The following is a 92,061-nucleotide window of genomic DNA, read 5'->3' as shown; positions in this document are numbered from 1 at the left end:
TAGAAGGATCCGTTCGCGCTGCCATCACGCCGCGAGCCCGGCCGGGGCCGTCGGTTCAGTCAGCGGTGCCCACGTGGCGGCCAGCTGCTTCGCGAGGTATTTGGCGTCCCGGCACACGCCGGGGAGGGTTTCCGAGGCTGCCGCGAAGAGGAGGTCCTTGCCCAGTAGGTACAGCCCGGGCTGTGCGTCCACGATCCCGCGGTGCTGCCGCTCCCGCCAGTCCGCGGGCAGGGCCGGGATGTCCAGCCACGGATAGTCGTCCGTGAAGCCGGTGCACCAGATGACGTTTGCCGCCGGAAGCCTCCGCCCGTCGTCGAGCACTATCTCGCCGTCCCGGACTCCGGAGGCCCGCGTCGCCAGGTGGACGCCGGCGGCGCGGAGGTCCGCGGTCTTGGTGCGGATCAGCGGCCTGCCCATGCCCGCCAGCTTGGGCAGCACCTTGCGCCCGACCGGCGTGTTGGTGTTCAGCACGTGCATCCCGGCGAACCGGACCACCGGGAGGACGAACCGGGCCGCAGTCCTGCCGTGCCGGAACGGCATCTCGGCACTGGGCTTGCCGGCCAGCCAGGTTTCGTGGGTGCGGCTGGTCTCCAGGGCGATCTCCGCGCCGGAGTTGCCCACGCCCACCACCAGCGCCGGGCCGGGCTGGAGCTGGGCCGGGCTCTTGTAGTGGTGGGAGTGGAGCTGTACGACGCCGGATGGCAGTTCCGCGGCAAAGCTCGGCGTCTTGGGCAGGTGGCAGGATCCGGTGGCGAGGACGACGTTCGCCGCCGTCCAGCGCTGCGCGCCGGCAGTGACCTGGAACCGCTGCCCGGCGTGGCTCACGCGGGTGACGGCCGTGTTGGGCCGGACCGGCAGGTGGAAGCGGGACGCGTAGTCCTCGAGGTAGGCCGCCTGCTCATCCTTGGTGGGGAAAGCGAGAGGATCGCCGGGGAAGTGCAGGCCGGGCAGGCCATCGTACTTGGCGGGGGTGAACAGGCGCAGTGAGTCCCAGCGGGTGCGCCACGCGTCGCCAACCCGTGTGCCGGCGTCGAGGATGACAAAGTCCCGGTGCTGCTGCGCCAGGTAGTAGCCCAGTGCCAGGCCGGCCTGTCCGGCGCCGATGATGACGGTGTCGACGGCGGCAGTGCTGGCGGCGCTGCTGGTGGCGCCGCCGGTGTCAGTTGCTGGGGTGGTATTCATGGTGGTTCCTCCTTGCTGATGCATGTGCGGTTGCGGGGTCATGAACGCTGCGGAAGCGCAGGAACCAGATGAGCAGCAGCGCGGACGCCGCGGCGTAGAAGCAGTGCAGCAGCCAGATCGGCCCCAGCGGGAGGCTGAAGACGTAGACGGAATGCACGGCGTTGGCCACGTTGCTCAGCGCGAGGTAGCCGAGGCTGTAGGAGTCAAGGTTCCGCGTGCGGAGGGCCTTGAGCAGCATGGGCAGGTAGCTCACCGCGAAGAGGCCGGTGGACACCATTCCTGCGAGCACTGAAACGTTCATGCCACTAAAGCTATTTTTCGCAGTGGCGCGGCGAATCGGGCGAATCACCCATTTCCGACCGCAACATTTGGCCCGCGGGAATGGGTGGTTTTATGCAGGGAATGAGATCAGGTGAGTCCGTGCCGGTAGGCGTACGCCGTGGCCGCGGCCCGGGAGCTCAGGCCCAGCTTGATGTAGATATTGCTGACGTGCCGGGCCACCGTTTTCTCGCTGATGAACAGCTCGGCGGCGATGTCCCGGTTGCTCATTCCGGCGGCGACCAGCCGCAGGACTTCCGTTTCGCGGGCGGTGAGCGGCCCTGCGGCGGGAATGTCGCCGTTGTCCGCGGAACCTGCGCGAGCGGCTGCCGGGGCGTCCGGCGAAGTGGGGGCCGACTGCTCAAGCCCCAACAGCGCCGGCGCGGCGCCCAGCTCGACAAATACTGCCCGTGCCGCCTCACGCTCCGTCCGGGCGGACTCCTCATCGCCGAGCGCGGCGCACAGGCTGGCCAGCAGGGCGCGGCAGCGGGCGGCTTCGAACGGTACGTCGAGGCTGAGCCAGCGGGACCAGGCACGGCGGAGCAGGGCCAGCGCGCCCTCGGCGTCGCCGTCGTGGAATAGCAGGGCGGCCCGGGATTGGTCGGCCAGGGCGTGCAGCATGGGCATGTCGATGGACGCGCAGAGCGAGGCCAGCTCCTCCATGGCGGCCCGTGCCGCCTCGGCGTCGCCGGCGGCGAGTTCGATCTCCACCCGGGCGGCGAGCATCCGGCGGCGGTACCCGGGGTCCACGCTGTTCATGGCCTGCCGCAGCAGGGTCTGTGCCTGGTCCGGCCTGCCCTGGGCCAGGCGGAGGAGCGCCAGCCCGGGCTGCGGCGGGAATCCGGTTTCAAGGGCATGAAGGTAGGCGGCCTCGGCGGCGTCGAAATGGCCGAGGAGCCGGTGGATTTCACCCTGCTCATAGAATCCGCCGTACATGGCCATCCGGTCGCCGCGGAAGGCGAGGTCCTGCGCTGTTTTGGCCGCATCGATCGCCTCGGACCAGGCACCGTGCAGCCGGTAGAGCTCGGCCCGGTGCATCTGGCACTGCCCGCTGAATGCCACCAGGTTCTGCTGCTCTTGGCACCACCGGTCCAGCGCGCGGGTCCACTCGTGGGCCCGGCGCAGGTCGAACGCCAGGTGGCAGGTCTCGATCACCGCACAGTAGATGATCCCGGCGGGGATAGGGGAGATCTCACCGACTGTGACGGCCACCATCGCCTCATCCAGCAGGGCCAGGCCGTCGTTGAGCCGGCCGAGCATGATCTGCGCCTGGCCGAGCCCCAGCACGCCGAGGGCCGCAGCATCCGCATCGCCGCGTTGCCGTCCGAGTTCGCCGGCGCGGGTAAAGGCTTCCGCGGCGGCTGTGCCGTCGCCCTGGTAGAGGGCGCCGAGCCCGGCGGGGACGAACAGCAGGCCCTCGGAGGGACAGGGTTCGGGCAGGTCCTCGACGATGCGGCGGGCCCGGGCAATCCAGCCGGTAGCACGGGCCGGTTCGCCCTGCATCATGAGATTGAGGCCTGTCCAGACGGCGCAGCGGGCGGCGGCGGCGTAGTCGCCGTCGGCGAGGTACTTCAGGTGCGCCCGCGCCAGGATGTCCACGCCGTCGGGCCCGCCGGTGAGGATGACGGAGGTGGCCAGCTGTTCCAGATCGCTGGCCGGCAGTTCAGTGTCACGCCCAGCAGAGGTGTACTGGCCGACGGCGTCCGGCCAGCGCCGCTCGGCGTAGGCTTCCCTGCCCTGTGCAAGTTCAGACATAGGAATCTCCCGTTCCCGATGGCGGGTCGGAGCCGGTGGGCGCTGCAGGAGCCGGTGCCGTCGGAGCCGGCGGGCGCTGCCGGAGGTGTGGGCGCGGCCCGTCATGTGCTTTTCAGGCTACCGCTGGGGTTCGGCGTGCGGAAGGTTCGGGGCACCAGCTCCGGTGCGGAGACCTCGTCACGTGCGACGGACAGTGCAGGCTGGCGGCATATTTTGCTTTTTTTCTAGATAATCGATTCTTAATACGATAGTGTTTTCTTAGTCACAGATCCGTGGGTAACGGCATCTGAAGGAGCCGTACAACGAGAAGGAGACAAGGATGTCTTGGGGATTGATCAGCGCCATGGGCCACGTAAGTATTCAGACAACGGACCTCAGGAGCTCCGTTTTTGACGCGACGCAGATCCTTGGACTTCGTGAAACGGAGCGGACCTCCGATGCCGTGTACCTCGCCGCCGGCAATGTCCACCACGAACTCGTTTACATTGAGTCCGACGTCAACGGCGTGGATGGCTTTGGCCTGGTAGCAGCGAATGGGGACGCGCTGCGCGAGATCCGCCGGCGTGTGGAGGACGAAAACTTCACGATCCTCAGCAACAAGCCCCGCGGTGTTGGTATCGACGACGGATTTTCGTTTATTGGGCCCGAGGGTTTCGTGTTCGAAATCTACGTGGGCATGCAGGAGGACGTAGCCCTTCAACAGTCCTTCGGTCCCGACCGCTACGGGCATGTGAACTTCCACCCCCGGAACGTCGGCGGCATGATGCGGTTCCTGCACAGGGTCCTGGACTTCCGCCTCTCGGACGTCATCGGCGACGACTTTGCCTATTTCATGCGGTGCAACCCGGATCACCACGGTATCGCCCTGGTCCGCGGGGAAGGAACCCTGCACCACCATGCGTGGCAGACACAGAGTATTGCTGATCTCGGCAAGCTTGGTGACCGGCTGAACAAACTGGGCCGGGACCTGATCTGGGGCCCGGTCCGTCACGGGGCCGGCCATAACATCGCCGCCTACTTCGTGGAGGCCTCGGGGGCCGTCGTCGAGCTTTATACGGACCTGGAACAGATTTACGATGACGCCCGTCCTCCGGTTGTCTGGGGCGAGGACGAGAACTGGTACAACATGTGGAGCGAATACCGCCCCCTGGATTTTCGCAAGTTCGGGCTCGCTCCAGTCGACCGCCGGTCCCTTAGCAGCCTCCACCGCTGAGGCGCTCCGAAGACTTAATTGTCCAGGTCCCGGACCCTCGGCGGCGCAAATTAAACACTTTCACCACGGTTATGCTTAATCCGTTGGTCTTCTACTGTGATCTGCGCCATGCTTGGAAGAGCGAATGAACGGGTCGCTTCGGGACGTGACCAACAACGCCGTCGGTCACCGAACTCTCACAGCTTTCGAAAAGAGATCATGTTGAACCCGAAAACCGCCCCGAGGGGAGGCCAGAAGCCGGTGGATCTGCCGTCGAGCAGGCAATCACCCGCGGCCGACTCACTGAACACCAAGGACATGCGCCGTATCCTGGGCTCCAGCCTCATTGGCAGCATCATCGAGTACTACGACTTCATCCTTTACGCCACGGCTGCATCCTTGGTGTTTGATCGCGTTTTCTTTGCGAACCTCGGCCCTGGTCTTTCCCTGTTTGCCTCCTTCGCAACGCTTGCGGCGGGATACGTCGCCCGGCCGCTGGGCGGCATTGTCTTCGGTCACTTCGGCGACCGCCTGGGCCGGAAGCAGATGCTGGTGCTGTCGATGCTCATGATGGGCGGCGCCACCGTCCTGATCGGGCTCCTGCCCACCACTGCACAGATAGGTGTTGCGGCGCCAATTGTGCTGGTCCTCCTGCGCATCATCCAAGGCATTGCCGTCGGCGGGGAGTGGGGCGGCGCCACGTTGATGGCGTTGGAGCATGCCCCTGCGAAAAAGCGCGGCCTCGCCGCAGCGTTCGCCAATGCCGGCGGGCCAGCCGGCGGGCTGCTGGCCACACTTGCGGTTTCCGCCGTTTCCGCCCTGACCGGCGACCAGTTCCTGGTCTGGGGCTGGCGGATACCGTTCCTGCTCAGCGCCGTGCTGATCCTAATCGGCATGATCATCCGCCTCAGGGTGGCCGAGACTCCCGTCTTCCAGAAGCTCGACGCCGAAGCCGCCAAAATCAAGCACCCGCCTTTGATGGAGGTGCTCCGCCACCATCCGCGGCTTGTCCTGGTCACCCTCGTGGCAACGCTGGGATTCTACGCCTGCCAGGGACTGCTGACCGTATGGGGCGTCTCCATGGCTGTGGGAAGCGGCGTGGACCGTTCCGGCGTCCTCAACTGGAAAGGCGTTGCCGCCGTGGTGACGGTGGCGGTCTGCTTCTATTCAGCACGCCTTAGTGACCGGATTGGGCGGCGCGCTGTCCTCGCCGGCGCTGGGGTGGCGGCCATCCTTCTGGCCTTTCCCCTGATCATGCTGCTGACCAACGGGACCCTGTGGGGCTTCGCGGTCGCAGTGGTGATTGGCAACGGGCTGGTCCAGGGGGCGCTCGCCGGACCCATCGGCGCTTACATCTCCGAACAGTTCCCCACCGGGGTCCGTTACACGGGGGCGTCCCTGTCCTACCAGGGAGCCTCCATGATCGGGGCGGGCTTTACCCCAATGATCGCCACAGGCCTGGTTCTCGCAGCCGGCGGCGGCGTATGGATGGTGGCAGCGTTCTGGATCGTCGTACTCGCAGCGGGTCTTGCAGCGGTGCGCCTGACGCGTGAGGGCTCACGCCTCAAGCTCGACGCAGTGTAAGCATTCCCGCACCCGCTCACCCGCAGCGGCGCCTACGCCCCTCTGCGGCTGTGCACCTCCAGCCTTATCGCCTTAGTCTTCAGACAACCACCATTGTCAGTTTTACTGACGTTATTGCACTGAAACTTCACCATTTACGTGTAAGAAGCCGACTGCCATGCTGGAGGCAGCGACGCGCTCCGAATGGCGCACATCACGAAAGGAACCAGGCGATGAAGCCTAAGAATCACATGGTGCTCACCACCTTCATGCTGCCGGCGGGGTACCACAAGGACAGTTGGCGGATGGAAGGAAGCCGGGCCGAAGAACTGGGCAACCTGGACTTCGTGGCAGACCTGACCGCCATGGCCGAGGCCGCAAAACTTGACGCCGTATTTTTCGGCGACATCGTCCACGCCAACACAGTCATGCGCGGCGACATCAAGATGAACGGGTTCTATGAACCGATGACCGTGCTTGCAGCGCTGGCCGCCAGGACAACGAACATCGGCCTGATCGGGACCATGTCTACCTCTTTCTCCGAGCCGTATAACCTTGCCCGGCAGCTATGCGGACTGGACCACATGTCCAACGGCAGGGCCGGCTGGAACATCGTTACGTCGTCGGACGGTTTCAGCAATTACGGTGTGGAAGACGTTCCCGACCCGGCTGTGCGTTACCGGCGGGCCGCCGAGTACGTGGACGTTGTGCAGCGCCTCTGGGACAGCTGGTCCGATGACGCCATCATCGTGGATAGGGCATCCGGCGAATACGTGGACCGGAGCAAGCTCAAAGCAATCCGGCACAAGGGGGAGTTCTTTGAAGTTGAGGGACCCATCAACATGCCACGATCGCCGCAGGGACGTCCTGTGCTGGTCCAGGCGGGATCCTCAGGCCCCGGCATGGACCTGGGTTCCTCCGTGGCCGACGGGATCTATACCGCACAGCCGTTCAAGGAACCGTCCATCGAGTTCTACACCAAGTTCAAGAACATGGTGGCTGAGAAGGGACGGAACCCCGACGACGTCAAAATCATTCCGGGCATCCTGCCGATACTCGGCGACACCGAGAAGGAAGCGCAGGAGCTCGCCAACGAGCTGGCCGGCTACGTGCACCTCGGGAACGGCCGTAAGCAGGTGGGTGCTGACCTCAAGATGGACCTTTCCGAGTTGGAGTTCGACGAGTCGATCCCGGCCGAGTGGTTCTCCGACGACCCCAAACTGGGCAGCCGCTACCAGATCTACCGCAAGAAGAGCGTGGACATGGGCATGACGCTGCGCGAGCTGATCGTGGACCTGGCCCGTTCCACAGGACACCAATGGATGGCCGGCACTCCCTCCCAGGTGGCTGACCGCATGGTCGACTGGTTCGAGTCGAAGGCCTGCGACGGGTTCAACCTCAATGCTCCCTTCAACCCGGGCGGTTTCAAGCTCATCTGCGACAAGCTGGTCCCTGAGCTCCAGGACCGCGGCTACTTCCGCTCCGAGTATGAGGGCACCACCCTGCGTGACAACCTCGGGCTCTCACGCCCGACGGCGTAGAAGTCCCGCTCCCCGGCGTAGAAGCCGTCGGACTAGTGCCGCTCAGCTAAGGAGCCGGGAGGACCAAACCGTTCGAGGGCGACATCCACCCACGCCTGGGCGCGGGCATTCAGCCGCATGCTCCGCGTCCAGGCCAGCGAAACGGTGGCCTGGGCGCGGGTGTGGACACGGGGCTCCGCAACGCGCTTGAGGACAACCTTCAACTCTTCATATGGCGCGTCCAGCATGGGTTGCTGGAAGAGCACAGCAACGCCACGGCCGCTCGCCACCAAGGACCGGACCGTGGCGTAGCTGCGTGAGCGGTGCCGGATGTCCGCAGTCAACCCGGCATCGCGGTACATGTCCAGGATGCGCGTGGAAATGGGCGGAGCGTCGAAGAAAATGAGTGGACTGGCCGCCACGTCCCTGAGCGAGACCACCTCCGCCTCGCGCAGGGGATGGTCTGCCGGCAGCAGGATGTAAGGCTCCACGGACAGCAGCGGGGCCGTCTTCAGGGCGGGGGAAATGTCCATGTCGTAGACGAAAGCGGCGTCGATGGAGCCATTGAGCAGGCGGTCCTGAAGATCCTCGTGGTAGCCCTCGATGAAGTCCACCTCCACATGCGGGCATTGGCCCGCAAAGTCTGCCAGCATCGGGGGAATGATGGTGGGTCCCAGGGGCATGAAGCAGCCGACGGTCAGCGGACCACGGATATCCGTCCTGTCCCTTTTGGAAAGTGATGCGATCTCGTCCGCGAGATCAAGCAATTGGCGCGCTTGACGAAACACCACGATGCCTGTCGACGTCAGGGTGAGCCCCTTTGACTTGCGCTTGATGCACAGTTGCGCCCCGACGATGCGCTCGAGTTCCGCGATGGACATGGAGATGGCCGACGGCGCCATGTGCAGACGCCGTGCGGCCTCGCTCATGGTTCCGGTTTCGGCCGCCACCACAAAGTGGAGGACCTGGCGCAGCGTGATCGAGGGGTTGAGCGTGATATTCACATTGTCAATTCTACTGACAACCATGAGCAGAAACCGACGATTTACTTGAGCAGTCCGGGTCGTCATGATGAAAGAAACGGCTCCGACGACGGCGCCACAGTTACCGCCGCTCCGGCGGCAACCCCTCCCGAAAGTGATGTGAACGTAAATGGACGCCCAAGCCAGATTCCTTGACGAGGCAGAAGCCATTGTCGGCGCCGACAATGTTGTCCGTGCCACGCCCAAAGAGGGTTATATCGATCCCTACCCGCTGAACCCCGGACGCGCCAAGTGGCCGGGTGTGCGTCCCGGGGACGTGGCGGAGGTCCAGGCCATCGTCCGGCTCGCCAACCGCACCGGCGTTCCGCTGTGGTCCTTCTCCCAGGGCAAGAACCTGGGCTACGGGGGACCGGAACCGCGCACGCGGGGCATGGTGGCGCTCGACCTGAGCCGCCTCAACAAGATCCTCGAGGTGAACGACCACCTTAACTACGCCGTCATCGAGCCCGGCGTCACTTTCTTTGACCTTTTCGAACACATCCAGGAAAAGGGGTTGAAGCTGTGGATGTCCGTTCCCGCCCTCGGGTGGGGGTCGATCCTTGGCAATGCGCTGGACCGCGGCTACGGCATGACGCCGATGGGGGACCATGTGCAGTCCATTTGCGGCATGGAGGTGGTCCTGCCGGACGGTGAGCTGGTGCGTACAGGAATGTGGGCCATGGAGGGAACCGAACTCGGGCCCATCTTCAAAGGCGGCTTCGGCCCCACCCTGGACGGTATCTTCACCCAGTCCAATCTCGGCATAGTCACCAAGATCGGCCTATGGCTGATGCCGTGGCCGGACGTGTACATCAACGGTGACGTTGTGGTGGAGCGCGAGGAGGACATGCCCAAGCTGGTGGACATCCTGACCCAGCTCCGGCGCGAGGACGTCATCCAGAATAACGCCCTCTGCGGCAACGTCGTTCGGGCGGCCACCATGAACGGGCCGCGATCGCGCTGGTATCAGGGGGAGGGGTCCATTCCGGATGACCGCGTGGAAGAAATGCGCCAGGAGATGGGGATCGGCCAGTGGAACGCCAAGTTCGCGATCTACGGCGACAAAGGGCTCGCCCAGCGCAGGCTTGAGATCATCCGGGAGCGCTTCGCGGGGCTTGAAGGGTTCACGGTCAAAGCCCGGCTCTATGAGGGTGCTGAAGGCGTGCAGGTCGCTTATGACGACATTGCCGACATGGACCGCACCCAGATGGCCGGAGTGCCCACACTCAAGCCGCTGTCAACGGTGGCATGGGCGGCGGAAAACGGTGGGCACATTGACGCAGCCCCCATCATTCCCGCGCGCGGGGAGGAAGTGTGGGCGTTCTACCGGGAAGCCAAAGAACTGTACCGCCGGTTCGGTTTCGACCTGTACATCGGCTATCACCTTTACCCGCGCCACATGGTGCACGTGACCATGATTTTCTTCGAAAACGACAACCAGGAGCAGCTGGCACGCGCACGGGCGCTCTATTCGGCGTTGCTGGCGGCTGCCCGCAGCCATGGCTACGCACCCTACCGCAGCCATGTCGACTACATGGACGTCATCGCCGACGGCTTCGACTACAACAACAACGCTATCCGCCGGCTCCAGGAGACCCTGAAGGACGCGCTGGATCCCAAAGGCATCCTGTCGCCCGGAAAACAGGGCGTCTGGCCCCGGCGTTACCGCGAAGTCGGCGCGGAGGCGGACGCTTCCGGTGCACGGAACGCATCCACTGAACGCGCCGACGCCGGCGCAGCCAGGCTGTAGGCCGTTGCGCTGCCGTCGGCGCTGCGTCCGCTCAGTTCGGAACGCCGGTGCCCAATTATGTTTTCTGTGACCCTTGCCACAACATAGACTTAGGGATATATTTTAAAGACATTATGCATTCTTGCCAAGCGAGTCAGCTGATAACTCCATGAGTGGCCAGCCCTAAGACGCAGCAAGCCCATCAGCAAGCCAATACCCAGCAACACAGTGGCGCACCCCCAACGCGGCCAGAGTTACCGGCCCCTGCGCCACTACTCAAAGAGGAGATTCTGGATGGAAAAGCCCACGTTTTACACCCGCTTCACGCAAGCCCTGGTGCCGGCTGTTGCCGGACTCGCCTTGCTCTCGCTGGCGGCCTGCGGGTCGCCCAGCGAGGCGGCCGCCGGCGGCGAGTCCGGGGGCAAGTCCGCCATCAAGGTGGTGGTGGCCCCCATCCACTTCGAAACGGCCTACGTCGCTGAAGAGCAGGGCTACTTCAAGGAAGCCGGCCTGGCCGTTGAGATTGTCCCCGGCGCGGATCCCTCCGCGAACCTGGCGCAAACCGTCAGCGGGCAGGCGGACATCACCACGGCGTCATGGGGTGTCATGACCAGCGCTACCGCCAAGGGAATGCCGGTCAGGGTAATCTCCGGAAACGGCGTGGTCGACCCGAAAGCGGATAACTCCGGCATTGTCATTCCCAAGAACAGCCCCATCAAGACGGTGGCTGACCTGAAGGGCAAGAATGTTGCCGTCAACGGCGTAAACACCGGCGGAGACATTCCGATGCTCCAGGCCGCAATGGCGGCAGGGATCGAACCGAAATCCATTACGGAAATCGCCGTGCCGTACGCCGGGATGCAGGCCGCCCTCGAGCGGGGAACGGTGGATGCAGCGTTCGTGGCGGACAGCTACTACCACCAGCTCGTCGATGCAGGGTTCAAAAGCATCGCCAGCCCGGTCCGCGAATTCCAGGGCAACATGCCAGTCACAGTGTGGGCCGCAACAGAGCCGTGGCTCAAGAGCAACCCCGGCACCGCCAAGAAGTTCAACGAGGCCATGGAAAAGGCTTCCAAGTTCTACTCGGACCCGGCGAACTCTGCCTCCGTGGTTGCCATCTCGGCGCGCATCAAGCAGGTCGATACCGCCAAGATCAACCCCAAGGCCTATGTTCCGGTCAACACCGCCATCAACCTCGCTTCAGGACAGGCGGGCATTGACGCCATGGAGAAGCTTGGATTCGTCAAAGACCCGCTGACGGCGGAGGGCATGCTCTGGAGCGGCGCGCCCCGCTTTGCGAAATAGCAGCCGGGCCGGCCAAGAGACGCTGACTGAAAGACGAAGATGAAGACACAAATACGAGCGTTCGATGTGGGGCTGACCAGCCAGCGGCTGTTGGCCGTCGCCGCACTCCTGGCGGTGTGGCAGCTGGTTATCTGGAGCGGATCGCTGCCCTCCATGACTCCCGGGGTGCCGGCAATAGTCACGGCCATTGCCAATGCGTTCACCTCCGCGCTTTTCTGGACATCACTGGCGCAGACAATGACAGCCGCCGTCACCGGCTGGGTGATTGCGGTGACTGCCGGTACTGTGCTGGGCCTGGTCATTGGCTCCGTCCCCATGCTGGACCGCTCCACATCCATCCTCATTGACTTCGGCCGGTCCTTCCCGGTCCTGGCTCTGATGCCGGTTGTCATCATGCTGTTGGGAGCCACCGCACAGATGGAAATCTTCGTCGTCTCGCTTTCCTGCCTCTGGCCGGTACTGGTGCAGACGATCTATGGAGCGCGGCGGATGGACGCATCGGTCGTGGACACCGCGCGGACCTTCCAGATTCCCAGGCTGCTCTGGTTCCGCCGGATCCTGCTCCCGAGCGCCACTCCGTTCATCTCCACGGGCATCCGGATCTCCGCCTCGATCGCCATTCTGGTGTCGGTGGGTGTCGAAGTGCTCAGCCAAACGCCGGGCATCGGACGGCAGATCACCCTGGCCCAGCAGGCGCAGCGATGGGACCAGGCCTTCGCCTACCTCTTCTTCGCCGGCCTGGTGGGCTGGGGCATCGCAGGCCTCCTGAACCTGGCTGAAGGCAAGATCCTCAAGTGGAACAGGCAAGCCAATGACTGAGACAGCACTCCGAACACCCCCGAAGCCCGGTCCGGGCACGGTTTCGACGAAAAACGCGAGCGTACGGCAGGCCGGCGGCACGTTCCGCGAACGCAGCCGCTTCGCCAAGGCACTCCTGAACGTCCTGCAGAGGACCTGGCTGATCGCCCTCGTCTTCGCCATCTGGTGGACCGCGTCGGCCAACAGCACCAACATTTTCATTCCGTCCCTTGAGGACATTCTGCTCAGCCTGCGACGGGACCTCTCCAACGGAGTCATCGGGTCCGGAGCAAGCTACAGCCTGACCAACCTGGGCGCGGGACTTCTGCTGGCGGTGGTGGTCGGCATCGCCGGCGGGCTGGTTCTCGGGGAAACCCGGCGGCTACGGGAAATCGTTGACCCTGTCATCCACTTCTTCCGTTCGGTGCCGCAGGCCGCGCTGGTGCCATTGATCATCGGCGCATTCGGCATCGGGCAGGGCCCCAAGATCTACACCATCGCTTTCGCCTGCATGTGGCCGGTGCTGCTGAACACGATCGACGGCGTCCTGGGCGTGGAGCCCACCATCCGGAAGTTTTCCAAGGTCTACCGCATCCCGGCGGGGCTGCATTTCCGCCGGGTGGTTCTGCCGGCCGCACTTCCGCAGATCGTTGCCGGCATCCGCGTAGCCCTGCCCATCGGCATCACCGTCATGGTGGTCAGCGAACTGTTTGCCGCCAACAAGGGCCTCGGCTTCTACATCCTCAATTCATCCGCCACCTTCCAGGTGCCCGAAACCTGGGCCGGCGCGCTGCTGGTTGGCGTCATCGGCTACATCCTCTCGCTTCTGTTTATCGTCTTCGAACGAAGGATCCTGAGCTGGTACTTCAAGTCAGGCGCCAAATGACGCCCACGATTCAACATCCGAAAGAAGGAGCCACCATGGCCGTTCAGGCAGCACCCGAGCAGGAACAGGTAGCGACGGCGCCACTGCTCCAGGTCCAAGGACTGACAATGAGTTACGGCTTTGGTGACGCCGAAAACAAGATCCTCAACAACCTCAACCTGGAGGTGAACGACGGCGAGTTCGTTTCGATCGTAGGGCCCTCCGGCGTCGGCAAAACAACATTGCTACGGGTCCTGTCGGGTCTGATCAGGCCCAAGAGCGGCACGGTAAGCGTGGGCGGGGAGGCCATCAGCGGCCCGCACCGGGACCTCGCCGTGGTGTTCCAGGACTACAGCCGGTCGCTGATGCCGTGGATGACCACCCTTGAAAACGTCGCGTTCCCGCTCCAGGGGCGCGGAGTCGGAAAGAAGGAGAGAAACGAAGCGGCGGCGAAGAACCTGGCGGCCGTGGGACTGGGCGGGCAGGGCCACAAATATCCCTGGGAGATGTCCGGCGGCATGCAGCAGCGCGTGGCGATCGCCAGGGCGCTGGCCTACAACGCCAAAGTCCTGCTCATGGACGAGCCCTTTGCCTCCGTGGACGCCCAGACCAGGTTTGACCTCGAGGACCTGGTGATCGATCTTCAGTCCAACCTGGGCGTGACCATCATCCTGGTGACCCACGACATCGATGAGGCCCTGTACCTCGCAGACAAGGTCATCGTGCTCGCCGAAAAACCGGCCACCGTGGTGGACGTGATTGAGACAGGTTTTGGTGATCACCGGGACCAGGTGGAAACCAAGGCCGATCCGCGCTTCGCAGAGGCGCGGGCGCGCATTCTGCACCGCCTCCGCAGCCACTGACCTGCGCCGATACGCCGGTTCCGCCCGTACGGTTGCACAAATACGGTTACACAAAGAAGCCCTCCGGGAACCTCATTGAGGTTCCCGGAGGGCTTCTTTGTTTGGCAATCAGACCTTGGCAGGCGCATTTCCGTGCTGCGCAGTGCCGTCGTCAATGCCGGACTTGAGGATGGCGTTGAGCGTTATCTCGTAGTGTTCCCGGATCAGGCGCGAGGCGGCCTTCGCATCCCGCTGCAAGGCAGCGTTCAGGATGTCCCGGTGCTCCCGGGCGATGTCCCGCTTTGTGTACCGGGTGGCGTTGCCGGCCCAGCGGCCGTACAGCTGGGAGAGATCGGACAGGGTTGAGCAAAGATCGATCAGGACAGGCACGCCGCAAGCCTCCAGGAGCTTGGCATGGAACACCTGGTGGGCGTGGTTCCAGGCCTCGGTCAGCTGGGCGTCGGACGCGTCCCGGTAAGGGGTCCGCTCCAGGGTGTGGTGGGCAGCGATGAGCTCTGATTCCCACGCGAGGTCGCCGCGCTCAATGGCCAGACCGATTCCGAATTCCTCGGACCTGCAGCGAAGCTCGTTGATGTCCTTGAGTTCCGCCAGCGAGAGTGTGGGCACGAAGAAGCCCCGGTTTGGCTTCAGGAGCACCAGGCGGTCGCCCACCAGCCGGGTGAGGGCCTCGCGGATCACCGTGCTGCTGGTTTGGTAGTGCTTCGAAAGTGCCGCAAGCTGCAGCTTCTCTCCGGGAGCCCACCGGCCCGACAGGATGTCATCCCGCATGGAGTCCCGGATGTGCTTGCTCAGCGTCTCAGAATCGGTACTTTTCGCCATATGCATAATGCTACCCTTCGCCAGAGAATATTTTCTTGATTGACTTATGCAAACTGGATACTAGAATGGAGTAAGCCAGCAAGAGAGACCCGGATCACGTCGGTCCTCTGCAGATCCCGCAATCACAAGGAGAACCGCCTTGACCAACTCCAGCACCGAAGCAGTCCAGGCCCCAGGGGAGGCATTGGTGGACGACCTCTATTGGCGCGAGAAGTACGAGGCCATCACTGAAGACGACGCGTTCCTCCACAATGTGGTGGAGCGCTCGGACCTTCCGGCCCTCATGGTCGCCCTGGCCGCCGTTACCCAGGACTTCTCGCTACTCCGCGAAGACCTTCGCCCGCCGCAGCACCCCGCTGACATTACGGGCCTGCCCCACGGCGGCATGGACCCTGAACAGCAGGAACAGGCGCGGGGGCTGGCATTCGCGGCACTGAAACGCGTTCGGGATGAGAACCTGACCGGCGTGGGGACACTCACCGAGGCACAGGCGCAGGACGTTCTCACGTGGATCACGAACGCTGCCAACCCCGAGTACCATCCCATGCTCATGCATGACATGGCCCTGGTGGAGGGCCAGGGTGGCAAGCCGAAGTGGAACTTCCGGGACATCGCCGTGGGGCGGGACTTCAGCGTCGCCGTCATCGGCTCGGGCGTCTCCGGCATGGCGGCGGCTTACCGCCTGAAGCAGGCCGGCGTGCCCTACACGGTGTTCGAGAAGGGCCATACCGTGGGCGGCACCTGGTGGAAGAACACTTACCCCGGCGTGCGGCTGGACACTCCCAACTATGCCTACAGCTTCTCCTTCGCCCAGCGGGATGACTGGCCCCAGCAGTTCTCCCAGGGGCCCGAAATTTACGAATACACCCGCCAGGTGGCTGAACGCGGCGGCATCCTGGAAAACATCGAATTCAACACCGAAGTGACCTCCGCGGACTATGACGAAGCCACAGGCCTGTGGAACGTTGACACGATCGACGCCGGCGGCCGCCCGGTCACCCGCCGGTTCAATGCCGTGATTACCGCCGTCGGGCAGCTTGACCGGCCGAAGTACCCTGACGTTGCCGGCCGTGAATCCTTTGCCGGCATCCAGATGCACTCGGCGGAATGGGACAACGGCGTGGACGTGACGGGCAAACGGGTCGCCGTGATCGGAACCGGTGCCAGCGCCTACCAGATTGTTCCGGCCATCGTGGACCAGGTGTCCGCGCTGACGGTATTCCAGCGCAGCTCGCCGTGGATGCTCCCCACCAAGGGCTACTACGACGACATGCCGGATTCGGTCCAGTGGCTGGTCCGCAAGCTCCCGCACTACGGGCAGTGGCTGCGGTTCTGGCAGCACTGGCTGGGAGTGGAGGGCCGCCAGCACACTGCCGTTGCCGAGCCGGGCTGGAACAAGCCAGGCAGCGTCTCTGCCGTGAACGAGAAAGTGCGTCGCGAGCTGACGGAACTGCTGGCCAGGCAGTACCAGGATCGCCCCGATCTGTTGGCCAAGGTCACGCCCAACTACATCGTTGGCGGCAAGCGCATGCTCCGGGACAACGGTGTGTGGGCGGAATCGCTCAAGAAACCGCAGACCACGCTGGTCACGGAGGGCCTGGAGCGCATGGTGCCCGAGGGCATCGTCACCAAGGACGGCGTGCTCCACGAGGTGGACATCATCGTCTACGCCACAGGTTTCCAGGCGTCTGAATTCCTCGAGCCGCTCCAAATCACCGGCCGCCAGGGCACGGACCTGCACGAATACTGGGGCGGCGATGCCAAGGCCTTCGCCGGCATCACGGTTCCCAATTTCCCCAACCTGTTCATGGTCACGGGCCCCAACACCGGCCATGTGGTCAACGGCAGCCTGTACTCCATGATCGAATACGGCGTCGAATACATCCTCGAGGCCATCCGGATCATCCTGGAAAACGACCTGAAGAGCCTTGACCTCAAGCAGGAGGTGCTGGACGGGTTCATCGAAAAGCTGGACGCCGCCAGCGCCACCAAGGCCTGGGGCCATCCCTCGGTGCAGACCTGGTACAAGAACAGGTTCGGCCGCGTCTCGCAGATCTGGCCGTACCCGGTGGTGGACTTTTGGAAGATCACGCGCACCGTGAACCTCGACGACTACCACCAGCTGGCATGAGCGCCAACGTCATCGCCGGCCCGCAGGTCTTCTCCACCGGAAGCCTGGAGTATTCCGGAAAAGCGGTCGACGGCGTCGTCCACGTTCCCGGAGTCCGCTACGGTGAGCGGCTGGATGCCGCAGACAGGTTCTCGCCGCTGCGCGATCCCTCACCCGGGCGCGCGCAGGCAGGTTCCACAGTGTTCCCGCAGTCACCCGGATCCTTGGACTGGCTGATGGGCCCGGCGCTGTCCAGCCTGGAACAGGACGAGGACTCCTTCCTGCTGGACATCTGGACACCCGAGGGCGCCCTGGACCTGCCGGTCCTCGTTTTCCTCCCCGGCGGAGCCTTCATCAGCGGCGCCGGGAACGTCGGCTGGTACGACGGCGCCCGGCTCGCCGCCGAGGGCAACGCCGTGGTGGTCACCGTCAGCTACCGGCTCGGCGCGCTGGCGCTGCTGGGTGGATCCGGAGTGCCGCTTAACCTCGGCGTGCAGGACATCCTTCAGGCGCTCACGTGGATTTCGGCAAACATCTCCGCATTCGGCGGAGACCCCGCGGCCGTCACTCTCGCCGGCCATTCGGCAGGGGCCTGGTACGCCTACGTGCTGAGCCTTGCCCCGGCTGCCAAGGGACTGTTTTGCCGGACAGCGCTGTTCAGCCTGCCCTGGCAGCCCCCGCTAAGCCCCGCCGCCTATGCGGAGCGCCGTGAACTGTTCAACGGTTTCCTTAAAGACGCGCTCGACGGCGGGACACCCGACGGCGCCCTCGACGGCGGGTCACTGGCTACCGCGCCCGTTCCGGCCATCCTTGAAGCCCAGGCAGCAGTCGGCAAGGCGTATGCGGGACGGGGCCTTGGGCTGGTGCCGGCGGCGGATGGCGGGCTGGTGCCAGATTGGGCCATGGACTTCCGGCGTGCTGCCTCGTCCTTGCATGTGGAATCTTTGCTGCTGAGCAGTACGGACAACGAGGCCGCCGCCTTCCTGCACCCTGTGCCGGTGGCTGCCGTGAGCCCGGAGCAGGTGGCGGGTTTCGTGGCTGGCCACTTCGAGGAAGCCCCCGAAGTCCTGGACTTCCTGGACTCCCGGATCCCCGATGCAACGCCGCACGCAAAGCTCGTGGAGGCCATGAGCTTGCACCAGTTCCGCCTTGCCGCGACTGAACTTGCCGGCCGGGCGAATGCGGCCGGTGTGGAAGCCACGCTGCTCCGGTTCTCGGTTCCCAGCAAGCTTGACGGGGTTGGCAGTCCGCACTGCTTTGAACTGCCGTTCCTCTTTGGAAACAGGGAGGACTGGCGGGACGCTCCGATGCTCCGCGGCTTTCCGGAGGACAGCTTTGAGGCGGTCTCCGGCCAGCTGCGGTCGCTGCTTCTCAGCTTTGTGGCCAACGGCCGCCCACGTTCCGCAGATGGGGAACCACTGGACCGGTTCACTGCGGACCATCCGCAGCTGCATGCCCTGGCCGCCGATGGAGTAGTGGCCGGCACCATCGAACCGGAACTCCGCGCGCGGCGTTAGGCGCAAGCATCCCCGCAGGCAGCCGTACCGGCCAAACCATTGTCAAAGTTCGCCAAGTTATATAAAATCGAACAAGAATATATTTTTACTTCAAAATGTAGCGGACCGGCCAAGCGCTGGATCAGGCTGAGAAGGAGATCACAGTGACTGCACGCACCGGAGCAGAGTACAAGCGGGGCCTGGACGACGGCCGCGAGGTGTGGCTGGGATCGGAGCGTATCTCCGTCCTAGAACACCCGGCCTTCAAGGGTTCCGTCGAAGGCATGGCCGGCTACTTCGACTACCAGCACAAGTACGCGGCGGACTGCCTGACCACCCATCCGGAGACCGGCGAGGCCATGAACGTGAGCCACTCGCTTCCCAGGAACGAGGAAGACATCGCCCGCCGCCACCGCGCCTTCGACCGCCTGGCCCGGTACTCCAACGGCATGCTGGGCCGTACGCCGGACTACGTCAATGTGGTCCTGGCAGGGCACGTGTCCCGCAAGGACATCTTCGACCGCTCCGGGGACCCGGTGTACCACCAGAGGCTGGTGGCATACCAGCGCGAAGTGATCGAAAAGGATCTCGCGTTGACCCATACCATCGTGCACGCCGCGATCGACAAGAACGTCGGGGAGCTGCAGGGCATGAACGAGGAACTCACCCTGCGCGTGGTGGGGCGGACCGAGCAGGGCCTGATCGTCAAGGGCGCGAAGATGCTCGCCACCCTCGGTCCGATCGCCGACGAGCTGTATGTCTACCCCGCAGTGCCCATCCAGAAGGGGTACGAGGAATACGCCATTTCCTTTGCCATTCCGGTGGCCACCCCGGGCGTCGTTGCCATTTGCAGGGACCACTACGGCGTGGACGCCGATGTTGCGGACAAGCCGTTCTCCGCCCGCTTCGACGAACAGGACGCCGTCATCATCTTTGACGACGTGCTGGTGCCGTGGGACCGCGTGTTCATCGACGGCAACCTGGACATCTACAACTCCATCAACGCCGGCACCGCTTCCGGCAACACCCAGCAGCAGACGGCCATCCGCGCCGCCGTGAAGCTGGAGTTCGCCTACGACCTGTGCACGCAGATCGCCAAGGTGACCGGCACCGAGAACAAGCCCGACGTCGGCGCCATGCTCGGTGAAATCTACACCTACCTGCGCCTCACCCGCGCGGCCATCCACTCCGCGGAACTGCGGGCCTCGGACTGGGGCGGCGGAGCGTTCTTCTGCCACGACGACATCAGCTCCCTGCGGGCCATCATGCCCGGCTGGATGATCCGGATCAACGAAATCATCAAGTCCATGGGCTCGCACAATCTGCTGGCAACCCCCACGGGCGGTGCCTTCAACGATCCGCGCCTGGGCCCGCTGCTGAAGAAGTACCTGCCCGGCGCCAACGGCATCAGCGCCCAGGAACGCGCCCGCATCATGCGCACCGCCTGGGACTTCGCCGGCTCGGCACTGGGCAGCCGGATCGAGCTCTACGAACGCTTCTACCTCGGCAGCATCGGCCGTGCGCGTGCCCTGGACCACCGCAAGGCCCAGGCTGCCGGGGAGACCGGTGCCTACCAGGCCATGTTCGCGGAAATCGACGGCGTTCCCGCTGTGCCGGACGGCTCCTCCGCTGCGTCGGGCGACGCCCCCACCGCCGACAGGATCACCGTCGGGGCGCGGGGCTAGGTTTCGTAATGACGGCGCAGATAGCAGAGGCCGCCGGCCTCGAAGACGGCCTGGAAAACATGACGGGCACTGTGGCCCGGCATGTCGCTGACGCCAGTTTCGAGGCCTTTGACGCCGGCACCGTGGCCCGGGCCAAGATCCGGATCATCGACGCGCTGGGCAACATCGCTGCAGGCCACCGCGCCCAGGGCAACGACGCCCTGCTGGGCCTCGCCCGCCGCTGGGGCGGTGCCCCGGAATCACGGGTGCTGGTCCACGGCATCCGCCTGCCGGCCCACAATGCGGCGATGGTCAATGCGGTCATGATGCGGTCCTACGACTTCGAGCCGATCGGTGCGGAATACGAGGACCAGACGCAGTCCGCCGCCCACATCAGCGGCACCACGGTTCCGGTGGCCCTGGCCGTCGCCGAGCAGCAGCGCTCCTCGGGCCGTGACATGCTCACCGCACTGATAGTGGGGGATGACCTCACCTCGCGTCTCGCCGCGGCGTCGGGCTTTGACGTGTACAGCGGCCAGGACAACACAGGCACCGTTAACGGACTCGGCGGCACCGCCGTCGCCGCCAAACTGATGGGGCTCGGCGCGGACCAGGTCCGGAACGCGCTGGGAATCGGGGTGAACCAGCTGTCTGGGACGGTAGCCAACATCTTCGACCAGACCCTTGCGTTCAAACTGCCCATCGCCTTCGCCGCCCGTAATTCCATCGTGTCCGCGGAGCTGGCGCAGTCCGGGTTCACCGGGCCGGCGGACGCCATCGGCGGTCCGCACGGGTTCCTGGACATGTACTGCTCGTCGCCGGCGCCCGAGAAGGTGACACGCAGGCTCGGCCAGGCCTTCTATGCAGACTGTGTGATCAAGCCGTGGTCCTCGTGCCGGGCGAGCCACCCCTCACTGGACGCCTGTGTGCGGCTGGCCACCGAGAACAACCTCAACGAGGATGAGATCGAGGAGATCCTCATCCATGTGACCCCGCGGACCCTGAAGGGTTTCGTGGGCCAGCCCTTCGTGATCGGGGAGTGCCCGGAGGTTTCCGGCGCCTTCAGCATCCGCTTCACGGCCGCGACGGCCCTGCTGTACAGGACGGTCCGGCCGGAGCACCTCACGCTGGAGCATATGCAGGATCCGCGCCTGCAGCGGCTGCTGGACAAGATCCGGCTGGTTGATTCGCTGCCGCCTGCGGAATCGCTGACCGCCGAAGTGGAGCTGCGGCTCCGGGACGGTTCCGTGCTCAGGACGCGGACGGACGTGCCCAGGGGTGACATCTACGCCAGCCCGATGAGCGAGGCGGAGATCCTGGACAAGTACTACGCCAATGCCGAGTTCGGAGGCAGGACCCCGCGCAGGAATGCCGAGGAAGCGGTCCGGCTCGTCCAGTGCCTTGAGGAGCTGGACAGCCTGGCACCTCTCATCAAGCTCTTCACACCCCACTTTCAGAAATAAATCCCAGGAGGATGAAATGAATACACATCAGGTTGTTCCTGCCGCGGAGATCACCGTTGATCCCGCTGCCTTCCGTCATGTCGTGGGCCATTTCGCCAGCGGCGTCACGGTGATCACCACCGTCGTGGACGGCGAGCTCTACGGAACGACGGCGTCGGCCGTGTCGTCGCTGTCCATGGAGCCGCCCATGATGCTTGCCTGCCTTAACCGCTCCAGCTCCACGCACGACGCCGTGCTGAAGGCCGGAGTGTTCGGCATCAATATCCTGGCCGAGGACCAGAGCGACCTCGCCATGAAGTTCGGACGCAAGGGCGGAGACAAGTTCGACGGCGTCTCGGTTACCATGTCAGCCGAGGGAGTACCGATGCTGGACGGCGCCCTCGCCACCATTGTCTGCAGGGTTGCGGAAACCCCTACCGGCGGCACGCACACCGTATTCCTCGGCCAGGTCACGGAGGCCAAGGCCGGCGCAGGCGAGCCGCTGGCGTACTTCCGCGGCGCGTTCGGACGGCTCGAAAGGGTCAAGGAGCTCGCCGCCTACGACGCCGTGCGTGACTGGGTGCTGGGCCGCCGAACTCCGCTGCATCACGCACTGGATCCGGTCGAGATCGCTGCCCACTCCAAGTCCGATCCCCACAACGTCCACAACGCGCTGGTTAAGTTGACGGCCGAATCCCTCGTTACCCGGGGTGACAGGGGCGAATTCCTGCCCGCGCCCATCACCCGCGAGCTGACGGACAGCGTCTACGACGGCCGCCTCACCATCGAGCTCGGCGTCCTCGCGAGCCACTTCGAGAAGTTTGCGGACGAGGACATTGCGGAACTGAGCCGGCTTACCGACGAGCTGGCCCTGCTGCGCCAGGGCGGCAAGGAAGCGCTGGACAAGTTCCTCAAGACCAACGCGAAGTACCACAACCGCCTGGTGAGCGTGGCGGGTTCCGCCCAGCTCACTGACGCCTTCCGCCGCCTCGGAATCGGCACCGTCTGGCGTGAAGCCCTCAACAGCGAAGAGTGGGCCCGGAAGATGGACCACAGCCACATTGTCGAGCTCACGGCGGCGCTGAAGGAACACGACTACGCGCGCGCGGCGGAGGCCCTCCGCCTGCACACCTCCTTCGGCAAGCAGCTGGCCAGCGACGTGATTGAGCGCCACGGCGGCGAGGTCTAACCAGCAGATCCAAACCGCGACGGCGGGGCCGCACCCAGGGATTCCGATCCCGACGGGTGCGGCCCCGCCGTCGTTCGCGCCTTTCCCAACTCGGTAGCAGCTCAGGGCGTTCTCGGCGCTGGGAACGCCCTGAGCTGCTGCTTAGTTGGGCATGCGGACAGCAAAAAGAGCGGGGAGGCCGCTTGGCCTCCCCGCTCCCTTCCCATGGTCTCTCAGCGTATAGCCGGCGCTCCAGCTGCGGCGTGTCGCAGGCGGGCCAGCTGCGGCACGTACGCGGCCAGCGCTTCGAACGCCGCCTGCTCGGTGTCGGGGGTGGTGGCTGCTGCGACATAGCGGTCGGGCCGCACCACGAGGGTCGTACCGCTGCCGGCGACAGCCGCGAACGCGCCGCTGGTGTCCGTGACGGCCGTGACGTCTGTCTGCGCGAGGTGCGCGCCGTCGTCGTCGTTTTCCACGGTGCCCAGCCGCCGGACCTCAAGGGGTGCGCGCCGATCGTAGGGGAAGTGCAGCAGTGCCCAGCCCGTACCGAGGACGGTGTCCAGCGGGACCGCGTCGCCGGTGGACAGCGTGACCTGCGGCTGGGAAAGGGAGCGGCCCACCAGCGCGGCCGCCCACCTGGAAACTGAACTGCCCAGGTCCGCCACACAGCCATCGGTGAAGTGCGGCTGCTTGAGGAACTTCATGCCCGCGAGCCAGCCCTTGGCGGCGGGAACGATGCCGGAGGCAGTGATGGCGGCGTCGCGGATGGCGGTGAGCGCGGGGTTGACGTTCATCACCACTTTGCCGATCCGGTGGGAAAGGCGCACCATGTCCACCGCGTGCGGGCGCCGCTCTGCCTGGTAGGTGTTCACCAGCGCATCGGTGCCGGTGCCCCGGACGTTCGCGGCGACTTTCCAGGCAAGGTTGGCGGCGTCACGGATGCCTGCGTTCAGGGCCTGGCCGGCGAACGGAGGCATCATGTGGGCTGCGTCGCCGGCAAGGAGCACGTGCCCCACGCGGTAGTTCAGGGCCACGCGCTGGTGGGCAACGTACACGGCCGCGCGGCGGATGTCCGCCGCGACAATCGTCTGGAACGGCGCGATGAGCCTGATGATGGCCTCCGGGGACGTCACTGCCGCAGCGTCCTCGCCGGGGAGGAGCATGAACTCGTAACGGCAGCGGCCATGGACTCCGGGGACCACCACCACGGGACGTGTCCCGTTGCAGTGGAACTCGGAGAACCGCTCCGGTTCACCCGGGGCGTTGATAGTGTCCACCACGATCCACTTCTGGGTCTGGGTGGAACCTTCCATCGGGATCCCGAGCTGGGAGCGGACCGGGCTGCGGCCGCCGTCACACGCCACCACCCATTTGGAGCGGACGGTGTGCTTGCCGTCGTCGTCGATCAGCACCGTGTCCGCATGCTCGGGCCCGTCCGTGATGCGGAACGCCTCAGTGCTGAAGCGGACGTCGATCAACGGACGGGCCCGGGCGGCTTCAAGGAGCAGCGATTCCATCACGGGCTGGTCGAACTGCGACTTTCCGGGCTGACCCAGCCTCGGGCTCGCCGGGTAGACCTCCGCCAGCAGCTGTTCCTTCCGGCCGAAGTAGCGGGCGCCCGTGTCCATGAGCATCTCCGGCGCCAGCCGGTCCAGAATGCCGATCTGCTGCATGACGCGCAGCGTCTCGTCGGTGACGCTGATGGCCCGTGGTTCGTCGCTTGTACCGGCATGGCGTTCCACGAGCATCACGTTGACGCCCTGGTCCGCCAGCAGGTTGGCCGCAGCCAGGCCGATGGGGCCTGCCCCGATGACCAGTACGTCGGTTTCGATGATTTTGTCCATGCCTATCTAAGTTCCGTTCCTCAAAGAGTGCAGTCGGAGCAGGGTGGGTCAGGAGACGAGCTCCACCGTGTTTTTCAGGGTGCCCAGGCCGGTGATTTCCACCTCAACGACGTCACCAGCCGAGAGCAGGCCGGACGGTTCCATGAAGAGGCCCACACCACCGGGCGTGCCGGTGACGATCACGTCGCCGGGGGAGAGCTTGGTGAAGCCGGTGACGTAGGCGATCAGCTGCGGAATAGTGAAGTACAGGTCGGCCACTGAGGCCTTCTGGCGGATGTCGCCGTTGACCCGGGTTTCCAGGGTGAGCCCGCTGACGTCGCCCAGCTCGGCGGCCGGGACGAGGTAGGGCCCGAAGCCGCCAGTGCCGGGGAAGTTCTTGCCGGGGATCCATTGGGAGGCGGCGAGCTGCCAGTCACGGACGCTGAGATCGTTGTAGGCGGCGTAGCCGGCAACGTAGTCAAAGGCGTCGTCTTCGGCCACGTGGAATGCTTCCTTGCCGATGACCAGGGCCATCTCGCCTTCGTAGTCGAACTTGGTGGTAGTGGCGGGCATCTGGGCCGGCTGCAGGTGGCCCATCTGCGAATCAGCGAAACGGGTAAAGATGGTGGGAGCCTTCTGCTCCGTCTTGCCGGATTCTTCCTGGTGGCTGCGGTAGTTCACTCCGATGCAGATGATCTTGCCGGGATCGGTGACGGCGGGGAGGAACTCGATGTCCACTTCCGCGCGGGAGGGGGCACTGCGGAACTCTTTACCGACGGTGCCGAAGATGCCCTGCTCGACGGCGGCGCGGAGCGTGCGGGCAAGGTTGGCTCCGCTGGGGCCGAGATCGTACGCCCGTCCGTCGGCAATGATGCCCCATGTGGGGGAGCCGTCTGCAGATACGAAGCTTGCGTAGTTCATGATGGTGGTTCCTTTCGCGGCGGCGGCGCGCCGGGGAGGTGAGGCAGTCCTTCCCTGCCGGCGGCTTTGCCGGGCAGGAGGAATTTGCATCCTTTGACAAGAAATACATTATCCTGCTTTTACGCATTCTGACTAGGTGTCCTGCGAAAGGGATGCGGCAGGAATGCTTGGGGCCGCGGTGGCACTGTGGCGGGGTCCGCCGGCAGCGCCGGCGGGCGGTTGGGAGGGCCACTTCGGTGTTGTTGTAGGTGGTTCAAAAGTGGACGGTCTTCAAGGCCAGTAACGGCGTATTGACGGCGCTGGGGCCCGGGAATACTGTCAGGCATAACCAGGCTTTTGGCCGCGTTTCCAAAGTGATTCCGCGGCTGAGTCTGGTGGTTACTGCCAGAGAAGGGGCGCCTGCGGGGCGTCGTCGCTGCGCTGGCCGCCATGGGGCCAAACGCCCTTGGGGGAACTGTGATGGGTCTCATGCACGAGGGGTTCGGAAATGGCTAACGGGAGTGGACTGATCGAGCGTTTTTACAGGGAGATCATCGAGGGTGGAAATCTGTCCCTCATTGATGAGTTGGCGACGGACGACTATTTGGATCATGAGGAGGCTCTTCCCGGACAGCCGCCCGGCAAGGAGGGTGTCCGCTATTTCGTGAATGCGGTGAGGACGGCGTTCCCGGATATCAGGGTCAAGTCGCTCGAGCCGTCGCTGGCCGACGGAAACATGGAGGCATGCCACGTCGTCCTCACTGGCACACATCGTGGAGAGATGGCTGGCGTCGCAGGAACCGGGAAGAGTGTCGAATTCGGCGGGACTGACATTATCCGAGTCGAGGACGGAAAGGTCGCCGAGCACTGGGGGACCACCGACAACATGAGGCTCATGCAGCAGATCGGCGCAATCCCCGGCTAGAGGTTCAAGCAGGGGCCTCAAGTGTCCGTTCGCGCTGACAGCCCCATGAACATGCTCCGGTGCAGGATGTCCACGTGCTTCCGTGAGATTTCGACGGCGGTGTCCCCGTCGTGTGCCCGCAGGGCGGCCACCAGCGCCACGTGGTCGCAGTTGGATTTGTGCAGCAGTTCGATGGGGTAGGGGATGAAGTAGGCGTACAGCTCGGCCAGCGTCTCGTGATAAACCTCGACGGCGGTCCCCAGCCCTGACGCGGTGCCCACCAATTGGTGGAACTGCTCGTCCGCCTGGTGGTAGCCGGACCAGTCCGTGGACTCTGCCATGTCCCGCGTCAGCTGTTCCAGCTCGTCCAGCTGTACGGCCGTTACGTTGGCGGCCGCGTAGTGCGTCACCGCGCATTCGAAGAGCAGCCGCCGGTCCACCAGCCGGTTCACGGCCTGGGACTCGGCCGGTGATGCGGTGAGTTCCGCCAGCACGTTCCGCGGCGGCTCGTCCGCCACGAACGTCCCGCCGGCCCGGCCGCGGCGGCGCACCACCACGCCCTGGTCCGCGAGGCTCGCCAGTGCCCGCCGGGCAGTGATCGGGCTGACCGACAGGCCCAGCGCCACGTCCTCCTGGTCGGGCAGGCGCTCGCCGGGTTTCAGCAGCCCCAGTGAAATGGCCATGCCGATGCGCAGCCGCACGGCGTCGATGGCGCTCCTGCGGTCGATGCCGGCCAGGGCGCCGGCGCCGATGGGGGAGGCGCTGGCAGTGTCCTCCAACTGACGGGTCATATCCGCTACTTTACGGCCCATCCGCCGCCCCTTCCCATAATTGGATCATTCCGATCTAATATTATCCGGATCACACCCCAACCCGGAGACAAACCCATGCCACGCATCCTTCCCCTCGTCGCAGCCCAGGCCCGGCCCCGGCTCATCGGCGAACCCGTTTCGGCCTTCGCGGACGAGGTAGCGGCTGCCCTCAAGACCAAGCCGGACAGCAAACTGGTGGTCTTCCCGGAGCTCCACCTGTTCGGCGACGGGGACCCGGACCTGCAGCGCACCGAAGCGCTGCAGGACTCCGCCGAACCGCTGGACGGTCCAAGAGTCAAGGAGCTAAAGGAGCTCGCCGCGGACCTCGGCATCTGGCTGGTCCCCGGCAGTGTCTGCGAGCGCGGCCCGGAAGGCCAGCTGTTCAACACCCAGCTGGTGCTGTCCCCGGAGGGGGAGCTGGCCGGCTACTACCGGAAGATCTTCCCCTGGCGCCCGTTCGAGCCCTACGACCCCGGCGACCGGTTCACCACCGTGGACCTGGCCGGAATCGGCCGGGTGGGCCTGAACATCTGCTACGACGCCTGGTATCCGGAAGTCTCGCGCCAGCTCGCCTGGATGGGCGCCGAGGTCATCCTCAACGTCGTCAAAACCACCACCCCGGACCGGCGGCAGGAGCTGGTGCTGGCCAAGGCGAACGCCATCGTGAACCAGGTGTTCGTGGTCAGCGTCAACTGCGCCGGCCCCATCGGCCAGGGAAAGAGCATCATCGTCGACCCCGAAGGCAACACCATCGCGGAAGCCGGGAACGACGCCGAGGTGCTGCTGACAGCGGACCTGGACCTGGCCGCCGTCGAACACGTCCGCACCCACGGGACGGAGAACCTCAACCGTCCCTGGTCCCAGTTCCGGGACGGCGAGGTCGCCGTCGAACTGCCCGTCTACCAAGGCCGGATCAATCCGGTGACCTGGACGCCCCCGTCCTTCAATGCTTAAGGAAAACCACGTGACCACAACAACCCTGACCCGCACGCTGAAGCTGCCGTCGCTGGTGCTGTTCGGCCTGGCGTACCTGACCCCGCTGATTGTCCTGGCCATCTTCGGTCTCATCGCCGAGACCACGGGCGGGGCGGCGCCGTCGGCCTATCTCGTGGCGATGGTGGCCATGCTGTTCACCGCCCACAGCTACGGCCGGATGGCGGTCGCCTACCCGGTGGCCGGCTCCGCCTACACGTACGTGCGCCGGTCCATCGATCCGCGGGTGGGCTTCCTGGTGGGCTGGGCGATCCTGCTGGACTACCTCTTCCTGCCCATGGTGATCTGGCTGATCGGTGCGTCCTACCTGAGCGCGCAGTTCCCGGGCGTGCCCATGTGGCTCTGGATTGTCGGCTTCATACTCATCACCACGGTCCTGAACGTCCTGGGCATCAAGGTGGCGGACAAGGCCAACTACGTGCTGATGGCGTTCCAGCTGCTGGTGATCGTGTTCTTCGTGGTGCTGGCCATCGGCAATGTGGTGTCCATCTCCGGCGCGGGGGGCCTGGCCAGCACGGAGCCGTTCTTCAACAGCACGTCCAGCTTCGCCACCGTCTCCGCCGGCGCGGCGATCGCGGCGTATTCGTTCCTGGGGTTCGACGCCGTCACCACCCTCACCGAGGAAACCGTGGACCCGCGCCGGAACGTGCCCCGCGCCATCATGCTCATCGCGCTGATCGGCGGCGGCATCTTCGTGGCCGTCTCCTACATCACCCAGCTGGTGCACCCGGGCGGCGTGTTCGAGGACTCGGCGTCCGCGGCCAGCGCCATCGCGCTTCAGATCGGCGGGCAGGTCTTCGGCGCGGTCTTCCTCGCCGGGCTGGTGGTGGCGCAGTTCGCCTCCGGCCTCGCCGCGCAGGCCAGCGCCTCCCGCCTGATCTACGCGATGGGCCGCGACTCCGTCCTGCCCAAGGCGGTCTTCGGCAAGCTCAGCGCCAAGTTCCACACGCCCGTGGTGAACCTGGTGGTCACCGGCATCGTCGGCCTGATCGCGATCTTTTTGGACGTGGCCACGTCGACGTCGTTCATCAACTTCGGTGCCTTCACCGCCTTCACGCTGGTCAACGCGTCCGTGGTGTTCCACTACGTGCGCCGGCGGCGTGCCGGGGAGCAGCTGAACGCCGTCTCCTATGTGGTGGTCCCGGCGGTGGGCGCCATCGTCTGCGCGTACCTGCTCTCCCAGCTGGACAGCAACGCCATTACGCTGGGACTGTCGTGGCTGGCGCTCGGTGTGGTGGTGCTGGCGCTGATCACCCGCGGCTTCCGGGCCGCGCCGCCGGAGATGACGACGACGGAGAAGGCCACCGTGGAGGCCGCCGCCTGACGCCGCGGTGCTTTAGGTTTCTGTACTTGATGCTCACGGGATGGAAGGAACGGGTGTGAGGATAGCCCTCGGGCAGCTGGAGTCCGGCACCGACGTCGGGGCGAACCTGGCCGCGATCGACCGGTTTGCCGCGTCGGCTGCCGGCGACGGTGCCACGCTGGTGGCCTTCCCCGAGTACGCCACGTACGAGAAGAAGATCGTGGACGCGTCGTTCCCGGCGGTGGCCGAGCCGCTGGACGGCCCGGTCTGCCAAGAGCTTGCGGCCATCGCGGCCCGCCACGGCATCGCGCTGGTGGCGGGGGTGGTGGAAGCATCCGAGGAGGAGGGCCGGGCCTACAACACCCTGGTGGCGTTCGGGCCGGACGGCACCCGGCTGGCCGTGTACCGGAAGATCCACCTGTTCGACGCGCAGGGCTTCGGGGAATCGACGTTCATCAAGCCGGGACCGTCCACCGAGCCGGTGGTGTTCGAGGCCGGGGGAGCGCGGTTCGGTCTCATGACCTGTTACGACCTGCGGTTCCCGGAGCTCGCCAGGTCCCTGGCCGACGCCGGTGCGCAGGTGCTGCTGGTCTGCTCGTGCTGGGTGCCGGGCACGCACAAGACGGAGCAGTGGCTGGCTTTGAACGCCGCCCGCGCCATCGAGAACAGCGTCTACGTGGCCGGCGTCTGCCAGGCACCGCCGGTGTCTGTGGGCCGTAGCCTGCTGGTGGATCCGATGGGTTACGTTGAGGCCGACCTCGGGTTGGAGCCGGGGGTGCGGGTGGTTGAGGTTTCGCTTGGGACGGTGGCGCGGGTGAAGGAGCAGTTTCCGATGTTCCGGCAGCGGCGGCTGCAGTAGGCGGAGCATGATTCCTCAGGGGAACCGGCACGTAAAAACCGGCCTTGAGTTTCGCTACAAAACCCACGATGCAACAAAATGTGCGACTGTTAGCTCCCATTGGCGCAGCTCCCATCGGCGGCCTTTCGCGCGGCGCCGGCTGACGGGTGGGTCTATCTGCTGGGAGGTTATGCCGCTTTGATGGGTGTCTTGTCGCTGGAGGATGCCGCGGCCAGGTTTTCGCGGGCAAGGAACGCCGAGAGTTCACCGATGGTGCTCATCAGCGGGGCGGGGAAGACGACCGTGGTGTTCTTGTCGACGCCGATTTCGACCAGGGACTGCAGGTTCCTTAGCTGCAGGGCCAGCGGGTGGGCCATCATGGTGTCGGAGGCGTCTCCCAGGGCCGCTGCGGCGATGGCTTCGCCTTCGGCGGCGATGATCTTCGCCCTTTTTTCGCGTTCGGCTTCAGCCTGGCGGGCCATGGCGCGCTTCATGCTTTCGGGTAGCTGGATGTCCTTGAGCTCCACCAGGGTGACTTCGACGCCCCATTCGACGGTGAGCACGTCGAGGATTTCACGGATGTCGACGTTGATCCGTCCGGTCTCGGACAGGGTCTGGTCAAGGGTGTGTTGGCCGACGACTTTCCGCAGGGTTGTCTGGGCGATCTGGTCGATGGCCGCGGCCACGTTTTCGATCGCGACGACGGACTTCACCGCGTCGACCACCCGGTAGTATGCAACCGCTGAGACGTCGACGCTCACGTTGTCCTGGGTGATAATGCCCTGGGACTGGATGGGCATGGTCACGATGCGCAGGCTCACCAGCGGCAGCCGGTCGATGACAGGGATGATCAGCCGCAGGCCGGGATCCCTGACTCCGGTGACCCTGCCGAGCCGGAAGAGCACGCCCTTCTCATATTGGCGCACGATCCGGATCGACATTTTCGCAACGATGAGCAGCAGTACGACGAGGACGATGACAACGACAATGGTGGTGGGGTCCATCAGGATCCCCTCCTGGTCTTTTTGAGCCGGACGTGCCGGAGCCGGGTCCGGCGCCGTGACAGCTGTCCTTGCTATATTTTCCCATGCAAAGGGTGCAAAGGAGGTTCTTGAGTGCTCTCACAGCCTCTTCAAAGGACCTTCTATAGCTGCCTTCATGTTCGTGGGCAATGATTGCTCAATGAGGCTTTGGAGCAGGGCCTTTGTGCCCGGAATAGCAGCTTTGGCAGTCATTTTTCTGAGCGGGGCCAGCGCGGCCGGCATTGACCAGATGGCAAATGCCAAAATTCACGGTCCGACATCGGTCACTATGTCCGCTGTCATGGCTGACGGTCAAACCTCGCTGCATCACTTGGTCCTGCGCGGCCTTGCCAAGGGGGCGCTTCCCGGTGGCTTTCCTTACGATGAACCCAGGGATGAAAGGTCCGACGAGAGCTATCAGGAGACCCTGCACCAGCACCGGCCATCGGTGAGCCCTGCACGGTAAGAAAGTGCAGGCTTCCTCGCCGCTGCGCATCCTCACTAGTGCAAGATGGCGCTAATCTCGGCTCTGACTAGCCGCTCGGCCAGTTGGCCAAGGTCCAGGTTCAGGACGGCTTTGAGGGCGCGCGCCATGTTCGGGGCTGCGGCAAGGAATTCGGCCAGGCCCGGATCGGATTCCAACTCCCGCCCGAGCTTCTCTTTAACCTCATCAGCAGTCCAATGGCTGTCGGTATGCTGACTGGAGAGTACCGTCCTAGCATTCATGGCCCTGTCCTTCCCCGCGCCCTGAGCCGTGGCTTTGATATGAGCGACTATGCCGGGCAGGGCTCAAGAAGCGGTCAAGCAACAGGCCAGTTTTGTGCAGGATTTGTTCAGGTTTTCGTGGGGGACGGCAGTTGGGAGTGCCGAAGTGTGCCGAGTTCGCCGCCTGACCGCCCAGTGCGGAAGACTGTTGCCGTGAGCAACCCTTCCCGCACCGGCCTCGCCGTGGCCGGCCTCAGCCTGGGCACGTCGCTGAACCCACTGAACTCGTCAATGATCGCCGTCGCCCTGGTGGTACTGCGCGAGGACTTCAGGCTCGACGTCGCCACGGTCACCTGGGTGATCACCGCCTTCTACATCACCTCCGCCGCGGGCCAGCCGCTGATGGGAAGGCTGGCTGACCGGTTCGGGCCCCGGAAGCTCTTCATGCTCGGCATGGCGCTGGTGGCTCTGATCTGCGCGCTGGCGCCGTTCTCGCCCAACTTCGTTTGGGTCTGCGTCGCCCGCGCGCTCATGGCGCTGGGGACCGCGACGGCGTACCCGAGCGCCGTCGTCATGGTCGGCACGCTGGCCAGGCTGGCCGACACGACTTCAACAAGGCCGCTGGGTCGCATCCAGATGGCCAACACGTCCGGGGCTGCAGTCGGCCCGGTGGTCGGCGGGCTGTTGGTGAGCCTGGTCGGCTGGGAGGCGCTGTTCCTGATCAACGTGCCGTTGGCTCTGGCCGCCCTGCTCATCGTTCGGAAGGCGGCTCCGCCGGACGAGGCGCGCGAGCAGGGAAGCATCGCTACCCTGCTGCGCGACTCGGACATCCCCGGCATCCTCGCGTTCACTGGAGGCATGGTGCTGCTCCTCATGGGACTGCTGAATGCGCTGCCGGGACTCCGCTGGTGGCTGCTCGGCGGGGCGATGGTGCTCGCCGTGCTGTTCGCCTGGCGCGAGTTGAGCTTCGGCAAACCTTTCCTGGACCTGAGGCTGCTGGGCAGGAACCGTCCTCTGATGCTGGTGTACCTAGGCTTCACGGTGTTCAGCGGCGTCTACTACTTTGCTTTCTTCGGGCTGCCCCAGCTGCTGCAGGAGGCCGCTGGCTACAATCCCGGTCTGGTTGGCGTGCTCATGCTGCCGCTGGCCGCCATGTCGGTGGTCATCACACCGCTCGCCGTGAAGGCGATCGACCGGTTCGGTGTCCGGCGGGTGCTGATCACCGGCGTCGTACTTTTGGCAGTGGCGGCAGCGGCACTGTGGCTCCTGACAGCGTCCTTCGCCGTCCTGCTCGTGTTGGTGCTGACCGCCCTGATGGGCGTGCCGTACGGGTCGGTCAGCATCGCCTCCAACCAGGGGCTGTACCTGTCCGCCGCACCGGAGGACAGGGGAGTGGCCGCCGGGATCTTCCAGACCTGCCGGTACGTCGGCGCCATCGGCGCCACCGTGATGATCGGCATCTTCTACCGCACCGGCGTCAACCAGGAGAACTGGGGCCGAGTGGTGCTGGTGATGCTGGCGCTGAGCGCGGTGACGTTCGTGGTCTCGCTGCTGTGGCGCGAGCGGAAGACGGCGTAATCGCTACGGCCAGCGACGAGAAGAGTGCGCTGGGGTCCGGTGTTCACGTCCTGGTAATGGTGTCGTCAGCGGCCTGCGCGGCCTCTTCGGCCTGGACTTCCTGTCGGCGCGGTGCGGGCGGCAATGACCAAGGTAAAGGCTGTTGCGAGGCCGAGAACCGTCCAGGCGTAGATTTCCCGGCCGGGGAGGTCGGTTGTTGCAAGCCAGCGGATGGAATAGTTCGCGGTGGCACCGACAGGAAAGGTGAATACCCAGAACATCTGCGTAAAGGGAAGCTTGCGGTATTCGGGGAGGAGCATGACCTGCATCAATGCCATGATCACCAGCACGCCTGTGAGGCCGAGCTGCACTGCCCCCACGGGTCCTGGATGTGACACCATCCAAGCGATGTTGGCCGTTGCAGGCGCAGCCAGATATGCGGACAGTCCGGTCTTAGCGGCTGGCGGCACCTCGCCGCCGGTCATCAGACGGACGGTGACGACAGTTCCTATGACCAGCCAGAAGAACGCGCCAACGCCAAACGCGGCCATGGCCGCATCATGGGCATGGATGCTTGAGAATCCGATGCTGGCAACGAAGAATCCGGGCACGACGGGCAGCAAGTAGCCGGGATGGATGGATGGCATGGACACCCCGCCGGTGACCCAGTGGGCGAGGAGCTGGGCAGCGACGATGGCAAGGGCGGCAATGAAAGCCATGCACAGCCAGGCGCCCCATGGCGGCAGATACTGGCTGTAGTGCGCTGAAAGCAGGATCCCCACTAACGGGATGAAGGACGCAAACGGCCCTGCCAGCTCATGTCTCAGGTCGGCCCTGAATGCTCCTTTCCGGCGTAGGCCCCTGAACACGTAAAGGGCCGTCAGGATCAGCCACAGAGTGCTTGCTGCTCCGTACAGGATTTCCTCCGGCCACATCGGGGATCCGAGAGAGCTCCTCGCGGCGGACCAGCCGCCGCCGAGACCGGCAAGCCCCAAGGGAATGCCGAAGCGGCTCAAAGCCGGCATTCCCGAAGGGGTGGCCGGGGGCAAGGCGCGCTCCTGAACGGCCGGCGTCAGCGCCGCAATGGTGCCGGTATCAGTCATGTCGTCAGTCCGCCCGGTTGGTGGGTGAAGATGAGCAGCGTGCTCGTGGCGGTGGCGAGGAGCTCACCGCTGGCGGTGCTGAGGCGGCCTTCGGTGAATATCACCCGTGAGCCGGATTTCAGCACTGACCCCTCTGCGCGAAGAGCGCCTTTCTGGAGCGTGATGGGTCGCAGGTACTTGACCGCCAGATCTATGGAGGTGTACCCGATCCCTGCTTCCAACGTACTGTGTGCTGCGCAGCCGAGTACCGTGTCGAGGAGCGTGCATGCCAGGCCGCCGTGCACCATTCCGAGGGGGTTGTAGTGCGCTTCTCCCGGTTCGCACTGGAACTCGACGTGTCCGTATTTCGCCTCGACGAGATCGAAATTCATCAGGGAAGCGATCGGCGGCGGCGCAATGCTGCCGTCGCGGAGGCCGGAGAAGTAGTCCAGACCCGACAGTCGTGGCAGCTGTTCGAGCGCGATTGCCGGATCCATCCAGGTGAAGGTTTCCGAGCGTTCCGCCGAGGTGTTGGTTGACATGGGGGTTTCCTCAGATTCTCTGCAGGTCTTCAGGGTTTGGGGCCGTCATACCGGGGCATTGGCAGCCAGGGCAGGGTACAGATCCGAGATCGGACCAGACAGGCCAAGCTTCACTCCGGCGCTGATTTCGTCCACGATGACCTCGTGATCACCCTGCTCGAGCCCATCGAACGACTTCCGCGCGACTTCCCCGGGGGAGGTCTTCGGGGCATCCACGCCTTTAGCCATGGCAGTGTCGATGTAGCCGACGTGCACACCCGTGACCTGCGTGCCGTGGGGCGCCAGCTCTACCCGGAAGGAGTTGGTGGCCGACCACAGCGCCGCCTTTGACGCGCTGTAGGCACCGGTGAGTGCGATCCAGCTGAGCACCGAGTGGATGTTGAGGACCGCTGATGTCCCGCTGGCGGCGAGCACCGGCGCGAATGCCCTGGTCAGGGCGACCGGTCCGAAGAAGTTGGTCTCCATGACTTCACGGATCTTCTCGTCCGGGAGTGCCAACAGAGTGTCCGATTCGACACTCATGCCGGCGTTGTTGATCAGGACCGTGACGTCCTGCGCCTGGGTAACGGCGGCCCGGATCGAGTCGGGGTCGGTGATGTCCAGAGCGAGAGCGACGACCCGGGAATCGTTCCACTCTTGCGGACGGCGGGCGGTTGCGTACACCTTTGCCGCTCCTCGGGCGAGGGCCTGTTCCACGAGCTCGCGGCCCAGGCCGCCGTTCGCGCCGGTGACAAGGACGACGGCGCCAGATAGCAGTGGCATGAATTCTCCTGATGTCGGATTTGGCGACGACGCATGTTGTCGCGGCCTCGAAGTTTTAGGCTACCGGAGTTAGTTGGATTTTCCAACTGACCTGTATACTTGTGGGGAGTACTGAAAGCAGGTGAACGATGAATCAGCCGACCGAAACGTCAGTTAGCGCGCCGAGGGCGTGTTTCATCGCGGCGGGCCTCGACGTGTTGGGGGAGCGATGGGCGCTGCTGGCGCTTCGTGAGATGTCGCTGGGCGTTCATCGCTTCGATCAGATTGCGCGCAACACAGGCGCGTCCCGCGACATCCTGACGGGCCGTCTGCGCACACTGGAAAGCCGTGGCGTGATCGAACGCGTCCAGTACTCCGAGCGCCCCGCGCGCTACGAATACCACCTCACAACTTCTGGGGCCGAAGTCGCGCCCATTCTCATTTCACTCGCGGCCTGGAGCAGTACCTGGATGCGCGACGAGACGCCCCGTGCCTCTTACAAGCACAGCTGCGGGGCTGACCTGAAACCGCTGGTCCTGTGTGCGGAATGTGGTGAGGAGTTCAAGCCAGGAAGTCTGATGCTCGGACCGCTTGTGTCAACGGCCGGTGCGGACCCGGCATCCGGCCAGTAAGCACAAAAACCAGACAGAGGACGACGGCGGTGCATCCCGCCGTCGTCCTCTTGCCACCGTTGGGCCCGGCTTTTGCCGGCCGGATTCCCTCGGCAACCAAGGACTCAACCCTCAAGTTCCTTCTCGAAGCAGATTGACGACGGTATCGCAGTGTCGTAGGGCGCGTAGGCCGGTATTTGCCGGTAGCCGATCTTCCGATACAGGGCTTCTGCTTCGGGTTGCTTGCCGCCGGTTTGAAGAATGAGGCGCCTGGCGCCGGCCGCGGCTGCGATCTGCTCCAGTGTGGCCATGAGGTGAGTCGCCGCCCCGAGGCCACGCGCTGCGGGGTCAACGATGACACGCTTGACTTCCCACTCCCCGTCCAGCAGGCGAAGTGCCCCGTGCCCTATCGCATGCCCGAGGGAGGTCACGGCGAGGACATTCGCGACAAAGTCTTCAGCTGGGACGCTTAACGCAGACCTGACGGCAGCCGAAAGGCTGGGCTCTTCCGCCGTGGCGTACCGGGCAAGGAGTTCCTTGTTCAGCAGATCCCGTAATCGGGCAGCCCGCGGATCGTCAAAACTGACTTCCTCGAGATTCAGGGCGAACTTCTCAACCGGCACGACACCCTCCTTCGGATTTCAGAGGCCCGCAGCCGCCATTTTCCGCACGCGCGGATGGTTCTCCAGCGCCCACCGCACCGTCTTCGGCGGGCGCCCGAGCAGGGTTTCCAGCTGTTCGCTGACGCCGGCGGCACCGTAGCGTCCGCCGGCGACCAGCCGGGTCAGGTCCTTCAGGTGTTCCGCAATGTGTGGATAGGCGGCCAGGGCATTGTCCACGTACTGCCTGTTCCAGGTTTCCACATCTTCCGGAACGTAAGTGACCTGTCGTCCCAGCGCGGCTGCGTAATCCTCCGCGAATTCGTGCATGTCCTTCAGTTCCGGCCCGGTGAGCTCGTAGGACTTCGAGATGTGCGGTGCCGGGTCGACGAGGATCTTCGCACACAGCTCCGCCACGTCGTAACCGGCGATGGGCGCGAACCGCTGGGTGCCGAAGGGCAGACGCAGTTCACCGATGCCCAGCGGCTCCAGCGCCAGCCAGGTCAGAATGGGGTTCTCGACGAAGATGGCCGCCCGCACGTTGACGGCCGGGACGCCTGACCAGTCCAGCACCTGCTCGGCCACCCAGTGGGCCCGTTGCTGCGGCGACCAGTCCGTGACGAGTCCGCCGAGCCACGCACGCCGTTCTTCGACTGGTGCGGTCATCTTCTCGAACGGCATGAACCACTGCTCGTACTCGGAGATGTTGACGAAGACCTCGATGTCGCCCTGGGCCCGCGCCGCCGCGGCCATGAGGCTGACGGCGTCGGTGTAGTACGGCGACAGGCTCATGCTGAAGTAGATGCGTCGGCAGCCCTTCAGCGCCGCGGTTACGTCGGCAATGTTGAGTAGGTCTCCGACGAAGACCTCGGCCCCGGCCTGGCGGAGCGAGTGCGCGCGTTCGTCGTCCTGTCGCACGAACGCGCGCACCGGGTGCCCTTGTTCAAGCAGCATGTCGACCATCGTTCTGCTCACACCACCGATTTCGCCGGCGGCGCCGGTGATGAGGATGGGATTGCGCTCTGTCATTTGCGTCCTTTGTTGAGGTTGTCTGGTTGGCTGGGTCAGATGATGACCATCCCTGCCCCAGCGGAATGGTGCCGGCCAGGGAGTTCTGCGTGGTGTCGTCGGGCTGCCTAGGCGTCGATGCGGGCGAGGAAGTCGAGGAGTGCGGCGTTGACCTCGTCGGGACGCTCCTGCTGCGTCCAATGCCCGCAACCTGGCAGCACCACCGGGCCGTGCAGTTGCGCGACAGCGCTCAGCGGGTTGCTCCCGTCCGGGGCGCTTAGGGAGGTGACCATGTCTCGGTCTCCCACCACGTACAAGGCGGGGACGTCGATCCCGCGCCCCCGAAAAGGCGCGAGCAGTTCGTTGTTGCGCTCGATGTTCCGGTACCAGTTGAAGGCTCCGGTGAAGGCTTGCTCGCCGTGCAGGGCGTAGTCCTCGGCGTAGACCTGGATATCCTCCTCCGTCAGCCAGCCCGGGAGAGCGGGGGACTCGGGCATGGTGTCCAGGAGGCCCAGGCCTGCGGGTATGACCAACGGCCGGGGCTCCGTGCTGTCCGGGTTGTCACCTGAGGCGCCGACCAGGATGCGGCGGAAGGAGTCCGGGATGTCCTTGGCGAGCTCCGCGTCCACGATTCCGGGCTCCTGGAAGTAAACCTGGTAGAAGCCGTCGCCGTACTGGGTGCGTGTGATTGAGGGCGGAACCATCCCGCCGGGCAGAATCGGCGGGACACTGAGCCCGGCCACGGCGCGGACCATGTCCGGGCGCAACATTGCCGCGGTCCACGCAACGGGTGCGCCCCAATCGTGCCCCACGAGTATCGCCTGCTCCTCGCCCAGCTCCTCGATCAAGGCGATCATGTCGCCGACGAGGTGGAGCAGGGTGTACGACGCGACATCCGACGGCTGCTCGCTGCGGGCGTAGCCGCGCTGGTCAGGGGCAACGACCCGGTACCCGGCCGCAGCCAGCGCCCCGAACTGGTGGCGCCAGGAGTACCAGCTCTCCGGCCAGCCGTGGAGCAGCAGGACCAGCGGGCCTTCCCCCTGCTCGGCGATGTGCAGCCGGACTCCGTTTACGTCGACGGAGCGGTGGGTGAGTGAACTGTTCACAAAGATCTCCTTGAAATCGGTGAGGGCGTGCTACTTCTTCAGCTGCGTGTAATTGGCTTTAGTCGTCAGCCAACAGCTGCGCCGGCTACCTGTACGGATCGAGAAACCGATCGGTTTCCATCACTGTAAACCGATCGGTTTTGTTGTGCAAGTGCAGCAGTGGGAAGGTCCGGCGGTCACCGCTCGGCCGTCACCGCTGGGGGGTCACAGCTCCGAGGGCGCTCCGATAGGAATAGGCTCACGGCCGCCGCTTCGCGCGGAAGGTTCGGTGCTGCCTGGCGGCTAGGCGCTGCGGAATGGCGCCGTCACGGGCGTGCTTGAGTACAGGCAAGGGTCAGCCGGCCTGTTTGAAAAGGTGGATGGGTTAGCGTATGTCTGCTGCGTCGAGCAGGGTACCCACAGTGGGCGTGATGAGCCCTGTTAGGTTGTCGGCTCCGATCCCCGCGCGGGCGCTGGCGCCGTCGAAGACCAGGCTGAGCTGTCGGGCCAGCAGGTCAGGATTGCTCGCCCCACCCTGTACGGCCTCGGTGCGGAAAAAAGCAGTCAGATTTCCCTTGATGCGGTGTGCCACCTGGCTCGCGGGGTGGCTCTGATCCTTGAGCTCGATCTGTACAGCGAGGTACCGGCAGCCTCGGAACTCGGGCGCGCCGGCCTGCAATTCCACCTGCTGGAAGACGTGCAGGATCCGCTCGCGAGGCGAACGGCCATCGCCTGCGGCAGGCACGAGCCCCGCCACGAAGGCAGAGGCGCGCTGCTCCAGGCTTGCGGCCAGCAGTTCGTCTTTGCTCCCGAACAGCTGGTACATGGAACGCTTGGACACCCTGGCCGCTTTGCACAGCGCCTCGATGCCGATGCCGACACCGTTTTGGTAGGTAAGCGTGGCCGCCGCCTCCAGGAGACGCTCTCGGGAACTTGGATTCGTTTCGGTGGCCATACTGCGAGGCTAACCCGGATTTCGATGAAATGAAAACCGATCGGTTCCAGGGACCCCGACGCGGGATATCGGGCACTTGTGACTTGGAAACCGATCGGTGTACAGTGCAGGAGACCGATCGGTTTCCGATGTCTGCGCTTAACGCGTACCGATTGCGTCCGCACTCAATTCCTGGAGTCAAAGTCATGTCTTTTCACACCACCCCCACCATCTTCATCATTGGCGGCACAGGGGCCCAAGGGATGCCCATCGTCCGCGCTCTCGTCGCCGACAAAAAATACAACGTTCGGGTCCTCACCCGCGACGCCACCTCCCCACGAGCCCAGGCCCTCCTCGCGCTCGGCAACGTCTCCATTGTCGAAGGGTCATTCGCCGACGAAGACGTGCTGCGGGAAGGATTTCGCGGCTGCGACGGCGCATACGTCAACATCGACGGGTTCAACACCGGTGAGAAAACCGAGATCTACTGGGCCATCCGCAGTTACGAGATAGCGATTGAAGAAGGAATCAAGTTCTACGTCTACGGAAACCTCGACTACGCCCTCAAGAAGTCCGGCTATGACTCAAAGTTCCGCACAGGCCACTACGACGGTAAAGGCCGCATAGCCGAATGGGTACTGTTCCAGAACCAGAAGAACCGGAACCGAATGGGAGCAGCTGTCTTCACCTCGGGTCCCTACATTGAAATGGTGATCTCACCGCTCACACCTATGACCCCCGGCATTGAAGACGGTGTCGTCACGTGGCGCGTCCCGCTGGGCAAGGGCGCCGTTCCTCACGTATCCCTCGAAGATTGCGGGTTCTATGTTCGCTGGCTTTTCGACAATCAGGAACGGGCGAACGGCATGGACCTCGAAGTTGCTATCGAACACATGACTTATGCCGATATGGCTGCGGCATTCGAGAAAGTCACGGGGCATCCGGCACAATACATCGACACGGATCTGGACACATATTGGGGTGGCCCGCTGAGCGGCGCTGCTGATCTGCCCGCCGGATATAACGCCGATCCCAATGACAAGAGCACCATGAGCTTCCGGGACAATTTCACAGGCTTCTGGAACGTGTGGAAACACCACATCATCACTCGGGATTACGCCCTGCTCGACGAAATTCACCCCAACAGGATCAGGAGTGCCGAACAGTGGTTCAGGCGGGAAGACCAGTTGGGCAGAGAGCTTGGCAAGGGAAGTCTCTGGGAGAGGGTCCAGCCGGAGAACTGGCGCAGCGACTCTCCGATCCTTAAGGGCAGTGCAGATGCGAGGACGGGCAAGTTGTAAACGGGTGAGCGGCAATACGAGCCCGATTACGCTGTGGCCCGGAGTTCTAGGATCCCTTCTTTCACCATCCAGCAGCAGGAGCAGGCAATGACTACACAGCAGGTAGCCCTCGTGACGGGGGCATCGTCAGGAATCGGGAAGGCGGCAGCTGCCGCCTTGGCAGAAGCGGGATATGAGGTTGTCGGCACCAGCCGCTCACCGGCAGGCGTCCCGCCCGTCGCCGGAGTGACCTTCATTGATCTCGATGTGACCAGTGACGACTCCGTGGCAGGTGCGGTTCAAGAGGTCATCAACCGTTTCAGAAAGATCGATGTACTGGTCAACAACGCGGGCATAGGGTCGTCGGGGGCAGCCGAAGAAAGTTCCCTTGATCAGGATCGCCGCGTGTTCGACATCAACGTGTTTGGTGTCATGCGGATGACCAAGGCGGTTCTGCCGCATATGCGCGCCCGGAAAGCGGGGCGGATCGTGAATCTTTCCTCGATCGTCGGGTTCATTCCGCAGCCGTACATGGCCGCCTACTCTCCCTCAAAGCACGCGGTCGAGGGGTACACGGAATCCCTTGACCACGAACTCCGCGAGCACGGTGTCCGCGCCGTCCTGGTGCAGCCGGCCTGGACCAACACGGATTTTGATGCCAACAACCTGCAGGCCGACAAGCCCATGGACGCCTACGCCAAACAGCGGGGGGTCTTCATGGAGTACATGGCCGGCGCCGTGAAGGAAGGCGATCCAGCATCAGTGGCTGCCGCCGCAGTGGTTGCCGCCGCTCAGGATTCCAAGCCCAAGCTCCGCTATACCGCCGGCTCCCGCGTCCGGCAGGTCAGCATGCTCCGACGCTACGTCCCTACGTCTGCCTTCGACAGCCAGATCCGCAAGCTGAACCACCTGCCCGGCTAACGAATGCTCGTCCAGCAAGGCAAAGGCCCTGGAACGCGGAGCCCGGCATTGCTGCACCGGCGAGGTCACGGCGTCGTTGGGGCCGCATGCTGGTCATGCTAGCGCTGAGTGCGGTGACGTTCGTGGTGTCGCTCCTGTGGCGGGAGCGGAAGGTAGCGTAGGCGCGGCTACTCGGCCGAGCGACGCATGCGCGCAAGGTGCACTAGCCGGCTGAAGGCCAGGATGAAGACGGCCTCGATCAGCACCATTAGTCCGAGCAGCAGCCACTGCCCCTGGCTGATGAACACCACCGCGCCGGTGACGACCAGAACGGTTCCAAGCGCCAGGGCGTACACGGCGAACCCGAGAGCCACCTTGGCACTGCGCACACCGGTGCGGAAGCCAAAGCCCTGCGGCAGTCCGCCGGGCAGTCCCTGGACGCGGTCCGGCCCTGCGGGTGGGAGCCGGTCGAACTCCTGCCACAGATCCTCGTCGTGATCCCGATCGGTCATGCTTCCATTATCCCGCGCCCCGGGGCGCCTGATCCGTCCTGAGCCCTACTGAGGACATCAGACCCTCGTCACGGACGAAGATCATGCGCGCGGAGACATCCTCCGCCGGCTTGCCAACAACGTGAGACAAAATGGACGAACGCCAACTGCAGCGCACCTGAATCATTCTCCGCGGGTCAGTCTGGGCCGCACATCGGCAACCTCGTCCGATGCAGGGAGTGCCGTTCCGACGGAATTCCCTGTCGAGATCTGCCGCTTGATCTCCTCAAGCTCAACTTTGAGCAGGTCGACGGTGGCCCGGTATTTTTCGAAGTCTGCCGTTCGGCGCCTATCCATGACGTAACTGATGACGGTGGCAAGAATGCCAAGCGGGAACGACACCAGCAGGGCCCAGCCGGACGTGCCAAGGAAGCCCAGCGCCACGGGCAGTGCCTGCTTGAATGCCAGGAACGCGTTCACCTGGCCGACCACTGCGTTTAGAGCGGAGTCTAGAGGGCCCAGAAACTGCCCCACCACGGGCGTCCCGGAAAACGACGGAGCGCTCAGCGGCGGTTCCCCTGCAGACCAGCGCGGATCACCGACATGGTTCAGGACGTAGATCCCGGCGCCGGCGTTGAGGGCCGCGAAGAGCAGGACCGATCCAAGCACAGACCAATGAAGCTTTCGGGGACGCCAAACACCGACCGCAAGCGCGAAGACGCTAGCCGCAACCCAAGCAGAGATGCCGAGTTCGTCACGGTTCATGCCGCCCAGTAGATCCAAGGAATTCCCCGCCCCTTACGGTTGGTGTCGATGCCTGTTCCGGCCGCAAGCGAGCTTATCCCAGTCACCGCCCTACGTACGACGGCGGAGCCCGGGCCGCGTGAAGGCAGCTGTGATTTTCATTGTTGTCTCAGAACGCCAGTGGGAAGATGGTCGGAGAGTTGGGCCTCCACCGATCGGGGATGCCGGAAACTGCCGGCACGTGCCCAGCGTGAAACAGGCGGTGAGCGAGCCATGACAGAGCCCCATCTACAGCCGCGGCGGCTGCGCGTCTCTGACATCAACGTCGTCGAGCACCGGACCCTGCGGAAGGCGCTCGGCGGCACCATCGTGGGCAACACGATGGAGTGGTACGACGTCGGCGTGTTCGGCTATCTGATCACCACCATGGGTCCGGTGTTCCTGCCCGAGGCGGACAGGGCCGTGCAGAACCTGTTCCTGCTGGGAACCTTCGGTGCCACGTTCATTGCCCGGCCGCTGGGTGGCGTCTTCTTCGGCTGGCTGGGCGACAAGATCGGCCGGCAAAAGGTCCTGGCCATGACCCTGATGCTGATGGCCGGGGCGACGTTCGTCGTCGGCCTGCTTCCCGGGTATGCGGTGCTGGGGATCTGGGCCGCCGTGCTGCTGGTGGTCACCAAGCTGATCCAAGGCTTTTCCACCGGCGGTGAGTACTCCGGGGCCACCACGTTTGTGTGCGAGCATTCGCCGGACCACCGCCGGGGCTTCTTCGTCAGCTTCCTGGACATGGGCAGCTATCTCGGCTTCGCCCTGGGGGCTGGGCTGGTATCGGTGCTCCAGCTGGTTCTGGGGCAGCCCCAGATGGAGGCCTGGGGCTGGCGCATCCCGTTCCTGATCGCCGGCCCGCTGGGCATCGTGGCCATCTACTTCCGCCTGAAGATCGAGGAGTCGCCCGCCTTCAAGGCCACGCAGGAGGCGGAAGCCGTCGCCGCCAGTCACCACGAGACCGACGACGAGCTCCGCCCCGTCGGCCCGGTGGCGATCTTTAAGGACCACTGGCGCCGCATCGTGCTGGCCATGATCCTTGTGGCTGCCGGCAACACCGTGGGCTATGCCCTCACGTCGTACATGCCCACGTACCTGACCACCAACAAGGGCTACGACGAGATCCACGGGACGCTGCTGACCGTTCCGGTGCTGGTGGTCATGTCCCTGTGCATCCCGTTGACGGGGCGCCTCTCAGACAGGATCGGCCGCCGCCCTGTGCTCTGGATCGGGGCCATCAGCACGGTGGTGCTGTCGCTCCCCGCGTTCCTTCTGATCTCGGTCGGCACCGTTCCCGCCACGCTCGCCGGCCTGGCCCTTATCGCGTTCCCGGTGGCATTCTTCGTTGCCATTCTCGCGTCCGCGCTCCCGGCGCTGTTCCCCACGGCCCACCGCTACTCGGCCATGGGCATCGCCTACAACTTCGCCGTGGCCATCTTCGGCGGGACTACCCCGTTCATCATTGCCGCGCTCATCCAGCTGACCGGCAACGACCTGATGCCTGCGTTCTACCTCATGGCGACGTCCGCCATCGCCGCGGTCGCCATCTACTTCCTGCCCGAATCCGCCCGGCGGCACCTGCCCGGCTCCATGCCCAGCGTTGACTCTGACGAAGCCGCCCGCGAGCTGGTGGCGACGCAGGACCACAACCCCTTGCTGGAGATGGACTCGCTGCCGTTCGACAGCAGCTACGAGGAAGCACGGGCGTCGCACGGAGGACGCCCTGACAGGCCGACGGTGATGTGAGCGATCGTCGGTAAGCGGGGACGTCGAACACAGCTCCCGGACGATGCAGTCCGGCTGTGGCGGACTCCCGTCCGCGGAGTTAGCAGACAGCCGTTGTTAGCACGCCGAAGTAGGCCTACGCTGTGCGCACGGCCCCACTCCGGGACCGCTCCAGGACCCACCGTCACGCGTGTCAGGCACGCCCTCGGGTGCCCGTGTCCTGGACCATCACGGAACAGGAAAGACCATGACCAAGTATCTGTTTGAAGCGAACTACGTGGGTGAAGGAATCAAGGGGCTGATGCGGGAAGGCGGCTCCAAGCGGCGTGACGTGGTGGTGGACGCCCTCAAATCCGTTGGAGGATCGCTGGAGAGCTTCTACTTCGCTTTTGGGGACACCGACGTCCTGGGCGTCCTTGATATCCCGGATCAGGCCAACGCCGCGGCACTTTCGCTGACGATCAATTCGACGGGCGCCGTGAATCTGCGTCTGAAGCCGCTCATGACGCCGGAAGACATCGACGAGGCGGCCAAGAAGACGCCGTCGTACCGCGCTCCGGGGCAGTAGGGCGGGGGAGAGCACCGCCATCCACCAGAGAACAATGCAGAAAGGAAATCATCATGCTCACGGATTTGGACATCATGGCTGTTCTTCCCGCGAAGGACATCAACCGGGCCAAGGATTTCTATAGGGACAAGCTGGGGCTGGAACCTGCCGAGTCCCCGGAGGACGACAGCCTTTTTTACCGCGGCGGCCACGGAACGGGACTCCTCATTTACCAGACAGACAATGCAGGGACGGCGAAGAACACCCAGATGGGCTGGGCCACGGACAACCTGGAACGGGAAGTGGAGGAGCTGCGGGCCTGCGGCGTCGTCTTTGAAGAGTACGACATGCCCGGGTTGAAGACGGAGAACGGCATTGCCACGAGCGACTGGGGGAAGGCCGCTTGGTTCCTGGACAGCGAAGGGAACATTCTCAACCTTTCCCAGCGCGCGTAACGGTGACTGCGGCCGGAGCGTACTTCGCTTCCGTCAGGGACGGAAAGATCGTCTCCTTCCGTGCCCATCCGGATGTCGCCACAATGATGGAGCAGCTCGGGCTGATGCCCGGAATGCGAGCCGGTAAAGCACAGATCTGAACACAGGGGTGCCGGCACGCCGGCCCCCCTGCTCAGTGCCGGACTACCGGCTCCATGACCGCGGGCTCGGACCAACCGCGCTCCTTGCGGCCCGGAGGGTAGGCGTGCCTCCGGCCCCCCAGTGTAATGACAAGGGCGACGACGACCGGCACCGCCGCGGCGACAGGCACCATGAGCGGGCCGGCCAGGACCAGGGCAGCGGAGCCGTAGAGTGCTCCGATGGTGATGCCGAGCTGGATGGTCAGGACGGTGAGGCCGTTGGCCGCGTCCCGGTCCTCGCGCCCGGCGCGGAGGATGGCGGCCTGGTTGTAAATGCCGATTGCGCCGAGGCCTGCGCCCCACACGGTCATGAGGACCATGGCACCGGGAATGGTTCCGCTGCCGAGGGGGAGGAGGAGCATCGCGATGGCGATGGCCGCCGTCGTGATGATGAGCGAACGGCGTGGCCGCGAATCCACGGTGATGCCCGCGATCCAGATGCCGATCAGGCCGGACGCGCCGAGGACGGTGAGGGAGAGGCTGGTGGCGTAGTCGGGCAGGCCGGCTTCGCGGATGAACGGCGCGATGTAGGTGAAGAGCGCGAAGTGGGCCAGGACCAGCAGCGGCCAGGCGATGGCCACGGATTTCACGCCGGGCTGGGCGATAGCTTTGCGCATCGAGGGTCGGACGGCGTCGGGGATCCGGCGGACCTGCGGCAGCAGCCAGACGGCCAGGCCGGTGATGCTTTGAGCATTCCCACGCATTCAGCGGTGATTGTGTAGCTTCCCTTCGGTATTTCAGTCGCCGACGCCCCGAGTCCGCTATCGCCCAGTCCGCCTGATCCGCCCAAGACAAGACCGTCAGGCGGGAGCCCCATGCGCCTTTCCAGCTGCGCTTGGTTTCTTACTCGGACTCGGGCAAGAGTGGGGTCGTCCTTTGGCCCGGGAGGGCGCGCCGGCGGGGAGACTACGGCTGGGAGGCGGGCTGGCCTTTGGCACGGGTGGGGGAGCTGACGGGGAGACTACAGCTGACGGGTCAGCCGGAGCAGGGCTGGCGTCCTGGTACTCACATGCACTCAGTGCGATTCCGGAGCTGGCCAAAACCAGCAAAAGCGCGATAGCCCGAGACCAACGATTTCCCCCAAATGTTGCCATGCGCCAACCCTACCGACGCTGACGGCGGGTACGTCCCGCTGGGACTGGGTCAGACGCCGAACGGGCACGCTAGCAAGCAACAACGTCGGCCAAGCTATTCCTGGCCGAGCAGCTTCTTCGCGTGCTCGTACTTTCCTGCAAGCCGCCGACGGACTTCGGGTTCCAGACGCGCCGTCCGCTCTGGATCGGTATTGTCTGCGATGTCGGCCAGTTTTACAGCCAGGGCAATGGGGTTCTCCAGTATGGCTGCGTAGTATCCGTCGCCCTTGCTGTCCTCGGTCCGGGTAAGAAGGACGACGGCGTCAATCACCGCGCCGCTGATTCCGGCGGCCCTCAGGTCGTCGGCGGTGATGCCGCAGTCTTCAATGACGTCGTGCAGCCAAGCAGCCGCAATGTGCTTCGAGTCGTCCAGCTTGGCCGCCACCCGGCGGGGATGTTCAATGTACGGCACTCCGATCTTGTCCGTTTGGAACCTGTGCGCGATGGTAGCGATTGCCTTAGCTGCTGCCACTTCGGAATTGTTATCTTGATTTGCCACTGGAGCCTCCCTTTTCTGGCCATCGGCGTTGGTCATCAACATCGGCAGGCTATCAATGGGGGCCGACATTCAGGGCTATCTCACGGCCGGAAGAAATTGTCAGTGGTGCCTCTGACAATGAGGGCATCGGTTAGAGATGAAAGGCACCGACATGCTGGATACGATCGCACGTCCCGAAACCTCACTGGAGCTAATGCTGGAGCTTCAGCCTGAGGAAGCATTGGAGTGGAAAGCTCAGGTGAAGCAGCGGCACACAGGGTGGCACGATGTGGAGTCGGCGTCCCAATTGGTTGCCCTCATCCAAGGGGTTTGCCATGACGGCGACTGGCTCATTGTGCAAACCAAGGGCATCGATGAGCAGCACTTGGGGAGATACGCCCAAGCCATGAGGACCGGCAAGGGTTATCACGTAGAGGTGGCAGTGATCAGCAGCGGAGTCACCAGCAACTGGCGCATAGGACTGGGACCGCTGGCTGACGAAGCCGGGAACGAGCCACATACAGGAGTCGCTCCGTCACAGAACCTGAGTCTGGCTGGAGCCTCGGAGGTAATGGTGTCCTGGCTGAACGGCCATGGGCTGCCGCTGGGCTATGGGGCTGCACTCCACGTTTATCAGTAATTCGGAGTGCTGCCCGCGCCATTACGTCCGTTCCTCGATCGTCGCCGCAGGAACTCGGGTTCTCCGGGCCTACAGAAGATCAGGATCAGCTCGCTCACCGTCTGCCCGGTGATACGCGCCACCATCCCCGCGTAGGTCGACAACTGACGCCAGTAGGAGGTCAGGGTCTCCTGAGGGACGTTGACGTCGGGCTTGAAGTTGGCGATTACCAGCGTTCCATCGTCCTCGCGGTACATCAGGTCGATGATGCCTCCAGTGCCACGCCGCTGTCGGAGGTGACAACAGGCAGTTCAAGCCAGTGCTCACGCCCGGCGGCGCGCTGAACCGGGAGGCTCCTCAGGGCAGAACGGGCCCGTTCTGTTGCGGCCAGGCGGTACAGCCTTGGAGATGCATCAGCCGGAAGAGGTCGGGGTCGCCATCGCCTATGTCTTCAGCAACACAATCTGACTCATAAGAATTTCGATGCAGCCGTCAGTCACAACCCGAACTCGAAGGAGTCAACGACTGCGCCAGCTCCGGCTCCCCCGAGATAGTCCGTGAGGCTGTGCTGCTCGAGCACGGCGGTCACCTCGATCGCGACGTTTCCTTCCTTCCAGTCGAGCAGGAAGAGGCGCATTTCCACGGGGGCGCCGATCACGTGATGCAAGGCAGAAACTCCGCCGCCGATGATGACCGGAACCGCGTGGATGACGCCGTCGAGCGGGCATGGGCTCCTCCACCCGTCACTCACCCGGAGGTCAAGCGCGACACCGGACAAGCCGCCCACCGTCACGGGAGCGGCCCGCACGATCTCTAGACCCGGCACCGTGCGGTACCACGCGGCGAGTTCGGCGGCGCTCGTACCGACCCCGGGCTGCGCTTCTTCGCCGCAGAGCGCGGGCGCGCGTACATTCTGATAGACGCCGATGTAGCTGCCACCCCAGGTGCCCTCTTCTGGATCGTTGTTCCGGCTTAGCAGTACATTCCCGGGCAGATCCTCGCCGTTGGCCCAGCCTGCGGGGACCGTGTACGAGAATTTCGGTTCAAAGGACGTGGTCGAGTAGGTACCCGCATCAAGGGAACCGAGACAGATACCGCCATGCGGATTCTGGCAGACAAACGGCGCCGACTGCTCTGGCCGATCTAGTGTGGCACCGTCCGGTGCCGCGACGCGCGCAGCGGCGCTCACCTCATCAGTATTAAGGACCCGCGCCCAGGTTCGCACGTCGGCAAGGGTGCCTTCGAAGAAGTCAGCCGGTTGTGTCCGCGCCTGGCCGCGACCGAACAGCAGCGGGCCTTTCGCTTCGTACAAGGGGTCGGTGGCGACGCCTTGCTCGCTGACCGGGTAGCCGTTGAGGAAGAATCGGGCCCGCCCGCCAGCGGAATCATAGACTCCGGCGAGATGTACCCAGGCGTCCGGCTTCACCGCGACCCGTGTCGCACGGTCGCGGTTGGTCACGAAGCCGTCCCCGTTGCCATCCTCAGGTTTGACCGAGAACGACCAAAACCCTTCGGCGATGCCCAGGAAAAATGCGCCGGCGACGTCCCCCGCCTGACTAAGGACCGTGACGTACCCCCCGGGCTGCCCCGCCGGGCGTACCCATGCGCTCACCGTGAAGCTCGAGTTGGTGGCGATGGGGCCAGGCGCCGAGGTGCTGGCGTAATCGGCGCCGTTCACCTGCAAGCCCTCGCCCGTCCACCGGGCTTCGCCTTCGACTGAAAGGGCCACACCACCGACCGCAGCTCCCGGACCCGTAAGGGGCCATACGTTCGCGGCGTCTGGCTCGTTAGAAGACTCGTTAGAAGGCTCGTTAGAAGAGCTGCAAGCCCCGAGCGTTCCAAGCAGAACGCCGGCGAGTATTACCGCGATGGTTCGCGACCGGCCCTGACGAGATGACGGTTGTGAGGTCGTATTCACGCCCCCGCCTTGGTGATCTCCCTGATTCCCATGATGGCCTCTCGTCTTCCTGAAGAAAAAGATCCGGAATACCGGGGCCATCCCAGAAGGATGGTCACAGGCCCCAAAGATACGCTCGGGACGGAATCAAGGGAAGGTTCCCACTGCAACAGCACTCAGATCCAGGCCGCAGCCGAAGAACACATTGGAGATTCAGAATGTCGGCTAGCGCTACGAATACATGTGGTTGGATCATCCACTCTGTTTAGCAGATTGGGTCGAGCGAATTCGGCTGCCACGAGTGAGCTTGGCGTGGACATAGTAGAGGCGGCATCTCTCCGAGCTCTAGTTCGAAGTTGTTCCTCCTACGCCGTCGATGCCCCCACTAGGTTAATGACTCGATGGCCTACGCAACCGCGGGCCTGAGGACCGAAGTTCGAACTTGGCATTGTGATTCCGTCAGTCAGGGGAGCTAACATCTGACAAGGTTCGATAAGTCACATTTGAGATATGGGGAAATGATGGGGACACCGGAGCACTCCGCCAGTGAGGTCGAGTCGATGGCCGACACGCTTGCAGCTTTGGTCGCAGGCGGGATGACACTGCAGGGGGCACAAACGGCCTTGTCGTATGCGCCGGACGGTCTAGTTCATGCAGCGCGAGTCCTTTACGAGAAGCGGCTCAACTTAATCAAGGAGATCCCGGACCCGGGATACTTGGCTGACAGGCACCGGAAAGTAGGATTCTGGTATTCCGGCCCTCGCCAAGACGATGTGGTCTGGCCAACGCTCAAATCAAGATTGCTTCAGGAACTGCCTGAGTCTGCAGTTGAAAACGTCGACGCGGCGTCCTCTAAGGTGATCGGCCTCGGGAGTCCTCCTGGCAAGGAGGCGATCAACACTAGGGGCCTCGTGCTTGGCTACGTTCAGAGTGGCAAGACTACGAACTTTATGTCCGTTGTGGCGAAAGCGGCCGACGTCGGGTACAGGCTCATCATTGTTCTCACCGGAACAACTGAAAATCTGCGCACGCAGACGCAGGATAGAATCAATGACTATTTGATCAAACCCTGCGATTCAATCTGGAACCCTTTGACTTCAGTCGACATGGACTTCAGCATGACGACTCCGGCGGATGCAATTCTCAGCAATGCCTCCATGCGTTCGATTGCTGTTGTGAAGAAGAATCCCGCCAGACTTCGACGCCTCGATAAGTGGATCAAAACCGCATCAGCAACTACGCGTCAAAATTGTCCAATTCTGATTATCGACGACGAGGCTGACCAAGCATCCATTGATGTGGGAACAAAGCGTCAGTCGACCATTAATGGCCTAATCCGCGACCTCTTAGCCAACCCAAAAGCCGCATACATCGCATACACGGCAACGCCCTTCGCTAATCTGCTCATCGATCCCAGCGTCGAGCATGACCTCTACCCCCGCGACTTCATCGTGGACCTGCCTCGTCCCGATAACTATTTTGGTGCGGAACGAATATTTGGTCAGTTGGAAGGTGAGAGCCTGGAGGATTCCGTTGATGATGGCCTAGATGTGGTCCGTTTGATCTCTGATTTGGAGGTCGACGCCGTTCGTCCCCCTCGGAACAAGACACTTCTGGAGCAGTGGTCTCCCGAAGTGCCCGAAGCAATGGACGCCGCAATCCGGTGGTTCCTCTTGGGCACGGCGGCCCGGCGCCTTCGTGCCGGCAAAGTGGCCCATTCCTCGATGCTTATCCACACCTCCATGCTGGCAGGCGCCCATGAGAAGACTGCGGAAGCCGTCGTCGATCACCTGGATGGGCTTAGGGCGGAGCTGGTCAATGAGGCCAGTACGGCCTTCGATGTATTCCGAGGTCTATGGGAGTCCGAATCGGCTCGCGTGACTGCCGACTCATTTGGAAATCAGCCGTGTGCATTTGACGACCTAATGCCACACCTGATTGAGACAGCGCGCGCAACTAAAGTCATTGTGGACAACTATGAATCAAACGACCGATTGAAATACGACAAGGAGCATCCTCAGACGGCCATCGTCATCGGTGGCAACACGCTGTCCCGCGGATTGACGCTCGAAGGTCTCACCTCTAGCTACTTCGTACGTGCCTCATCGGCTTACGACACCTTGCTTCAGATGGGACGCTGGTTTGGGTACCGAGTGGGCTACGAAGATCTGATCCGCATCTGGATGAGTTCGGAGCTGAAGAGCTGGTTCCTCATGCTGTCCATCGTTGAAGCCGAAATTCGCGAAGAGATCCAAGTCTACGAAGCGGAGGGTAAGACTCCAGCAGAACTCCCCGTCAAGATTCGAACCCATCCCCAAATGTCAGTGACATCCGCCGCAAAAATGCGTTCCGCAGTCAAAGCGCAAGTCAGTTATTCGGGGCGTCGTGTGCAGACAATTATGTTCAACGAAGACGACAGCGATTGGCTGGAGAGCAATATCGCGGCAACAAAACAGCTATTTACGCGGCTGATTGGCAAAGGCCACGACGAGAATGAACTTGAAGCGTCTCGACGCGGATTTCGAGATGTCTCGGCCGACGAGATTCTGGACTACCTGGATAGCTATAGGGTCCACGACGCGGCGAAATCCATCGACAAGGATGCGATCCGACGTTATATAGAAAAGGAACGCACCGAGGGTGACTTGAAACGCTGGGACGTTGTACTCATGGAACCCTTCACCGGTGAGGAAGAGCTGGATCTTGGGCTCGCCGGGAAAGTCCGACTCCTGCGCCGTAAGAAGATGTACATCCCAAGCGACGATGGAACGGCCAATCTGAAGGCGGTTGCTTCGACGTCCGACCGCGTTGCCGATCTCGATGTTGGGTTGGACTTCATCCGGAAATCGCTGAACCTAAAGGCCACAGACAAGCTTACGGACCGCCAATTGCTGCAATTCCGCCAACTGCGGCAGACGACGGATCGAACAGGTCTGCTGTGCATCTACCCCATCGCTAAGGAATCTGATCCCGGCCTAGACAAATCCGCTTTGGAGCCCGCTGAGAACCGCCGAGTTCCACTGTTCGCGGCGGCCGACGTGGTTGGGCTCTGCTTCATGTTCCCCGACTCACGCAATCCTCGATCAGCGGTTGATTACGTCGCTGCCAAGGTAGATGCCGAATATCTTGAAGCACTTGAAGAGGAATTGGACGCGGCAGATAAGTTGGACGAAGCGAAGGCCGTCGAAGATGAGCTGGTGAAAGCATGAGAGAGCCGTCGGCTTCGGTCTTTGACTTCCTAGCCAAGGATGTGTCTGCTGCTGGAAGCTTCCATTCCCGGAAATCGGGCATATCTGCGGCAGATGGCGAGGTACTTTGTGCCGTAGACGCCAGCGGGCGGCCCACCGTACTCGTTCCAGTAGGAACACCAAAGGGCGGTCCCCTGGACTGGCACAGTAAGTCGTTGTCACTGCAGACACTTGAGCTTGCTGTTGATGGCGCGCAACGGCCGTTTGTAATTCTCCGGTGCGTCGACCCGAAACTACACCACCAATTCGGACTGTTGGCAGACGACGTTCTGGATGCCATTGAAGTGGACCCGGAGAGGGCATCAAGGGCAGTGTCAGCAACTCTGGACCGCTGGAGAAATCTGTTTGAGGCCGAACGCGGGGCACTCTTGGGGCCGGCGCAGTTGGCGGGCATCATGGCCGAGCTCACCGTTCTACACGAATTAGTGAAATTTCACGGACCCCATGCTTTATCTGCGTGGCAAGGGCCAAAGGGGAACCGTCACGATTTCGTATTCGAGGACTGCTCTATTGAGGTGAAGGCCACGACCAATCACAACAATATGGTGGTCACTATTCATGGGGGCCGTCAGTTAGCTTCGCCGGATCTGGGTGACCTCTACCTTCGGGCCCTTCAAATGGAGCGCTCGCCAAACGGTAAATCCGTCCCTGACAAGGTCGGCGAACTGATCGCACTGGGCATTTCCAAAGTTGAGCTTCTGACGGTGCTAAATGATGCACATTATTCCGATGCGGACTCGCCAGCGTACGAAGCATTTAGGTTTACAACTCTCTCCGAGAATTCGTATTTAGTTGACGAGGGTTTCCCCCGAATTACGGCGGAAACCCTCTTTCCGTCCGGCATGATTGACCGGCTCGGCAACATTTCTTACTCGATTGATTTGGGCCACATGGCGGAGATTGACCTGGATCTGTCCACGGTCTCGCTGGCAAACGGCGGACAAGACTGATGTTGTCGCTGTACAGGCAGCAATACGGTGCAGACGGCGGCCTTGACGCGCGGTCTGCGGACAACGCCATTGGGCGGACTTCTCTCGGTCTTTGGGATCTTGTACTGCGAGAGTCACTCCAGAACAGCTGGGACGCCAGAACTGAGAGAAGTGGGCAGATCTCGTATTCCGTAGATGAGTACGAAATGTCTGAACAACAAACGTCTACTCTGACCAAGGATGTCTTTGGTGAACTGCCGCCCAACTGCAGGTCAACTGACCTGCTAAAGCACGTTTTTAGTCGCCGAATTCGGGTGCTAGTCATATCTGATTCCGGGACACGGGGGTTGGGGGGACCCATTCGGGCCGACGTTTCAGGAACGGGGGAACGTAGGGATTTCGTTGATTTCGTTCGGAATCTGGGCCGCTCAACTTCTAAAGGTCTAGAAGGAGGCACGTATGGGCTGGGCAAAGGTGTCCTCTACAGGGCTAGCCAAGTAGGTCTTTGTCTCATCTACTCTCAAGCGCGCCACGAGGGAGCCATTGAACCCCGATTGATCGGCGTGTCTGGCGGTGACGGCGACTATGACGACGGTAGCCGGCGATATACGGGACGAAACTGGTGGGGGGTTTCCGGTGCCGATGGCATCGTAGATCCACTTGTGGGGCAGGCGGCGCATGGCCTTGCCGAAGACTTAGGCATGCGAATCCCGCCTGGGGACGCTACAGGTACGAGCATCATGGTGGTTGCCCCCGAATTTGCGGGCGTCGAGAACGGGCGTGATCGGGTAGCCGCAATCGCTGACGCTGCCTTGAAATGGGCTTGGCCGCACGCTTTGGACCTTGAAAAAGGCCCAAATATCCGATTCGAATTCACCGCCGATGGCGAATCGGTACCTGGCCCGAAGCCGCTCGACGATCCGGTATATCGCGAGTTCGCTTCCGCCTACATCGAAGGCCGTCAACGGATACTTGATCCGGGTTATGGGAGCAATTGGCAGACGACGTTCACATCCATCCATAGCAAGAAGCCCAAACGCCACTTGGGGCTTCTTACCTATCGTGTCAGTCACTCGCCCTTGGCTACGGGATCTGAACTTGAGAACTCCGTGGCCCTTCTCCGCGACCCCAGGATGGTAGTGAAATACCTGCCCGTCGCTGCGCAACCCAATGGTGTTCCTGTCTTTGGTGTGTTCATTTCAGCACCTGACATGAACAAGGAATTCGCGAAATCGGAACCCGTAACTCATGACGACTGGGTCTATCAGAAAACTGCCGCTGCGAAGGGCATGCCAAATCCGGTCAGGATTGCCTTGGACAATATTCGCGAAACATTCCGAAGTCTTTCCGCCCAAGGCGCCAAGGCTGCTAACGGAGTTGCCTCAAAGGGCGCTTCTCGGGTGGCAGCCGCACTGGGCAGTCTGTTATCAGGCTTCGCGGGTACAGGTGCTGAAGAACAACCACCAACCGGACCAGGTGTCCCAGGGGCCAGACGACCGAGAAAGGCAGCGGTCCGTCAAGTGGCTACGGCGACTCTTGACCTGCTGGACGAAGAAGTCGTTGCCCAGTACAAGTTTGCCGTCACCGGCGGACGCCCGGGAAACAACTTGGCTATTCGGGTGGCGGCCCGTGTTGTAACTGAGTCCGGCGGTAATGAATCTGCTAGTCCAGCCGATGCTGAAATGCCCCGTTTTGCTGGCTGGGTAACTGGACATGGTGCACTTTTCTCGGAGGAAGTCCTGACCGTCTCACTGCCTTACGACCATGAGATAACCGCGATGTTCACTCAACCGGCCGATGCCGCCATTCGCGTTACCGCGACAGTTGAGGAGCTCGAAATTGCAAGCAATTAGTGTCGGACACTTAACCCTGCCGTTTGAGAACGTCTCGACTTTCGCGTGGGACATTGCCATTGGAGATGCTCCGCTGGCTGACGGCGAGACATTATCTGAAGACTGGACGTACTACGACGACATCTACGCCAAGTGCTCCTTCGGCTTGGACCTGGACGAGACACTGCACCGACTCAGGCTGCCGTCCAGCGCGCTTTTGGGTGCGGTCCTCATCGCCCGGTCCTCGGGCACCCCGCTCATCATGAGATCCGACGTTCACAATCTTCGGAATGGACGCCAACAGATATACCTTACCGTTCCGGGATATCAGGTTTCCGGAGCGCTGTCCCTGGAGTTTCAGATATCACTTCTTCATGCTGGCCGCACATCGGAGAGTCCCTTTGCCCCGAAACGGCTTGGAAACACCGTGTTTCGAATTGACCGGAAGATCATCTTAGAAGGTGTCGCACCCCGGCTTCCCATGTTGCCTGTGAGCTTTGCGGATCATGGCATTCCGAGCTCCGACAATTCGCTTTGGTGGCTCCGGTTGACTACGCGTGACTTGGCGGCTAGCGCCTCCGCGGCTATCTGGCTGTGGCTGAACATCGACAACCCATCTATTTCACGCATGCTCGAAGACTCCGATTCGCCGGATGCACAGGCATGGCTAGGATTTCTCGAGCTTGATTTCATGCGCCAGCTTCTTCGCGAGGCTCTGAGTAACGATGAGCTGAGCCTTCAGGTGTCATATCCAGAGGAATCTCTTGGATACGTCTTGAGCAGTGTGGTTCGTATGTTGGGTCTTTCCTTGGACCAAGTGCGGCAGCGTTACCAGGAAGATCCAGGTCGTGTGGAAGCGGAGCTGCAAGCGAAAGTTGGTGGCAGATAGCGTGAAGGACCCGCAAGTTTTGCTGTGCTATCCCCGCATGCCGCTGTACGAAGCATCCTTAGCCTGGGAAGCGTTGCGCAGGCAAAGTCTGAGTGAAATTGGTGCGTCTATTGATCTCTCTACGGTTCAGGCACAGTATTACCCTCTTGCTCGGCAGCGCGCCGGCTCCGAAGAACTGATGGGCCTGCGATCGAAAATCTCAGGCATTGCCGAAGAGTTCGGGTTCCCTTCGTCAGTGAGCAGCAAGAACCTGGTCGAGTTCGATAGAAGCGTTGGCCCGGAGGTTCACGCGCAGATGACCATTATGCCCGCAGACGCGTCTTCAATCGATGTATGGAACTTCATCAACACGGCGGTTGTGCCGGACGTCGTCCTGTGGCGATACGGGAAGTTCAACAGTCAAGGTAAGAAGTGGTCTATCTCTGAAGATCGTCTGTTCGATATGACTAGGACAACCATAGGACGGCTCTGGTGGCGGGTTCACCTTTTGGGGGTCGAGCTCGCAGGCAGACTAGGCGAAGACGAGGTCGTGAACCTGCTGGAAAAACCACGCATTGGTGGCTATCCAATGCTGTCGCGTGCTTTGGGGACACGCTTGCTGACGTTCTCCTCCGAATCCAACACCACTCGGCGGATGGAACTCTTCCGTGATGTCACGAAGAGATTAATCCGAAAAATGGCGGTTCAGTCAGTATTCATAATGACGGCTGAACAAATAGACGAGTTCGTCACGTCGCTTTTCGTGGAGTCGGCTGCCGCACTGAGCCTCCAGACAGGTGTGCCTCAGGCTGCCCCCTCGGAGAGAGACAACCAAGAGAGGGCGTTTACAACTGATTGGCCTGTCTTCTGAGTAGCTGAGCGGAGGAAACGATGAGGGGGCCGTTGCGGGCAGGAACTTGGGATTCGTGGTTAGGACCAACGCCCGCAATCTCTAGTATCGAAATGGCCGCTTGAGCAAGAAAATACGGACGGTCAGTCCGTGAGGGATCCCAACATCTCTGCCACAACTTCCCCGATCTGCTTAGAGAGCAGTGGCGGCACCGCGTTCCCTACTTGGTGGAACTGCTGGGTCCTGGGCCCTTCGAAGAAGTAGTTATCAGGAAAGGACTGCAGACGTGCCGCCTCGCGCACAGTGAAGCTTCGTGTCTGGCTTGCATCCGGATGGATGTAGTAATGCCCATCTTTAGAGATGTGTGAAACGACAGTCGTCGAAGGAGCGTCCCATACCTGGACGCGGAACCGGTCCGTAAAAGGTGTACCGCCCTCCCTGCCGACGTTCTTGTGCTCGGGGTGCAGCGCGGCAGGGAGATCCGTGTACTTAGGGCTCTTTCCAAGCATGCCGGCAAGTTCGGCCATGACCCGGTAGCGAGCCAAATCGGAGACCATGTGGGCGCGTGGTTCGTGCTGAATCGTCATTTCGGGTGCGTTCTCGTTGATCCAGGCTTCGTAGGCATCGACCGCCAAAACCCCTGACTTGACGGGGTCAACCTTGTTGACCGGCTTAGAAGATCTCACTTCCTTCAAGGCCTGTGCTTGAACGTCTTCCCAATCGAGGTCATTTCCCGGTCGGCGTGATGACGTTGCGGCTTGCACCGCCGGCATGGTCTGCAGCGCAGCTCGCACCGTCACGGCGCCGTCCGCCTTTTTTAGAACGCTTCGCGGCAGGTCGGGAGCGATGTCGCTTCTTACACCCAGCAGGATGACGCGGTGGCGCTTTTGCGGGACACCGTATTCCTCAGCCCGGATAATGAAGTCCGACGGTTCCAAGTCTGACGGCTCGGCATCGACCACCAGAGATCGGATCTCGTAGTGAGTGCCACCTGGGAGGTTGGCAAGGTCTCCGAGAATTGTTTGAAACATGCTGCTGTCCCCGTTTTTTGACGAGAGCAGCCCCTTGACGTTCTCCATGACAAAGATCGTCGGCTTGAACTTGCCGAGGATGTGCAGGTATTCCCTGTAAAGGAAATGCTTGTGGTCCAAGGCGAACGTGTCGTCACCGGTGCGACGCGATCGGCCAGCCAGCGAATACGCCTGGCATGGAGGCCCACCGATAAGGGCCCAGTGCCCTCGGTCGCTTTCGGGGCCAAGTTGCTTCTCGATGAAGTCATCTACTTCAGGCCGGTTATCTGCGCCCAGTTCGACTTGGTAAACGTGAGTCTTTGCGGCGAAGTATGCATCCCTAAAGTCACCAGTGAGAACGGACTGCCAAGTCTTCTTGCCCTGGATGTAGTCGAAGTAAGATCCAAGGTCGGTCCCTGAGCGAACTAACTCCCTGTATGTGGCACGCAAGCGAAGAGTCTGGCAGGCGAAGCTGTCCATCTCGAACGAGGCCAAGGTGTTGTATACGAAGGCACCGTTCTCGTCTCGTACGCTGGAAAATCCTTCGTTCAGGCCTCCTGGCCCAGCGAAGAGATCAATGATTGGAAACACGTGCACCCCTTGATATTCGACACTCCAGGATACCAGGTTCCATGGACAAAGTAGGCACGCCCTCGCTCAATCCTCGTCGACAGCCGGCCTGCCAGCGAGCTGCCTTTGTGGGACGCTCTCGACGCGAATCTGCTTGTGCCCTTCCACTACTTCGGCGTCTCCAACGACGTCGACCTCAGGCGCTTGGAGTGGAAGCGCGGCAGCTACGACATCGGCCAGCTCGATGCCCTTGCGGTGTCTCCAACGATTCAAGCCGAACACCCAGAGAACTACGTCCTTGCCGGGCACGTGCCGCGAGTCGGGACCCTCTCGAACCCCAAGGACTTGTAGAGAACATGGTCAGCACCTTGAACAGCCGGATCAAGTGCGAGCACACGGAACCCCAGCTCATTTTATCCAAGATCTGCATGTACGGATGGCTGCCGTCAAATTGGCGCCCATGGACATCCGCATCCGGTGTGATCCGCCGGAGCTCTTAGCAGTCGGCCGCTCAGTAGTCGGCCGCGGTCGCTGGCCTTGAGACCATTCACTGCCCGGCAACGTCGACTCCGGTCACTCTGGCAACGTAGTCCTCCAGTCGCCCCAGCGCCGGCTGCGACGAGGGATCACCCACAGCATCGGCCCCGATAGCATTCGACACCGCAAGCGCTCGCCCATAATCCAGCCCCGCCCGTAGCGCCAGAACCAGCGCCGCGCAGAACGCGTCACCGGCGCCAATGGTGTTAGCCACCGTAACCGTAGACGCCGGGGCCTCCGCCACCTTCCGGCCGTGCTCGAACATCGCGGACCCGTCCTTTCCGTACGTCACCGCGACGAGCTTCGCAGTAGCCAACGCCGGGATGAGGGCGTACTCGGTCTCGTTGACGATCACCAGGTCGCACCGCTCCAGCAGCTCCGCCGGCAGGTCCATGGCGGGGGCCGCGTTCAGGACGAAGAACCCAGTGGAGCGCCGGGCGGCCTCGAGCACCACTGGCAGGCCGACCTCGAGCTGGCACAGCACCGTCTCGTCGGCCTCGAACTCAACGCCCTCCATAGAAAACCCGGAGTTGGCCCCCGGACACACCACGATCTGGTTCTCGCCGTCGCGGTCCACCACGATCAGCGCGGTGCCTGTCGCGTCGCCGTCGAGCACGGCCACGTCAGCAGTGTCCACCCCAGCCGAAGAAAGCGCGTCCAGCATGAGGCGGCCCTGGGCGTCGTTACCCACCGCACCGATCATCCGGGCACTTCCGCCCAGCCGCGCGGCGGCCACGGCCTGGTTGGCTCCCTTGCCGCCGGGCTGCTGCTGCAGGACGCCGCCGCCGACGGTCTCGCCAGCGGTGGGAAGCCGGTCCGTGGTGGCGATGATGTCGAGGTTGATGCTGCCGACGACGGTGACGGCAGGAAGTCGAGTGCTCATGAGGAAGTCCTCTCGGGTAAGCCAAGGGTGGCTGGATTAGGAAATAGTGTACGGCACGGTTGTACTTGTTCGTCATACATGGTTGTATAACAACTCACATCCCATGGCAGAACCAGCCTGCAGAACAAAGGAGTTTGATGTGAACACACCACCCGCCGGCACTGCTTCGCCCCCGTCCGCCGTCGAAAATGAAGACGTGCACCAGACCAGACTCAGCGGCCGCCGCGCCGCCCTGCTCATTTCCACCCTGCTGCTCGGCGTGCTGTCCTTCCAGCTCAACGCCAGCATGGTCACCCCGGCACTGCCGCAGATTGCCGCCAGCTTCGGCCTGGCCGCCGACAGCGCCGCCCCCGTACAGTCCATGTTCTTCCTCGCCGGCGCCATCGCCGGCCCGGTGATCGGCAGGTGGAGCGACTTCATCGGCCGCCGCACCGCGCTCCTGCTGGTGCTGGCGATCATGGGCGCCGGCACCGTCCTCTGCATCGCCGCGCCCACCCTGCCGTTGCTCATTGCGGGCCGCTTCCTGCAGGGCGTGTCCAGTGCGGTCTTCGCCCTGTCCTACATCGTGCTCAGCGAAAACCTGCAGCCGCGCGTCTTCGGCACCTCCGTGGGCATCATCGCCGCCATCAACGGCGGCATCGGGGGAGTGGACGGCTACGTCGGCGGCCTGATGTCCGAGACCCTCGGCTTCCGGTCCATCTTCGCCGTCGTGCTGGTGCTCACCGCCGTCGCCGCCGTCTGCATCCTCAGGACCGTCCCGAAGGGACGGCCGCACGGCGTCCGCGGCGCGATGGACTGGTGGGGCGCGGGCTCCCTCTCGGTGTTTCTGGTGTTCATCACCTACTTCGTCTCCGGCGGCTCGGCCGCCGGCTGGACCGCTCCCGGCACCCTGGCGCTGCTGGCCGGCACCGTGGCGTCCTTCGCAGCCTTCTGGATGATCGAGAAACGGCGCAGCCACCCGCTCATTGCCGTCCACCACCTGCGCTCCCGCCAGGTGTGGCCCGTCATCGCCACGACGGTGCTGACGCTCGCCGGGATCTTCGCCGTCATGAACTTCACCGTGGTGCTGCTCAGCCAGGATTCCGACGCCGGGTTCGGGCTCAGTGCGTCCCTCTCGGCCCTGCTGTTCCTCACCCCGGCCGCGCTCATTGGCGTCTTCGCGGCGCCTTTGGCCGGGTGGCTCGCCGGCCGCCGCGGCTGGATCAAGACCCTGCGGACCGGCACTGCCCTGAGTTTGGCCTGCGCTATCGCTGCCGCTCTGTTTGCCGACAACCAGGTGGCGGTAATGATCGCCGTCGCGGCCCTCGGCATCTTCTACAACGGGCTCTTCCTCACGGCCATCAATGGGCTCTCCGTCCTGCTTTCGCCCAAGGAAGCCCCGGCGTCCCTGCCCGGCATCAACGGTGCGTCCTTCGGGATCGGGGCGAGTCTCGGCGTCGTGATTGTTGCCCCGTTCGCCGCGCAGGCGACGCCCGCCGGCTACGCCACCGCCCTCTGGATCTCCGTGGCCATCACCGCCGCCGCGTTCATCGTCAGCCTCTTCGTCGCCGCCCCCAAGGGCGAGACCCTCTGACCCCTCCGCACCAACTGAAAGAAGAACCGCTTCCATGACCAGCAACCCGTTCTACCTCGACTGCGACACCGGTATCGACGACGCCCTCGCCCTGGCCTACCTGCTCGCCTCCCCGCAGGCGGACTTGCGGGGGATCGGCGCGGTCAGCGGCAACGTCAGTGCCGCTGTCGGCGCCCGCAACACCCTGGACCTGCTCGAGCTCGCCGGGCACGCGCACATTCCCGTCGCCCTCGGCGCGCACGACCCGCTTGCCGGTTCCTTCGGCGGGGGAGCGCCGTGGGTGCACGGCTCCAACGGCATCGGCGAAGTTGAGCTTGCTGAGTCCTCTGTTTCCCTTGCGCCGGAAACGGCGGCGGAGATGCTGGTGCGGCTCGCCCACGAGCATCCCGGCACGCTGCGGGTCCTGGCCATCGGCCCGCTCACCAACATCGCGGAGGCACTGCGGCTGGAGCCTTCTTTGCCGCAGTTGGTCGCGGAGATCACGATCATGGGCGGCGCGGCCCTGGCCCCGGGAAACCTCACGCCGGTGGCGGAGGCGAACATCGCCAACGATCCCGAGGCCGCCGCGCTGGTGCTGTCCGCCGGCTGGAACGTGACCCTGGTGCCGCTGGATGTGACCATGACCAACGTGCTGGAGGAGAACCACCGGCAGGAGCTGCTGGCCTCTTCCGGTGCCGTGCCGCGGGCGCTGGGGGAGATGCTGGGCTACTACTTCCGGTTCTACGAGGGCATCTTCGGCCGGGCCTGCTCCGCCATGCACGACCCCCTCGCCGCTGCGCTCGCGGTGGGCGCCGTTTCGGCGGCGGTTGCGCCGGTGGTGCATGTGGGCGTCGATACCACGTCAGGGCCGAGCCGCGGGCAGACGGTCTGCGACCTGCGCGGACTGTACATGGACTACCCGGAGCAGCCGGGCGCTCGATGCCGCGTGGTGCTGTCGCTCGACGGCGACTTCGCGCCGCACCTAGTGGAGACGCTGCTGGCGTTCTCGTCGGAAAGCCCGACGGCGGCAATCACCGCGGGTGCGGCGGTCGCCTGAGCGAGACGACCCGATCTTGAACCGCCGATGGTTGCCGGCATGTGCTGTCAAACCATCGGCGGTATCCGTTTGGCGTTCGACTCCTGAGGGCCGCGCCCGTCGTGGCCCTCAGGAGTGAACTCGCTGCTTACTCCGGCGTTACGTACGCTCCGGCAATACCGCCGTCGACAAGGAAGGTGGAAGCGGTGATGAATGACGCATCATCGCTGGCGAGGAATGCAACGGCAGCGGCCAGCTCCTCGGGTTCGGCGAACCTGCCGAGGGGAACATGGACCAGCCTGCGGGCGGCCTTCTCGGGGTCCTTGGCAAAGAGCTCCTTCAAGAGGGGCGTGTTGACCGGGCCGGGGCACAGGGCGTTTACCCGGATGCCCTCACGGGCGAACTGGACCCCCAGTTCTCGGCTCATCGACAGGACGCCGCCCTTGGAGGCGCTGTATGAAATCTGGGAAGTGGCCGCGCCCATCACGGCCACAAAGGACGCCGAGTTGATGATCGATCCTTTGCCCTGCGCCTGCATGTACGGCAGCGCGTATTTGCAGCAGTAGAACACGGAAGTGAGGTTCACTTCCTGGACCCGTCGCCATGCCTCGATTCCCGTGTCAATGATGGAGGCGTCGTCCGCCGGGGAGATTCCGGCGTTGTTGAAGGAGATGTCGACGCTTCCGTAGGTTTCGTTGGTCACGGCGTAGAGGTTCTTGACCTCTTCTTCGCTGGTGACATCGACCTTGACGAACAGACCGTCGACTTCTTCAGCGGCACGCTGCCCGGCGGTCGGATCGAGATCGGCGATGACAACGTGCGCTCCTTCGGAGGCGAACCGGCGGGCGGTTGCCAAGCCGATTCCGCTGGCCCCGCCGGTGATGACGGCGCTGCGGCCTTTGAGTCGGTTGGAGATAACTTCAATCATTGTGCTTGTCCTTTGCAGGTTCAGTCGGTGGTGGAGATGAAGACGTTCTTGGTTTCGGTGAAGGCGTTGAGCGCGTCAGGTCCCAGTTCACGGCCCAGGCCTGACTGCTTGAAGCCGCCAAAGGGTGTGGAGTACCTGACGGAGGAATGCGAGTTGACGGAGAGGTTCCCGGATTCCAGTCCGCGGGCGACCCGCAGGGCCCGCCCGATGTCCCGGGTCCAGATGGAGCCGGACAGGCCATAGATGGTGTCGTTGGCCAGGCGGAGCGCGTCAGCTTCGTCCTTGAATGGAACCACTGCCACTACCGGGCCGAAAATCTCCTCGTGCATCACCCGGTCCTCGCGGGACGGAGTCAGGACTGTGGGCGGGAACCAGAATCCCTTGCCGTCGGGCGCCGATCCTTGGAACGCGATAGGTGCTCCCTCAGGGACGAAGTCGGACACAGTCCGGTGCTGGGCGGCGGAAATCAGCGGCCCCATGAATGCGTCTTCGTCCAGGGGGTCCCCGACCTTCAGCGCCTTCACGGCAGGTTCAAGTAGTTCGAGGAACCTCTCGAAGACGTCGTGCTGCACCAGGATGCGGGACCGCGAACAGCAGTCCTGGCCGGCGTTGTCAAAGGCCCCGCCCGGGGCTGCAGCCGCGGCCGCCTCCAGGTCTGCGTCGGCGAAGATGATGTTGGCGCTCTTGCCGCCCAGCTCCAGAGTCACGGGCTTGACCTGTTCGGCGCAGCCGGCCATGATCCGCTTGCCGACGCCCGTTGAGCCGGTGAAGACCACCTTTCGCACTGCGGGGTGCGTGACGAAGCGTTCTCCGACGACGGATCCCTTCCCGGGAATGATCTGCAGTACGCCCTCGGGCAGCCCGGCTTCCCGGGCAAGCTGCCCGAGGCGCAGGGCGGTCAGCGGCGTCAGCTCGGCGGGCTTGAGGACAACAGTGTTGCCTGCCGCCAGCGCCGGAGCGAACCCCCACGCGGCGATGGGCATCGGGAAGTTCCATGGGACGATGACACCCACAACACCCAGGGGTTCGTTGAAGGTGACATTGACGCCTCCGGCAACAGGGATCTGCTGGCCTGTGTGGCGTTCCGGGGCCCCCGAATAGTACGCGAGGACGTCCCGGACGTTGCCTGCCTCCCAGCGGGCGTTTCCGATGGTGTGGCCGGCATTGATCACTTCCAGTTGGGCGAGGTTCTCAAGGTCGGCATCCACCGCAGCGGCGAAGCGTCGCAGCAGGAGTGCCCGGTCGGCCGGTGAGACGTGGCGCCAGGTTTCAAATGCTGCTGCGGCCTTTTCGATGGCCCGGTCCGTGTCTTCCAGCGTGGCGAGCGGGACCGCTTCTATGACCTCTTCGGTGGCCGGGTTCAGGACGTCAAACGTGCTGGTGGACATCGACTGTGTTCTCCGTTCGTTCTTTGCGGTAGTTGCGGGCTGCTTCAATAAATCCCGTGAAGAGCCGCAGGTCGTCCGGGTTCTGTTCAGGGTGGAATTGCACTCCCAGCACCCACCCGTCTGTTGTGGTCTCGAGCGCCTGGATGGTTCCGTCCTGCGCTGCCGCCGTCACACACAGGCCGTCCGCGATCCTGTCCATGGCCTGGTGGTGGTAGCAGGGGGCGCTGGCACTCGGCCCGAGCAGGTCCTCGCTGATGCTTCCAGGTTTCGTAGTGAATCCGACGTCCCCAAACACCCCTGGTGCCGGCTGGTACTGCGTTGCCTGAGGATTGACGTCCGGGATGTGTTGGATCAGCGATCCTCCGAGTGCCACGTTGAGGATTTGGGCGCCGCGGCAGATCGAAAACAGCGGAAGCCCGGTGGCCAGCGCCGCCCTGGTCAGGGTGATGTCGTGGCTGTCCCTGGCTGGTTGGGAGCGGGTCAGCTCATGGGGCTCGGCCCCGTACTGTTCGGGGTCCACGTCGCTTCCGCCCGCAATGATGAGCCCGTCCAGTAGCTCGACGACTGTGGGATCCGTGCCAACGGGGGGCAGCAGAACAGGTGTGCCGCCGGCAGCGACTACTGCCTGCACGTAAGTGCCTGGCAAGACGGCCGCGTCGGCCTGCCAAACTCCCCACGCGGCCTGTTGATAGTAGGTAGTGAGGCCGATTCGCGGCCGGTAGGAATCAGAGACGTTCAAAGCCACGCTTGTGCTCCCAGTCTGTAACGGCGCTGTCGAATGCCTTAAGTTCGACGTCCGCGGCGTGCACGTAGTGATCCACCACTTCGTCACCCAAGGACTTGCGGGCGATTTCGCTGTTCACCAGCAGGCCGCGCGAGTCACGAAGCGTCGTCGGGATCCGGTCGGCAGTGGACTGGTAGGCATTCCCAACCATGATGGGTTCCAGGGAAAGCTCGTTCTCGATGCCGTGGATGGCTGCCGCAATGAGTGCTGCCGCGGCAAGATAAGGATTGACGTCGCCACCGCCCACACGGTTTTCCACCCGGAGGCTCGGGCCGTGGCCGACAATGCGAAGTGCACAGCTGCGGTTGTCCAGTCCCCACGCAATCGCCGTTGGCGCGAAACTGCCCTCGACGAAGCGCTTGTACGAGTTGATGTTCGGCGCCAGGAAGTACGAGAGTTCCTTCATGGCGGCCAGCTGGCCTGCGACAAAGTGCTCCATCACGGGGCTGAAGCCGTGCTCGCTGTCACCAGCAAGCACCGGGTTGCCGTCGAGGTCTGTCAGGCTGAAGTGGATGTGGCAGGAACTGCCCTCGTGCTCGTTGTACTTGGCCATGAACGTGATGCTTTTTCCGTGCTTTCCTGCAATCTCCTTGGCGCCGTTCTTGTAGAACGCATGGCTGTCGCAGGCCTGGAGCGCTTCGGCATACCTGAAAGTGATTTCCTGTTGGCCGTGGTTGCATTCCCCCTTTGAGGATTCGACGACGAGCCCGGCGCTTTCCATGCTGTTTCGGATGTCGCGGATGACCGGTTCGAGCCCGGCCGTGGCAAGGAGGGAGTAGTCGACGTTGTATCGGGTTGCTGGTTTCAGCCCGACGTACTGCTTGTCCCATGCCTCGGCGTAAGTGTCGTCGAACATGATGAACTCGAGTTCCGTGCCTATATGCGCACGGTATCCGAGCTTCTCGAGCCGTTCGATCTGCGCCCGAAGTATCTGCCGCGGGGACTGGACGACGGGGCGTCCGTCGAGCCAGAGGATGTCGCACTGGACCATCGCTGTTCCCTCCAGCCACGGCACAAGTCTGAGGGTGCTGACATCGGGCCGCATGACCATGTCCCCGTAGCCGTTCGCCCAGGAGGACATCGCGTATCCGTCGACGGTGTTCATCTCCACATCGACGGACAGGAGGTAGTTGCAGCCTTCGGCGCCATGTCCAAGGACGTCTTCCAGGAACGATCTTGCGCCACAGCGCTTGCCCTGCAGTCGGCCCAAGGAATCGGTGATGGCAACGACGACGGTGTCGATTTCCCCCGAGGCAACCTTCTGCTTCAGCTCCTCGACAGTCAGCTGTGCCTGGGGGTTCTTCCCTGCGATTTGATTGGTCATTTGTTTTCCGTAACTTCGATCTGGGTGTTGGACGTGATCCGTGCACTCCGCCTTGTTGGCCGGAGAGCGTGTTTCAGTTGCTCAGTTCGGCTTCCGCTGCCGCGAGCTGTGCAAATTCCTCTTCGGGTGCCCCTGCCACAATCCGGTGGCGGCTGTAGAACCAGTAGTAAAGGAGCGCGGCGGCGAACACCGCGGCGGTGATGGATGCCGCCATGACGTCGACGACGAATGTGGCGACGACGGCAACAGCAGCCAGAACCAGGGCGATGGTTGTGGTGACCGCACCTCCAGGGGTCCGGTATCCCCGGGGAAGGTCGGGTTCCTTTACCCGCAGGACAATGTGCGAAAGGTTCAGCAGCACGTAGGAGACTGTCGCTCCGAAGACCGCGATATTGATGAGCAGGGCACCGTTGCCGGTGATGGCCGCAAGGACGAATCCGAGGGCACCGGGGACGATGAGCGCCCAGTACGGAGTACGCCTCTTGCCGGTCAATGACAACCACTTGGGAAGGTATCCAGCGCGGGACAGGGCGAAGAGCTGCCGGGAGTAGGCATAAATGATGGAGAAGAAGCTGGCCACCAGCCCCGCCAGGCCTGCATAGTTCACAAAGTCGGCAAGGACAGTATTACCCCCGTACGCCAGGCGGAGTGCTTCCGGGAGTGGGTTATTGGAGACGCCCATCGCCTCGGATCCGGCTGCGCCGGGAACCAGGACAAGCATCAGTGCTCCGAAAACCACGAGAATCACAACGGCCACGATGATGCCGCGGGGCATGTCCTTCTTGGGGTCCGCTGTCTCTTCAGCAGCCAGCGGAACACCTTCGACCGCCAGGAAAAACCAGATGGCGTAAACGAGGGCTGCGACCGCGCCGCCGATGCCCATGGGGAGGAAAGCACTGGAGGTCGGGGAACCATCCGGCACGACATCGAAGAGGTTTGCCGCGTTGAAATGCGGTACGAGCCCAATGACGACGGCGGCCAACGCGATGACGGCGATTGCTGTGATCGCAAAAATCAATTTCAGCGCTTCGCCAACTCCGCGCAGATGGATTCCGACGAAGACAGCGAACGTCACGAGATAGACGGGCCAGGAGTTGGTGAGGCCGAACAAGCCCAGGGCCTCAATGTAGCCGCCGATAAAGGTCGCGATGGCCGCGGGAGCGACGGCGTACTCGATCAGTACGGCTACGCCGGTGGCAAAGCCTCCAAGTGGGCCGAGTGCCCTGCGTGCAAAGCCGTAACCGGCACCCGTGGTCGGAAGCGCTGAGGACAGTTCGGCCAGTCCGAACACCATGCACGTGTACATGATGCCCATCAGAATGAAGGCGATGAGGAGCCCGCCCCAGCCGCCCTGGGCCAGGCCCAGGTTCCAGCCGGCGAAGTCACCCGAGATGACATAGGCGACGCCGAGGCCCGCCAGCAGGATCCAGCCAGCCGCTCCACGTTTGAGTTGACGGTGATGGAGGTAGCCCTCGTCGTCGTTGACGGGGTGCTCCGAGGGACGTGATGACATGGGATTTCCCTTCTTTCAAGGGGCTTAATGGTCTGTAATTAGTCCAAAAGTCTTTAGTCAGTGTGGGGTACGTCACCGGACTTCGTCAATAGATCGCTGGCTTCTAGTCAAAATGGCTCCAGTTTCCGGCCCCTGCCCTGCCAGTTCATAGGCATATTTTCAAACCAGACTAGGATGGAGTGATGGAAGAGGCATCACTTGAGGTCCCCACGAGGCTTATACGCCCGGTCCGCCACGGGAACGCCTTCGAGGAAACCATCGAACGGCTACTTCAGCACATCAAGCTGGGACTTTTTGGCGTAGGCCAGAAGTTGCCTGCCGAGCGGGAGCTCTCAGACTTGCTGGGCGTGTCGCGAACCACGCTGCGCGATGCCCTGGCGGAGCTTCAAAAGGCCGGGTATGTGGAAGTCCGCCGCGGCAGGTCCGGTGGCACCTACGTCGCAGAACGCAGGATCGCCGGGCTCGGGGGCTCAGCCAGTCTTGATCCTGCCGAAGTGACCGACGTTCTCATCTTCCGTGCCGTACTGGAGCCGGCAGCTGCTTCTCTCGCAGCCAAAGCCGCCCTGTCTCCAAGGCAGCGCCGACATCTGCTGGATTCCCTTGCTGATGTTGCAGTGGCCCCAGTCGAGCTGTACAGGCCGAAGGATGCCCGGTTCCATGTGGCCATTGCAGAAGTGTGCGGATCGCCGAGCCTCGTCGCGGCTGTCGCGGATACCCGCGCCCGGGTCAGCGATCTTCTCGATCGCATCCCGTTCCTGGAACCCAACCTTGAGCATTCCAACCGGCAGCATCGGGAGATTGTCGACGCGATACTCCGCGGTGATGCGGAAGGCGCCTACCAGGCCACACTGGATCACCTGCAGGGAACGGCCTCGCTGCTTCATGGATTCCTGGTCTCGCCGGAGGACTCTTCAGCAGCAGCACCCGGCGCTCCCTGACCCCTGTCGTGGGACTAGGACTGGAGAGACTGCATCACCGAGAGGTGGCCGGCACGGTCGGCGATGAGGCACTTGGCCAGGTAGAAGGGCCGGTTCGCGTGCCGGACGTACTGTGTGAGTACCAGCACCGGGTCCGAGCCGCGCAGGTGCAGCAGTTTGGCGCGGCTTGGGCCGACCTGGCTCAGGCCGATCTGGCACTCACCTGGGCCGAGTCCCCGGCCGGCGGCTTTGTTCAGGGCCGTGAGCAGGGTGGTCCCGCCGTCGTCCTTGATTTTCAGCGGCGCGGCGGGGCCGCCGGCGAAACTGACCGGCTGGGCGGAAATGTTTTCCTGGAGGTGCGCGACGGGTTCGCCGCCCCGTTCAACCCACTAGGTCCGGCGCTGATTCCCGCCGCGGAAGTAAGGGATCCGCAGCAGTTGCGGCCGCGGTCCGCCGTGAACGGGGAAACGAGGCAGGACCCGAACACCTCGGACATGATCTTCTCGGTGGCACACATTGTCTGGCATCTCTCCCAGTACCTGGTCCTGGAACCCGGCGACATCATCAACACCGGGACCCCGCAGGGTGTGGCCCTTTCCGGCAAGTTCCCATACTTGCGCGAAGGCGACCGCATGGAGATCAGCATCCAGAAGCTGGGCCGCCAGGAGCAGAAACTGGTCGCGTACACGGAGCAGTGAGTTTGGCCTAAGTGCCGCCGTTGCCCGGCCGCAGCTTTGCTGAGGGCCGTGAGCAAGGTGCTGCCGCCGTCGTCCGTTTTTCAGGGCACGGCGGCGCCTGAGGTCAGGCAAAGCCGCCAAGTTTTTGTCCAGCTGTCGTCCTCTTGGCACGATTCAAGCCACGATATCTGGACAAAAACTCGGGGTAATCTTCCGGCAGACGCTAGGTGGCCGGTGAACTATGAAGCAAGATTCTCCGTATGAAAAAAATTGGTATAGCGAGCTTCGCAGCGGTGGTCATGGGGTTTGGCGCCCTCACCATGGCAGCCCCGAGTAACGCGGTAAGCCCGAGCAACGCGGCAACGGAGCCGCAACAGGTCACGGGCCAAATCATCGTCAAGTTCCGCGACAATGGCGCGGCACTTGGCATGCTACGCCAGCAGGGCCTCAGCGACGGAGCTGGAATCGGCAGCACTGGCGCGCACCTCATCAAGGTGCCGGCAGGTAAGGAGTCTCAGGTCATCGAATCTCTGAGCCGGAACCCTGCCGTTGAATACGCCGAGCCGGACCAGCTCGTTACCGCCGCCGCCGTCGACGAACCCGACCCTGACTATTTCCCCCGCCAGTACGCATTGCACAACGAGGGCCAGTCGTTTACCAGCACCAACAACGCGGTAACTGTGACCGGGGGCAAGGCCGACGCCGATGTGGACGCCGTCGAAGCTTGGGACGTCACTACCGGCGATGGCATCAAGGTCGCCGTGCTCGACACAGGTGTCGCCACCGACAACGAGGACATTGCAGCCAATGTTGTTCTGCACGCCAACTTCAGTACCGCGGCAACAGGCGAAGACAATTACGGCCACGGCACCCACGTGGCCGGTATTATTGCCGCCGTCAGGGACACGGAGGGTATCTCCGGTGTATGCCCGGATTGCTCCATCCTGGACGGCAAAGTCCTGAACGACAGCGGTTCCGGCTCTACAACATCCATTGCCAATGGCATCAACTGGGCGGTTGAAAACGGCGCCAAGGTCATCAACATGAGCCTCGGACAGCGCGTTTCATCGCGGGCACTCGAGGCTGCCGTCAACAATGCCTGGAATAAAGGGGTGGTGATAGTAGCCGCGGCCGGCAATGCCGGTACACAGGCACCGATCTACCCAGGCGCTTACCCCAACGTCATTTCGGTCGCCGCGACCGACAACAACGATGCCAAAGCCTCCTTCTCGACCTACGGCAAGTGGGTGGATGTGGCGGCGCCCGGCGTCAATGTTTACTCGACCTTCCCGAAGCACCCCTTCGCTATCGGTACTCAGAACGGCCGCGAGAAGGGCTACGACATCGCCAGCGGTACCTCGATGGCCTCACCTGTCGTCGCCGGCGTTGCCGCGCTTGTCTGGAGCACACCTGCCGGCACCGCAAACACCTCAGTCCGGGCAAAGGTCGAATCAACCGCCGACGCCGCGGTTTCCGGCACTGGTACCTACTGGGTGCATGGCCGCGTTAACGCGTGCAAGGCTGTGGCGGGTGTCTGCGACCAGCCGTGAGGTTTAGGACTGGAGCGACTGCATCACGGAGAGGTGCCCGGCGCGGTCCGCGATGAGGCACTTGGCCAGGTAGAACGGCCGGTTCACATGCCGGACGTACTGCGTGAGGACCAGCACCGGATCCGACGCGCGCAGGTCCAGCAGCTTGGCGCGGCTCGGGCCAACCTGGCTGAGGCCGATCTGACACTCGCCAGGTCCAAGTCCCCGGCCCGCCGCTTTGTTCAGGGCCGTGAGCAAGGTGGTGCCGCCGTCGTCCTTGACTTTCAAGGGAGCGGCGGGGCCGCCGGCGAAACTGACCGGCTGGGCCGAAATGTTTTCCTGCAGGTGCGCGATGGGTTCGCCGTCGCGGATCAGGACGGATTCCCAGAGCCAGACCTCGCTGCCGGGCTCGACGCCCACGCCGGGGGCCACGAACTCCGAGGCAGGCTGCCGCTCCACCTGGATGCGCTTGATCTCAACCTGGTGTCCGGGGCCGCCGAGGACTTCCTCGAAGGGCCGGATGCGCTCGATGCCGATGCGGGGGAGGGTGTCGGAGACGAACCGGCCGACACCGCGCCGGGCGCGTATGAGGCCGTCCTCCTCGAGCAGCATGAGGGCCTCGCGGACCACGGTGCGGCTGACCTTCATGTCGGTCCCGAGTTCGGTCTCGGTGGGGAGCATGGAGCCGGGCTGGAGCAGGTTGTTGCGGATGGCTTCGGCGATCCGTGAGTAGACGGCGACCCGGAGCGGTGAGCCGGCCTGGGCCTCCACCGGCTGGGACAGGAACCGGACGGCGTCCTCGTGCACGTTATGCCTCGCTTGCGTTAGTTCTGGGGAATCCAGCCTAACAAGTGGTACGCGCTTGTTGGACAAGCCTTGTCGGCAGTTCTCGAGTGACCGGGAGTCAAAACAAGGGCGCCCCTCCGCAACCAGGAATCTGGCTGCGGACAGGCGCCTTCTGCTTTAGGCTCAGAGTTGTTTCCGCCCGGCGGGGGTGCTTCCCTGGGTGACTGCCGCCAGGTACTTTTTGATCTGAAGTCGCCACCCGCTGGACGTGGCCGCGCTGGCGCTTACAGCGGCCCGTAACCCGATACGCCAACCAGGAACGCGGGGCACGGCTCGTCGTAGAAGCCCACTTGGAAGGTCACGCTCTGTCCGGCAGCCAGGTCCGCATCGGGCGAGGCGAACCCGATTTGGCTGCCCAGAAGCTTGCCCTTTGCGTCAAAGCAGGTGACATGAACTCCATAGGGTCCATTCAGTTTGTTCTTGGACGTGTTGGTTGCCTTCCCAGTGACCGACGTCCCCACCGCGTTGGCTTGGTTGACCTTTAGATCCTGGAAGTAGGGGTTACCTTCCAACGGCTTTGACGCAACGGTGAATTCGAGCTTTGCCGTGGTCGGCAGCTTCGCATCAAAGAAGACGTAACCCAGAGAGACACCTCCGGCTGGCACTACCGCAGGGGAGAAGCCCTGGCTACGGCCGGAGGCCAGGACCTTGCCGGTTGCATCCATGGCGGCCCCGGTGACCTCGACACTGGTGATGATCTCATTGGTGCCGTTACGCACTGCAACGGGCAGGCTCACGAGTCCTGCGGAGTTTACCTTTATGGGGGCTGAGGCAACGACATCTACCTTGCCCGCGCCGCCCGCCGGGAAGGTCGGCTTGGCGTTACCGGCGAGCCAACCGGCCGCGATAGCGTCTGCCGCTGTGCCCATCTTCACTTCGGCCGCGGCCGAAGTCGTTGCCGGCGCTGCCGACTCAGTGCTGCTGGCGGCGGCGGTGCCGCCGCCGGTCTGAGTGGATGATGCGCCACATCCGCTTGCCGCCAATGCCAGCAGTGCTGCCGCGACGGCACCCAAACGCTTTTTCAATGAGTTCCCCCTGGGAGTGCTTGCTGCCCGTGTCTTCATCGACGGCGGACAGGATGATCTGTACGGATAATTAGTACCCGAAGTGCCAGATATATACTGCATTGCGCTGTTCCATGACGGTCCGCAGTGCACCCGAGGGCAGGAATGACCTGTACGAAGCGGGGACGCGTCGCATTTCGGTGGCGTGATTGCCAGCGGTTAACATCAGCGGTATGCGTAAACATTTGACCGTCCTTGGGGCGACGGCACTACTTCTGGCCGCTTGCTCGGCACCTTCCACCCAGACCTCGGATCAGGCTACGTCAGCCGCTTCCTCTTCGGCGGCTTCAGTCACACCCACACCCTCGGCGACCTCAACCGCAACGCCGACTCCGACTACGGCTGCTGACGCAACAACGGTTGCTGCGTCCCTGAAGCCAAAGGTTGCCAGCATTACGAAGATCACCACGGTGACCGAAGCGCTGGACTCGAACAAACTCCTTGGCCGGCCCAACCAGTACACGTCCGCGGCGTGGATCACCGACTCGGGCGCCACTGCCGGGGAGACCGGCATCGACGGCGGGGCCGTCGTTGAAGTGTTCGATAACCAGGCTGACGCGAAGGCGCGCTCCGCTTATATCTTGCGCGTCCTGAAAGAAGCGGGCCCCGTGCTCGGCACCGAGTGGCACCACATGAAGGGAACTGCCCTGCTGAGGGTCAGTGGCCAGCTCAGCCCGAGCGTCAACAAACAGTACACCGCTGCGTTAGGCTCCTAACTGTTTGTCTGAAGGACGTGTAGCAGAAGAAGGCCAACCCTCGGAGACGGCGACTGCGACGGCGTGCGGCACTCGGCGGGGCATGGTTTCGACAGGCGCAACCAGCGGCGGGGGCGGAGGCGTTCGAGCGCCCAGTCCCACCGGGTGAGCTCCTGCTCAAGGCGCACGGCTGACCATAGCTCCCGGGTTGTATTCGATTCCGGCCAGCGACTGGTTGATCTCGCCGATCCGGTTCACGATGTCCTGCCGCCGGCTGTCCAGGAACGCGCTGAACGCCACCACCGTGGATGGTGTTCTGGTTCATCGACTCCTTGAAGCGCGCCTCGAACCGGGGGAGATCGTTGCTGACCAGCTGCTCCAGCAGCCGGTTGTAGTCCGGGGCGGCCTCGAGGGCGGCGCCGGTGTTCTTGTACGTCAGCGTCCTGTCCCCGGGCGCCGCTGTGGTGAGCTGTTCGACGGCGGCCAGCACCCCGCCGTCGTCCGTCAACGGAGCCTCGGCGGCAGGCGGCCAGTCCTGGTTGGCAAGGTTCGCATTTACGGCGAATTCGGCGGGGATAACCGGCACGCTGGCCGCCCCCGTGCAACCGAACGCCGAATTACACGGCTTAGCGGGCTACGGGGTCTTTGGACTCCAAGAGCCCGAGTTCGCTTCGGCGTGGCATGCCTTCCCAGTCACCCGGTACTTGGCACGCGAACGCTCCGGTGCGCACGGCAGTCTTCAAGCGTTGTTCCAGGTCCTCACCGGCCAGGAACTCGGCGATGTAGCCGGCAACGAAAGCATCCCCGGCGCCGACCGTGTCCACTGCGTTGACCGGCACGGCTGCCTGGACGAGCTGAGCATTGTCAGCGACTGCCACGGCGCCCAGTGGTCCGAGTTTCACGACGGCGTGCCGCGGACCCAAGGCTGTCAGCTGGTGTGCCAGTTCGAGCGGCGGGTGCGGTTGCGAGTGGTCCAGGCCCAGGGCGATCATCGCTTCGTCATCGCCGGCGAAGACCAGATCCACCTGCGGGAGCAGTTTCCGGTACAGCTCGCCGGCCTCTTCGGGGGACCAGAGGGCGGCGCGGTAGTTCAGGTCCAGTGACACCAGGGTTCCGGCATCGCGCGCTACGGCTATGGCATGGTTCGCCGCCGCCGCCGCTGTGGCCGACAGGGCGGGGGTGATGCCGGTCAGGTGCAGGAGCCGGGCTTCGCGGATCTGCTTCGCGGGGACGTCCTGCGGTTCAAGGCGGGAGCCAGCGCTTCCGGACCGGTAGTACCATACCTTGAGCTGTTCGGAGGTGCGGCGTTCTTTGATCATCAGCCCGGTGGGAGCCTCGGGGTCCACGATGCCGTGGACGTCGATGCCTTCGGCGCGCAGTTCGCGGAGCACCAGTTCGCCCATGCTGTCGCCGCCGACCCGGCCGGCCCAGGTCACTGCTACGCCCAGCCGGGACAGGGCGATGGCGAAGTTGCTCTCTGCTCCGCCCATTCCGAGGCTTAGGGAGCGTGTGTGCGCCAATGGCCCGGGGGTGTCTGCCTTCATCAGCCCCATCGTTTCTCCCATGGTGACCACCGCGCTCATGCGTTGACCATCCTGTTCTGGGCGAGCGTGACGAGGCGGGTGACCTCCGTGGCCCGCTCGGTGAGCGCGGTGAGATCGCCGCCCTTGAAGGCGTCTCCCAGGAGGGGCCCGCCCAGGCTCACGGCCAGGGCCCCGGCCTCGATCCATTTGGGCGCGTCCTGGATGGACACTCCTCCGGAGGGGATGATCGGCAGATCGGGGAATGGCCCGCGCAGCTGCCCGATGTACCCTGGCCCCACGACAGAGGCGGGGAACAGCTTGACGGCTGTGGCTCCCAGGGACCACGCCGTGTGCATCTCCGTGGGCGAGTACGCGCCGGGGAAGACGGGGACGCCGCGGTCGACGGCGGCACGGATCACCTCCGGGACCGTCACCGGGGTAACGAGGTAGTCAGCGCCGGCGTCGAGCGCCTGTTGGGCTTCGTGAAGGTCGACGACGGTGCCCACTCCGATTTCTGCGGAACCGGCGAACCGGGCCTTGAGTCCGGCGATCTCCTCGAAAACGCCCTCGGTGGTGAGGGTCAGTTCGATGGACCGGACGCCGCCGGCGATCAGTGCCTCGACAACGGGGGCGTACTCACGGGCGTGGGAGGTCCTCAGGACAGCGACCACCGGGTGTGCCAGCAGCGTTGCGGAGGGCTGCGAGCGGGGGACTGTCATCATGGTTTCTCCTGGGTGGTGGGGTTCGATTCGGTGCCGTCCTGGGGGCTGCGTTCCAAGGGGGCCGGAGTCCCTTCCCGTGCGTGCGTCTCGAGGACAAGCTCTCCCACCTTCTTGTCCGTCAGGGGATAAAGCAGGGCGAGCACAATAGCGGCCGCGGCCAGCGCCAGGCAGGGGTAGAGGGTCTGCAGGCCCTTCATTCCGGCCAACACCTCGGGGGCCTGCGCCACGTTGGGCACATAGCCGATCGCGCTCAGCCCGAACCCGGCCAGGCCGCCGGCAACAGACTGGGCGATCTTGCGGGAGAAGTTGAACATGGAGTAGGTGATGCCCTCTCGGCGTACTCCGGTGCGCCAGTGGCCGAAGTCGATGACGTCGCAGACCAGCGCCCAGGTGATGCCGTTGGGCAGGGCCACCCCGATGAAGGAGAGGCTGAACAGGACGGTGAAGAGCACGGGGTTGGTCGGCAGCACGAAGTTCAGTCCGTCCGCGACTATGGCGAGCAGGAAGCCGCACAGGGCCGTACGCTTCTTGCCAATCAGGCGTGTCAGCACAGGGATGAGCAGGATGCCGATGATCGAGGAGCCGATGCTGATCACGTTCACGTACGGCAGCAGCCGCACATCGCCCAGGTAGTACTGCGTGAAGTAGACGATCATCGACGTCTTCACGTTGTAAGCCGAGATCGAAAAGATCGTCATAACGACCAGGACCAGCAGGGGCCGGTTAGTGACGATGGTGATAACGAAGCTCCGGACAGTCAGCTTCTCGCGGGAACGGACCACGGGGACGGCCTCGCGGGTGTACCTGAACGTGGCGAAGAAGCAGAGTACGCCCACCACGGCCATGCTGCCGGCTGCGACGGCATAGCCCACACGTTCGGAACCGAAGGCCAGCACAATCGGCATGAACGCAACGCCGGTGACCAGCAGGGCAGTGACGGAGCCGGCCTGGCGGAAGGAGGCGAGCTTGGCCCGCTCGATGGGTTCCTGGGTCATCACCGAGGCCAGCGAGCCGTAGGGGATGTTGGTGAACGAGTACAACACGCCCCACGCCATGTAGGAGACGTACGCGTAGACCAGGTTCACACCCTCGGATTGGCCGGGGGTGAGGAAGGTAAAGACCGTCAGCACTGCCAGCGCAATGGACGAGTAGAACATGACGCCCCGGAAGCGGCCGAAGCGGCCCACATTGCGCCGCCCGTCGATCACCGTGCCGGCGAGCGGGTCCATGAACGCGTCGAAGAGCTTGGTGATGACGAAGACGGAGGCGGCGGCTGCGGGTGGCAATCCCGCCACATCTGTGTAGAACTTCAGCAGGTAGGCCTGCCCGAGGTCGAACATGAAGCCGTTGCCCAGATCGCCCATGCCGTAGGCGATCTTCTCTTTCAGTGACACGATGCCACTTGTTTTCGTCGCCCTGGAACTGGTGGGCGTGGTGATTTTGTTGGCCATCGGGGTGCTCCTTTGCATCCAGGCAGTTTAGGGGTCAGCCAAATTAAGGGTCAGGAAGAACGCCGGGAGTAGGCGGTTTTCGGGAGGTTGTAGGCGAGGTCGACGGCAGTTTCGACGGCCTCGACCTGGCTGAGCCGGTGCTCAAGGACCAGACGGGCCAGGAAACCGGCGTCGATGCGCCGGGAAAGGTCGTGGCGGGCGGGGATCGAGGCGAAGGCGCGCGTGTCGTCGACGAAGCCGGAGGTGTTGTAGAAACCAGCCGTCTCGGTCGCGGACTCACGGAAACGCCGCATGCCCTCCGGGGAATCGAGGAACCACCAGGGAGCACCCAGCCGGAGTGACGGATAGGCGCCGGCGAGGGGGGCGAGTTCGCGGCTGTAAAGAGTCTCGTCGACAGTGAAGAGGATGGCGCGAAACCTTGGGTCGTGGCCGTAGCGCTCCAGCAGCGGCTGCAGCGAACGCGTGTACTCGGTGGCCACGGGGATATCGAAGCCCTTGTCCTGGCCGTGGCGCTCGAAGACTCCCTTGTGGTGATCGCGCAGAACACCGGGATGAATTTGCATGACTAGCCCGTCCTCGCAGGCCATGCCCGCGGTGACGAAAAGCATGTGAGCGCCGAAGGCCTGCGCCTCCGCGGGGCTGACCGTTCCGTCCAGCGCGCGGGAGTACAGCTCTGCGGCGGCGAACTCCGTCATGGGTGTGGTGTCGGCGCTCAGGTGGCCATGATCGGTAGCCAGCCCACCAGCGGCAACGAAGGCGCGACGGCGCTCTCGCAGCGCGTCGAGGAATCCGGAATAGGTAGTGGTGTCCACAGCCGAGACCTCTGCCAGTTTGGCGACCTCAGCCCGCCACCCCGCACGGTCAAGATGGAACACCGCGTCCGGGCGGAATGTCGGTATGACCCGCTCTCCCAAACCCTGCTGGGCCAGTTGTGTGTGGTGGCGCAGGTCGCTGGTTGCAGGGTCGGTCGTGGAGATCAGCTCGATCGAAAACCGGTCCAGCAGTTGCCGGGGCCGGAAGTCCGGCTCCGCAATGCGCGCGGTTATCTGGTCGTAGATCGCATCGGCTGTCTCGGCGCTGGGCATGAGGTCGACCCCGAAGACCTCGACAAGCTCATGCTCCATCCAGTAGCGCGACGGGGTGCCGCGGAACAGCTTCCAGTTCTGGCAGAACGTCCGCCAGATGGCCCGCGAGTCACTCTCGACAGGACCACCATCGATCCGCGGCACACCCAGGGACACGGGAGCGATTCCTTGGGAGACCATCATGCGGGTCACGTAGTGGTCGGGCACCACCAGGAGCTGGGCCGGGTCGGCGAACGGCTCGTTCGCGGCGAAAACGTCCGCCTCAACGTGCCCGTGCATGCAGATGAGTGGCAACTGTGCCGTCTGCTCGTATATCTCGCGTGCCACGGCGCGCTGACGCTCATCCGCTGGAAGCGCACGGTCGGAATGCAGCTCCAGCCGCCGGTTGTCGACTGTCGGTGCCTGGTCAAGATTCAGGAGGGTGGAGGCAGACATCAATGTCTCTCTTAATTTTGGTGGGGGTTTGGAAGCTCGTTCCGAGGGGGTGGGGAGCTCGCTATGAAAACGTTATTATCAATGTAGCGCGGAGGCAAGCTGAGACCAAGCTCATATCTTCAGAAACTTTGACGGGACAGGAACTTCATGACCGCAGGGATAAAATCCGTAACAAAGCCAACGGGAGGGGAACCCATGTCCGGACCCGTGACGATCAGGGACGTTGCCCGAGCTGCCGACGTCTCACCTGCCACGGTCTCGCGGACTTTCGTGCGCCCCGAGAAGGTTGATGCGGTGACCCGGGAACGGGTGCTGAGCGCCGCAGCCCGGCTGGACTACCGCCCTAACCGGGCGGCGCAGTCACTCATCACGGGCCTGACCGGCAACATCGGGATCGTGGTTCCGGACCTCACCAACCCTTTCTTCCCCAGCGTCGTGAGGGGCATTCAGAGCCGGGCCGAGGAGCTGGGATACCCCGTGCTGCTGGTCGACACCGGCGAGGATGCGGCTCGCGAATCAGAACTTGTCACAAGGCTGGGCCGCCAGGTGGACGGGCTCGTATTGTGCGCGGCGCGCATGTCGGATGAGGACCTGCTTTCCCACCGGCAGCAGCGCCCGTTGGTCCTGATTAACCGCGAGGTCCCGGGTGTCCCGGCCGTTACCTTCGACAACGCTGCTGGTATCGCGCAAGAGGTGATGCACCTGAAAGCCTTGGGGCACGTGCGCATCGGGTACGTCGCTGGCCCCGGAACGAGCTACTCCAGCCGGGTACGGCAAGGCGCAGTCACGACGCATTTGGCCGCTGCGGCTCTGACGGAGGTTGCCGTGGGCAGTTTCGCCCCCTCCTTTGACGGCGGCCGCAGCGCGGCGGAGAAGGTTCTGCTCGCCAATGTCACGGCCGTCATGGTCTACAACGACGTCATGGCGCTGGGCCTGATCAACCAGCTCGCCCAGTACGGCGTCTCGGTTCCAAACGACCTGACCGTCGTCGGATACGACGACATCGAATTCGCCGCCATGGCCAACCCGGCGCTGACCACCGTCCGGGTTCCGCGGGAGGAGGCCGGCGCCCTGGCCATGTCCTACCTCAACGCACTGATGACGGCGACGGGCCCCGCTCCCGAGCCGCCGGCTCAACTGAAGACGGAATTCATCTTCCGCGGCACGTCGGTCCGCGTTCCGCTGACGGGAGCACTGGCGGAGTAAGCGCAGCTGCCGGCTGCCCTCTTCCCCGCGGGGAGCGACGCCGGGTCGCCCTGATGGGCCATCAGGGCTTTGCCTCAGCCGCTGAGGGTGAAGCTTCCGGCGCACCCCAGCCATCACCCGTACGCAACATCCCCTTGGTGAAAACGGTTTCGTCGCTCTACAATGAAAACGATTTCATTCCCGTCGCTCCCTCACTGAAGAAGGATTTGGCCATGACGAGCATTCCCACCACCCTCCGTGACCTAAATGAGGTTGCGTTGGTACTGCGGCCCGAGGACGATGTCGCAGTCGCGACCCAGGACCTGTCCCCGGGTGCTGAGTTGACCGATCGGGGACACCGGCTTCTCGTGCGGCAAAGCGTCCCCCGCGGTCACAAGCTCGCCCTACGGCCCCTCGCCGCCGGCGAACAGGTCCACAAGTACGGCCAGTCGATCGGCCGGGCCACGCGGGACATTGCCGCCGGAGACCACGTCCATACCCACAACCTCGGCATGGACAACGCCGATCGTGTGCATGAGTTCGGTACCGCCCGCGTGCAGCCAGTGGCACCGGACGGGCCGGCGCGGACGTTCCAGGGGTATCACCGCGGCGACGGGCGCGTGGGGACCCGCAACTACATCGGCATACTGACCGCAGTGAACTGCTCGGCGTCGACGGCCCGAATGATCGCAGCGCAATTCACGGCTGCAGCCCTGCAGGGCTACGAGAACGTCGATGGGGTCATAGCCCTAACGCATGATTCCGGTTGCGGTCTGGTCGCTGGCAGTGAAGGCGCCCGGCTGACGCGGCGCACGCTGCGGAGCTATGCCAATCATCCCAACATGGCCGGGTTGTTGGTGCTGGGTCTGGGATGCGAGATGCTGCCAGCGACATCATTGCTGGACGGGCTGGATCTTCCGAGCGAGAAGCTGGTGCGCACTCTGGTCATCCAGGACAGCGGCGGGATCCGTGCAACGGTCCGTGCCGGGGTGGAGGCCATCAACGAGATGGTTCCGCACGTGAATGCACTGCGCCGCGAACCCGCTTATATCTCGGAACTTGTGCTGGGGATGAACTGCGGCGGCTCCGACGGGTACTCGGGGATCACCGCGAACCCGGCCCTGGGCGTGGCCTCCGACCTGCTGGTTGCCCACGGGGCCACGACGATTCTCGCCGAGACGCCGGAAATTTTCGGCGCCGAACATTTGCTGACACGGCGTGCGGTGTCCGAGGAAGTGGGCCTTAAGCTCCTGCAGCGCATCGAGTGGTGGAAGGACTACGCGACCTCCGGTGGCGGCTCCCTGGACAACAACCCCTCTCCCGGCAACAAGGCGGGCGGGCTGACGACCATATTGGAGAAGTCGCTCGGCGCGGTCGCCAAGGCCGGCACCGCCGAATTGTCTGCCGTGTACGAGTACGCCGAACCGGTCACCACGCGCGGGTTCGCCTTCATGGACACCCCTGGCTACGACCCCGTGTCCGTAACCGGCATCATCGCGGGTGGTTCCACGGTGGTGGTGTTCACCACCGGCCGCGGCTCCGTCCTGGGGGGCAAGCCCACGCCGTCGATCAAGGTTGCCACCAACACCCCGATGTTCGAACGCATGCGTGAGGACATGGATATCAACGCCGGACGCATCGTGGACGGAACCGCGTCCATCAACAGTGTGGGCGAGGAGATCTTCGAAAAAATCATTGCCGTCGCCTCGGGGGAGCAGTCCGTTTCTGAGCAGCTGGACCTCGGCCAGGACGAGTTCATTCCGTGGCAGTTGGGCGCAGTGACGTGACCGGCGCTGCCAGGACGTACAACGAAACTGCAGAGCAACGAGGACTTACCATGAAGAAACTGGACGCGACGACGGCCGCACGGCCAGAGCTCCCGATAACGATCATGCAGTTTGGGGCCGGGAACTTCCTGCGCGGCTTCGTCGACTGGATGATCACGAGGGCGAACGAGGCCGGCGTGACCCGCGACGGCGTGGCCGTCATACAGGCCACGGACCGCCCCTCCCAGACCCTGCGCCAGCTTGCGGAACAGGACGGCCTCTTCCACGTCTACCTTGAGGGCATTAAGGACCGCCGGCCCGTCAAGGAGGTTGACCTCGTCACCTGTGTGCGCTCCGTGCTCAGCGCCCACAATCAGTTCGAGGAATACGATCGGCTGGTCATCAGCCCCGACCTCCGGGTCATCGTCTCGAACACGACCGAGGCCGGCATCGAGTTCGTGTCCGGTGACGACCTCAGCGCACGGCCCCCGCAGTCCTTCCCGGCCAAGGTCACGGCTATCCTGTACCGGCGGTTTGAGCATTTCCGGGGCGATCCGGCAGCGGGACTGTCCTTCCTGTGCTGTGAGCTCATCGAGGACAACGGCTCGACGTTGCGAGAGCATGTGCTGCGCCACGCGGCCGATAACGACCTCGGGGCGGAATTCGACGCATGGGTGCGGACCGCCTGCCACTTCTACGACACCCTCGTGGACCGCATCGTTCCCGGATTTCCCCAGGGGGAGATCGAGGCTGTGCAGGCGGAGATCGGCTTCGCCGACGAACTCGTTGTCAAGGCCGAGCACTTCTACGTCTGGGCGATCGGGGGCAACCCGGCGATTCGCGAGGTGTTGCCGTTAGACAGGGCAGGGCTGAATGTGCTGTTCATGGACGACATCCGTCCCTTCCGCGCGAAGAAAGTGCGGATACTCAACGGCGCCCACACAGCGATGTCAGCCATCGCGCTCCAGCTCGGTTGCGAGACCGTGCGGGACGCTTTCGCCGTTCCGCTGGTGGAGGCTCTGATCAACCGCCTGGTTGCCGACGAGGTTTTGCCCACCATTGAAGGGGATCGCCAGGAGCTGGAGGCCTTTGCCCAGCAGATTCTCGAGCGTTTCTACAACCCTTCCCTGCAGCACCAACTCGGGGATATCGCGCTCAACGCCCTCTCGAAGTGGGTGACGCGCAACCTTCCCGTCGTCCTAGATCGGTGGGCGGCCGATGCCCACGCGCCGCTGACGGTCCTGTCACTGGCCGCCCTCCTGTTGCTTTACAGCGGCCGGTCGGAGAATTCCCAGTTCGTGCCCCGCGACGACGCGAGGACCGTGCAGTTGCTGCGAAGCACCTTTGACCGCGAGGATCTTCCGGGATGGATCACGGGTGTTCTTAATTGCCTTCTGTTGCCCGCCACGATGGACGCGGCAGCGATCTCACGGCTTTCAACAGAAACTTCCCGTGCCGCCGAACTCATCCTTGAGCGGGGGATGGCTGGGGCACTGCAAGAAGCGCTCGCCTGACCGCCTGGCCGCTGGTGGGGCGTCCAGGGGCTGCAACTCACCCCGGGCGGGGTCTTTTGCTTCCTCCTCAGCAACCGAAAGATCCGCAGCCGCCTTACTGTCCCCAGATTGGGCGTTACGGCGCTTTGCCTGGGGACAGGGCATGCAGCCCTGCTTCTGTCGTCGCCGTGACCAGTTCAAGGCCATAGGCAACCAGCACATCCGACTGCAATCGGATAGCGGTGGCCAGATGGATGGCGTCGGCACTGCGCAGCTTTCCCGGCATCGCGGCGGCGTACATCAGGTCCGAACGCGCAAGATCCACCAGGTTGATTCCGCCCAACACTGTGGTTATGAGTTCGGCCGGCAGCCCACGGCGTTTCCCGGCGCAATGGAGCTCCGTGTACAGGAGCATAGAGGCCACCAGTTGGTGCCCTCGGTGCACAGCAGCTGACAGATACTCGGCCACAGCGGTTGACTCAGCTTCCTCGACGACGAGTTTGAGGGCAGCTGAGGTGTCTACGTAGATGATCAACGGTCGCCGCGCAGGTCGGATAGCATTTCGGCCATGCCTGCGTCGGATGTAACGCGGCGTAGGGCCTGGAAATCGACGGGACCTGAGGCTGGACGGACATTGCCGGATAGCAACAACCGTTCGAAGGGAGAAGCTGAAGGGGGAATCAGGGTAGCTGCCACCTCGCCGTTGTTGGTGACGTCGATCGTTTCGCCATTCTTCACGCGCTCGAGAATCTTGCTGCTCTGATTCCGGAGCTCGCGGTGCGGGATAGTCGTCATGGCTGCCTCCGTAGCAATCGTAGCAAGCCTGATGGGGGTTTGGCAGTTGCCGACTCGAACCGGGCAGGCGATAACAACCGGCTTGGAACGCGTCGGCCAGATCCTGGTGGACAAGCTCACAACGGTTCGCCGTGCCGATCTCGGGCAGCGGATAGGCCGAATAGATTCAGCGACGATGCTCCTATAGTCGTCAAATCGGGATTATGGCTGGTTGCCGGATTTGATGGATGGTCAGGTGGTTTCAGCCTTCGACCTTGATTCCGTGAGCCTGGATAATGCCTCAGCTTGGGCCGTCGAAAATGCGGGGACCGGTGTTAGGGTTTCCATCGCGCTCCGAGACATCAACATTGCAGGCCAGCCTGATTTGAGATGGCTCGTAGGTGACCCGGTGTGTTAGGAAGAGGAAAGCCTCCTCCTAACACCAAGCTCTCATCTGGCGTCCTGGAGATTCTCAGCTGCCAGCTGCGAGTGGAGTTCATAGGCAACAGGTGTGTTGCCCACCCCGGAGCAGCCTCCTATGAACAGGAGGACTTCGCCTAACTCAGTCCTGTCCATGCCGCCCCCAGGAGGTGTCGTGCCAGCTACGAAGGGGAGACAGCAAAATGGAGTGGTTCAACGGGCGCATCTGGTCCCCGGCCTATGATGAGAGAAGCGCGTCGACGAATGGCGGCCCGGTCTGCTTTTGGCGCTTTGTTGATGCCAGTCAAAGAGAGGAAGTTGTTCGTGGCTACGATGGCCGATGTTGCCCGTGCTGCGGGTGTCTCCAGGAGCACTGTGTCGTATGTACTTAGTGGTACGCGGCCAATTTCGGGTGAGACTCGGGAGCGGATTCTGCGGGCGATGAAGGATCTGGATTACACGCCGAACGTGCTGGCCCAGGGCTTGGCTGGCAGACGCACGGGGATCATTGCCCTGATCTTTCCGATCGGGGAGATCGGGTTTAACGTCACTGAACTGGAGTACATCAGCGCCGCTTCTGAGCAGGCCCGTGAAGATGGTTATCATCTTCTCCTTTGGCCGTATGGTGCTGACAAGATCGAGGAAGTCCGCAAGGTCGTCAATCAGGGGTTGGTTGAGGGGGTGGTCCTGATGGAAGTCAGGACCCGGGATGAGCGTGTGTCCTTCCTCAGGGAGGCTAACATTCCCTTCACGACCATCGGCCGGACTGCTGACCCGGCGGAACTGGCGTATGTCGATACGGACTTTGAGGCGAGTGGCTCAATGGCCGTTGAACACGTTGCGGCGTTGGGGCACATGGAGATTGGTTTCCTGGCCCGGACCCAGGCGGATCTGGACGCCGGCCACGGGCCCATGGTGCGAACGCGGGACGCGGTCATCGCCGCGGCAAGCGAGGCCGGGATCCGGGCTCACGTCTTCACCGCTGCGCCCACGTATCCGGCCGGCCGGAGTGTTCTGGGGGAGATCGTGGCCTCGGCTCCGGGCCTGACCGCGCTCATTGAGCTCAATGAGCCCGCCACTCTCGGCCTCATGGCGGCGGCGGCGGAGCATGGAATCAGGATCCCGGATGATCTTTCCGTTCTTGCGGTAAATGCCAGCGAGGGTGCCGCGCAACTGAGCAGCCCTCCGCTCACAAGCCTGTCACCGAACCACGGCGATATAGCTCGGCTGGCCGTCCGGTACCTGGTAAGGCGATTGCGCGGCGAGGACTATTCGACATTTCAGACGCTCGTCACGCCTTCGCTGATGGAACGCGGCAGCACCGCGCCTGCGCCCTCCTAAGACGCCAAAGCACCCCGGCTAACACGGTGTGACCCTTGACACTTACTGCGTGGATCTTCTACTCTCGTTAATCGACACGCGTCGACGAAGCGCGTCGACGAGCCTGGCCCAGATTCGGCGAGAGCAGAACAGGAAGCACCTCTTGAGCACTAACACCATGAGCACGGCCGCTGACAGCAATCAAGTGTCTGCGGCAACCTGGTGGCGGCAGGCAGCCGTCTATCAGATTTACCCGCGCAGCTTCTCCGACTCCAACGGTGACGGCCTGGGCGACATCAAGGGCATCACCGCCAAGGTCCCGTACCTGAAATCACTCGGGATCGACGCCGTCTGGCTCAGCCCGTTCTACCCCTCGGCTCTCGCCGACGGCGGCTACGACGTGGACGACTACCGCAACGTGGACCCGAAGCTCGGAACGCTGGAGGACTTCGACGAGATGGCCAGCGCGCTGCACGCCGCGGGCATCAAGCTGATCGCGGACATCGTCCCGAACCACTCCTCGGACCGGCACGAATGGTTCAGGGAAGCCCTCGCCTCCCCGAAAGGCTCCGCCGCCCGCGACCGCTACATCTTCCGCGATGGCAAGGGCCCGAACGGCGAGTTCCCGCCCTCGGACTGGGACTCCGTCTTCGGCGGACCCGCATGGGAACGTATCACCGAACCGGACGGCACCCCCGGCCAGTGGTACATGCACATTTTCGCCAAGGAGCAGCCGGACCTGAACTGGGCCAACCGGGAAGTCCGCGATGACTTCCTTAAGACCCTGCGCTTCTGGTCCGACCGTGGCGTGGACGGTTTCCGCGTGGACGTCGCGCACGCCCTGACCAAGGACCTCACCGAACCGATGTTGTCCAAAGTTGAGCTCACCCTGGAGGGTGCCGGCTTTGACGGGTTCGAAGATGGTTCCCACCCGTTCTGGGACCGCGACGAGGTCCATGAGATTTACGCGGAGTGGCGAGAGGTCTTCAATGAATACGACCCGCCGCGCACCGCCGTGGCCGAGGCTTGGGTGCACGCCAGCCGCCGCGCGCGCTATGCCAGCTCTGAGGGCCTGGGCCAGGCGTTCAACTTCGATCTCCTGCAGGCGGACTTCGACGCCTCCCAGTTCCGCCGCATTATTGCCGAGAACCTTACCCTGGCGGAAGAGTCGGGGGCCTCGTCCACCTGGGTGCTCTCCAACCACGACGTCGTCCGTCACGCCACCCGGTATGGCCTCCCGAACGGTTTGGGCCGGCATTGCCTCCAGTGGTTCCGTGAGGGCGGCACGGCCAAGGATGTCAACACCGAGCTCGGGCTGCGCAGGGCACGTGCTGCGTCCCTCTTAATGCTCGCATTGCCTGGATCGGCGTACCTGTACCAAGGCGAGGAGCTTGGCCTGCAGGAGGTCGTGGATCTTCCTGCAGCCAGCCGTCAGGACCCTTGGTTTGTCCGCAGCAACGGAACGGATGTGGGGCGGGACGGGTGTCGGGTCCCGCTGCCGTGGACCTCCGAGGGGAGTTCTTTTGGCTTCGGCGCCGGCGCTTCCCACCTTCCGCAGCCGGAATGGTTCAGCGCCTACGCTGCAGCCACCCAGGAAGAACAGACCGGTTCGACGCTTGCCCTGTACCGCAAGGCCCTACGGCTGCGCCGCAACCTCCATACCGAGGAACAGCTCAAGTGGGTCGACGGGGCGGGTGCGGCAGTTCTGCACTTCGTTAGGCCCAACGGCTGGCACTCGGTAACTAACTTCGGCACTGAACCCGTCGGGCTCCCTGCCGGCACCGTCATCCTCTCCAGCAGCGCGCTGGTTGAGGGCAAGCTTCCGGCAGACACCACCGCCTGGATCATCTAGCAATTCGCCACCAGACACCGACTCACGGACATCAGTCCGGATCGAATTACAAAGGAGTAAACATGAAAATAAAACTCACCGCCACGGGTGTACTACTGATGGCCGGAGTCCTGACGCTGTCCGCGTGCGGAGGAAGCACCGCTCCGGGCGGCGGAACCAGCAGCGGCGGTGATGCCGCCAACGGTCTTGACGGCCGCGGTCCCATCACCTACGTCCAGGGCAAGGACAACAACAACGTCATCCGCCCGCTGATTGCCAAGTGGAACTCCGCCCACCCGAACGAGAAGGTGACGTTCAAGGAGCAGACCGACCAGGCGGACCAGCAGCACGATGACCTGGTCCAGCACTTCCAGGCCAAGGACGCCGGGTATGACGTCATGGCCGTAGACCTCGTCTGGACTGCCGAGTTCGCGGCCAAGGGCTGGCTGCAGCCGCTCAAGGACAAGATGGCAATCGATACCGCCGGCATGCTGCCTTCCACTGTGGAGGGCGCGTCCTATAAGGGGACCCTCTACGCGGCCCCTGAATCCTCGGACGGCGGGATCCTGTACTACCGAAAGGACCTGGTTCCGACACCGCCGAAGACGTGGGACGAGATGATGGGCATGTGCTCCATCGCCAAGCAGAACAACATCGGCTGCTACGCCGGACAGTTCAGCAAGTACGAGGGCCTGACTGTCAACGCGGCCGAGGCGATCAACTCCGCCGGCGGGTCCGTTCTGGATCCGGACGGCAAGCCCAGCCTGAATACCGCCGAGGCCAAGTCCGGTCTCGAGAACCTGGCCAAGGCCTACTCCGACGGGGATATCCCCAAGGAAGCCATCACCTATCAGGAGGAGCAGAGCCGCCAGGCCTTCCAGGACGGAAAACTGTTGTTCCACCGCAACTGGCCCTACCTTTACAACCTCGCCACCACTGAAGGCTCCTCAAAGGTCAAGGACAAACTGGGCATGACCGCCCTTCCGGGCAAGGACGGCCCCGGCGCCTCCTCGCTCGGCGGACACAACGTCGGTGTGAGTGTCTATTCCAAGAACAAGGCCACCGCAGCGGACTTCCTCAAATTCATCACGTCGGAAGAATCCCAGCGGTTCTTCGCCACTCAGGGCTCGCTCGCTCCCGTACTCACCAAGCTGTACACGGACCAGGAGCTCGTGAAGAAGCTGCCCTACCTCCCGGTTCTGAAGACGTCCATTGAGAACGCTGTTCCCCGCCCGGTCACCCCGTTCTACCCTGCGGTTACGAAGGCCATCCAGGAGAACGCTTACTCAGCCATCAAGGGCGAGAAGTCCGTGGACGCTGCACTGTCTGACATGCAGAAGTCCATCGAGTCCGCTAGCGCGGGACAGTAGCTCCACTATGGCAACCGAATTGGGCCCGGCGGCGGTCAAGAAACCGGCGTCGGGCGGTACCCCGATCCACCACGGACCCAAGGGAGTGGGCGAGGACAACAAAATCCTCAGCCAGGGCAAATGGGCTTCCTGGCTCCTGGCCCCCACCATCATCGCCTTGGGCATCGTGATCGTTTACCCGATCATCAGCGCCATCATCATGTCCTTCCAGAAGGACGCAGGGCTCGATCCTGCCACCGGACTATTCACAGCCGGCGGCCCGGCCGGCATCCAAAACTACGTCAACTGGCTCGCCCAGCAGTGTGCGGCCCCAGCCGGCGGAACGGTCGCCTGTCCGCCGGGAACCCTCGGCGCGCAGTTCTGGTCAGCCACGGCAACAACGTTCTTCTTCACCGTTGTCACCGTGGCCCTGGAAACCGTCCTGGGCTTCTGGATGGCCATGATCATGGCCAGGACGTTTAAGGGCCGGAGCCTTGTTCGTGCGGCTGTACTGGTGCCGTGGGCCATTCCCACCGCTGTCACGGCCAAGCTGTGGTTCTTCATCTTCGCCTTCGAAGGAATCGTCAACAAGCTGTTCAACACCACCATTCTCTGGACCGGTAGCGAATGGCCGGCCAAGTGGGCGGTCATCATCGCAGACGTCTGGAAGACGACGCCGTTTATGGCGCTGCTGATCCTCGCAGGCCTGCAGATGATCCCCGCGGAGGTCTATGAGGCGGCCAAGGTGGACGGTGCGACGGCCTGGCAGCGGTTCCGGATGATTACCCTGCCGCTGGTGAAGCCCGCCCTGATGGTGGCCATTCTGTTCCGTACCCTGGATGCGCTGCGCATGTTCGACCTCCCGTACATCCTCACAGGCGGCGCGAACAACACCACCACGCTGTCGATCCTGGTGATCAACCAAATCAGACAAGGGTTCAACGCGGCCGCGGCGTTGTCGACCATC

83 protein-coding genes and 2 pseudogenes are annotated in these 92,061 nt (G+C 63.5%); 46 read left to right on the top strand and 39 right to left on the bottom strand.

All coding sequences use genetic code 11. From position 1 onward, the window contains the following. Window positions 1-24: 24 nt before the first annotated feature. From J7I85_RS07395 to J7I85_RS24935, 3 genes are all read right to left on the bottom strand, one after another. A complete protein-coding gene (locus tag J7I85_RS07395) occupies window positions 25-1,182 on the bottom strand; it encodes an NAD(P)/FAD-dependent oxidoreductase (protein WP_214848875.1) in 1,158 nt (385 codons plus the stop codon). Further along, entirely contained in the window at window positions 1,160-1,483 is a 324-nt protein-coding gene (locus J7I85_RS07390) for a hypothetical protein (RefSeq protein WP_214848873.1), read from the bottom strand. The genes J7I85_RS07395 and J7I85_RS07390 overlap by 23 nt, the downstream gene beginning before the upstream one ends. A gap of 107 nt (window positions 1,484-1,590) precedes the next feature. Beyond that, window positions 1,591-3,255, bottom strand: coding sequence for a LuxR C-terminal-related transcriptional regulator (locus tag J7I85_RS24935; RefSeq protein ID WP_251024039.1), 1,665 nt, complete (start codon window positions 3,253-3,255; stop codon window positions 1,591-1,593). Window positions 3,256-3,574: 319 nt separating this feature from the next. On the opposite strand from J7I85_RS24935, the gene J7I85_RS07380 reads away from it, so the two are divergent. The 3 genes from J7I85_RS07380 (at window position 3,575) to J7I85_RS07370 (ending at window position 7,551) form a co-directional block, all read left to right on the top strand. Then, a complete protein-coding gene (locus J7I85_RS07380) occupies window positions 3,575-4,468 on the top strand; it encodes a VOC family protein (protein WP_214848870.1) in 894 nt (297 codons plus the stop codon). 198 nt (window positions 4,469-4,666) lie between these two features. Further along, complete coding sequence (locus tag J7I85_RS07375) at window positions 4,667-6,031, top strand: MFS transporter (RefSeq protein WP_214848863.1); 1,365 nt, start codon at window positions 4,667-4,669, stop codon at window positions 6,029-6,031. Window positions 6,032-6,243: 212 nt separating this feature from the next. Then, window positions 6,244-7,551: an NtaA/DmoA family FMN-dependent monooxygenase gene (locus J7I85_RS07370; protein WP_214848859.1), complete on the top strand. Its 1,308-nt coding sequence runs from the start codon at window positions 6,244-6,246 to the stop codon at window positions 7,549-7,551. Between the two features lie 32 nt (window positions 7,552-7,583). Here J7I85_RS07370 and J7I85_RS07365 read toward each other — a convergent pair whose 3' ends face one another. Further along, complete coding sequence (locus J7I85_RS07365) at window positions 7,584-8,534, bottom strand: LysR family transcriptional regulator (protein WP_214848855.1); 951 nt, start codon at window positions 8,532-8,534, stop codon at window positions 7,584-7,586. A gap of 148 nt (window positions 8,535-8,682) precedes the next feature. Here J7I85_RS07365 and J7I85_RS07360 point away from each other — a divergent pair, with 148 nt between their 5' ends. The 5 genes from J7I85_RS07360 (at window position 8,683) to J7I85_RS07340 (ending at window position 14,112) form a co-directional block, all read left to right on the top strand. Further along, window positions 8,683-10,302, top strand: a complete 1,620-nt coding sequence (locus J7I85_RS07360) for an FAD-binding oxidoreductase (RefSeq protein ID WP_214848851.1) — start codon at window positions 8,683-8,685, stop codon at window positions 10,300-10,302. A gap of 273 nt (window positions 10,303-10,575) precedes the next feature. Next, the gene (locus tag J7I85_RS07355) at window positions 10,576-11,586 is read left to right on the top strand and encodes an ABC transporter substrate-binding protein (RefSeq protein ID WP_214848848.1); all 1,011 of its coding nucleotides are present in this window, start codon (window positions 10,576-10,578) and stop codon (window positions 11,584-11,586) included. Window positions 11,587-11,625: 39 nt separating this feature from the next. Continuing rightward, window positions 11,626-12,405: an ABC transporter permease gene (locus tag J7I85_RS07350; protein WP_214848846.1), complete on the top strand. Its 780-nt coding sequence runs from the start codon at window positions 11,626-11,628 to the stop codon at window positions 12,403-12,405. Next, window positions 12,398-13,270: an ABC transporter permease gene (locus J7I85_RS07345; protein ID WP_214848843.1), complete on the top strand. Its 873-nt coding sequence runs from the start codon at window positions 12,398-12,400 to the stop codon at window positions 13,268-13,270. Before J7I85_RS07350 ends, J7I85_RS07345 begins: the two co-directional genes overlap by 8 nt. Before the next feature lie 35 nt (window positions 13,271-13,305). Beyond that, entirely contained in the window at window positions 13,306-14,112 is an 807-nt protein-coding gene (locus J7I85_RS07340; protein WP_251024038.1) for an ABC transporter ATP-binding protein, read from the top strand. Window positions 14,113-14,220: 108 nt separating this feature from the next. On the opposite strand, the gene J7I85_RS07335 is transcribed toward J7I85_RS07340, so the two are convergent. Continuing rightward, complete coding sequence (locus J7I85_RS07335; protein ID WP_214848838.1) at window positions 14,221-14,931, bottom strand: GntR family transcriptional regulator; 711 nt, start codon at window positions 14,929-14,931, stop codon at window positions 14,221-14,223. Window positions 14,932-15,070: 139 nt separating this feature from the next. On the opposite strand from J7I85_RS07335, the gene J7I85_RS07330 reads away from it, so the two are divergent. The 5 genes from J7I85_RS07330 to J7I85_RS07310 all read left to right on the top strand — a co-directional run bounded on the left by J7I85_RS07330 (window position 15,071) and on the right by J7I85_RS07310 (window position 22,832). Next, window positions 15,071-17,062, top strand: coding sequence for an NAD(P)/FAD-dependent oxidoreductase (locus J7I85_RS07330; protein ID WP_214848836.1), 1,992 nt, complete (start codon window positions 15,071-15,073; stop codon window positions 17,060-17,062). Continuing rightward, window positions 17,059-18,558, top strand: coding sequence for a carboxylesterase family protein (locus tag J7I85_RS07325; protein WP_214848834.1), 1,500 nt, complete (start codon window positions 17,059-17,061; stop codon window positions 18,556-18,558). The genes J7I85_RS07330 and J7I85_RS07325 overlap by 4 nt, the downstream gene beginning before the upstream one ends. A 143-nt stretch (window positions 18,559-18,701) precedes the next feature. Next, on the top strand, window positions 18,702-20,222 hold the full coding sequence (locus J7I85_RS07320; protein WP_214848808.1) for a 4-hydroxyphenylacetate 3-hydroxylase N-terminal domain-containing protein: 1,521 nt from the start codon (window positions 18,702-18,704) through the stop codon (window positions 20,220-20,222). Window positions 20,223-20,230: 8 nt separating this feature from the next. Continuing rightward, complete coding sequence (locus tag J7I85_RS07315; RefSeq protein WP_214848805.1) at window positions 20,231-21,664, top strand: MmgE/PrpD family protein; 1,434 nt, start codon at window positions 20,231-20,233, stop codon at window positions 21,662-21,664. Window positions 21,665-21,680: 16 nt separating this feature from the next. Next, complete coding sequence (locus J7I85_RS07310) at window positions 21,681-22,832, top strand: flavin reductase (RefSeq protein ID WP_214848801.1); 1,152 nt, start codon at window positions 21,681-21,683, stop codon at window positions 22,830-22,832. A 212-nt stretch (window positions 22,833-23,044) separates the two neighbouring features. Here the strand turns inward: J7I85_RS07310 and J7I85_RS07305 are convergent, their stop codons facing one another. Both J7I85_RS07305 and J7I85_RS07300 read right to left on the bottom strand, forming a co-directional pair. Beyond that, window positions 23,045-24,655, bottom strand: a complete 1,611-nt coding sequence (locus tag J7I85_RS07305; protein WP_214848798.1) for an FAD-dependent monooxygenase — start codon at window positions 24,653-24,655, stop codon at window positions 23,045-23,047. Between the two features lie 48 nt (window positions 24,656-24,703). Then, on the bottom strand, window positions 24,704-25,555 hold the full coding sequence (locus J7I85_RS07300) for a fumarylacetoacetate hydrolase family protein (protein ID WP_214848796.1): 852 nt from the start codon (window positions 25,553-25,555) through the stop codon (window positions 24,704-24,706). A 487-nt stretch (window positions 25,556-26,042) separates the two neighbouring features. On the opposite strand from J7I85_RS07300, the gene J7I85_RS07295 reads away from it, so the two are divergent. Further along, on the top strand, window positions 26,043-26,459 hold the full coding sequence (locus tag J7I85_RS07295) for an ester cyclase (RefSeq protein WP_214848794.1): 417 nt from the start codon (window positions 26,043-26,045) through the stop codon (window positions 26,457-26,459). Window positions 26,460-26,476: 17 nt separating this feature from the next. Here the strand turns inward: J7I85_RS07295 and J7I85_RS07290 are convergent, their stop codons facing one another. After that, complete coding sequence (locus J7I85_RS07290) at window positions 26,477-27,229, bottom strand: FadR/GntR family transcriptional regulator (protein WP_214848792.1); 753 nt, start codon at window positions 27,227-27,229, stop codon at window positions 26,477-26,479. 96 nt (window positions 27,230-27,325) lie between these two features. Here J7I85_RS07290 and J7I85_RS07285 point away from each other — a divergent pair, with 96 nt between their 5' ends. From J7I85_RS07285 to J7I85_RS07275, 3 genes are read left to right on the top strand one after another with little or no spacing between them, the layout of a single operon-like run. After that, window positions 27,326-28,204, top strand: a complete 879-nt coding sequence (locus J7I85_RS07285; protein WP_214848790.1) for a carbon-nitrogen hydrolase family protein — start codon at window positions 27,326-27,328, stop codon at window positions 28,202-28,204. 10 nt (window positions 28,205-28,214) lie between these two features. Continuing rightward, window positions 28,215-29,567, top strand: coding sequence for an APC family permease (locus J7I85_RS07280; protein ID WP_214848789.1), 1,353 nt, complete (start codon window positions 28,215-28,217; stop codon window positions 29,565-29,567). Between the two features lie 55 nt (window positions 29,568-29,622). Further along, complete coding sequence (locus J7I85_RS07275) at window positions 29,623-30,405, top strand: carbon-nitrogen hydrolase family protein (protein ID WP_214848786.1); 783 nt, start codon at window positions 29,623-29,625, stop codon at window positions 30,403-30,405. A 167-nt stretch (window positions 30,406-30,572) separates the two neighbouring features. On the opposite strand, the gene J7I85_RS07270 is transcribed toward J7I85_RS07275, so the two are convergent. Beyond that, window positions 30,573-31,388 (bottom strand): slipin family protein, encoded by an 816-nt coding sequence (locus tag J7I85_RS07270; RefSeq protein ID WP_214848783.1) that lies wholly within the window; start codon window positions 31,386-31,388, stop codon window positions 30,573-30,575. 178 nt (window positions 31,389-31,566) lie between these two features. On the opposite strand from J7I85_RS07270, the gene J7I85_RS07265 reads away from it, so the two are divergent. Further along, entirely contained in the window at window positions 31,567-31,872 is a 306-nt protein-coding gene (locus J7I85_RS07265) for a hypothetical protein (protein WP_214848780.1), read from the top strand. Window positions 31,873-31,907: 35 nt separating this feature from the next. Here J7I85_RS07265 and J7I85_RS07260 read toward each other — a convergent pair whose 3' ends face one another. Next, on the bottom strand, window positions 31,908-32,132 hold the full coding sequence (locus tag J7I85_RS07260; RefSeq protein ID WP_214848775.1) for a hypothetical protein: 225 nt from the start codon (window positions 32,130-32,132) through the stop codon (window positions 31,908-31,910). Window positions 32,133-32,324: 192 nt separating this feature from the next. Between J7I85_RS07260 and J7I85_RS07255 the strand changes: the two genes are divergently transcribed. After that, on the top strand, window positions 32,325-33,689 hold the full coding sequence (locus tag J7I85_RS07255; RefSeq protein ID WP_214848774.1) for an MFS transporter: 1,365 nt from the start codon (window positions 32,325-32,327) through the stop codon (window positions 33,687-33,689). A 65-nt stretch (window positions 33,690-33,754) separates the two neighbouring features. On the opposite strand, the gene J7I85_RS07250 is transcribed toward J7I85_RS07255, so the two are convergent. From J7I85_RS07250 to J7I85_RS07240, 3 genes are read right to left on the bottom strand one after another with little or no spacing between them, the layout of a single operon-like run. Then, on the bottom strand, window positions 33,755-34,771 hold the full coding sequence (locus tag J7I85_RS07250) for a TDT family transporter (protein ID WP_251024036.1): 1,017 nt from the start codon (window positions 34,769-34,771) through the stop codon (window positions 33,755-33,757). Next, complete coding sequence (locus J7I85_RS07245) at window positions 34,768-35,292, bottom strand: PaaI family thioesterase (protein WP_214848773.1); 525 nt, start codon at window positions 35,290-35,292, stop codon at window positions 34,768-34,770. The genes J7I85_RS07250 and J7I85_RS07245 overlap by 4 nt, the downstream gene beginning before the upstream one ends. Before the next feature lie 45 nt (window positions 35,293-35,337). Continuing rightward, window positions 35,338-36,054, bottom strand: coding sequence for an SDR family oxidoreductase (locus J7I85_RS07240; RefSeq protein WP_214848772.1), 717 nt, complete (start codon window positions 36,052-36,054; stop codon window positions 35,338-35,340). A 128-nt stretch (window positions 36,055-36,182) separates the two neighbouring features. Here J7I85_RS07240 and J7I85_RS07235 point away from each other — a divergent pair, with 128 nt between their 5' ends. Continuing rightward, window positions 36,183-36,665 carry a helix-turn-helix domain-containing protein gene (locus tag J7I85_RS07235; RefSeq protein ID WP_214848771.1) on the top strand — a complete coding sequence of 161 codons (483 nt, stop codon included), beginning with the start codon at window positions 36,183-36,185 and terminating at the stop codon, window positions 36,663-36,665. Window positions 36,666-36,769: 104 nt separating this feature from the next. Here J7I85_RS07235 and J7I85_RS07230 read toward each other — a convergent pair whose 3' ends face one another. The 4 genes from J7I85_RS07230 to J7I85_RS07215 all read right to left on the bottom strand — a co-directional run bounded on the left by J7I85_RS07230 (window position 36,770) and on the right by J7I85_RS07215 (window position 40,291). After that, on the bottom strand, window positions 36,770-37,267 hold the full coding sequence (locus tag J7I85_RS07230) for a GNAT family N-acetyltransferase (RefSeq protein ID WP_214848770.1): 498 nt from the start codon (window positions 37,265-37,267) through the stop codon (window positions 36,770-36,772). Window positions 37,268-37,285: 18 nt separating this feature from the next. Further along, window positions 37,286-38,272: an NAD(P)H-binding protein gene (locus J7I85_RS07225; RefSeq protein ID WP_214848769.1), complete on the bottom strand. Its 987-nt coding sequence runs from the start codon at window positions 38,270-38,272 to the stop codon at window positions 37,286-37,288. Between the two features lie 107 nt (window positions 38,273-38,379). Next, the gene (locus J7I85_RS07220; RefSeq protein ID WP_214848765.1) at window positions 38,380-39,357 is read right to left on the bottom strand and encodes an alpha/beta fold hydrolase; all 978 of its coding nucleotides are present in this window, start codon (window positions 39,355-39,357) and stop codon (window positions 38,380-38,382) included. Between the two features lie 364 nt (window positions 39,358-39,721). Next, complete coding sequence (locus J7I85_RS07215) at window positions 39,722-40,291, bottom strand: TetR/AcrR family transcriptional regulator (protein WP_214848762.1); 570 nt, start codon at window positions 40,289-40,291, stop codon at window positions 39,722-39,724. Window positions 40,292-40,476: 185 nt separating this feature from the next. On the opposite strand from J7I85_RS07215, the gene J7I85_RS07210 reads away from it, so the two are divergent. Further along, the gene (locus J7I85_RS07210) at window positions 40,477-41,571 is read left to right on the top strand and encodes an NmrA family NAD(P)-binding protein (RefSeq protein WP_214848759.1); all 1,095 of its coding nucleotides are present in this window, start codon (window positions 40,477-40,479) and stop codon (window positions 41,569-41,571) included. Window positions 41,572-41,658: 87 nt separating this feature from the next. Next, on the top strand, window positions 41,659-42,471 hold the full coding sequence (locus J7I85_RS07205) for an oxidoreductase (RefSeq protein ID WP_214848757.1): 813 nt from the start codon (window positions 41,659-41,661) through the stop codon (window positions 42,469-42,471). Between the two features lie 167 nt (window positions 42,472-42,638). Here the strand turns inward: J7I85_RS07205 and J7I85_RS07200 are convergent, their stop codons facing one another. Further along, a complete protein-coding gene (locus tag J7I85_RS07200; RefSeq protein ID WP_214848749.1) occupies window positions 42,639-42,962 on the bottom strand; it encodes a hypothetical protein in 324 nt (107 codons plus the stop codon). A 162-nt stretch (window positions 42,963-43,124) separates the two neighbouring features. After that, window positions 43,125-43,706 carry a hypothetical protein gene (locus J7I85_RS07195; protein ID WP_214848747.1) on the bottom strand — a complete coding sequence of 194 codons (582 nt, stop codon included), beginning with the start codon at window positions 43,704-43,706 and terminating at the stop codon, window positions 43,125-43,127. A 252-nt stretch (window positions 43,707-43,958) separates the two neighbouring features. Here J7I85_RS07195 and J7I85_RS07190 point away from each other — a divergent pair, with 252 nt between their 5' ends. From J7I85_RS07190 to J7I85_RS07180, 3 genes are all read left to right on the top strand, one after another. Continuing rightward, complete coding sequence (locus J7I85_RS07190) at window positions 43,959-45,473, top strand: MFS transporter (protein WP_214848745.1); 1,515 nt, start codon at window positions 43,959-43,961, stop codon at window positions 45,471-45,473. A 226-nt stretch (window positions 45,474-45,699) separates the two neighbouring features. Further along, entirely contained in the window at window positions 45,700-46,020 is a 321-nt protein-coding gene (locus J7I85_RS07185) for a GYD domain-containing protein (protein WP_214848742.1), read from the top strand. 53 nt (window positions 46,021-46,073) lie between these two features. Next, window positions 46,074-46,454 carry a VOC family protein gene (locus J7I85_RS07180; RefSeq protein WP_214848739.1) on the top strand — a complete coding sequence of 127 codons (381 nt, stop codon included), beginning with the start codon at window positions 46,074-46,076 and terminating at the stop codon, window positions 46,452-46,454. A 172-nt stretch (window positions 46,455-46,626) separates the two neighbouring features. Here J7I85_RS07180 and J7I85_RS07175 read toward each other — a convergent pair. After that, window positions 46,627-47,316 (bottom strand): annotated as a pseudogene (locus J7I85_RS07175) (MFS transporter); the annotation flags it as partial. Window positions 47,317-47,821: 505 nt separating this feature from the next. Then, window positions 47,822-48,238: a phosphohydrolase gene (locus J7I85_RS07170; protein ID WP_214848729.1), complete on the bottom strand. Its 417-nt coding sequence runs from the start codon at window positions 48,236-48,238 to the stop codon at window positions 47,822-47,824. Window positions 48,239-48,416: 178 nt separating this feature from the next. Between J7I85_RS07170 and J7I85_RS07165 the strand changes: the two genes are divergently transcribed. Continuing rightward, on the top strand, window positions 48,417-48,884 hold the full coding sequence (locus tag J7I85_RS07165; protein WP_214848726.1) for a hypothetical protein: 468 nt from the start codon (window positions 48,417-48,419) through the stop codon (window positions 48,882-48,884). Here J7I85_RS07165 and J7I85_RS07160 read toward each other — a convergent pair. After that, window positions 48,878-49,120, bottom strand: coding sequence for a hypothetical protein (locus J7I85_RS07160; RefSeq protein WP_214848723.1), 243 nt, complete (start codon window positions 49,118-49,120; stop codon window positions 48,878-48,880). The two genes, J7I85_RS07165 and J7I85_RS07160, sit on opposite strands and share 7 nt — an antisense overlap. Before the next feature lie 239 nt (window positions 49,121-49,359). After that, window positions 49,360-50,592, bottom strand: a complete 1,233-nt coding sequence (locus J7I85_RS07155) for a LamG domain-containing protein (protein WP_214848720.1) — start codon at window positions 50,590-50,592, stop codon at window positions 49,360-49,362. A 728-nt stretch (window positions 50,593-51,320) separates the two neighbouring features. On the opposite strand from J7I85_RS07155, the gene J7I85_RS07150 reads away from it, so the two are divergent. The 5 genes from J7I85_RS07150 to J7I85_RS07130 all read left to right on the top strand — a co-directional run bounded on the left by J7I85_RS07150 (window position 51,321) and on the right by J7I85_RS07130 (window position 58,508). Continuing rightward, window positions 51,321-53,969 carry a Z1 domain-containing protein gene (locus J7I85_RS07150; RefSeq protein ID WP_214848717.1) on the top strand — a complete coding sequence of 883 codons (2,649 nt, stop codon included), beginning with the start codon at window positions 51,321-51,323 and terminating at the stop codon, window positions 53,967-53,969. Beyond that, window positions 53,966-54,958 (top strand): PD-(D/E)XK motif protein, encoded by a 993-nt coding sequence (locus J7I85_RS07145; RefSeq protein WP_214848714.1) that lies wholly within the window; start codon window positions 53,966-53,968, stop codon window positions 54,956-54,958. The genes J7I85_RS07150 and J7I85_RS07145 overlap by 4 nt, the downstream gene beginning before the upstream one ends. 719 nt (window positions 54,959-55,677) lie before the next feature. Beyond that, the gene (locus tag J7I85_RS07140) at window positions 55,678-56,790 is read left to right on the top strand and encodes a hypothetical protein (protein WP_214848711.1); all 1,113 of its coding nucleotides are present in this window, start codon (window positions 55,678-55,680) and stop codon (window positions 56,788-56,790) included. Then, window positions 56,777-57,658, top strand: a complete 882-nt coding sequence (locus J7I85_RS07135; protein ID WP_214848702.1) for a hypothetical protein — start codon at window positions 56,777-56,779, stop codon at window positions 57,656-57,658. Before J7I85_RS07140 ends, J7I85_RS07135 begins: the two co-directional genes overlap by 14 nt. 37 nt (window positions 57,659-57,695) lie before the next feature. Then, complete coding sequence (locus tag J7I85_RS07130) at window positions 57,696-58,508, top strand: hypothetical protein (protein ID WP_214848700.1); 813 nt, start codon at window positions 57,696-57,698, stop codon at window positions 58,506-58,508. Between the two features lie 122 nt (window positions 58,509-58,630). Here J7I85_RS07130 and J7I85_RS07125 read toward each other — a convergent pair whose 3' ends face one another. Then, window positions 58,631-60,088, bottom strand: a complete 1,458-nt coding sequence (locus tag J7I85_RS07125) for a DNA cytosine methyltransferase (RefSeq protein ID WP_308159415.1) — start codon at window positions 60,086-60,088, stop codon at window positions 58,631-58,633. A 135-nt stretch (window positions 60,089-60,223) separates the two neighbouring features. Between J7I85_RS07125 and J7I85_RS07120 the strand changes: the two genes are divergently transcribed. Continuing rightward, complete coding sequence (locus J7I85_RS07120; protein WP_214848698.1) at window positions 60,224-60,418, top strand: hypothetical protein; 195 nt, start codon at window positions 60,224-60,226, stop codon at window positions 60,416-60,418. Window positions 60,419-60,614: 196 nt separating this feature from the next. On the opposite strand, the gene J7I85_RS07115 is transcribed toward J7I85_RS07120, so the two are convergent. Continuing rightward, window positions 60,615-61,487 carry a ribokinase gene (locus J7I85_RS07115; protein ID WP_214848696.1) on the bottom strand — a complete coding sequence of 291 codons (873 nt, stop codon included), beginning with the start codon at window positions 61,485-61,487 and terminating at the stop codon, window positions 60,615-60,617. 139 nt (window positions 61,488-61,626) lie between these two features. Between J7I85_RS07115 and J7I85_RS07110 the strand changes: the two genes are divergently transcribed. Both J7I85_RS07110 and J7I85_RS07105 read left to right on the top strand, forming a co-directional pair. Next, on the top strand, window positions 61,627-63,060 hold the full coding sequence (locus tag J7I85_RS07110; protein ID WP_214848689.1) for an MFS transporter: 1,434 nt from the start codon (window positions 61,627-61,629) through the stop codon (window positions 63,058-63,060). A 34-nt stretch (window positions 63,061-63,094) separates the two neighbouring features. Next, window positions 63,095-64,096, top strand: a complete 1,002-nt coding sequence (locus J7I85_RS07105; protein WP_214848686.1) for a nucleoside hydrolase — start codon at window positions 63,095-63,097, stop codon at window positions 64,094-64,096. Between the two features lie 127 nt (window positions 64,097-64,223). On the opposite strand, the gene J7I85_RS07100 is transcribed toward J7I85_RS07105, so the two are convergent. The 5 genes from J7I85_RS07100 to eat form a co-directional block, all read right to left on the bottom strand. Then, the gene (locus tag J7I85_RS07100) at window positions 64,224-65,003 is read right to left on the bottom strand and encodes a 3-oxoacyl-ACP reductase (protein ID WP_214848684.1); all 780 of its coding nucleotides are present in this window, start codon (window positions 65,001-65,003) and stop codon (window positions 64,224-64,226) included. A gap of 20 nt (window positions 65,004-65,023) precedes the next feature. Continuing rightward, window positions 65,024-66,391, bottom strand: coding sequence for an aldehyde dehydrogenase (locus tag J7I85_RS07095; RefSeq protein ID WP_214848681.1), 1,368 nt, complete (start codon window positions 66,389-66,391; stop codon window positions 65,024-65,026). Further along, window positions 66,372-67,136: a gamma-glutamyl-gamma-aminobutyrate hydrolase family protein gene (locus J7I85_RS07090; RefSeq protein ID WP_308159414.1), complete on the bottom strand. Its 765-nt coding sequence runs from the start codon at window positions 67,134-67,136 to the stop codon at window positions 66,372-66,374. The genes J7I85_RS07095 and J7I85_RS07090 overlap by 20 nt, the downstream gene beginning before the upstream one ends. Next, a complete protein-coding gene (locus tag J7I85_RS07085; RefSeq protein WP_214848679.1) occupies window positions 67,117-68,499 on the bottom strand; it encodes a glutamine synthetase family protein in 1,383 nt (460 codons plus the stop codon). The genes J7I85_RS07090 and J7I85_RS07085 overlap by 20 nt, the downstream gene beginning before the upstream one ends. Before the next feature lie 73 nt (window positions 68,500-68,572). Next, window positions 68,573-70,012, bottom strand: coding sequence for an ethanolamine permease (gene eat / locus J7I85_RS07080; RefSeq protein WP_214848678.1), 1,440 nt, complete (start codon window positions 70,010-70,012; stop codon window positions 68,573-68,575). 182 nt (window positions 70,013-70,194) lie between these two features. On the opposite strand from eat, the gene J7I85_RS07075 reads away from it, so the two are divergent. The 3 genes and pseudogenes from J7I85_RS07075 (at window position 70,195) to J7I85_RS07065 (ending at window position 73,156) form a co-directional block, all read left to right on the top strand. Further along, window positions 70,195-70,950, top strand: a complete 756-nt coding sequence (locus J7I85_RS07075) for a FadR/GntR family transcriptional regulator (RefSeq protein WP_214848670.1) — start codon at window positions 70,195-70,197, stop codon at window positions 70,948-70,950. A gap of 350 nt (window positions 70,951-71,300) precedes the next feature. Next, window positions 71,301-71,627 (top strand): annotated as a pseudogene (locus J7I85_RS07070) (fumarylacetoacetate hydrolase family protein); the annotation flags it as partial. A gap of 239 nt (window positions 71,628-71,866) precedes the next feature. Continuing rightward, entirely contained in the window at window positions 71,867-73,156 is a 1,290-nt protein-coding gene (locus J7I85_RS07065; protein WP_214848668.1) for a S8 family serine peptidase, read from the top strand. A 3-nt stretch (window positions 73,157-73,159) separates the two neighbouring features. Here the strand turns inward: J7I85_RS07065 and J7I85_RS07060 are convergent, their stop codons facing one another. Together J7I85_RS07060 and J7I85_RS07055 are read right to left on the bottom strand one after the other, a co-directional pair. Continuing rightward, window positions 73,160-73,942 (bottom strand): GntR family transcriptional regulator, encoded by a 783-nt coding sequence (locus tag J7I85_RS07060; protein ID WP_214848666.1) that lies wholly within the window; start codon window positions 73,940-73,942, stop codon window positions 73,160-73,162. Between the two features lie 263 nt (window positions 73,943-74,205). Then, window positions 74,206-75,006, bottom strand: coding sequence for an FxLYD domain-containing protein (locus J7I85_RS07055; protein WP_214848664.1), 801 nt, complete (start codon window positions 75,004-75,006; stop codon window positions 74,206-74,208). A 262-nt stretch (window positions 75,007-75,268) separates the two neighbouring features. Between J7I85_RS07055 and J7I85_RS25520 the strand changes: the two genes are divergently transcribed. Together J7I85_RS25520 and J7I85_RS07050 are read left to right on the top strand one after the other, a co-directional pair. Then, window positions 75,269-75,394 (top strand): hypothetical protein, encoded by a 126-nt coding sequence (locus J7I85_RS25520; protein WP_285289546.1) that lies wholly within the window; start codon window positions 75,269-75,271, stop codon window positions 75,392-75,394. Between the two features lie 61 nt (window positions 75,395-75,455). Next, entirely contained in the window at window positions 75,456-75,761 is a 306-nt protein-coding gene (locus J7I85_RS07050) for a hypothetical protein (RefSeq protein WP_214848662.1), read from the top strand. 156 nt (window positions 75,762-75,917) lie between these two features. Here the strand turns inward: J7I85_RS07050 and J7I85_RS25515 are convergent, their stop codons facing one another. The 5 genes from J7I85_RS25515 to uxaC all read right to left on the bottom strand — a co-directional run bounded on the left by J7I85_RS25515 (window position 75,918) and on the right by uxaC (window position 80,956). Further along, entirely contained in the window at window positions 75,918-76,043 is a 126-nt protein-coding gene (locus J7I85_RS25515; RefSeq protein WP_285289545.1) for a hypothetical protein, read from the bottom strand. A 323-nt stretch (window positions 76,044-76,366) separates the two neighbouring features. Beyond that, window positions 76,367-77,323 carry a sugar kinase gene (locus J7I85_RS07045; RefSeq protein ID WP_214848660.1) on the bottom strand — a complete coding sequence of 319 codons (957 nt, stop codon included), beginning with the start codon at window positions 77,321-77,323 and terminating at the stop codon, window positions 76,367-76,369. Beyond that, window positions 77,320-77,985: a bifunctional 4-hydroxy-2-oxoglutarate aldolase/2-dehydro-3-deoxy-phosphogluconate aldolase gene (locus tag J7I85_RS07040; RefSeq protein WP_214848659.1), complete on the bottom strand. Its 666-nt coding sequence runs from the start codon at window positions 77,983-77,985 to the stop codon at window positions 77,320-77,322. The genes J7I85_RS07045 and J7I85_RS07040 overlap by 4 nt, the downstream gene beginning before the upstream one ends. Next, window positions 77,982-79,436, bottom strand: coding sequence for an MFS transporter (locus J7I85_RS07035; RefSeq protein WP_214848656.1), 1,455 nt, complete (start codon window positions 79,434-79,436; stop codon window positions 77,982-77,984). The genes J7I85_RS07040 and J7I85_RS07035 overlap by 4 nt, the downstream gene beginning before the upstream one ends. A gap of 50 nt (window positions 79,437-79,486) precedes the next feature. Beyond that, complete coding sequence (gene uxaC / locus J7I85_RS07030) at window positions 79,487-80,956, bottom strand: glucuronate isomerase (RefSeq protein ID WP_214848653.1); 1,470 nt, start codon at window positions 80,954-80,956, stop codon at window positions 79,487-79,489. A 195-nt stretch (window positions 80,957-81,151) separates the two neighbouring features. Between uxaC and J7I85_RS07025 the strand changes: the two genes are divergently transcribed. From J7I85_RS07025 to J7I85_RS07015, 3 genes are all read left to right on the top strand, one after another. Continuing rightward, window positions 81,152-82,162: a LacI family DNA-binding transcriptional regulator gene (locus J7I85_RS07025; protein WP_214848651.1), complete on the top strand. Its 1,011-nt coding sequence runs from the start codon at window positions 81,152-81,154 to the stop codon at window positions 82,160-82,162. 212 nt (window positions 82,163-82,374) lie between these two features. Further along, entirely contained in the window at window positions 82,375-83,928 is a 1,554-nt protein-coding gene (locus J7I85_RS07020) for a UxaA family hydrolase (protein ID WP_214848649.1), read from the top strand. A 50-nt stretch (window positions 83,929-83,978) separates the two neighbouring features. Then, window positions 83,979-85,421 (top strand): tagaturonate reductase, encoded by a 1,443-nt coding sequence (locus J7I85_RS07015; RefSeq protein WP_214848647.1) that lies wholly within the window; start codon window positions 83,979-83,981, stop codon window positions 85,419-85,421. A 115-nt stretch (window positions 85,422-85,536) separates the two neighbouring features. On the opposite strand, the gene J7I85_RS07010 is transcribed toward J7I85_RS07015, so the two are convergent. Both J7I85_RS07010 and J7I85_RS07005 read right to left on the bottom strand, forming a co-directional pair. Next, on the bottom strand, window positions 85,537-85,935 hold the full coding sequence (locus J7I85_RS07010) for a type II toxin-antitoxin system VapC family toxin (protein WP_214848645.1): 399 nt from the start codon (window positions 85,933-85,935) through the stop codon (window positions 85,537-85,539). Further along, on the bottom strand, window positions 85,932-86,195 hold the full coding sequence (locus tag J7I85_RS07005) for a type II toxin-antitoxin system Phd/YefM family antitoxin (protein WP_214848643.1): 264 nt from the start codon (window positions 86,193-86,195) through the stop codon (window positions 85,932-85,934). Before J7I85_RS07005 ends, J7I85_RS07010 begins: the two co-directional genes overlap by 4 nt. A 732-nt stretch (window positions 86,196-86,927) precedes the next feature. Between J7I85_RS07005 and J7I85_RS07000 the strand changes: the two genes are divergently transcribed. The 4 genes from J7I85_RS07000 to J7I85_RS06985 form a co-directional block, all read left to right on the top strand. Continuing rightward, on the top strand, window positions 86,928-87,935 hold the full coding sequence (locus J7I85_RS07000; RefSeq protein WP_214848640.1) for a LacI family DNA-binding transcriptional regulator: 1,008 nt from the start codon (window positions 86,928-86,930) through the stop codon (window positions 87,933-87,935). A 157-nt stretch (window positions 87,936-88,092) separates the two neighbouring features. Next, entirely contained in the window at window positions 88,093-89,766 is a 1,674-nt protein-coding gene (locus J7I85_RS06995; protein ID WP_214848877.1) for a glycoside hydrolase family 13 protein, read from the top strand. Window positions 89,767-89,828: 62 nt separating this feature from the next. Then, the gene (locus tag J7I85_RS06990) at window positions 89,829-91,115 is read left to right on the top strand and encodes an ABC transporter substrate-binding protein (RefSeq protein WP_214848638.1); all 1,287 of its coding nucleotides are present in this window, start codon (window positions 89,829-89,831) and stop codon (window positions 91,113-91,115) included. A 7-nt stretch (window positions 91,116-91,122) separates the two neighbouring features. Next, on the top strand, window positions 91,123-92,061 hold a 939-nt coding region (locus J7I85_RS06985), incomplete at its 3' end, for a carbohydrate ABC transporter permease (RefSeq protein WP_214848636.1).

This window comes from Arthrobacter sp. ISL-65, from assembly GCF_018613795.1.
Classification (GTDB): Bacteria; Actinomycetota; Actinomycetes; order Actinomycetales; family Micrococcaceae; genus Arthrobacter.
The sequence above is the reverse complement of the archived record's forward strand: the minus strand, read 5'-3'. Positions and strand labels throughout refer to the sequence as shown.

Coding starts and splice junctions, on each gene's coding strand:
- J7I85_RS07290 (WP_214848792.1), bottom strand. CDS start 27,229: ATGACCCGTCAGTTGGAGGACACTGCCAGCGCCTCCCCCATCGGCGCC.
- J7I85_RS07225 (WP_214848769.1), bottom strand. CDS start 38,272: ATGACAGAGCGCAATCCCATCCTCATCACCGGCGCCGCCGGCGAAATC.
- J7I85_RS07065 (WP_214848668.1), top strand. CDS start 71,867: ATGAAAAAAATTGGTATAGCGAGCTTCGCAGCGGTGGTCATGGGGTTT.
- J7I85_RS07180 (WP_214848739.1), top strand. CDS start 46,074: ATGCTCACGGATTTGGACATCATGGCTGTTCTTCCCGCGAAGGACATC.
- J7I85_RS07335 (WP_214848838.1), bottom strand. CDS start 14,931: ATGGCGAAAAGTACCGATTCTGAGACGCTGAGCAAGCACATCCGGGAC.
- J7I85_RS07355 (WP_214848848.1), top strand. CDS start 10,576: ATGGAAAAGCCCACGTTTTACACCCGCTTCACGCAAGCCCTGGTGCCG.
- J7I85_RS07165 (WP_214848726.1), top strand. CDS start 48,417: ATGCTGGATACGATCGCACGTCCCGAAACCTCACTGGAGCTAATGCTG.
- J7I85_RS07195 (WP_214848747.1), bottom strand. CDS start 43,706: ATGAACCGTGACGAACTCGGCATCTCTGCTTGGGTTGCGGCTAGCGTC.
- J7I85_RS07325 (WP_214848834.1), top strand. CDS start 17,059: ATGAGCGCCAACGTCATCGCCGGCCCGCAGGTCTTCTCCACCGGAAGC.
- J7I85_RS06990 (WP_214848638.1), top strand. CDS start 89,829: ATGAAAATAAAACTCACCGCCACGGGTGTACTACTGATGGCCGGAGTC.
- J7I85_RS07300 (WP_214848796.1), bottom strand. CDS start 25,555: ATGAACTACGCAAGCTTCGTATCTGCAGACGGCTCCCCCACATGGGGC.
- J7I85_RS07040 (WP_214848659.1), bottom strand. CDS start 77,985: ATGATGACAGTCCCCCGCTCGCAGCCCTCCGCAACGCTGCTGGCACAC.
- J7I85_RS07305 (WP_214848798.1), bottom strand. CDS start 24,655: ATGGACAAAATCATCGAAACCGACGTACTGGTCATCGGGGCAGGCCCC.
- J7I85_RS07345 (WP_214848843.1), top strand. CDS start 12,398: ATGACTGAGACAGCACTCCGAACACCCCCGAAGCCCGGTCCGGGCACG.
- J7I85_RS07200 (WP_214848749.1), bottom strand. CDS start 42,962: ATGACCGATCGGGATCACGACGAGGATCTGTGGCAGGAGTTCGACCGG.
- J7I85_RS07075 (WP_214848670.1), top strand. CDS start 70,195: ATGGAAGAGGCATCACTTGAGGTCCCCACGAGGCTTATACGCCCGGTC.
- J7I85_RS07105 (WP_214848686.1), top strand. CDS start 63,095: ATGACCAGCAACCCGTTCTACCTCGACTGCGACACCGGTATCGACGAC.
- J7I85_RS07115 (WP_214848696.1), bottom strand. CDS start 61,487: ATGAGCACTCGACTTCCTGCCGTCACCGTCGTCGGCAGCATCAACCTC.
- J7I85_RS07310 (WP_214848801.1), top strand. CDS start 21,681: ATGAATACACATCAGGTTGTTCCTGCCGCGGAGATCACCGTTGATCCC.
- J7I85_RS07270 (WP_214848783.1), bottom strand. CDS start 31,388: ATGGACCCCACCACCATTGTCGTTGTCATCGTCCTCGTCGTACTGCTG.
- J7I85_RS07145 (WP_214848714.1), top strand. CDS start 53,966: ATGAGAGAGCCGTCGGCTTCGGTCTTTGACTTCCTAGCCAAGGATGTG.
- J7I85_RS07245 (WP_214848773.1), bottom strand. CDS start 35,292: ATGTCAACCAACACCTCGGCGGAACGCTCGGAAACCTTCACCTGGATG.
- J7I85_RS07085 (WP_214848679.1), bottom strand. CDS start 68,499: ATGACCAATCAAATCGCAGGGAAGAACCCCCAGGCACAGCTGACTGTC.
- J7I85_RS07375 (WP_214848863.1), top strand. CDS start 4,667: ATGTTGAACCCGAAAACCGCCCCGAGGGGAGGCCAGAAGCCGGTGGAT.
- J7I85_RS07005 (WP_214848643.1), bottom strand. CDS start 86,195: ATGACGACTATCCCGCACCGCGAGCTCCGGAATCAGAGCAGCAAGATT.
- J7I85_RS07150 (WP_214848717.1), top strand. CDS start 51,321: ATGGCCGACACGCTTGCAGCTTTGGTCGCAGGCGGGATGACACTGCAG.
- J7I85_RS07360 (WP_214848851.1), top strand. CDS start 8,683: ATGGACGCCCAAGCCAGATTCCTTGACGAGGCAGAAGCCATTGTCGGC.
- J7I85_RS07260 (WP_214848775.1), bottom strand. CDS start 32,132: ATGAATGCTAGGACGGTACTCTCCAGTCAGCATACCGACAGCCATTGG.
- J7I85_RS07370 (WP_214848859.1), top strand. CDS start 6,244: ATGAAGCCTAAGAATCACATGGTGCTCACCACCTTCATGCTGCCGGCG.
- J7I85_RS07100 (WP_214848684.1), bottom strand. CDS start 65,003: ATGATTGAAGTTATCTCCAACCGACTCAAAGGCCGCAGCGCCGTCATC.
- J7I85_RS07095 (WP_214848681.1), bottom strand. CDS start 66,391: ATGTCCACCAGCACGTTTGACGTCCTGAACCCGGCCACCGAAGAGGTC.
- J7I85_RS07045 (WP_214848660.1), bottom strand. CDS start 77,323: ATGAGCGCGGTGGTCACCATGGGAGAAACGATGGGGCTGATGAAGGCA.
- J7I85_RS07390 (WP_214848873.1), bottom strand. CDS start 1,483: ATGAACGTTTCAGTGCTCGCAGGAATGGTGTCCACCGGCCTCTTCGCG.
- J7I85_RS07210 (WP_214848759.1), top strand. CDS start 40,477: ATGTCTTTTCACACCACCCCCACCATCTTCATCATTGGCGGCACAGGG.
- J7I85_RS07395 (WP_214848875.1), bottom strand. CDS start 1,182: ATGAATACCACCCCAGCAACTGACACCGGCGGCGCCACCAGCAGCGCC.
- J7I85_RS07215 (WP_214848762.1), bottom strand. CDS start 40,291: ATGGCCACCGAAACGAATCCAAGTTCCCGAGAGCGTCTCCTGGAGGCG.
- J7I85_RS24935 (WP_251024039.1), bottom strand. CDS start 3,255: ATGTCTGAACTTGCACAGGGCAGGGAAGCCTACGCCGAGCGGCGCTGG.
- J7I85_RS07130 (WP_214848700.1), top strand. CDS start 57,696: ATGCCGCTGTACGAAGCATCCTTAGCCTGGGAAGCGTTGCGCAGGCAA.
- J7I85_RS07315 (WP_214848805.1), top strand. CDS start 20,231: ATGACGGCGCAGATAGCAGAGGCCGCCGGCCTCGAAGACGGCCTGGAA.
- J7I85_RS07015 (WP_214848647.1), top strand. CDS start 83,979: ATGAAGAAACTGGACGCGACGACGGCCGCACGGCCAGAGCTCCCGATA.
- J7I85_RS07265 (WP_214848780.1), top strand. CDS start 31,567: ATGAGGCTTTGGAGCAGGGCCTTTGTGCCCGGAATAGCAGCTTTGGCA.
- J7I85_RS06995 (WP_214848877.1), top strand. CDS start 88,093: ATGAGCACGGCCGCTGACAGCAATCAAGTGTCTGCGGCAACCTGGTGG.
- J7I85_RS07205 (WP_214848757.1), top strand. CDS start 41,659: ATGACTACACAGCAGGTAGCCCTCGTGACGGGGGCATCGTCAGGAATC.
- J7I85_RS07160 (WP_214848723.1), bottom strand. CDS start 49,120: ATGTACCGCGAGGACGATGGAACGCTGGTAATCGCCAACTTCAAGCCC.
- J7I85_RS07340 (WP_251024038.1), top strand. CDS start 13,306: ATGGCCGTTCAGGCAGCACCCGAGCAGGAACAGGTAGCGACGGCGCCA.
- J7I85_RS07285 (WP_214848790.1), top strand. CDS start 27,326: ATGCCACGCATCCTTCCCCTCGTCGCAGCCCAGGCCCGGCCCCGGCTC.
- J7I85_RS07035 (WP_214848656.1), bottom strand. CDS start 79,436: ATGGCCAACAAAATCACCACGCCCACCAGTTCCAGGGCGACGAAAACA.
- J7I85_RS07240 (WP_214848772.1), bottom strand. CDS start 36,054: ATGCCACTGCTATCTGGCGCCGTCGTCCTTGTCACCGGCGCGAACGGC.
- J7I85_RS07020 (WP_214848649.1), top strand. CDS start 82,375: ATGACGAGCATTCCCACCACCCTCCGTGACCTAAATGAGGTTGCGTTG.
- J7I85_RS07140 (WP_214848711.1), top strand. CDS start 55,678: ATGGTGGTTGCCCCCGAATTTGCGGGCGTCGAGAACGGGCGTGATCGG.
- J7I85_RS07250 (WP_251024036.1), bottom strand. CDS start 34,771: ATGACTGATACCGGCACCATTGCGGCGCTGACGCCGGCCGTTCAGGAG.
- J7I85_RS07350 (WP_214848846.1), top strand. CDS start 11,626: ATGAAGACACAAATACGAGCGTTCGATGTGGGGCTGACCAGCCAGCGG.
- J7I85_RS07190 (WP_214848745.1), top strand. CDS start 43,959: ATGACAGAGCCCCATCTACAGCCGCGGCGGCTGCGCGTCTCTGACATC.
- J7I85_RS07295 (WP_214848794.1), top strand. CDS start 26,043: ATGGCTAACGGGAGTGGACTGATCGAGCGTTTTTACAGGGAGATCATC.
- J7I85_RS07235 (WP_214848771.1), top strand. CDS start 36,183: ATGAATCAGCCGACCGAAACGTCAGTTAGCGCGCCGAGGGCGTGTTTC.
- J7I85_RS07380 (WP_214848870.1), top strand. CDS start 3,575: ATGTCTTGGGGATTGATCAGCGCCATGGGCCACGTAAGTATTCAGACA.
- uxaC (WP_214848653.1), bottom strand. CDS start 80,956: ATGTCTGCCTCCACCCTCCTGAATCTTGACCAGGCACCGACAGTCGAC.
- J7I85_RS07025 (WP_214848651.1), top strand. CDS start 81,152: ATGTCCGGACCCGTGACGATCAGGGACGTTGCCCGAGCTGCCGACGTC.
- J7I85_RS07000 (WP_214848640.1), top strand. CDS start 86,928: ATGGCCGATGTTGCCCGTGCTGCGGGTGTCTCCAGGAGCACTGTGTCG.
- eat (WP_214848678.1), bottom strand. CDS start 70,012: ATGTCATCACGTCCCTCGGAGCACCCCGTCAACGACGACGAGGGCTAC.
- J7I85_RS07185 (WP_214848742.1), top strand. CDS start 45,700: ATGACCAAGTATCTGTTTGAAGCGAACTACGTGGGTGAAGGAATCAAG.